Origin of the sequence: Microbulbifer sp. GL-2 (assembly GCF_007183175.1) — a bacterium.
In the GTDB taxonomy this organism is placed as follows: Bacteria; Pseudomonadota; Gammaproteobacteria; order Pseudomonadales; family Cellvibrionaceae; genus Microbulbifer.
This window is the reverse complement of the sequence record NZ_AP019807.1, coordinates 830,001-945,343: the sequence shown is the minus strand read 5'-3', so window position 1 is coordinate 945,343 and position 115,343 is coordinate 830,001. Positions and strand designations below refer to the sequence as shown.

At 49.1% G+C, this 115,343-nt stretch carries 101 protein-coding genes and 1 pseudogene (1 of these 102 only partly in view); 71 read left to right on the top strand and 31 right to left on the bottom strand.

What is annotated here, in order from left to right; genetic code table 11:
• From GL2_RS04200 to GL2_RS04170, 7 genes are all read right to left on the bottom strand, one after another.
• On the bottom strand, positions 1-540 hold the 5' portion of the coding sequence (locus tag GL2_RS04200; RefSeq protein WP_143729442.1) for a non-ribosomal peptide synthetase. 6,006 nt of this gene lie to the left of the window's left edge; the window shows 540 of its 6,546 coding nt (coding positions 1-540); its start codon is at positions 538-540; the stop codon falls past the left edge of the window.
• Positions 541-545: 5 nt separating this feature from the next.
• Positions 546-7,184, bottom strand: a complete 6,639-nt coding sequence (locus GL2_RS04195; protein ID WP_143729441.1) for a non-ribosomal peptide synthetase — start codon at positions 7,182-7,184, stop codon at positions 546-548.
• Positions 7,181-10,483 (bottom strand): type I polyketide synthase, encoded by a 3,303-nt coding sequence (locus GL2_RS04190; RefSeq protein ID WP_143729440.1) that lies wholly within the window; start codon positions 10,481-10,483, stop codon positions 7,181-7,183. The genes GL2_RS04195 and GL2_RS04190 overlap by 4 nt, the downstream gene beginning before the upstream one ends.
• An 86-nt stretch (positions 10,484-10,569) precedes the next feature.
• Complete coding sequence (locus GL2_RS04185; protein ID WP_232053823.1) at positions 10,570-16,074, bottom strand: type I polyketide synthase; 5,505 nt, start codon at positions 16,072-16,074, stop codon at positions 10,570-10,572.
• Positions 16,058-19,285, bottom strand: a complete 3,228-nt coding sequence (locus GL2_RS04180) for a non-ribosomal peptide synthetase (protein WP_143729438.1) — start codon at positions 19,283-19,285, stop codon at positions 16,058-16,060. The genes GL2_RS04185 and GL2_RS04180 overlap by 17 nt, the downstream gene beginning before the upstream one ends.
• A gap of 14 nt (positions 19,286-19,299) precedes the next feature.
• Positions 19,300-20,988 carry a cyclic peptide export ABC transporter gene (locus GL2_RS04175; RefSeq protein WP_143729437.1) on the bottom strand — a complete coding sequence of 563 codons (1,689 nt, stop codon included), beginning with the start codon at positions 20,986-20,988 and terminating at the stop codon, positions 19,300-19,302.
• Positions 20,988-23,459, bottom strand: a complete 2,472-nt coding sequence (locus tag GL2_RS04170; RefSeq protein WP_143729436.1) for a penicillin acylase family protein — start codon at positions 23,457-23,459, stop codon at positions 20,988-20,990. Before GL2_RS04170 ends, GL2_RS04175 begins: the two co-directional genes overlap by 1 nt.
• 765 nt (positions 23,460-24,224) lie before the next feature.
• On the opposite strand from GL2_RS04170, the gene GL2_RS04165 reads away from it, so the two are divergent.
• Both GL2_RS04165 and GL2_RS04160 read left to right on the top strand, forming a co-directional pair.
• Positions 24,225-25,304: an efflux RND transporter periplasmic adaptor subunit gene (locus GL2_RS04165; protein WP_143729435.1), complete on the top strand. Its 1,080-nt coding sequence runs from the start codon at positions 24,225-24,227 to the stop codon at positions 25,302-25,304.
• Positions 25,301-28,402 carry an efflux RND transporter permease subunit gene (locus GL2_RS04160; RefSeq protein ID WP_143729434.1) on the top strand — a complete coding sequence of 1,034 codons (3,102 nt, stop codon included), beginning with the start codon at positions 25,301-25,303 and terminating at the stop codon, positions 28,400-28,402. The genes GL2_RS04165 and GL2_RS04160 overlap by 4 nt, the downstream gene beginning before the upstream one ends.
• Before the next feature lie 431 nt (positions 28,403-28,833).
• Here the strand turns inward: GL2_RS04160 and GL2_RS04155 are convergent.
• Positions 28,834-29,858 (bottom strand): annotated as a pseudogene (locus GL2_RS04155) (helix-turn-helix domain-containing protein).
• Positions 29,859-30,588: 730 nt separating this feature from the next.
• Here GL2_RS04155 and GL2_RS04150 point away from each other — a divergent pair.
• The 4 genes from GL2_RS04150 (at position 30,589) to GL2_RS22280 (ending at position 32,614) form a co-directional block, all read left to right on the top strand.
• Positions 30,589-31,200, top strand: coding sequence for an STY4526/YPO1902 family pathogenicity island replication protein (locus tag GL2_RS04150; protein ID WP_143729433.1), 612 nt, complete (start codon positions 30,589-30,591; stop codon positions 31,198-31,200).
• A 611-nt stretch (positions 31,201-31,811) separates the two neighbouring features.
• Positions 31,812-32,024: a hypothetical protein gene (locus GL2_RS04145; protein ID WP_143729432.1), complete on the top strand. Its 213-nt coding sequence runs from the start codon at positions 31,812-31,814 to the stop codon at positions 32,022-32,024.
• A gap of 170 nt (positions 32,025-32,194) precedes the next feature.
• Positions 32,195-32,383, top strand: a complete 189-nt coding sequence (locus GL2_RS22285; RefSeq protein WP_370452109.1) for a hypothetical protein — start codon at positions 32,195-32,197, stop codon at positions 32,381-32,383.
• A 54-nt stretch (positions 32,384-32,437) separates the two neighbouring features.
• On the top strand, positions 32,438-32,614 hold the full coding sequence (locus GL2_RS22280) for a DDE-type integrase/transposase/recombinase (RefSeq protein ID WP_370452147.1): 177 nt from the start codon (positions 32,438-32,440) through the stop codon (positions 32,612-32,614).
• Between the two features lie 398 nt (positions 32,615-33,012).
• Here the strand turns inward: GL2_RS22280 and GL2_RS04130 are convergent, their stop codons facing one another.
• Entirely contained in the window at positions 33,013-33,375 is a 363-nt protein-coding gene (locus GL2_RS04130) for an IS30 family transposase (RefSeq protein WP_143729430.1), read from the bottom strand.
• Positions 33,372-33,611, bottom strand: a complete 240-nt coding sequence (locus GL2_RS22275; protein WP_370452146.1) for a hypothetical protein — start codon at positions 33,609-33,611, stop codon at positions 33,372-33,374. The genes GL2_RS04130 and GL2_RS22275 overlap by 4 nt, the downstream gene beginning before the upstream one ends.
• Before the next feature lie 267 nt (positions 33,612-33,878).
• Between GL2_RS22275 and GL2_RS21420 the strand changes: the two genes are divergently transcribed.
• Positions 33,879-34,052 carry a hypothetical protein gene (locus tag GL2_RS21420; RefSeq protein ID WP_172621051.1) on the top strand — a complete coding sequence of 58 codons (174 nt, stop codon included), beginning with the start codon at positions 33,879-33,881 and terminating at the stop codon, positions 34,050-34,052.
• Between the two features lie 111 nt (positions 34,053-34,163).
• Here GL2_RS21420 and GL2_RS04120 read toward each other — a convergent pair whose 3' ends face one another.
• Positions 34,164-34,640 (bottom strand): aminoacyl-tRNA deacylase, encoded by a 477-nt coding sequence (locus GL2_RS04120; protein ID WP_232053758.1) that lies wholly within the window; start codon positions 34,638-34,640, stop codon positions 34,164-34,166.
• A 175-nt stretch (positions 34,641-34,815) separates the two neighbouring features.
• Between GL2_RS04120 and rpsJ the strand changes: the two genes are divergently transcribed.
• The 30 genes from rpsJ to GL2_RS03970 all read left to right on the top strand — a co-directional run bounded on the left by rpsJ (position 34,816) and on the right by GL2_RS03970 (position 50,051).
• On the top strand, positions 34,816-35,127 hold the full coding sequence (gene rpsJ / locus GL2_RS04115; RefSeq protein WP_010133849.1) for a 30S ribosomal protein S10: 312 nt from the start codon (positions 34,816-34,818) through the stop codon (positions 35,125-35,127).
• Positions 35,128-35,237: 110 nt separating this feature from the next.
• Positions 35,238-35,873: a 50S ribosomal protein L3 gene (gene rplC, locus GL2_RS04110; protein ID WP_143729428.1), complete on the top strand. Its 636-nt coding sequence runs from the start codon at positions 35,238-35,240 to the stop codon at positions 35,871-35,873.
• An 18-nt stretch (positions 35,874-35,891) separates the two neighbouring features.
• Positions 35,892-36,506 carry a 50S ribosomal protein L4 gene (gene rplD / locus GL2_RS04105; protein WP_143729427.1) on the top strand — a complete coding sequence of 205 codons (615 nt, stop codon included), beginning with the start codon at positions 35,892-35,894 and terminating at the stop codon, positions 36,504-36,506.
• Entirely contained in the window at positions 36,503-36,799 is a 297-nt protein-coding gene (gene rplW, locus GL2_RS04100) for a 50S ribosomal protein L23 (RefSeq protein WP_143729426.1), read from the top strand. Before rplD ends, rplW begins: the two co-directional genes overlap by 4 nt.
• 14 nt (positions 36,800-36,813) lie before the next feature.
• On the top strand, positions 36,814-37,638 hold the full coding sequence (rplB, locus tag GL2_RS04095; RefSeq protein ID WP_143729425.1) for a 50S ribosomal protein L2: 825 nt from the start codon (positions 36,814-36,816) through the stop codon (positions 37,636-37,638).
• Between the two features lie 37 nt (positions 37,639-37,675).
• Positions 37,676-37,954: a 30S ribosomal protein S19 gene (gene rpsS / locus GL2_RS04090; RefSeq protein WP_143729424.1), complete on the top strand. Its 279-nt coding sequence runs from the start codon at positions 37,676-37,678 to the stop codon at positions 37,952-37,954.
• A gap of 15 nt (positions 37,955-37,969) precedes the next feature.
• Positions 37,970-38,302: a 50S ribosomal protein L22 gene (gene rplV, locus GL2_RS04085; RefSeq protein WP_143729423.1), complete on the top strand. Its 333-nt coding sequence runs from the start codon at positions 37,970-37,972 to the stop codon at positions 38,300-38,302.
• Between the two features lie 19 nt (positions 38,303-38,321).
• Positions 38,322-39,002 (top strand): 30S ribosomal protein S3, encoded by a 681-nt coding sequence (gene rpsC / locus GL2_RS04080; RefSeq protein ID WP_143729422.1) that lies wholly within the window; start codon positions 38,322-38,324, stop codon positions 39,000-39,002.
• Positions 39,003-39,013: 11 nt separating this feature from the next.
• Positions 39,014-39,427, top strand: coding sequence for a 50S ribosomal protein L16 (gene rplP, locus GL2_RS04075; RefSeq protein WP_143729421.1), 414 nt, complete (start codon positions 39,014-39,016; stop codon positions 39,425-39,427).
• A complete protein-coding gene (gene rpmC, locus GL2_RS04070) occupies positions 39,427-39,618 on the top strand; it encodes a 50S ribosomal protein L29 (RefSeq protein WP_020411392.1) in 192 nt (63 codons plus the stop codon). The genes rplP and rpmC overlap by 1 nt, the downstream gene beginning before the upstream one ends.
• Before the next feature lie 2 nt (positions 39,619-39,620).
• Positions 39,621-39,884 carry a 30S ribosomal protein S17 gene (rpsQ, locus tag GL2_RS04065; protein WP_108731660.1) on the top strand — a complete coding sequence of 88 codons (264 nt, stop codon included), beginning with the start codon at positions 39,621-39,623 and terminating at the stop codon, positions 39,882-39,884.
• A gap of 46 nt (positions 39,885-39,930) precedes the next feature.
• Positions 39,931-40,299, top strand: coding sequence for a 50S ribosomal protein L14 (gene rplN / locus GL2_RS04060; protein WP_143729420.1), 369 nt, complete (start codon positions 39,931-39,933; stop codon positions 40,297-40,299).
• 20 nt (positions 40,300-40,319) lie between these two features.
• Positions 40,320-40,631, top strand: a complete 312-nt coding sequence (gene rplX, locus GL2_RS04055) for a 50S ribosomal protein L24 (RefSeq protein WP_143729419.1) — start codon at positions 40,320-40,322, stop codon at positions 40,629-40,631.
• Positions 40,632-40,661: 30 nt separating this feature from the next.
• Complete coding sequence (rplE, locus tag GL2_RS04050) at positions 40,662-41,201, top strand: 50S ribosomal protein L5 (protein ID WP_143729418.1); 540 nt, start codon at positions 40,662-40,664, stop codon at positions 41,199-41,201.
• Positions 41,202-41,210: 9 nt separating this feature from the next.
• Positions 41,211-41,516: a 30S ribosomal protein S14 gene (gene rpsN / locus GL2_RS04045; protein WP_143729417.1), complete on the top strand. Its 306-nt coding sequence runs from the start codon at positions 41,211-41,213 to the stop codon at positions 41,514-41,516.
• 39 nt (positions 41,517-41,555) lie between these two features.
• Positions 41,556-41,948 carry a 30S ribosomal protein S8 gene (gene rpsH / locus GL2_RS04040; RefSeq protein ID WP_143729416.1) on the top strand — a complete coding sequence of 131 codons (393 nt, stop codon included), beginning with the start codon at positions 41,556-41,558 and terminating at the stop codon, positions 41,946-41,948.
• Positions 41,949-41,960: 12 nt separating this feature from the next.
• Positions 41,961-42,494, top strand: a complete 534-nt coding sequence (gene rplF, locus GL2_RS04035) for a 50S ribosomal protein L6 (RefSeq protein WP_143729415.1) — start codon at positions 41,961-41,963, stop codon at positions 42,492-42,494.
• A 13-nt stretch (positions 42,495-42,507) separates the two neighbouring features.
• Complete coding sequence (rplR, locus tag GL2_RS04030; protein WP_143729414.1) at positions 42,508-42,858, top strand: 50S ribosomal protein L18; 351 nt, start codon at positions 42,508-42,510, stop codon at positions 42,856-42,858.
• 10 nt (positions 42,859-42,868) lie between these two features.
• Positions 42,869-43,375 carry a 30S ribosomal protein S5 gene (rpsE, locus tag GL2_RS04025; RefSeq protein ID WP_020411401.1) on the top strand — a complete coding sequence of 169 codons (507 nt, stop codon included), beginning with the start codon at positions 42,869-42,871 and terminating at the stop codon, positions 43,373-43,375.
• Positions 43,376-43,413: 38 nt separating this feature from the next.
• Complete coding sequence (gene rpmD, locus GL2_RS04020) at positions 43,414-43,599, top strand: 50S ribosomal protein L30 (RefSeq protein ID WP_143729413.1); 186 nt, start codon at positions 43,414-43,416, stop codon at positions 43,597-43,599.
• 1 nt (position 43,600) lies between these two features.
• Entirely contained in the window at positions 43,601-44,035 is a 435-nt protein-coding gene (gene rplO / locus GL2_RS04015; protein WP_020411403.1) for a 50S ribosomal protein L15, read from the top strand.
• A gap of 11 nt (positions 44,036-44,046) precedes the next feature.
• The gene (gene secY, locus GL2_RS04010; protein WP_143729412.1) at positions 44,047-45,393 is read left to right on the top strand and encodes a preprotein translocase subunit SecY; all 1,347 of its coding nucleotides are present in this window, start codon (positions 44,047-44,049) and stop codon (positions 45,391-45,393) included.
• 41 nt (positions 45,394-45,434) lie between these two features.
• Positions 45,435-45,551 (top strand): 50S ribosomal protein L36, encoded by a 117-nt coding sequence (gene rpmJ / locus GL2_RS04005; RefSeq protein WP_010133825.1) that lies wholly within the window; start codon positions 45,435-45,437, stop codon positions 45,549-45,551.
• 346 nt (positions 45,552-45,897) lie between these two features.
• Positions 45,898-46,254: a 30S ribosomal protein S13 gene (rpsM, locus tag GL2_RS04000; RefSeq protein ID WP_020411405.1), complete on the top strand. Its 357-nt coding sequence runs from the start codon at positions 45,898-45,900 to the stop codon at positions 46,252-46,254.
• An 87-nt stretch (positions 46,255-46,341) separates the two neighbouring features.
• Positions 46,342-46,731, top strand: a complete 390-nt coding sequence (gene rpsK / locus GL2_RS03995) for a 30S ribosomal protein S11 (protein WP_143729411.1) — start codon at positions 46,342-46,344, stop codon at positions 46,729-46,731.
• A gap of 15 nt (positions 46,732-46,746) precedes the next feature.
• Positions 46,747-47,367: a 30S ribosomal protein S4 gene (gene rpsD / locus GL2_RS03990; protein WP_143729410.1), complete on the top strand. Its 621-nt coding sequence runs from the start codon at positions 46,747-46,749 to the stop codon at positions 47,365-47,367.
• A gap of 44 nt (positions 47,368-47,411) precedes the next feature.
• Complete coding sequence (rpoA, locus tag GL2_RS03985; RefSeq protein ID WP_143729409.1) at positions 47,412-48,416, top strand: DNA-directed RNA polymerase subunit alpha; 1,005 nt, start codon at positions 47,412-47,414, stop codon at positions 48,414-48,416.
• A gap of 122 nt (positions 48,417-48,538) precedes the next feature.
• Positions 48,539-48,925, top strand: coding sequence for a 50S ribosomal protein L17 (rplQ, locus tag GL2_RS03980; RefSeq protein ID WP_143729408.1), 387 nt, complete (start codon positions 48,539-48,541; stop codon positions 48,923-48,925).
• Positions 48,926-48,997: 72 nt separating this feature from the next.
• Positions 48,998-49,252, top strand: a complete 255-nt coding sequence (locus GL2_RS03975; protein WP_143729407.1) for a YeaC family protein — start codon at positions 48,998-49,000, stop codon at positions 49,250-49,252.
• Between the two features lie 163 nt (positions 49,253-49,415).
• The gene (locus tag GL2_RS03970) at positions 49,416-50,051 is read left to right on the top strand and encodes a hypothetical protein (protein ID WP_143729406.1); all 636 of its coding nucleotides are present in this window, start codon (positions 49,416-49,418) and stop codon (positions 50,049-50,051) included.
• 57 nt (positions 50,052-50,108) lie between these two features.
• On the opposite strand, the gene GL2_RS03965 is transcribed toward GL2_RS03970, so the two are convergent.
• The 6 genes from GL2_RS03965 to uvrA form a co-directional block, all read right to left on the bottom strand.
• On the bottom strand, positions 50,109-51,563 hold the full coding sequence (locus GL2_RS03965; RefSeq protein WP_143729405.1) for a pectin acetylesterase-family hydrolase: 1,455 nt from the start codon (positions 51,561-51,563) through the stop codon (positions 50,109-50,111).
• A 371-nt stretch (positions 51,564-51,934) separates the two neighbouring features.
• A complete protein-coding gene (locus GL2_RS03960) occupies positions 51,935-52,912 on the bottom strand; it encodes a biotin-dependent carboxyltransferase family protein (protein WP_143729404.1) in 978 nt (325 codons plus the stop codon).
• Positions 52,909-53,667 (bottom strand): 5-oxoprolinase subunit PxpB, encoded by a 759-nt coding sequence (gene pxpB / locus GL2_RS03955; protein ID WP_172621050.1) that lies wholly within the window; start codon positions 53,665-53,667, stop codon positions 52,909-52,911. Before pxpB ends, GL2_RS03960 begins: the two co-directional genes overlap by 4 nt.
• Entirely contained in the window at positions 53,664-54,413 is a 750-nt protein-coding gene (gene pxpA / locus GL2_RS03950; protein WP_143729402.1) for a 5-oxoprolinase subunit PxpA, read from the bottom strand. Before pxpA ends, pxpB begins: the two co-directional genes overlap by 4 nt.
• Positions 54,414-54,581: 168 nt before the next feature.
• A complete protein-coding gene (locus tag GL2_RS03945; RefSeq protein WP_143729401.1) occupies positions 54,582-55,061 on the bottom strand; it encodes a hypothetical protein in 480 nt (159 codons plus the stop codon).
• An 80-nt stretch (positions 55,062-55,141) separates the two neighbouring features.
• Positions 55,142-57,967 (bottom strand): excinuclease ABC subunit UvrA, encoded by a 2,826-nt coding sequence (gene uvrA / locus GL2_RS03940; protein ID WP_143729400.1) that lies wholly within the window; start codon positions 57,965-57,967, stop codon positions 55,142-55,144.
• 162 nt (positions 57,968-58,129) lie between these two features.
• Between uvrA and GL2_RS03935 the strand changes: the two genes are divergently transcribed.
• From GL2_RS03935 to GL2_RS03920, 4 genes are all read left to right on the top strand, one after another.
• Positions 58,130-59,536 (top strand): mannose-1-phosphate guanylyltransferase/mannose-6-phosphate isomerase, encoded by a 1,407-nt coding sequence (locus tag GL2_RS03935; protein ID WP_143732782.1) that lies wholly within the window; start codon positions 58,130-58,132, stop codon positions 59,534-59,536.
• A 90-nt stretch (positions 59,537-59,626) separates the two neighbouring features.
• Positions 59,627-60,808, top strand: coding sequence for an MFS transporter (locus GL2_RS03930; protein WP_143729399.1), 1,182 nt, complete (start codon positions 59,627-59,629; stop codon positions 60,806-60,808).
• A gap of 148 nt (positions 60,809-60,956) precedes the next feature.
• On the top strand, positions 60,957-61,568 hold the full coding sequence (gene ssb, locus GL2_RS03925) for a single-stranded DNA-binding protein (protein WP_143729398.1): 612 nt from the start codon (positions 60,957-60,959) through the stop codon (positions 61,566-61,568).
• A 14-nt stretch (positions 61,569-61,582) separates the two neighbouring features.
• Positions 61,583-62,431, top strand: coding sequence for a sugar nucleotide-binding protein (locus tag GL2_RS03920; protein WP_143729397.1), 849 nt, complete (start codon positions 61,583-61,585; stop codon positions 62,429-62,431).
• 65 nt (positions 62,432-62,496) lie between these two features.
• Here the strand turns inward: GL2_RS03920 and fabB are convergent, their stop codons facing one another.
• Both fabB and fabA read right to left on the bottom strand, forming a co-directional pair.
• Positions 62,497-63,720 carry a beta-ketoacyl-ACP synthase I gene (fabB, locus tag GL2_RS03915; RefSeq protein ID WP_143729396.1) on the bottom strand — a complete coding sequence of 408 codons (1,224 nt, stop codon included), beginning with the start codon at positions 63,718-63,720 and terminating at the stop codon, positions 62,497-62,499.
• Between the two features lie 68 nt (positions 63,721-63,788).
• A complete protein-coding gene (gene fabA / locus GL2_RS03910; protein ID WP_143729395.1) occupies positions 63,789-64,313 on the bottom strand; it encodes a 3-hydroxyacyl-[acyl-carrier-protein] dehydratase FabA in 525 nt (174 codons plus the stop codon).
• A gap of 275 nt (positions 64,314-64,588) precedes the next feature.
• Here fabA and galU point away from each other — a divergent pair, with 275 nt between their 5' ends.
• Both galU and GL2_RS03900 read left to right on the top strand, forming a co-directional pair.
• Positions 64,589-65,437 carry a UTP--glucose-1-phosphate uridylyltransferase GalU gene (gene galU, locus GL2_RS03905; RefSeq protein WP_143729394.1) on the top strand — a complete coding sequence of 283 codons (849 nt, stop codon included), beginning with the start codon at positions 64,589-64,591 and terminating at the stop codon, positions 65,435-65,437.
• Positions 65,438-66,787: a phosphomannomutase gene (locus GL2_RS03900; RefSeq protein ID WP_143729393.1), complete on the top strand. Its 1,350-nt coding sequence runs from the start codon at positions 65,438-65,440 to the stop codon at positions 66,785-66,787.
• Positions 66,788-67,280: 493 nt separating this feature from the next.
• Here GL2_RS03900 and ispB read toward each other — a convergent pair whose 3' ends face one another.
• Positions 67,281-68,243: an octaprenyl diphosphate synthase gene (gene ispB / locus GL2_RS03895; protein ID WP_143729392.1), complete on the bottom strand. Its 963-nt coding sequence runs from the start codon at positions 68,241-68,243 to the stop codon at positions 67,281-67,283.
• Positions 68,244-68,493: 250 nt separating this feature from the next.
• Here ispB and rplU point away from each other — a divergent pair, with 250 nt between their 5' ends.
• The 4 genes from rplU to proB all read left to right on the top strand — a co-directional run bounded on the left by rplU (position 68,494) and on the right by proB (position 71,735).
• Positions 68,494-68,805 (top strand): 50S ribosomal protein L21, encoded by a 312-nt coding sequence (rplU, locus tag GL2_RS03890; RefSeq protein WP_143729391.1) that lies wholly within the window; start codon positions 68,494-68,496, stop codon positions 68,803-68,805.
• Positions 68,806-68,822: 17 nt separating this feature from the next.
• Positions 68,823-69,080, top strand: coding sequence for a 50S ribosomal protein L27 (gene rpmA / locus GL2_RS03885; protein WP_020411428.1), 258 nt, complete (start codon positions 68,823-68,825; stop codon positions 69,078-69,080).
• A gap of 192 nt (positions 69,081-69,272) precedes the next feature.
• On the top strand, positions 69,273-70,481 hold the full coding sequence (cgtA, locus tag GL2_RS03880) for an Obg family GTPase CgtA (protein WP_143729390.1): 1,209 nt from the start codon (positions 69,273-69,275) through the stop codon (positions 70,479-70,481).
• A 117-nt stretch (positions 70,482-70,598) separates the two neighbouring features.
• Complete coding sequence (gene proB, locus GL2_RS03875) at positions 70,599-71,735, top strand: glutamate 5-kinase (RefSeq protein ID WP_143729389.1); 1,137 nt, start codon at positions 70,599-70,601, stop codon at positions 71,733-71,735.
• 65 nt (positions 71,736-71,800) lie between these two features.
• On the opposite strand, the gene rpsT is transcribed toward proB, so the two are convergent.
• The 5 genes from rpsT to GL2_RS21415 all read right to left on the bottom strand — a co-directional run bounded on the left by rpsT (position 71,801) and on the right by GL2_RS21415 (position 76,197).
• Positions 71,801-72,067 carry a 30S ribosomal protein S20 gene (gene rpsT / locus GL2_RS03870; RefSeq protein ID WP_020411431.1) on the bottom strand — a complete coding sequence of 89 codons (267 nt, stop codon included), beginning with the start codon at positions 72,065-72,067 and terminating at the stop codon, positions 71,801-71,803.
• A gap of 143 nt (positions 72,068-72,210) precedes the next feature.
• Positions 72,211-74,244 carry an ATP-binding protein gene (locus tag GL2_RS03865; protein ID WP_143729388.1) on the bottom strand — a complete coding sequence of 678 codons (2,034 nt, stop codon included), beginning with the start codon at positions 74,242-74,244 and terminating at the stop codon, positions 72,211-72,213.
• Positions 74,245-74,301: 57 nt separating this feature from the next.
• On the bottom strand, positions 74,302-74,991 hold the full coding sequence (gene pdsR, locus GL2_RS03860; RefSeq protein WP_143729387.1) for a proteobacterial dedicated sortase system response regulator: 690 nt from the start codon (positions 74,989-74,991) through the stop codon (positions 74,302-74,304).
• Positions 74,992-75,212: 221 nt separating this feature from the next.
• Positions 75,213-75,899: an OmpA family protein gene (locus tag GL2_RS03855; protein ID WP_143729386.1), complete on the bottom strand. Its 687-nt coding sequence runs from the start codon at positions 75,897-75,899 to the stop codon at positions 75,213-75,215.
• Between the two features lie 160 nt (positions 75,900-76,059).
• On the bottom strand, positions 76,060-76,197 hold the full coding sequence (locus tag GL2_RS21415) for a hypothetical protein (protein WP_172621049.1): 138 nt from the start codon (positions 76,195-76,197) through the stop codon (positions 76,060-76,062).
• 268 nt (positions 76,198-76,465) lie between these two features.
• Here GL2_RS21415 and murJ point away from each other — a divergent pair, with 268 nt between their 5' ends.
• From murJ to ispH, 6 genes are all read left to right on the top strand, one after another.
• Positions 76,466-77,983, top strand: a complete 1,518-nt coding sequence (gene murJ / locus GL2_RS03850) for a murein biosynthesis integral membrane protein MurJ (RefSeq protein WP_232053822.1) — start codon at positions 76,466-76,468, stop codon at positions 77,981-77,983.
• Positions 77,984-78,094: 111 nt separating this feature from the next.
• Positions 78,095-79,078 (top strand): bifunctional riboflavin kinase/FAD synthetase, encoded by a 984-nt coding sequence (gene ribF / locus GL2_RS03845; protein WP_172621048.1) that lies wholly within the window; start codon positions 78,095-78,097, stop codon positions 79,076-79,078.
• A gap of 48 nt (positions 79,079-79,126) precedes the next feature.
• Positions 79,127-81,931 (top strand): isoleucine--tRNA ligase, encoded by a 2,805-nt coding sequence (gene ileS, locus GL2_RS03840; protein ID WP_143729383.1) that lies wholly within the window; start codon positions 79,127-79,129, stop codon positions 81,929-81,931.
• Positions 81,924-82,451 carry a signal peptidase II gene (gene lspA, locus GL2_RS03835; protein WP_143729382.1) on the top strand — a complete coding sequence of 176 codons (528 nt, stop codon included), beginning with the start codon at positions 81,924-81,926 and terminating at the stop codon, positions 82,449-82,451. Before ileS ends, lspA begins: the two co-directional genes overlap by 8 nt.
• A gap of 6 nt (positions 82,452-82,457) precedes the next feature.
• A complete protein-coding gene (fkpB, locus tag GL2_RS03830) occupies positions 82,458-82,898 on the top strand; it encodes an FKBP-type peptidyl-prolyl cis-trans isomerase (protein WP_143729381.1) in 441 nt (146 codons plus the stop codon).
• A gap of 54 nt (positions 82,899-82,952) precedes the next feature.
• Positions 82,953-83,885, top strand: coding sequence for a 4-hydroxy-3-methylbut-2-enyl diphosphate reductase (gene ispH, locus GL2_RS03825; protein WP_143729380.1), 933 nt, complete (start codon positions 82,953-82,955; stop codon positions 83,883-83,885).
• Between the two features lie 32 nt (positions 83,886-83,917).
• Here the strand turns inward: ispH and GL2_RS03820 are convergent, their stop codons facing one another.
• Positions 83,918-84,430, bottom strand: coding sequence for a GspH/FimT family pseudopilin (locus GL2_RS03820; protein ID WP_143732781.1), 513 nt, complete (start codon positions 84,428-84,430; stop codon positions 83,918-83,920).
• A gap of 198 nt (positions 84,431-84,628) precedes the next feature.
• Between GL2_RS03820 and GL2_RS03815 the strand changes: the two genes are divergently transcribed.
• Genes GL2_RS03815 through GL2_RS03790 form a run of 6 tightly spaced genes read left to right on the top strand, consistent with a single transcriptional unit; the run spans position 84,629 to position 91,142 of the window.
• Complete coding sequence (locus GL2_RS03815) at positions 84,629-85,189, top strand: GspH/FimT family pseudopilin (protein ID WP_143729379.1); 561 nt, start codon at positions 84,629-84,631, stop codon at positions 85,187-85,189.
• Between the two features lies 1 nt (position 85,190).
• Positions 85,191-85,628, top strand: coding sequence for a type IV pilus modification protein PilV (gene pilV, locus GL2_RS03810; RefSeq protein ID WP_143729378.1), 438 nt, complete (start codon positions 85,191-85,193; stop codon positions 85,626-85,628).
• Between the two features lie 10 nt (positions 85,629-85,638).
• Positions 85,639-86,709, top strand: coding sequence for a PilW family protein (locus tag GL2_RS03805; protein ID WP_143729377.1), 1,071 nt, complete (start codon positions 85,639-85,641; stop codon positions 86,707-86,709).
• Positions 86,710-86,726: 17 nt separating this feature from the next.
• The gene (locus GL2_RS03800) at positions 86,727-87,272 is read left to right on the top strand and encodes a PilX N-terminal domain-containing pilus assembly protein (protein ID WP_143729376.1); all 546 of its coding nucleotides are present in this window, start codon (positions 86,727-86,729) and stop codon (positions 87,270-87,272) included.
• Between the two features lie 6 nt (positions 87,273-87,278).
• Entirely contained in the window at positions 87,279-90,698 is a 3,420-nt protein-coding gene (locus GL2_RS03795; protein ID WP_143729375.1) for a pilus assembly protein, read from the top strand.
• 12 nt (positions 90,699-90,710) lie between these two features.
• Positions 90,711-91,142 carry a type IV pilin protein gene (locus GL2_RS03790; protein ID WP_143729374.1) on the top strand — a complete coding sequence of 144 codons (432 nt, stop codon included), beginning with the start codon at positions 90,711-90,713 and terminating at the stop codon, positions 91,140-91,142.
• Between the two features lie 104 nt (positions 91,143-91,246).
• Here the strand turns inward: GL2_RS03790 and GL2_RS03785 are convergent, their stop codons facing one another.
• A complete protein-coding gene (locus tag GL2_RS03785) occupies positions 91,247-92,656 on the bottom strand; it encodes a sigma-54 dependent transcriptional regulator (protein WP_143729373.1) in 1,410 nt (469 codons plus the stop codon).
• Positions 92,657-92,787: 131 nt separating this feature from the next.
• The gene (locus GL2_RS03780; RefSeq protein WP_143729372.1) at positions 92,788-94,368 is read right to left on the bottom strand and encodes an ATP-binding protein; all 1,581 of its coding nucleotides are present in this window, start codon (positions 94,366-94,368) and stop codon (positions 92,788-92,790) included.
• A 92-nt stretch (positions 94,369-94,460) separates the two neighbouring features.
• Here GL2_RS03780 and GL2_RS03775 point away from each other — a divergent pair, with 92 nt between their 5' ends.
• Entirely contained in the window at positions 94,461-96,089 is a 1,629-nt protein-coding gene (locus GL2_RS03775; RefSeq protein WP_172621047.1) for an NAD+ synthase, read from the top strand.
• A gap of 58 nt (positions 96,090-96,147) precedes the next feature.
• On the opposite strand, the gene GL2_RS03770 is transcribed toward GL2_RS03775, so the two are convergent.
• A complete protein-coding gene (locus GL2_RS03770; protein ID WP_232053757.1) occupies positions 96,148-97,098 on the bottom strand; it encodes an outer membrane protein assembly factor BamD in 951 nt (316 codons plus the stop codon).
• Positions 97,099-97,198: 100 nt separating this feature from the next.
• Here GL2_RS03770 and rluD point away from each other — a divergent pair, with 100 nt between their 5' ends.
• From rluD to GL2_RS03745, 5 genes are all read left to right on the top strand, one after another.
• A complete protein-coding gene (rluD, locus tag GL2_RS03765; RefSeq protein WP_143729370.1) occupies positions 97,199-98,149 on the top strand; it encodes a 23S rRNA pseudouridine(1911/1915/1917) synthase RluD in 951 nt (316 codons plus the stop codon).
• Between the two features lie 86 nt (positions 98,150-98,235).
• Entirely contained in the window at positions 98,236-99,003 is a 768-nt protein-coding gene (gene pgeF / locus GL2_RS03760; protein ID WP_143729369.1) for a peptidoglycan editing factor PgeF, read from the top strand.
• A gap of 270 nt (positions 99,004-99,273) precedes the next feature.
• Positions 99,274-101,877, top strand: a complete 2,604-nt coding sequence (clpB, locus tag GL2_RS03755; RefSeq protein WP_143729368.1) for an ATP-dependent chaperone ClpB — start codon at positions 99,274-99,276, stop codon at positions 101,875-101,877.
• Positions 101,878-102,138: 261 nt separating this feature from the next.
• On the top strand, positions 102,139-103,245 hold the full coding sequence (locus GL2_RS03750; RefSeq protein ID WP_143729367.1) for an efflux RND transporter periplasmic adaptor subunit: 1,107 nt from the start codon (positions 102,139-102,141) through the stop codon (positions 103,243-103,245).
• A gap of 18 nt (positions 103,246-103,263) precedes the next feature.
• Entirely contained in the window at positions 103,264-106,338 is a 3,075-nt protein-coding gene (locus GL2_RS03745) for an efflux RND transporter permease subunit (RefSeq protein ID WP_143729366.1), read from the top strand.
• Positions 106,339-106,365: 27 nt separating this feature from the next.
• Here the strand turns inward: GL2_RS03745 and GL2_RS03740 are convergent, their stop codons facing one another.
• Positions 106,366-107,430, bottom strand: a complete 1,065-nt coding sequence (locus GL2_RS03740) for an AraC family transcriptional regulator (protein WP_172621046.1) — start codon at positions 107,428-107,430, stop codon at positions 106,366-106,368.
• 251 nt (positions 107,431-107,681) lie between these two features.
• Between GL2_RS03740 and GL2_RS03735 the strand changes: the two genes are divergently transcribed.
• Together GL2_RS03735 and GL2_RS03730 are read left to right on the top strand one after the other, a co-directional pair.
• Positions 107,682-108,899, top strand: a complete 1,218-nt coding sequence (locus GL2_RS03735) for a hypothetical protein (protein WP_143729364.1) — start codon at positions 107,682-107,684, stop codon at positions 108,897-108,899.
• A gap of 21 nt (positions 108,900-108,920) precedes the next feature.
• Positions 108,921-109,997, top strand: coding sequence for a hypothetical protein (locus tag GL2_RS03730; RefSeq protein WP_143729363.1), 1,077 nt, complete (start codon positions 108,921-108,923; stop codon positions 109,995-109,997).
• A gap of 19 nt (positions 109,998-110,016) precedes the next feature.
• Here GL2_RS03730 and GL2_RS03725 read toward each other — a convergent pair whose 3' ends face one another.
• Positions 110,017-110,496, bottom strand: coding sequence for a DUF4124 domain-containing protein (locus GL2_RS03725; RefSeq protein WP_143729362.1), 480 nt, complete (start codon positions 110,494-110,496; stop codon positions 110,017-110,019).
• Positions 110,497-110,957: 461 nt separating this feature from the next.
• Here GL2_RS03725 and GL2_RS03720 point away from each other — a divergent pair, with 461 nt between their 5' ends.
• The 4 genes from GL2_RS03720 (at position 110,958) to pssA (ending at position 115,235) form a co-directional block, all read left to right on the top strand.
• Positions 110,958-112,694 carry an acetolactate synthase 3 large subunit gene (locus GL2_RS03720; RefSeq protein ID WP_143729361.1) on the top strand — a complete coding sequence of 579 codons (1,737 nt, stop codon included), beginning with the start codon at positions 110,958-110,960 and terminating at the stop codon, positions 112,692-112,694.
• 11 nt (positions 112,695-112,705) lie between these two features.
• Positions 112,706-113,197 carry an acetolactate synthase small subunit gene (gene ilvN, locus GL2_RS03715; RefSeq protein WP_143729360.1) on the top strand — a complete coding sequence of 164 codons (492 nt, stop codon included), beginning with the start codon at positions 112,706-112,708 and terminating at the stop codon, positions 113,195-113,197.
• Between the two features lie 24 nt (positions 113,198-113,221).
• On the top strand, positions 113,222-114,247 hold the full coding sequence (ilvC, locus tag GL2_RS03710; RefSeq protein WP_143729359.1) for a ketol-acid reductoisomerase: 1,026 nt from the start codon (positions 113,222-113,224) through the stop codon (positions 114,245-114,247).
• A 112-nt stretch (positions 114,248-114,359) separates the two neighbouring features.
• Positions 114,360-115,235, top strand: coding sequence for a CDP-diacylglycerol--serine O-phosphatidyltransferase (gene pssA, locus GL2_RS03705; RefSeq protein WP_143729358.1), 876 nt, complete (start codon positions 114,360-114,362; stop codon positions 115,233-115,235).
• Positions 115,236-115,343: the final 108 nt, after the last annotated feature.

The window sequence follows — 115,343 nt, the reverse complement described above, 5'->3', positions numbered from 1 at the left end:
AATGTGATGCATTGTGACAAGAAGTAGATGCTCTGAAACTGCTAGTCGAATAATTTGAGCACGAAGCATACGGTCCTGGGAGAGATTAAAGGTTAAGTTTGCCTCTTTAGTAATTAGTTGCGATAAGGTTGCCGACCGTTCGATTTCTGGTAGATCGGAGATATCAGTCAGAGGTAGTTGAACTGCCTCATGAGGTAGTAGAAACTGCGCAATGTCTCCATTATCAACAGGACGATATACACTGCGCAGAACTTCATGCCGCTCAATAATAGCAGACAGAGAATGCTCCATTGCTCGAAGATTGAGGTCTCCATCTAAGTGGAAGACTGCTGCAATATTATACTTACTTGAAGGGCCATCAATCTGGTCAATTAACCATAATCTTCTTTGAGCGAAAGACAGTTGTGACATCAATCGATTGGTACGGGGTTCAATAGGCGGTAGCTTTGTACGAGCGGAACTTGCTGTTCGCTTGATAAGAGCCCGCTTTAAACGCTCTCGCTTTTCTTCTAGAGATAACTCAGATGTTTGATTTTTCATAGTGCTCACACTTCCTCTTCACTGAGTTCAGCTAGGTATTTATCAAGATCAGCCTCAGACAAGTGATCTACATCATCAATAACATGTAAGTATTTTTGTTCTCGCTCGATGATTTTTGCCTGTTCTTTAATAGTTTGAGCTTGAAAGAGCACTCTGGTAGAGAGTTCGACTGTGAACTCGCGGTATATTTCTGCAGCAAGACGGGTCACCAAGAGGGATTGCCCACCTACATCAAAGAAGCTTGAAATCACGCTGATTCCTGTCAAGCCAAGAAGCTTTTCCCAGATCTCTAGAACTCGGGCCTCGGTTTGACTTTCCGGTAATATTGCATCCTGCAAACTAACATCATCAAAATTAGGCTTCGGAAGTGCTTTACGATCTATTTTTCCATTTCCACTAAGTGGAAGTGCGTCAATATGGATAAAACAGGAAGGGACCATATACTCTGGTAGTTCCGTATAAGTATGACGTTTCAATTCCTGGACCAATTGCTCTGCCTGAACATCTGAAGTGGACGTAAAATATGCAATCAAACCCGTTGCTGATTCAGATGCAATTACTACAACCTCTTTAATGAGTTCGTGCTGCCGTAAACATGATTCAATATCCCCTAGTTCCACCCTAAAACCGCGTATTTTTACTTGGTGATCTTGTCGTCCAAGAAACTCCATATTTCCTGGCAGTCCATCTGAAGTCGGCAAAATTCTACCTAGATCACCGGTGCGATACATGTGAACATTTAAATCTGGGTGGTAAGGATTTTTAACAAAAGATGCTGTGGTTTTTTTGGTGTCCTTGAGATAACCTTGTGCGACCCCTAGTCCACCGATATAGAGTTCACCCACAACACCTAATGGTACTGGTTGACGGTACTTATCGAGTACATAGAACGTATTGTTATCCAGTGGTCGTCCATAAGGGATGCTCTGTAAGTGACTTACATCACCCTCTATCGGATAAAAATTCGACCAAACTGTTCCCTCCGTGGCACCCCCCAAGCCAATAACTTTTAGGTTTGGAAAGAACTGAGTTGCTTTGGCGGGTAGGGCGGTAGGTATCCAATCCCCACTTAAGAATGCTAGGCGTAGAGTTGTCAGCTCGTTCTGCCTATCTGTAAGGCCCATGTAATCTATTAGCATATTGAGAGTGCTAGGCACAGAGTCCCAAAATGTAACATTATTTCTCTCAATCAATGAAATCAGCTTGCGAGGCTCCAACTCATCCCCAGCGGAAGATATTATCAGCTTTGCACCAGTGGCAAGAGTTCCAAAAATATCGTAAACAGATAAATCAAACCCAACGGATGTGATACATAGCACACAGTCATCTTGAGATATATTAAAACGTCTATTAATTAGCGTTATGAGATTTACTGCTGAGTTATGAGAAATCACTACCCCTTTGGGTTCACCAGTAGAACCTGAAGTAAAAATAACATAGGCTCGATCCGAGGTTATTGACCTTTTGGAAGGGTTATCAAAGCGTTCAGTATTCAATGCTTGATTGATAGATATAGTCGAGGAGTAATCCTGAAAGTTATCATCGTCAACTAATACAAACCTAGCGTCAGCCTTTTCTACTATTCGATGTTTGCGCTCTATAGGATAAGAGGGATCTAAAGGAACATAAGCGGCTCCTGCTTTAAGGATGGCTAATAGACCAATTACCATCTCCAGTGAACGCCCAACACAGATTGCTACAAGCTCACCCTGCTTAATTCCACATTTGAGCAAGTAGTGGGCCACTTTGTTCGCATTATAGTTCAATTCCCGGTATGTGAGCTGCTGTTCGCTGAACACAACTGCAATTGCGTTAGGTGTGGCCTGTGCTTGCATTTCGAATGGTTGGTGCAAGCAGAGAGTTTGTGGAAATTCGGCTCTTGTATCGTTCCAATCGTGGACTATTTGGTTAAGCTCCTCATTATTAAGAAGCGGTAGGTTGCCAATTTGCGTGTCTGGTGAGGATATGGCGCTTTGCAGAAGGGTATGAAAGTGCTTGGACATACGCCGCACAGTTTTTTCGTTGAATAAGTCAGATGAATACTCCCAGACATAACTCAAAGTTTCATTATCATCCGTAACATTAAGTAGCAGGTCGTATTTGGCTCCTGAAGATTTTGTTTCAGTGGATTTTGCAGAAAGTTTGGGGAGCTCAAAAGATGTATCTTCATTATTTTGAAGTGCTAGCATTAATTGGAACAGTGGGCTGAAACTTAAATCTCTTTGCGGTTGCAGCTCATCTACTAACTTATCGAAAGGCATTTGTTGATGTTCATACGCTTCTAGTAATGTTCTTTTACTTTGCTGAACTAACTGTGAAAAAGTAACTTGATCTGCGAGATTTAATCGAATCACCAAAGTGTTTGTAAAAAAACCGACCAAACCTGAAAGCTCGGCGTGTTCACGATTAGCTATAGGAGTGCCAAAGACTATATCGTGCTCGCTGGAATAGCGATTAATAAAAACTGCAAAGCAAGCACTGAGTACCATAAAAAGAGTGGCGTCATGATCTCTTGCAAACTGGTGTAGCTGTCTAGAATTTTTCTTTGACATTTCATGCACTACACATCCAACTTCGTGGCTTGGGTTTACCGGTCTAACTTTGTCTAAAGGCAAGTTGTGTAAGACTGGTATACCGTCCAGCTGCGTTCTCCAGTAATTAAGGTGTTCCTGTAATACTTCACCAGTCAGCCAAGCTTTTTGCCAAGCGGCATAGTCCATGTAGTTGACCGGTAGAGTTGGCAAAGTATCATCTAAATTATGAACATATGCGGTGTATAAATTCGAAATATCTTTGGTGAATACTGCAATTGACCAGCCATCTGAAGCAATATGATGTACTGTAGCCAAGAAGGTGTGTTTTTCAGCTCCGAGCCGAATGAGAGAGACGCGAATCATGAGATCCTGGGCTAAGTCAAAAGGTGCAGATGCTTCCTCCTTGGCCAATCGAGCGACCTCTCGACTTTGCACCTCCTCAGAAAGAGTTGACAAATCAATGAACGCTATGGGTAGCTCGGGAGCGTCAAGTATCAGCGGGTATGGTTCTCCATTTTCATTAGCTCGATACACGGTATGCAAGGTGTCATGCCTAACTAAAATGGCATTTAGTGTTTTTTGTAAAGCGTCATAGTCGAGTTCTCCATCGAAGGTGAGAACAACAGGCATATTGTATTGTGGAGATAAAGGGTTGATTTGGCTAATAAGCCATAGACGTTGTTGTGAAAAAGACAAAACCTTAGGTTCGTTATCTTTGAGCTTCTGAATAGGTGATACTCTAGTTGAGTCAGCATCTTCGATAAGTAATACTTGTCCCCGAATTGTCTGTTTTTCAAAGATATTACGTACTGGAAAATCGACCTGCCAATAATCTCGAATCAGAACTGCTAATCGAGTAGCTAAAAGTGAGTGACCACCAATATCGAAGAAACTATCATCTAAACCTATTTTATCTGTCGATATCAGTTCCTTCCAGATTTTACAAAGTTGCTTCTCATTATTAGTCGATGGAGCTACATACTTAACCGTTGAAGTCTGACTGAATTCTTGTTTTGGCAAAGCAATTCTATCAACCTTTCCGTTAGTGTTTAATGGAAGTCGATCTAGGATAGAAATAGCTGAAGGCATCATATATTCAGGTAGCTGCTCCCTCAGATATTCCTTAAGGGTGGAGCTATTGATAGCTTCTTTTCCAGCTACATAAGCTACTAATTGCTTATGTTCTTCATCAAAAACGACGACTGCATCAGATACTGTTGAATATTTTAATAGTGCAGTTTCGATCTCACTAAGTTCAATTCGAAATCCGCGTAACTTCACCTGCGTATCTTTTCTTTCTAGAAACTGAAGTTCGCCATTGTCCAGCCAACGAACGGTGTCTCCTGTTTGATACATTCTGGCCCCTACTTTTGCTACAAGGGGGTCATCAAGGAAGCGCTTGCTAGTCAATTCTGGCAAGTTAAGGTAACCACGAGCAATGCCAATGCCGCCAACATACAGTTCACCATAAACACCTAGAGGTGCAATATTCAAGCTTTCATCTAGTACATAACAACGTACGTTTGCAATGGGTTTTCCGATAGAAGGGATGTCGCTCCAGCTCTGCGGATCTCCTGTCATTACTAGTGAAGTGCAGACATGTGTTTCTGAAGGTCCAAAGTGATTGAGTAATTTTGTGTCCGGATGACGTGCAAAAAAATTACGAATTTCTTCAGTCACTAGTAACCGTTCAGCTGTAGATATGACTACTTTAAGATTTTCTAAGTGCAGTTTACTGGAGTTGCAGTAATGAGTAAGAGCTTGTAGAAGTGAGTATGGAAAATTAACAACAGACACGTTTTCGGTTTGTAAAATTCCAACTAGTGCATCTAAATCTGTTTTTTCAGACTCTGATATCAAGCAGAGCTTACCACCTCCAGACCATGCCAGGAATATGTCGGTGAAGCTCATATCAAAACTAATAGACGCAAATTGCAATACGGTATGCGCCTTTGTAAGTTGAGGGCAATCACTCCTCATGGCTTCAATCAGATTGACAAGCGGGAGGTGAGGCATTCCTATGAGTTTTGGCTCACCAGTAGATCCAGATGTTGATAGCACATATGCCAACTGATCAGAGCAGAATGGAACTTCAGGATTGGTAGTAGATGCAGCACTTAGCCTAACGACTAAGCCTGTGTCATTAATGCAAATTCGAGATGCTTCAGATGTAGTTAGGCGTTTATCCGTTTCACGAGTTGTAATAACCAAAGCAGGTTGTGCAGAGGATAAACGTTTTAGCAGAATGGCATCAGAATATGATGTATCCAGAGGTAAATAACATCCTCCGGCTTTCAAAATCGCCAATATAGCTATGAGCATGGAGACATTGCGAGGAATACAAAAGGCGACAATGTCGTCTGGTTTGACACCGGATTCTATGAGGATATGAGCTAAGCGATTCGCCTCACTGTTTAGTGCCTCGTAGCTCCATTCATCTCCATTTTGAGTTACCGCCGGAGCTTCCGGTATGGATCGAGCTTTCTGTTCAAATAGCTGATGTAATCCTTCGTAAGGAATTGGAATTTCTTTTGGTGAGCTCCACTCACTTAGTAGATTATGTCGCTCTAATGTTGTGTGCAGAGGAATATAGCTTATTACAGTACTGGGATTAGTAGTTACAGCTTTAAGAAGTAACCCAAAATGAACTGACATTCTTGCGATGGTCTCTTCATTAAAGAGGTCAGTAGCATATTCCCAGTCAATACAATATCCGTTGTCGGTAATGTTGATGAGCAAAGTCAGATCAAATTTTGAGGTGCCATTGTCTTGATGCTCAATACTAAGGGTTAGCCCCGACAAATCGAGCACAGCTTGTCGATTGTTCTGTAAAACCAACATTACCTGAAAAAGGGAGTTACTACTGAGAGAACGGTCTGGTTGAATAGCGTCAACTAGAGTTTCAAAAGGTAGTTGTTGGTTTTGGTAAGCTTGAAGTAGATACTCTTTATTTTCTGATAGCAGCTCTTCGAAAGTAGTAGTAGGTAGAATTTTTGAACGCAGTACTAGCGTATTCGCGAAGAAACCTACTAGGCGGCTTTGTTCCGGGTGATTTCGGTTTGCAATCGGTGTACCAATTATGATGTCTTGATCATGAGAATAGCGATATAGTAAGGCTGCCAATGCGGTATGCAGCACCATAAAGGTGGTTGCCCCCTTATCTTTGGCGAAAGTATTTAAAAGCTTAACTTGTTCGTTGGAAATAAATTGGCGGTATTGCTTACCGCAAAAACTCTGGCGTGCTGGTCGAGGCCGGTCAAGTGGTAAACTATGGACATCGGGGATTCCACCCAAAGTATTCTTCCAGAACCCAAGGGCTTCATTTGCTTTTTTGCCTGCCAACCACTGGCGCTGCCAGCAAGCAAAATCAGCATATTGAACACCTAATGAAGGTAAAGGCAAGCTTCTCCCGGATACTTGATTTGTATAGAGTGTACTTAGTTCATGGGTTAGAATCCAAAGAGAGCCGCCGTCGGAAGCTATATGATGTGTGCAGAAAATAAATAAGTGTAGATTATCTTCTAAACGAATTAGTTGAGTACGTAACATTAGATCATGTTCGAGGTTAAATCCTTTTGCCCCTAATTCATGAATAGTTTTTTGTGCTGTTTCTTGACGTTCCTCACGTTTTAACTTTCTGAGATCCAATATAGGGATTTCGAGTTTAATATTTTCAGAGATAACTTGATATGCTCCGATCGCGTCTTGCTTATATCGGGTGCGTAATATCTCATGTCGTTCAACAATGGTATTTACAGCGTAATGTAAAGCCTCTACATTAAGGTTTCCTTCCAAACGAAGAACCGCCGGAATATTGTATTCATGTCCTCCGGGGGATAGTTGGTCAATAACCCATAGTGATTCTTGACTGGCACTTAGGGGTAGCCTTTCAGATCGATCACACTGAGGGATTGGCTCAAACTGTAAATCTGTTGATTCTGATTCCTGTTGCTTTAGTAATTCGATTAGGGCTGCTTTTTCATCCTGTATTTGTCTCCTAAATTCTGATGTCATGGCACCGACCGGTGCCTTGAACTTTAATTGTCCATCTTCTTGCCAAATGCGAATATTAGATTTCCGGAGTTGGGCAAGTAACGTAAACAAATTCACAGACTACCCTCCTCACAAGCACTATCTTCTATGTCAGTTTGATCGGAGTGCATTAACCAGAGTTTTGTGTCGAGAAGATCGGCTAGTTGTGCAATTGTAGGCCGCTCAAGTAATTCAGCGAGAGGAATTTCTACTTGGAATTTGGCTCGAAGTTTGACTGCTAACGCAGCTGCAAGAAGCGAGTTTCCTCCTATATCAAAGAAGTTATCGTTAATGCCAATTTCTCGAATTCCTAAAATCTCTCGCCAGTGCAACTCCAGAAGCTTTTGGGTTTCAGTTTCGGCTCCAACAAATGCTGTAGAGACCTCTCCTCGGTCCGCATACTGAAGAACATCCTCGGCCATTTGATCATCGGTTACTAATTCCAAGTTCAACGGCGCGACGCGGATAGAGAGTGAGGAATTTGCAGAGCTCTTCTCTATAAGTTGATTGATTTCTTTTGAGAGTTTAAGAACCTCATCAAATTGTTGCCTTTTTTCGAAAGGATCACTTGATAGTTCGCTGCAATCAATTTCAACTGGTATGAGTCCGCTTTCAATTAGTTTCCCTGAATCAATGACTTCTTTTAATTCAGCAGAATTTTTTACAACTTGGTTAGCTTGGGTATTGTATGCTGACTGTCGTTTCTCTTCTATCCAATAACTCTGATGATCGAATTGATAAGTCGGCAACTCCACACGCATGCGGTGTATATTTTCATAATACTTGTCCCAATCTGGCTCAACCCCAACTAACCACAACTGTGCCATGGCTTCCATGAGATATCGATATCCGGCATCGCGCTGCTTGGCTGATGGCATACTTGGTATTGCTCTCAGCGAACGGGAGGCAGACTGTCGTGATAGCTGACACAAAACATTGCTGGGCCCTACCTCTAGTAAAATCCGCTCGGAAACTTCAGCAATGGTATCCATGCCTTTTACAAACATTACTGGAGCTCTCAATTGACGGGCCCAATAATCTGAGTCGCATGCCTCTTCGGGTGTAATCCATGTACCGGTTACATTTGAGATAAATGGAGTAGTCGGAGCTGTTAGAGTTACGCTATCAACAATCTTGGAAAAATTAGTTGATGCTTCTTCCATAAGACCAGAATGAAAAGCATGGGAAGTGTGAAGACGTACAGACTGAATCGTTTCTTTGTGTAGTCGAGCCTCAAGGATATCGATGGCTTCTAATGTTCCAGAAATAACACTCGTAGATACTCCGTTCTCTGCCGCAATCCACAAGTCAGGGGTTAAATATCCATCAAGTTGTTGTGCCGATAGAGCCACTGAGAGCATGGCCCCACTGGGTGCCTCCGACATTAATTTCGCACGGTGAGAAACCAGTTTTACAGCATCTTCAAGAGAAAATACCCCTGACAGGCAAGCTGCAACATACTCTCCAATACTATGACCAATCATGGCCTCAGCTTCTACGCCCCAATGTTGCCATAACTTGGCTAGTGCATATTCAACAGAGAATAGTGCAGGTTGAGTTAGAATCGTATGCTTGAGCTTTTCATCCGCCTCTACCTGATAACTTGAAAATAGAATTTCAGTTATATTGGTATCAAGATGACTTAGAAATAGGGCCGCACATTGATCAAAGTAATGCCGAAATATTGGTTCGTTTTGGTAGAGATCTTGCCCCATAGAAGCATACTGTGCTCCCTGACCAGGAAACATAAATACCACATTTCTCTTAATGGGCTTTTGCACCCCATGGAATGATCCCTCGGTGGAGTCTTGCTTTAGAAGAGTAGATAATGTACCTGAGCTGTCGGACACATAAGCACTACGAAACTCAAAATCATTACGGCCAACTTGCAACGTATATGCTACATCAGCGAGATCAAAACCTTGTTTCTTGTCAATAAAATTTGCCAGTTTCTCACGTGCTTTCTGGAGAGATGTATCAGTTTTAGCCGACAATGGGAAAAACATCCAAGGTTTTCCTTCATCTCCAGTTGGTTGGTCAGGGGCTTCTTCTAAAATCATATGAACGTTGGTACCCCCAATACCAAAAGAGCTAACTCCCGCTCGTAATGGTGCTCCATTGCGGGAACTCCACTCCGATAGATGTGTGTTGACGTAGAAGGGACTATTTACGAAATCGATTTTTGGGTTGGCTCTCTCAAAATTTAGACTTGCTGGGATTTTGCGATTTTGTAGAGCAAGAACAGTCTTAATAACACTGGCAACCCCTCCAGCTGTTACCAAGTGACCAATATTGGTCTTAACTGAACCGAGAGCACAGAATTGATGATCTTGTGTCTGCCGAGAAAATGCCTTTGTTAAACCCGCAACTTCTATGGGATCACCAAGATGGGTGCCGGTACCATGTGCCTCTATATAGGTAATTGTATCCGGGTCAATACCGGCTAGCTCTTGTGCTTCAATAATAACCTCGGCTTGACCATCTACACTAGGCGCAGTGTAGCTGGCTTTACCACTTCCATCATTGTTAACTGCTGTCCCCTTTAATACGGCTAGAATGTTGTCTCCATCAGTAATCGCGTCCTCAAGTCTACGTAAAGCGATAATACCAAGCCCACTGCCACTTACAGTTCCCGCAGCCCGCTCATCAAATGCACGACAGTGGCCGTCTGGAGAGCCGATTTTTCCTTCTTGGTAGAAGAATGCTTCATTACGTGTAATTTGTAACGAGACTCCACCAGCCATTGCTAAATCACACTGATGATTAAGCAGAGACTCAGCAGCGAGATGAATAGCAACAGCAGAGGATGAGCAAAGGGTATTTACATTGACACTGGGGCCTGTGAAACCCATTTGATAGGAAACTTTTGTCGATAAAAAATCCTTATCGTTGGCAAGCATAATCTTGAAGGTCCCCAAGCGCTCAATTAATCCGGGGTTAGACTTGAGATTACGCATCATGTAGCCACTTAATGCAGCTCCAGCATAGACACCTACACGACCTTTGTATTTCTGTGGCGAGTATCCAGAACGTTCCATTAACTCCCAAGCTGCCTCCAAAAACAGACGGTGCTGCGGGTCGGTAATTTCGGCCTCGCGCGGAGACATATTGAAGAAACGTGCATCGAAGAGGTCAATGTGATCTAGAACCGCATCTGCAGCCACGAACTTTGGATTATCTAGTAGATGTTCATCAATCCCCATTGCTTTGAGCTGATCATGGTCAAAGAATCTTACCGATTCGACCCCATTGCTAAGATTCTCCCAATATTTCTCCACATCGGCAGCGTCTGGAAAGCGGCCAGACATACCAATAATTGCTATATCGTTCTCGTATTCAGTGATATCTTCACCACCCATGATATTTTTTTCAGTCATGGTTTAAGCCTTATAATTGTTAAATTCGGATATAGGAACTGCATGACTCAAATAGAGCCGACGCAAGTTTTGCCAGAATAATTAAGCTAGTTTTTTCTCGGCTTGCGTCTTGCCCGCGCGGCCTTCTGCTGCTTGGCCCGGACCCGAGTAGCTTCTGCTTTTTGCTTGTTTTTTTCTTCCCTTGGAGTTTCCATTGCTTGAGCTAGGGTGGTGATTGTTGGGAAGTCGTAAAGCTCTGTGATAGATAGCTGAGTCGATAGTTGGGCTTTAATTAACTTATGAAGTTGAACAAGAAGGAGGGAATCGCCTCCTAGCTCAAAAAAATTGTCGTATATGCCTATTCCATCAATGGCGAGTAGTTCCTCCCAAATTTCAGCTAGGGCTATTTCAATTTTAGATTTAGGCTTCACGTAAGCACTTGCTAGATCCGGCCTTGCGCTCCTTTGGATCTTATGCTGGCTTTTATCCTTGAGAAAATTATCATATCTTGTAATTCGGGGATCAATGTCCTCGTATGCAACTGCGACTGAAGGTGCTCCAAATGTTAGAACCTGATCAAACCCGTTTAAGCCCTCTTCAAGTGAGAGCCCTGATGTAACTAGTGGGTTGTTTTGTTCTTCAGAAAGGTTGCGGTTACCGTTAGCCGCTGCTGCGCGAATACTTTCCTGATTAATTTCACGTAAAGTGAAATGTTCAATGACTGCAATAACATTCCCGTCCTCAGAATAAAACTCTATGTCAAAATCAAGAATCCCTTTATCATTTGATCCTCCGCTAGTAGATAGTTTTGCATAGCTGTAGAAAGACTGAGGAAGATCCTTGTACAGAGTAAGTTTTCCATAGGAGAGGGGTAGAAAAATACCTTCCTGATGGAACGGGCGTAGAAAAGCTGTCGCAACGTCTAAGAGAGCAGGGTGAAGACGATGTTCTGTTAAATCATGGATATACTCATCCGACAGACGCATCCGGGCAAGTCCTCTCCCTCCCTCTAACCGGATTTCTTGAATATTTTTCCAGCGTGGTCCAAATTCAACCAGCTCAGACTGTCGGGTGCCGTCGACTTTAGATGTTATTTTACCCAAGTGTGCGATTTCCATCGCATCATCAATCACGCGCTCGCTACATAATGAACGAAGTTTAGGTATATCTATGCCTTGGGCAATAGGCAATGACTGTGGATTGATTGCTACTTGTCCCCGCACATGATGAGCCTGAGAACTCTCTGCGGTGAATTCAAATCCTTGGGTATTACGTTGAAATTTCAGCTTGATCTCAGTAGCTTCATTTTCATTAAGCAGGAGAGGGGAAAGGAACAAAATATCTGAGAATTTGAGCTCACCTGTATAACCCGCAAGTTTTAGAGCAGATGTCGCCGCATCAATATAGAAGGCCCCAGGTAAAGTTGCTTTTCCTAGAATCCAATGTTCCCGTAGTGCCCACGTATCATTGGCTGAAAGAATTTGACTAAAGACAAATTTGTGCTGGTCATGACTAAGAAGCTTACCGGACGAACTCATCTCAGAAAGCTCTTTGGGCTTTCTCTTGAAATCTTGCGCCGCCATGCCCATACCCGACCAAGTATCCCAGTTCACAGAGATGACACGGGTACGATTATTAAACCCGCTATTTAAGGCAAAAGCATCTAGGTAAGCATTTGCTGCACAATAGTCAACCTGACCAAAGCCTCCTAGAATTGCAGTGATAGATGAGCAAAAAAGTACAAAATCAAGATCCATATCGCAGAATGTTTTGGAAAGAATCGTTGCACCGATAGTCTTGGGCGCCAAAACAGCGTCCATAGCTTCCCGTTCTTTACGCAATAAGCTGCCGTCTCCAGGTAAGCCAGCACAATGCACAATACCATTCAGTACGCCAAATACCGATTCAATATGCCTGCGAATTCGCACCATATCATTGTGAGAGGTAACGTCGGCAGTTAAAATATCTACTGTTGTTCCAGATTTCTCTAACTCGAGTAGCTCAGTAACAATACTGCTAGAAATTGTATGTGAAGGATTTTTGCCGCCACGCCTCCAGTCAGAAATAGGACGGCGAGTGGTAAGAATTAGATTAACAGGGCCATTTTTAGCAATATGTTTAGCTTTGGCGATCCCGATATCACCTAACCCTCCTGTAATTAAGTAGGTACCGCCAATTCGTAAACTTACCCCTTCCGATGACTTTGCTTGTTCTTTATTAGCTGGTATTGGACGATACTCTCTTACCCAGCGATTTCTCCCACGGTATGCGACCTGCTGAGGAAACTTATCAGTTTCCAGTTCACGAACCAAACTACGAAGCAATTCTGAGTTGTTCGACCTCTCTAAGGCATTTTGGTTAAACTCAATAACCCGAGTATTCAGGTGCGGAACCTCATGAGGAATAACTCGTAATGGTCCTGTGAGTAGGGCCTTGCTTGCGACAATATCCTCATCACCAGAGATGGAAAACAATTCGGTTGCCAAAATAGAAATTAATACATTCTCGCTAGTAGAAAGTTCAGCTAAGGCTTTTGCTAGGTTCAATAAGCTGTAAAAACTGTCTTCAGACAATTCGTTAGTGGATTTGTTCCCTGCTCTATCTACTGACCAGGCATGAATGATTTCATGTACTTCGATTTGTAAGCGACCAATTTCTTCAATTAATAGAGTATAATCGTGAGCGTTTCCGGTTCCTACTGTGTAGGCGCCATCTGCCGTTCTATTAAACGCCTCTCCTTTTTCTACTGGAATTACTCGGCAGCCCTTGTTAATCAGTTGCTGTTCTATTAATTCTGTAAGGCCATAGGTGTCTCGGAAAATAATATACGTGCGTGATCTATCCCTTGATAGATCTCCCAAAGAAATAGGGCGGCGTTGCCAGTGTGGTTCATACAGCCTAACTACACGTCGGTCGCCCGCTAAATCTGAAAGTTCTGTTACCTCTGCAATGGGCTCAGGTATAAATTCTGTTTTTTTGAATACATACCCGGGTAAAGGAATACGCTTGTTCTGATCGCGATGATAGAAATTTTTCCAGTCGATAGAAACACCAGCTAAATATAGCTTGCTAATCGCCATTAATAGATGCTGAGTGTTATCTCCATTTGTATTGCCTGGAGGGATGGTATTAATAAGTCGATTGGATGAATTGAACTTACTATGTTTACGTACAAATGTGGTAAGTGTGCGACCTGGTCCTACTTCAAGAAAAATTCTCTCTTCATCATCAAGCGCTTCACTAATTGGGTTGGCCACGTTTACTGTGGAGCGTAAATGTTGTATCCAATAATTTGTCTGTTTTATTTCCTTGGTTGAAATTAACTGGCCTGAAATATTGGAGTAATAAGGAATATTAATATCATTAAAAGAGCGGTCTTGAATTACTGCTGAAAAACGGTCAAGGACTGGTTCCATAAGGTGGCTATGGTAACCGTGTGATACTTTTAGCCTTGTAACTGAAACCCCTTCAGTTTCGAGCCTTACCTGCGCATGTTCGATAGCGGAAATAGTACCAGATACAACTGATAGATCACTACTATTTATGGCAGCAAGTTCCAGTTCATGAGATAAATAACTTTTTAGTGCGTAATGATCAAGGTTAACCGCGAGCATTGCTCCGGGTTCAGCTTCCGCCATAAGCGATCCCCGCTGGACAACGATCTCTAATGCCTCGCTGAGGGGAATAGCTCCGGAAACGCAGGCTGCAACATATTCCCCAATACTGTGGCCAATCATATTATCCGGCTCGATTCCCCAGGAAATGAAAGTCTGTGCTAAAGCGTATTCAACGATAAACAATAGTGGTTGAGCAAGACGTGTGTTGCTGATGTCAATAGCTTGTTCCGTGGCTTCGCTATTCGTAAGGAAAGGCTTTAATTCCGCACAGACCGATGGGGCCAATAATGAAAGGCAACTATCTACATGTTCACGATATTCTGGTAGTTGATGATAAATGTCTGCTCCCATACCTGCATATTGAGAGCCTTGACCTGGGAATAGAAAAGTAATTTTGCGACGACGACTTCCAGCTCGGCCTGAGAGTATATGTGGAGAGGATTCTTCGCGAAGTATTGATATTGCTTTCTCTCGACTATCTGTAATAAGTATACGTCTATGTTCAAAATGGCTTCGGCCTGTAGATAGTGTATAAGCACAATCATTCAACCTTAACGCAGGTTCACTTTCGAGGTGATCTGCTAGTAGATTTGACCAAACATTTAGTGACTCCTCAGATTTTGCTGACCATGGTAATATTTTCCAGCCAGAAGAACATTCAGTTGTCTCATTGACAAGATACTCCTCAAGAATTGTATGTGCATTAGTGCCTCCGATGCCAAAGGAACTTACACAAGCTCGTAGAGGGTATTTTTCATTATTCCACGAAGTTAACTCACTATTGACGTTAAACCCAGCTCCTAATAAATTGGCTTTTGGATTGGCCTTATTATAATGAAGGTTCGGTGGGAGTAACTTATGGCGCATTGCCAATACCGTTTTGATCAAACCTGCCATTCCGGCAGCCGCGTCTAAATGACCTATGTTCGATTTAACTGAACCAATTCGACGATTTTCCTTTGTCTTCCCAAATACGCGCCCGAGAGCTTCTATCTCAATTGGATCACCAAGCGGTGTTCCCGTTCCATGAGCTTCAATATAACTGATCGTTTCAGGCTCAACTTCTGCTGCACGCATAGCACTATGGATAACTCGGCTTTGTCCATCTACACTTGGTGCAGTGAATCCTGCTTTGAGATTGCCATCATTATTGATTGCTGTACCCTTAATTACAGCAAGGATTGTATCGTTATCACGGCGTGCATCATCCAGACGCTTGAGTACCACCATGCCCAACCCATCACCGGGAATTGTTCCCTGTGCTTCTATGTCAAAGGGTCGGCAGTGACCATCCGGAGAGAGTATCATTCCTTCCTGAAAGCTGTAGCCGCCTTTATCTGCTCGCCCATTTACATCATTCGGATGAATAGCTACCGCACCGGCCAGAGACATATCACATTCACCAGCAAGTAGCGCCGTTACGGCACTGTGTAGTGCTACGAGAGAAGTAGAGCAGGCAGTCTGGACAGTTACTGCAGGTCCTTTTAGGTTGAGCTTATAGGCAATTCGAGTACAAAGAAATTCTCGCGCGGTTAAGGTAGAAATCTCATATTTTCTTGCAAAGCTGTTTGACATCTCTCTTAGGAATCGGCTTATCCAAATAGAGTTATCACCGGCACCAGCCCAAATTCCAACTGAGCAACCTGGCGCGTCTGGCGCATAACCCGCATTTTCTAGTGCATGCCAAGCCAGCTGATGAAAGCGACGCATTTGTGGATCCATAACAGACGCCTCACGCGCGCTATAACCAAAAAACTCGGCATCAAACTCAAATAGCCCAGGAACAACCCCTTTAGCTGGCACAAAGCTCTCATCGCGTACTACGTGCTCTGGTATTCCTGCGGCCACTAGATCATCTGGGTCAAAAAACCGTATACACTCCGTTTCAGTACACAGATTAGACCAAAAGGATTCCAAGCTATCAGCTTCAGGAAATTCCCCCGCCATACCGACAATAGCAACTTCCAATCCTGTTTCACTATATTGATGCTTCATCACTCACCCTTGCTCTTCTAGCCAGCAATTTGTTTTCCTTCTTAGTTTCTGGAGCTGTGCTCTCTTGGTCTTGAGAAGAATTATTAAAATGCTGAGCTAAAGCTCTAATGTTTGGATATTCAAAAAGATTGACAGTTGTAAGAGATTTATCAAAACGCTCTTCTAAAATCTTACCTGCCCGTACCATGTCCAAGGAAGTAACACCTTGTTCAAATAGATTTTGCTCAACACAAATCTCTTCAACCCCAAGAATTTCTAACCAAACCTTAACAATCTTTGCTTCCAGCTCATCGTTAGGTTTACGCCGTTGACGGCGTATTAAATTATTTGCACTTGGTTGTGGTAAGGCAGTTCGATCCTTCTTGCCGTTCAAAGTTAATTTAAAACTATTAAGAGGGACAAATGCCGTTGGAATCATGTAAGCAGGCAACCGCTCAGAAAGATGACTGCGCAGCTCCTGATCATCTATGATTCTGTTTGCTGTGTAATATGCGGCAAGAAACTCAGTGCTAGGATCTGTAACACGCTGTCTTAGGTCGACTAGACAGTCTGTCACTGCCGGGAAAGAAATAATGCTTGCCTCTACATCTGTGACCTCGATTCGATAACCCCGAAGTTTGATTTGGAAATCGTTTCGTCCGAGATACTCGAGTTCTCCTTTTTCATTGACTCGGGCTAGATCTCCTGTGTTATAGAGATAATGCTGACGTCCGTCACGGTCATTCCAGTTTGAGAAGCGCTCAGCAGTCAAATCAGGTCGGTCGAAATAACCTTTAGCTAAACCTTTACCACCAATATAGAGCTTTCCACGCTCACCAATCGGCACTTGACGTCTTTTGTCATCTAAGACAAAAACCGTAGTGTTTTGGATTGGATGTCCAATGTTGATATTGTTTTCGTGTTCAATTCTTTTAACGCTAGACCAAATAGTAGTTTCGGTAGGTCCATACATATTCCACAATGATTGTGATCGCTGTAAGAGGTTGCTAGCCAGAGACCCAGGAAGTGCTTCCCCTCCGCAAAGAATCTTAAGTTTCCCAGATCCCTCCCAACCTGCTTCTAACATCATTTTCCAAGTTGCAGGAGTTGCTTGCATAACGGAAATTTTCTTTGCCCTAATAAGCTCACTTAATAATGGGCCACTTTTAACTGAGCTTGAACTAGCGATTACGACGGTGCCACCACAAATTAGCGGGAGATAAAGCTCTAAACCGGCAATATCAAAAGATGTAGTAGTAACTGCAAGCAAACGATCAGAGCCGCTGAACCCTGGATTTTGCTTCATGCTGAGGAGGAAGTTAATAAGGGCTTCGTGGGTGACTTCTACGCCCTTTGGAACACCGGTCGAACCGGACGTAAATAAGATATAGGCTGCATCGTCTGCTTTGCGGGTTGGAAAAATATTTCTACCTTGACTCCGGCCTTCTTTTAATGACCCGATACTTATGACTCTTCGATCATCCCCAAAGTTAATAGAGCCCACATTCTCTTTATTGCTATTATCAGAGATAACTAAGTTAAGTCGTGCAATTTCATCCATCAAAAACAATCGTTTTTCCGGGAATTCAGGATCCAAAGGGACATAAGATGCACCAGCCTTAAGTACTGCAAGAAAAGCAATTAGTAAATCGCTTGAGCGGGGAAGGCAAACGCCTACTCGACTTCCGGAGCTCACTCCAAAGTCAAGAAGGTTTGCTGCCATATTGTCCACTTTATCAATGAGTGCACGATAAGTTAGCTCTCCTCCCTCAAACTCTACTGCTGACTGGTGTGGATACCTCAAAGCCTGGGCTTCCAGCAAAGATAGTAGGTCGCTAGTTATGGGAGTAGGTGGAGGATTAACTGATTTAAGAATTTTCCAATCATCCGCACTAACCAATTGGTAATCACAGATTGCACACTCATCGTTCTCGATTAGCTGCTCAACAATAGAAAGCCATCTGGACATCATTAAATTGGCTTCCACCTGGTTCATGTATACATGGTTAAAATCCAGTTGTAGCTCAATGTCTTGTTGCTGCCCATAATCACAAATTGTAAAGGTGAGAGGAGTCTGTTCAAAGTTATTCGTTAAGTAAGTTGTTTTAACGGAGAGGCCTGGAATCTGAACAGAATAGTCGAGTAATTGATAGTTAAAGCTTACATCAAAGAGTCTAGCTAGGCCTTTACTGCGCAATTCCAAATCTGATGACAGATGGCTTATAGGGTAACGTTGGTGCCGTAGATCTTGCCTTTGGAGCTTAAGTATTCCTGCAATTAAATTTCTTCCAGATTGCGAGGGAGAAAATTTTAAGCGAGTAGGGCATACACTTAGTAATGTACCAATAACTTTTTTTGAGATCTGACTACGTCGATTATGAATAGGAATGCCAAAGACAATATCATCATTTCCTGTAGTGCAGGAGTAATATATATATAAAGCAGCCAAATAGAGTTGTACTACGCTTACACCCTGAGACTGGGCATACTCACGGTGTATGGAAAACCTTTCTTGATCTATCTGGCGTAAAACTCTTCCACTTTTAGCTGTTAATCCTGTACGTGCGTGAGGATACTTTTCATTCATTAACTTCTGGGGAAAGTTTGAAAATCTATCGAGCCAGTATTTTCGGTCATTCTTATAACGATGGGACTCTAAATACTCCATTTCATCGGGTAGGATTGAGAGAAAGGGGATGTTTGAATAGTCACATTCCCTATTTTCGGAAATCTGGTTATATATATTGGTGAGTGCCTGTACCCAGTTTGAAAATCCCCAGCCGTCCAGTAGTACATGGTGGGCAATTCCATAATACCAATAACGATTCTTTTCAAGATGTAGAATTCCTATTCGGAATAGGGAGGGGCCGTCTAAAGAAAACGGTTTCTGGTAGCTGATGGTGATGTGTGACAGTGCAGCTGATTGGGGGTCATCATTTCGAGAAAAATCCTTAAAATCCAATTTATCAGGTGGCGTAGAGCTGAATTGCTCAACCCCCTGTGTAGATGCCCGGACTCGTAATGAAAATATATCAGCTGAACTCATTAGTATATGGTGAGCTGAGATAAGAGAATCGATATCAAGGTTGCCTCTAAATTCTACATAGCCACCGATATTATATAGAGGTACATCTTTGAACACTTGCTGATCAAGAAATATATCTTTTTGAGCAGGTAACAGCTCAAATGTGTGAGAGTTTCCACTAGGCTTATCTGATGAATCGATTGACATGGCGTATTATATATTTAGTTTACAAGATCAAGGTTTTTAGCAGAGCTACAATTTTCTTCAATACGTTCAATGCCCCCATTTGCCATGTGAATTATTCTATCAGCATGACTGAAGTAGCGTTCATCATGAGATATGACGATAACCAGTTTGTTCCGGGCTTTTAAATCGGGGAGTATTTTTGAGTAGAAAATATTTTTAAAACGAGGGTCTTGGTCTGCAGCCCACTCATCAAATATACATATAGGTCTATCCTCTAAAAGTAGGGCTAATAATGCCATTCGCCTTTTCTGCCCATCGGAGAGAAGTAAAGAATCAACTTCATTACCGTTAAACTTCACCTTTCCATCTAGTTCTAAGTATTCAAGATAGGATTGAACCCAATCTGGATCTAGTTTTTTTGCATGAAGTCTCTTAAATAGGTGGTAATCTGAGTAGATAACAGAGATATTCTCTCGGGCAGATTGTAAAGAGTCACTATTGACTAGTTCATCGTCAAATTCAATTTGTCCAGAAGTTGGAAGGTAATGAAGTGATAGGCACTTACTCAGGGTTGATTTGCCGGAGCCATTCCCTCCAACAATAAAATTAATCTCACCTCTACGAAAAGTAACATTTATTGGTTTAAGTCCAAACCCATCAAAATCAACTCCATAAATATATGTCAGATCTCTAACATTTAATACGGTCCAGTTGGGAGTGATATTCTTGTTGGTTCCTATTGATTCTTCTGACAGCTCAAGATAGAACGCTTTCACCTTTTTTAGTGAGACTTGCCCCTGTTGAATGGAGTCCATTGAAATTAAGATGGATCCAACTGGTCCGGTTAGGTAGAGCAGTGCCATAACAATTCCAAATAGTTCAAATTGATCAATTTGGTATATGTATGGGAGGTGAAATACTGCTACTCCAATTACAATAAATGAGATAATTCCACCATAATTCACGGCAAATGCATGAAGTACGTATCCTCTGATGACCTCACGAAACGCGAGGCGTTCAGGCCTGTCTAAATCATGCTGAAAAAAATCTTTCGCCTTTAACTTGTTTAATTTTAATTCTTTGGCTCCAGCTATTAGGCCTTTTACACCTGTTTGAACGGCGTCATGATATTCACGAGACCTAGCGAATAATCGAGCGGCAAGTGCAATAGGTATTTGGTATGTAATTATTCCTATCAAGAGGCTAAGAACACAGAATGTAAATACGCGAGAATCAAGGTAGACGATATAAGCCAAAATACCAAGAATAGTGACGATATGCCCCCAAATCATCGGCAAATTAGTTGCTGCTACGTTAATCGCAGGAATATCAATATTTATGATATTGATTAAACGAGGCTGTCCAATCCTCTCTAAGTCAGCATAAGGTAGAGCATTGATTCTTTGATACAAATGTAATCGGTGTTGCATTGAAGCTTTTTTTGCAACATATGTTGATAGCACTAGTGAACTAGTTCTAAAGACAATCAACAATCCACAAGCTGCAGCAAAGAATATTGCTAGCTGGGAGGTTGGGGATTGGAAGAAAGAATAGTTTTCAATCTCAAGCTGTCCCCAATAACTCATGTCACTTGAAACCGCATACATAATAAATGGAACAAGTAGTGAGTAGCATGCCCCAGTAACAATGCCGAGTAATATTGATATAAAAAATAGATTTGGCGATAGGTTCCAATACAGGTCAGTCAAACGACGTAATTCCATTATTGAGCCTCCTTGCCAGCTGGTTGAAAGCTTAGAGCCCCTGAAGAGTTCTCGGTATTCATTGGTAGATAGCGACCTTCGGCGTGAGGAATAAGCAAATCATCATAGTGACGACTTATTGGGTTTCCGCTTTGGCCGGTTGCGTTGCTGAACAAGCTTTGATTCGGCTTTCCTAAATCGATAAGTTGTCTGTATCCGGGACCGTAGAATTGCAGATACCGATTTCGATCACCGAGTCCGTATGGGGCAATATTTACCGTTTCGATTCCTCCCCCAGCTTTAACTTCACGATGAAATAGGCCGTGAAGAATGCTGTCTTCTGTATATGGATTTGATGGAGCTAAATAACTATCACTGAAAGGAAAGTGTGGGAACTGATTTCTATGAATGTCCATCCATGTCCACTGATCGGGCGATTCTCCAAAGCGGTTAGTTAACTCATTGATTGCATGATTCAATGCGATATATAGAATGTCATCACAAGACTCTACCGAAGCTGTACTTTTATGGTCGCAAATTTCAGATTGAATATTATCTTCGAAGATTTCCTCCAATAGCTCAAGATGGATGTTGTTTTCCAGGCGCGAGAGACTCCGCCGGGCTATTGGCGCAAATCCTACAGAATCAATATCGTCCTTTATTAACAGCCTATAATAATGTCCTGTCCATGCGGCAAATATTGCAGCCGCAGAGCTACTTCCACTCATTTTTCCATCCCAGGTCTTTAGGATGTCAATTACTTTTGTTTGATTTTCTGTTCTTGGTCTTAATGACTTTAGATGGTGAAGAATAGTGTTTTTTCCCGGCGACTTTAGGTCAAGTTGTAATTGCTTCATGTCAGCAATATCGATCTCTGATGATTTTTCTTTAATTAGCCGCGATAACTCTTCAGAGATTCTATCTGCTCGATAATCTGGTGCCCAATCAAAGGTTAAGTGATACGGGTAAGTGTCATCTACCACTTTATTGTTAGCTGTTACTATATAACCCCTTTCTGGGTTATAGCTTGCAGGTACGTCTGAAAATGGGATCCATCCGTGCCAGGAATTCTTTGATAGCCAGCCAGCAGTTGGAATACTGCCATCTCCAAATTTTCGAATAGGAAAATTCCCTGGGGCTAGATAACCAATATTCCCTTGTTTGTCTGCATATAAAAAATTATGAATCGGCGTTACAAAAGTTTTTAGTGCAGAGCGAAATTCATCCCAGTTGGATGCATAATTTAAGTTTAGAAATGCACTGAAAGTTCCTCCGTCTTCATCATCACCAGTCCATCTAAGACTGTAAGCAAAATCCGTCAGCTCTCCCGTGACATCACTGATGACAGGTCCATGTACTGTTCTCCGGATCACAACTTCATGCGGGCGGGGTTTTCTCCTCAAATAATCCTTGCGAATGAAGATTTTTTCCCGCTGGATGTCCATGTCTAAAAATTCACCATCAATTTCATATTGGTGACGGTTTAAAGGGTTTAGTTTCTCAAGAAAAATATCCTGAGTGTCCGCGAGCATACTTGTAACGCCCCAGGCAATTGAGTCATTTCGGCCAATGACTATGAAAGGAAGACCTGGAAATGTAGCCCCAATGGTGGAAAGATTATCTCCCTTAAGCTCAGCCATGTACCAAATGGCAGGCATTGTGTTAGCAAGATGAGGGTCGTTAGCGAGTAATGGCTTCCCGCTCTTACTATGTTCGCCTGCAACAACCCAGCTATTACTACCAGTGTATTTGTCCGGAGCGGAGTAGGTGACCCCAGAGGATCCTATGAGTTGGTCGAAATGGAATTTGGAATTTTCAAAAACCTCTGAAATTTCGCTGGAAACAGAGTCAACCTTCGGTAGCAGCAAATTCGCTTTTTCTAAACCAAATGCTTGAATTAAAAGAGTTCGATGAACTTCAAATCCATAGTTCCCAGAAAGCCTCCAAGACATGAGTTGCATCCAGACTAGAGAATCTTCAGGCTTCCATAATTCCGGTTTATATTGCAAAGCGCCAAATTCAGCAGGCAAAGCGTTGAGTTTTTCGATGCCTTCATTTACACCTCCTACATATGACAGGAGGATTTTCTTTTCCCGTTCTGGAAGTTTCCTCCAAACGTTTTTGGCATTTTTATATAGGCCAAGTGTTCTCATGAAAATATCTGAGGGTAATGCTTCCTCACCTAAGATCTCAGCAAGCCTACCTGCAGCGACACGCCGATGCATCTCCATTTGCCATAAACGATCTTGAGCGTGTACAAATCCTAGACCGAAGTAGGTATCAATGTCTTTTCCGCTTGATATACGCGGTACTGAAAACCCGGTTCGTGTAATGACCACTTTGCTTGATATGCCGTTTATGGAAAATTCAGCATTTGTTGAAGGAAGGCTCATCCGTAAGTACACAGTAAGCATACCGATGATGGCAACTGAGGGGGTTATGACAAAAATAAAAAATCTTGTCAGAAATGGGTGTGTTTTCCAAAAGCTCAAGGATCTGCAACTCTGTAAATATTAATGAAGTTCGCAGGCTAGTTAGGTGGGGTATTTACGTCAAGGCAAAAAATAGATGTTGGTTCAGATCTTTTATTTTTGTTCTAATTGGTGGTTTTGTGCCAGTTGTTCTAAGGGGAGTTAAGTCTTGTAAGGATGTTTTCGAGGGTCAGCTGTTATTTATAGAAGCTCGTCTTAATTAGTTGATTTTTCGCAGATTTTTCTGAGGATCCTACTTAGAATGCACGTCGCAGGCAATGGGCGTAATAAATAGCTTTTATTTTTTAATGCGTTCTGATTGCTCATCAAATAAGTCTGGGATAGAATTTTTTAGTTGATGGGTTGTGGGTTTTCATAAGGTTGCTTTGAAGCCTGGCAGAAGTTACTTGTGGGATACTTATCGCAGGTTTTCCCCTTTCAGTATTATAAGCAAAGCACTTTCTATTGCAGGCGCATCAAAATGACCTTGCTGACTTACCTGTCACCATCTATTCATAATAATTGGAATATCAGAGATGCGTTATCTAAGCACTTGTTTCTCCCATAGTATCCACGCAGTTAAGATTTTAATGTTGGACCACCTGGCAGGGTGAGTGTAGTTGCTGTTTAGTCATCGATTTTTCGATTAAGTATTTTTAGTATTTCTTGGCATGCTCCTTTACATGCTGTGTAACAAATGCGATTTCAACTTAATGTGACTTTTTTGGAGGTGATTTTATTTTAGATTGTTTACTCAAGAGTCTAATAGCTACGTAGGGATTACGAATGAAAAAAACTGTACTGGTCAGGTCTACGATGACTGGCTGTTGGTTGCTGGTTTTATTTATGAGTTCAGTCGTGCAATCTGCAAATCCTGAACGAGTAATTGTTGAAGAAGCACTAGGGTGGGAGCAAGCCGTAGAAAAGGTCCTTTATTGTACTGTCAGTACACCGTTTACTTACCAGATCTCTAGCCATGCCCAGGCTCAGCTAACAACAGTAAAACCAGTTGGTTCAACGGTTAATGCTGGAGAGCTGGTGGCAGAGCAGGATAGTTATTACTTAAGTCGAGAGATAGATATAATTCGTACTGATCTTGAACTAGTCGAGATTCAGCTTAAGCATGCTAAAGATGAGTTGTCGAGACTTGAAACGCTTCGGGTTAGTGAGATGGTCTCTCAATCTCAACTTGGTGATTTGGTGTTGCAGGTGGATACCTATCGATTAAATAGACAGCGATTAAAACAGCAACTGCAAACCAATATGTACCGATTTGAACACTTAAAGCACTTTGCCCCATTTAGCGGTCAAATTTTGCAAGTTGATGCTAGTCCAGGGGAGAGGCTGGACATGGGCCAGAGAATAGTTCGGTTATTGCCGATTAAAAAGAAACAGTTTGAGTGCAAGGTTCCGCAAGAGCATGCTCCAAAAGGAAAATCTCTAACAGATTTTCACTTTCGTCTTCATGGAAAGCTGATATCTTTACGAGATATTGGTGTTACGGTTGACATTAATACACAAAATTTGACTTTATATTTTGATGGAAATAGTGATGAGTTTGAGTCTTTGCTTGTGGGGCAGCGATTTCAGGTCTCTATGGTTGAGCAGGCTGCAAAAATGTCATTAACCGAAAGTATTACTCGGGTACCATCAGATGCAGTTAAATTAGTTGGGAATTCACATCAAGTCTGGACTGTAGATCAAGAGAACAAGGTAGATAAAGTTTCAGTTCGCATACTCGATACTCTTGCGTCTTACTTCATTATTCAATCCGAAATCAAACCTGGTGACTTGTTGGTTGTGGTAGGGCATGAAGGTTTGGAGGTGAACCAAAATGTCGTAGCAGTGAGTAAGGCGGGGTCATGAATTTTTTTGAGAAGTATAGTTCGGCCATAATCAGCTTTGGTTTCTTGCTGGTTGTTCTAGGAGTTATCGCTGGTCTGAAGCTGCCTAATGCATTATTGCCTACTATCAACAGACCCCAGATCGCTCTGGCAACATCCTGGCCGGGCAAGGCAGCTAATGAAATTGAGCAGGCATTGGTCGCGCCACTGGAGCAGGAGCTATCCTCACTTGGTTATCTTAAGGAGATTCAGACAAACACCAGCAATGGTTTCGCATGGACCACCATGAATTTTCATGCAGGTGCTGATATGGAGCAAATGTATATCGATGTACTCTCCCGTATCAATCGAGTACCAAATTGGCCATCCCAGGTTTCTCTTCCACGTGTGTTTAATTTTAGTAATGGTGCTGGAGCAACACTTGCTAGCTTCTTTCTATATTCGAAAAATTCAGCAAGTGAAACTGAGATTATTCAAGCGTTTCAGGATTATGTTCAGCCGGCATTTAGCAAGATACCTGGAGTGGCCTCGGTTGTAGTCGCAGGTACACCCATGGAGCAGCGGGTTGACATAGAATTTGATCCAACAAAGCTCGCCAATTATTCATTGACGATAGATGAAGTTCAATCTCGCTTAAATGACTTGGTGGATAGATCCGGGGGTAGCCTTAAAATCGGTTCTAAAGAATATGGATTACATTTCAATGGCCATATTCCATTGAATGAGATTCGGAATATGCCTATTGCTATTAGTGGGCCACACATAATCCATCTAAGGGATATTGCATCTATTCATACTCGGTTGGCATCTGATTGGAGCTTTTTTGCGCTCCAAGGAAATCGTGCATTTTATTTCTATCTGCAGCCAATGGAAACTATCAACGTTCTTGACTCAATCGATAGAATTAAGCGAGTAATTACTGACCTGAATGGCTCAGAATTATCGAGACTGGGAATGGAGGTGGCTATTAGCCGTGATGACTCAAAGAGCATTCGAAACTCTCTGATGCTTGTATATGGAAGTTTAATTATGGGAGTTTTTCTGGCTTGTTCTGTTCTTTATTGGTTTTTACGTGATTTAAGAATATTGTCCCTGATTTTCTTAAGTATACCGGTTAGTATTGCTCTTGTTGCGCTTGGAATGTATATATCTGGAAAGAGTATAAATGTTATTTCGTTAGCTGGCGTTGCGTTATCTATTGGGCTATTAGTTGATGCTGCAATCATTGTAATCGAGAGTATTCAGCGGCTTCGGCAGGAAGGATTGGGACTCTTAACAAGTATTCATCAGGGGACACGTGCGGTTAGAGGTGCGTTGGTGTCATCAACAGTTTCCAGTGTTATCGTATTTCTACCAATCCTTGCCATGCAATCGCCAACTGGGCAATTGTTTATGGATCTAGCTTTCACCATCACCAGTGCTCTCCTGGCTTCATTGTTGTTTGCTCTAGTTTTGCTGCCGGCAATAGCGCGATATGTATTAAAAGACTTACCGCCTAAAATTTTGCTGGAAAGGTATACTTCAGGCGGAGTTCTTTCCCGGATGGCAAGGTGGTCCATGTTGCCTGCGGTTCGAAAGCGGTGGTCATATGTGACTTTGGTTGTCTGTTTGCCCATGTCGCTCCTAACAACTTATGTTCTTGCGCCACCCATAGACGTATTGCCAGAACCAAAGCAAGCTATGGTCTCTACTTATATTAATTTTGAAGAGCCGAAGGCTGTGGATGTTATTGAAAAGGAGGTTGCATCGGTCATTCAGAATAGAATTAAGAGGACATTGGAATCGCGCAAACCTCAGATTTCTACCTATGGGATTATGTGTTACCCATCAATGTGCAACTTATATTTTTATACTCAGGGGGATTGGGAGTATAATGAGTTCAAGAGCTGGATTGAATCTGAAATTACGCATGATTTAGTTGGCGCACGGGTGTTTACCCGTCAGGGACAGCTGCTACAATTTGCCATGCCAAACAGTCGAGTTAGCCAGTTAGATATAAAGGGAGCTGAACTTCCAATTTTGCAGTCTGCTGGGCGAGAGCTACTTACCCACCTTCGCTCTGAGTTTCCAGATGCACAAATTCAAGAAGGTACAGCCCTGGATGATCGAGGGGTACGTATTGAATTTCAGCCAAATCAGGAGCAGCTTTTATACTTTGGTATCGGCCTTTCCGACTTCAATCGTTATCTTGTTACTCTGACAGATGGAGTATATTTAGGAAGTTTTTATACAGGCACTAATACACTTCCTTTCTATCTAAAGTCAGAAGATCCCAAAGATCTTAAGCAGCTACTTAATACTGAAATCATGATTGGCGGGCACGGCTTGGTTCCTTTGAATCAATTAACAGAGGCGAGAATTACTCTGGCTCCAGATAACATACTTCGTATCGACCAAGATGTGAGTGTTTCGCTAAATCTTACACCTCCACCAGAGGTGGCGATGAAGGACTTTGTAGATAACGTTACCCTTAGTGTGGAGGAGTTTATGAGTTCGAGGGAATACCAGGGTATGCATGTGAAATTTCGTGGTAGTGCAAATGAGCTCAAAATTTTTCTGCAAGAATTTCTCTATTTATTTGTTGCTGCTTTAATAGTACTTGCAATGATCCTATCGGTTACCCTTGGTTCTATCAAGCTGGCCATAGCGGTATTGCTAGCCATACCACTATCTTTTGCCGGGGGCATGCTGAGCCTTAGCTTGCTTAATTTATTTGTAACGCAGAACCTTGATGTCATTACAATGATTGGCTTCGTAATGCTAATGGGTCTGGTGGTAAATAACTCTATTCTTTTAGTAAATCAGTATCAAGCAGCTATAAATATAGGTATTAGACAATTTGATGCGATAAAGAATGCTGTAGATATGCGTATTCGCCCCATAATGTTAACCACTATCACCTGTATATTAGGCAACTTACCACTAGTTCTGAACCCTGGTGATAGCGCAGCAATATATAGAGGACTTGCAGCAGTCATTACTGGTGGCATGTTTTTTTCTGCCCTGCTTGTGCTAGGTTTTATGTCAGCACTGCTAACGCTTCCCTTGTTTAAGGTGCCCCAAGGGCATTCCAGTGTCCATGCCCAGAAAAAAATAGTTAAGACCCAAGTTATGGCATGAAGAAATAGCTATTTAATTGAATTTTCGCCTCTAGATGTATTCGTTCAGAATGTGTTAATTACTGTGGTCAAGTAAATTTGGACTGCAGTGGGCTAGTTCTTTCGGGCGCCCTGCTAAAACTGGCTGTCCAGGCGAAGTATGACAACAAAAGATTAATGCTGAAATTTTTAGCCGAAATTAAACAGAAGATGCGGTGGCCCTAGTCAGCGAGCATGGCTATTCGATCTCTAAGGCAATAGATACTACCGGAACTACTGTAAATAAATTGAGACGCTGGGTTAGATAGTTGAAGCATGAGGAGGGTGGCGCAAGACTGGATGCAGAAGAATGTACTGAATCAGGGCGGCTGCAATGCCATCGTTTAAAATTTAGTAGTCCAAACTTGATCTGACAGTTTCCGGTTTATCAGAAGGTGTTCTGACAAGTGATATTCAGTTTAGGAGTTTTTCCTTCCTGATGCTATTCCCATCTTCAAGTGTTGCGCATCGGTGTGCGACCCCAACATTTTTTGCCATGATGAGTATGATCATTATTGTGATATACGAGCCATTCGTCTAGATTTTTTTTGAAGCACTTATACAGATCCGTAGATCTTGCGGCGTAATGATGTTTGATAGAACCCCTGTAAAATAGTTTTATGGAATCGCTCAAAGATACCATTCTTTTACGGATGTTAGGCTTTTGCTTGGGGGTGTTTTATTTCATTCACACTCAGGTATAACTGATAATCATGCTTCTCCAACTTGCCACAAGATTCTGTGCCACGGTCAGTTAGGATACGCAGTACTGGTAATCATGTATGACATAAAACGGTAATACACGGTCATTCAGAAGATCGGCTGCAGTGATTGGTGTTTTGGTGGTATACAGCTTGCAATGGACCACCTTTACATAGGTATCGATAAATGTTTGTTGTTAAACACGCCCAACACCCCTAAATGTCTCTACGTGGAAGGTATCTGCGAGTCCAGATAGCCTGGGTGTTGAGTATCATTTCCAACACAGGCTTCATCATCATACCTCTTTAGCTCCAAAGCCTGAACCTGTGACTCGGTGTGGATTAGCCCCTCCTCAGCCACCTTGGTCTTAAGCGCTTTTCATCGCAGTTTGAAGTGGCCAAGTAATGCCTTAACCAGATGCTTCGAACGCGACTGGGGGACACAAATACACCGCGCTTACGCAATTCATTAGAGTCTTGGACCTGTCCATGGGCAGATTCTTGAAGGGCATAAGTCACTACGGCCGCCTTAATGGCAGTGTCAACACGGTTCTTATGATTTGGTACCCGTTCAGGAAGGGCATCCACGCCGCCACTAGAGACGGCTTCCTTGTACCGATAGAAAGTGTCTCTCGATACACTAAGCATCTTGCAAGTTTTAGAGGCGTCGCCGAGTTCTTCTGCCAGATTGAGCAATCCGGTCTTGTGTTTGATGATGCGATCATTAGTATGGATCATGGTGTTTATCCTTGGTTTTGCTTTAGGCACCTTCATCAAAACGGGTAAGTCCCTCTTTATCAAGTAGGAGTGTCAGGTTTGGTCTGAATTAGTCCATTAATCTAGTACCAGTTTCCTTGTATCCATCTCACTATGCTGCGGAGTTTTATGCCAACCTATTGAATTTTTTCCGTTTTGTCCTGGTCCTTACATTTCCGTTTCAGGTAATATCTGCAGCCCAAGTTCGATAACGCTCACAATTACTGATGACTAATGGTTAAGGCAGGTCATTGGCACTACGCCGCAATCATTGTCCTCGACTTCCCCCGAAAATTGATAAGAGTCAGTACTAAATAGAGTCATCTATAGTGAGGAGGAATAATTCCGTTGTGAGCAGGCAAGAAGCTACTAATTGATCCTATATCTATGTGAAATACTTAACCAATCCCACTCAATGAATGCCCTTTCTTCCAGTATTGCCAAAGTTCTCATTTCTAAGGTACGGATAGGTCGCATGATTTAGTAATCTTATTAAGATCCGCTTTATAATTTGTGCCGGGTTACTATTTTTCATCCACTTTTGGAATGCATCAACGCCCTCTTAATGTGCGGCGATATGAATCAAATTCACAATTCGCTATGTTCATTAATTTTTTATTGAATAGATAGGTATAGCATGGCATGATCCCAAAAAAAATTAGTATAAAAATTTGACTAGCCTTCAATATTAAAGGATTAATAGGAGTGCGCTGTGAGTAATTCTAATTGTAATTCCAATATAATTAAATCTATTTGTAGTGCTGCATTTCAAGCTCTCCGAGAAGGAGACGAGGAGTCCATAACCTCTATTGGTATTAACACTCCGCTAGCTTTAGAACTCGCAAGCCTAACACTTGGTGAAATAGAACAATTGTCTGAGATGGCTTCTCACTTTCTAGATTTATCGATTAACTTCCAGGTTCTTGAGCGAATGCTTAGGCGAGCAAAAGAAAAGGAAGAGGAGGCCCGTTTGGCTGATAAGCTGTTAAAGCTAGGGGCGGCGACACCATTAATGCAAGAACTTCTGGGCTGGAGCGCGCTTGCTACAAATAGTAGAAAACGTCTTCTTGGACTTCCACTTGACCGGGGTCGCCCCCCTAGTCTTAGAAAAGAGCAAAAAAGTACGGTTATATCATTGTGGTGGGAATTAAGCGAACGCTATCCAAATTCTGGAAGCGCTATACACAAAGCATTACTTTATAAAGAGATTGCTGAAAAAACGGGCTTAAGCCTTGCGGTGATTTGGCCGGTAACCCTTTCACTCCACTGTAATAGAGCAATAGCTCTTAATAGTACAGTTAGTTATAAGATTTCAGCTGCATAGAGGGGGTGCTAAGGAAGTCCAGAAAAATAAGCTTCTAGCGCTATATCACATTCCATAAATTCTAAAAGTGACTATTTTTTAGTCGGAACTCAGGGCTCCATGCTCATTTATCTCCATTTTCGGCGTCTAAAATCTGCGTTTTGTGGACTTTAGGCGCACTGGCTCTAAGTCAGTCAGCAGGTATTTTCCCGAATAGTAAGTTGGTACAGCAGGCCAGTAGGCACAAACACTGGGCGCTTTGTTTCAACCTCGATAGCGTACTTTTCTATACCCAGGGTGTTTTTCCTAGATTGCCAACATAAGTGACACACGCCTGCCGGCCAGAAATCCCAGAGGACTCAAGTAATTTTACGTCTTCTTTGGGCGAATGTTGATTCTGAGTGCTGCATCTTCAATACGGCTTTTGGGTATCTTGCCAATTTCTATGCCTTTCGGGAAGAAATGTAGTGGCCTAACCCTTCTGGACATTTTGCTAAGATGGTAAAGCTACTATGCGAGGTGAAGTATGACAACAAAAGGTACACGTCGGCATTTCGGGCCGGAATTCAAGAAAGACGCCGTAACCCTAGTATTTGACGCAAGGGTATTGGATTTCTAAGCCTGTAGAGGCTGTGGGAAACATTGCCAACAACCTGCGACTCTGGGTAAAAGAGCTAAAGATGGAAGAAAGCGGAGTATGGCTGGATACCAGTGAGCGCACTGAATTGGATAAGTTGCGACGTCAAGTCAAGCAGTTGCGTATGGAGAAGGAAATCCTAAAAAGGCCAGTGCTTTCTTTGCGAAAGAAATGCAATAAAGTACAACTTTATCGAGAAGCAGCATGACAGCTTTCCAGTTAGGGCCGCTCTGCCGGGTAATGTAGGTAAATAAGATTAGCTATTACGATTAGTGTCGCCGTAATGATGGTGCATCAGATAGCCAAACATAGCAACTGTGCCATCGTTTGAAGGTTATATTTGTAGAATCTCGACTGGGTCTAGGAAGTTGTCGGTTAATGAAACTGTTATGTAAAGAAGGCTTTGAAGTTGGGCGCTATCGACTCTGCAAGCTAATGAAAAGACTAGGTTTGATAGTAAAGTGCAAGAAGCGATTTACTTTGATGGCAGACAGTAAACACCAACTGCCAGTCCCAGAGAATCTTCTGAATAAGGGTTTCTCGCCGAGCGCAAAAAATCAAGTTTAGACTGCTGAAATTCCGTACATCTAGACTTTGCAGGGCTGGTTGTACTTGGCGGTAGTGATTGATCTCTATTCTCGCCGGATTGTTGGCTGGCATCTAGATCGTCAGATGGAACCGGCTTTGGTAAGTCACGCGCTGATGATGGCTATTAATTTACGTACGCCCGCAAAAGGTCTTCTGCATAACTCTGATCGGGGTAGTCAGTATGTCTGCCATACCACCAAGCGCTATTGAAGTAGCATGGAATGGTGTTCTCAATGAGCCGTAAGGAAAATTGTTGGGATAGTGCCCCTACTGAACGTTTTTTTAGCAGCCTGACGCGGGAATGTTTGACTGGAAATATTTATCCAACAAGGGAGTACGCTATAACATGTGAGAACCTATATTGCTTATTACAACTCACGCAGGATACATATAATACTGGGGGACGTACCCCCCCATCGAATTTGAGAAATGAGTTTAAGCAAGTGTCCGGTTAGACTTGATCACAACAAACCGCCTCAGTAAACCATTCGCGTTTTCGTTCAACCCGCGCTCCCAAGAGTGATAGGGCTTTGCAAAATATATCTTGTACCTTTTTTTCTGCGCAATCGACCGGCGACCCGAAAATCCACCTCCGTTATCGAAGGTTATTATTTTGCATGATACGGCTTCAGTATCTGATTGACTGCACGACTTACCGTCTTCTTACTCCTATTTGGCACCCTTCGAGTGAGTAACAACTTAGAGGCTCGCTCAACAAATGTCACAAGATAGCTATCGTGACCACAAACCGTATCGCCCTCCTGGTGGCCAAGTTCGGTGTTTTCATCAACAATCGTTGGTCGTTCTTCAATATCAATACGATCTGGAATGAGCTTCCCCCCAGCCTCAGAGCCTGTACGCTTCCGGTAGGGTTTGCCTTTTCGTGGTAGTCGCAGCCTCCAATTAAGCTGACCTAACCAGCGATAAATCGTTGAACAACCGACGGCTTTTTCAGATTTCTCAAACTTCATTCGTCCAGTAATTTGTTCGGGATTACGTTTTTTAATTCATGGTCGATCTTTATCTTCATGGCGAAATCAAACTTGTGTACTACGGGCCTCATACTGCCTCTGCAACGCCTTGCGGTGAGCGCCCTCAGCACACTAAGCGTGAGGCGATTGAAATCTCGATAGATGGTTTTGTTGGAGCGGTCGAGCCGTAGCGCAATGGCTCGAGCTGAATAGCACTGTCCATTGAGGAGTTCAATCTGGTATCGTTCTTTCAGGGGCAGCTAGTTGGTATGGGTTCCCATGGGATTCCAGGCTTGTTTGTGTGGAAGCTAACCAGCTTACAGCCAGCTGGCCACCTTCGTTATCGTCAAGTGTGTCGGTTATTCGGGTTGTCATAATGCTTCAACCCTGTGTGGAACTGCGTACCAGAAGATGGGGTTGGTAAACCAATACCCACACCAAGAAGATTTAGGTCGCTATTAGGTTACAGGCAATTACGCTGATCGAATGGTTTTAAAGTTCCCATGTTGCGCGACGTTAGCAGAGGCGCCCCTTACTTTAACGATGGCAGTGTACAGACCATTGAGCGCGCTATTTACGATATGGCCTGGTACCAGTTGGGGCAGAAGCTCAATCAGCGGCAGGTAAGCGATATCGCGGCCTTCCTGGGAGCGCTGGAGCATCAAGCGGCTGAATAGGTTTGCTGTCCTTTAAAGTGGTGGGGTTTTACTCGCGATTATCGTGAGCCTTGGCAAAAGCTTTCTCCGGGGGGGGGCATCCGTTGCCTTGCCCCCATACCCTTGATGAGATTATGGCCAGTCCTTGCTCAGGTCGGCGGTGTGGCTGCTCATAAAAAGTTTGGTGAACTGTGGTCCATCCATCTCCACCAGCTCCTCATGGTCTCCGGCCTCAAAGTAAATGGTTTCCTGGTGACTGAGGCTGCTGTCGAGCAGGGTTGTAATGCCGTAGGCTTGGCCTATGGGGGGGAGGGCGCCCAGTTCGCAATCCGGGAATATTGATCCGAGTTGGTTTTCTGCGACCATCCCCAGTTCGTTACGGCCAGTTTCTGTATGCACTGCGCGCATATCCAGGCTGCTGCTTGCGGGTATTACCACCATTACATAGCCTTCCTTATCCTGCAGAATTATCGCCTTGGCTACCTGGTCCTCCCTGACGTGGGCGGCATGGGCGCTTTCTCGACTGGTTCGTGTGTGTGGGTGTTGAACCAGGTGGTAGTCGACTGATTGGTCATTCAGGTATTGGCTCAATTTTGCGGCAATAGTCATTTCTGTTCCCTCGTTCCACTTCAGGTACTTCATTGTAGTTTGTGCAGATTGAAATTTGAGCAGGCTGTACAGTTGACAGCCTGACGTGCTCCCCGTAGAATTCGCGCTCCTTTTCGCCCGCCCTCGGGGTTGCGGAAAAGGACGTTCTTTAGTTAATAAGTTGGAGTTTGATTCCATGCAGGGTCAACGTATCCGTATTCGCCTGAAGGCCTTCGATCACAAGCTGATCGACGCGTCCACTCAGGAGATCGTAGAGACGGCTAAGCGCACTGGCGCACAAGTTCGCGGTCCAATCCCGCTGCCGACTCGCAAAGAGAAGTACACCGTACTGATTTCTCCGCACGTTAATAAAGACGCTCGCGACCAGTACGAAATCCGTACTCACAAGCGTTTGCTGGACATCGTTGAGCCTACCGAGAAAACCGTCGACGCGCTGATGAAGCTCGATCTGGCGGCCGGTGTTGAGGTCCAAATTAGTCTCGGCTAACACTTTTACTAACTACCGAATCCCGGGCGAAAAAGGTCCGGGTAGTGTAACGCTCTGAAATTGGGCGGCCGCAGTGGGTTAAAGCCCCGTGCACTGAGAGGTTAATAAAGATGACTATAGGTATTGTCGGCCGCAAGAGCGGCATGACTCGCATCTTCACTGAAGATGGCGTATCCATTCCGGTAACCGTTGTTGAGGTTGCTCCGAATCGCGTCACCCAAGTGAAAACTCAGGAAACTGATGGCTATGCCGCTGTTCAAGTAGCAGTGGGTAACCGTAAGGCTTCCCGTGTCTCCAAGCCCGAAGCGGGCCACTTCGCCAAAGCCAATGTAGAGGCTGGCACCAATCTTTTCGAACTGCGTACAGATAGTTCCGAAGAGACTTTCGAAATCGGTTCTGAAATCACTGTTTCCAGTTTTGAAGCTGGCCAGAAGATCGATGTAACCGGCACTTCCAAAGGTAAAGGCTTCCAGGGCGGCGTTAAGCGCTGGAATTTCAGTATGCAAGACGCAACCCACGGCAACTCCTTGTCTCACCGCGCACCCGGTTCTATCGGTCAGTGTCAGACTCCTGGCCGCGTATGGAAAGGCAAGAAGATGGCTGGACATATGGGTGCTGAGCGCGTAACCGTGCAAAACCTGGAAGTTGTTCGTGTCGATGCTGAACGTAACCTGTTGCTGGTTAAAGGTGCTGTACCCGGCGCTCCCGGTGGCAACGTTATCGTTCGTCCGGCAGTTAAAGCCTAAGTCTGAGGGGAAATAGATATGGAACTGAATATCGCTACTCCCGAAGGCGCTAAAGGCACAGTAGCTGTCTCTGAAGTGACCTTCGGACGTGAGTTCAACCAAGATCTGGTACACCAGGCAGTCGTGGCCTACATGGCCGGCGCTCGCCAGGGTACCAAGGCGCAGAAGAACCGTTCTGATGTTTCCGGTGGCGGTAAAAAGCCCTGGCGCCAAAAGGGTACTGGCCGTGCACGTGCCGGTACTATTCGCAGCCCGTTGTGGCGTTCCGGTGGCGTAACCTTCGCTGCTGACCCGCGTGATCACAGCGTTAAGCTGAACAAGAAAATGTACCGCGCCGCGCTGCGTTGCATTTTGTCTGAGCTGGCTCGTCAAGAACGCCTGGTAGTGGTTGAGTCCTTCAATGTGGACGCTCCCAAGACCAAGCAGTTGGTAAGCAAGCTGGCCCAGTTTGACCTGTCCGAAGCGCTGATCGTGACTGAAGAGGTTAGTGAAAACCTCTACCTTGCCTCACGCAACTTGCACAAGATCGATGTCCGCGATGTACAGGCAATCGATCCCGTAAGCCTGATTCGTTTTGATAAGGTCGTGGTTACCGTTTCTGCGCTCAAGAAAATTGAAGAGGTGCTGGGATGAACCAAGAGCGACTCTACAAAGTACTGCTGGGCCCGGTAATTTCCGAAAAAGCTGCAGGGCTGGCCGACAGTGCCAACCAAGTGGTTTTTAAGGTATCCACCGATGCCGAAAAAGCTGAGATCAAGGCTGCGGTTGAAAAACTGTTTAACGTTTCTGTTGAACTAGTTCGCACCGTAAACGTTAAAGGCAAAACCAAGCGTACGCGTCACGGCATGGGCCGTCGTAACGATTGGAAAAAAGCCTACGTTCGCCTGGCTGAAGGCAGTGACATCAACTTTGAAGCTGCTGAGTAAAGGGGACTGTTACAATGGCAATTGTAAAAACAAAACCGACCTCCGCCGGCCGTCGTCACCTCGTTAAGGTTGTTAACCCCGACCTGCATAAAGGTGCTCCTTACGCTCCTCTTTTGGAGAGTAAAAGCAAAAGCGGTGGCCGTAACAACAATGGTCGTATCACTACCCGTCACATCGGTGGCGGTCACAAGCAGCACTATCGCGTAGTCGACTTCAAACGCAACAAAGACGGTATTCCGGCTAAAGTTGAGCGTCTGGAGTACGATCCGAACCGCAGCGCACACATCGCCCTGGTGTGTTACGCCGACGGTGAGCGTCGTTACATCATCGCACCGAAAGGCCTCAAGGCTGGTGCCACCATTCAGTCCGGCGATGCCGCACCGATTGCTGTGGGTAACACCTTGCCTCTGCGCAACATTCCGGTGGGTTCTGTAATCCACGCGATTGAGCTGAAGCCAGGCAAAGGCGCTCAGCTGGCCCGTTCTGCTGGTGCCTCCGTGCAGCTGGTAGCTCGTGAAGGTCAGTATGCGACCATTCGTCTGCGCTCCGGCGAAATGCGCAAGGTGCTCGCTGAGTGCCGCGCAACCCTGGGTGAAGTGAGCAACTCCGAGCACAGCCTGCGTAAGCTGGGTAAAGCTGGTGCTGCACGCTGGCGCGGTGTTCGTCCTACCGTTCGCGGTGTGGCGATGAACCCGGTAGATCACCCGCACGGTGGTGGTGAAGGCCGTACCTCTGGTGGTCGTCATCCGGTTACTCCGTGGGGCGTTCCGACCAAGGGTAAGAAAACGCGCAAGAACAAGCGCACCGATAAGATGATAGTTCGTCGTCGCGGCAAGTAAGCCGCGCGATGTCTGAGCAGCTAGAGAGGAATCGACAGTGCCACGCTCATTAAAGAAAGGTCCCTTTATTGATCAGCACCTGATCAAGAAGGTGGAGGCGGCGATTGAAGCCAATGATCGTCGACCGATTAAAACCTGGTCCCGCCGTTCCATGATTATGCCGGAAATGGTTGGACTAACGATTGCCGTGCACAACGGTCGTCAACACGTGCCCGTTTTGGTTAACGAAGAAATGGTTGGCCATAAACTGGGCGAGTTCGCTGCTACCCGCACTTACCGCGGTCATGCTGCGGACAAGAAAGCGAAGAAGCGCTAAGCCGAGGTTATAAAGATGGAAGTAGCAGCAAAATTACGCGGCGCACGTCTATCGGCGCAAAAGGCGCGACTGGTAGCTGATCAGGTTCGCGGCAAAGGCGTTGAAGAAGCCCTGGATATACTGGCATTCAGTACTAAAAAGGGTGCGGCGATCGTCAAGAAAGTACTGGAGTCGGCTATTGCCAACGCCGAGCACAACGAAGGTGCTGACGTTGACGAGCTGAAAGTTTCCACAGTTTTTGTGGACGAAGGTATGACCATGAAGCGCATTAAACCGCGTGCAAAAGGTCGTGCTGACCGCATTCTTAAGCGTACTTGTCACATCACTGTGAAAGTGGCCGAGAAATAAGAGAGCAGGCGAGAAAACCATGGGACAAAAAGTACATCCTACCGGCATTCGTCTGGGTATCGTTAAAAAGCATACCTCTGTTTGGTATGCCGGCAGCGACGAGTACGCAGACAAGCTGTACACGGATCTGAAAGTTCGCGAATTTATTCGCAAAAAACTGGCCCACGCTTCTGTGAGCCGTATCGAGATCGAGCGTCCGGCGAACACTGCACGTGTGACTATTCACACTGCACGCCCCGGTATCGTGATTGGTAAAAAAGGTGAAGACGTAGAACGTCTGCGTAAAGAAGTTAGCGCGCAGATGGGCGTGCCTGTGCACATCGATATCGAAGAAGTGCGCAAGCCAGATATGGACGCCGCTCTGGTAGGCCAGAACGTTGCCCAGCAGCTGGAACGCCGTGTTATGTTTCGTCGCGCTATGAAGCGTGCCGTTCAGAACGCTATGCGTCAGGGCGCCCAAGGTATCAAGATTCAAGTAAGTGGTCGTCTCGGTGGTGCGGAAATCGCACGTACCGAATGGTATCGCGAAGGCCGTGTGCCCCTGCACACCCTACGTGCCAATATCGACTATGCCACTGTTGAAGCGAAGACTACTTACGGCATTATCGGTATCAAAGTTTGGATCTTTAAAGGCGAAGTCATCGGTGACGAAGTACCCGAAGAGAAGCCGACGAAGAGCCGCAAGAAACCTGCTAAATAGGGGGTACGCAGATGCTGCAACCAAAGCGTACAAAATTCCGCAAGGTACAGAAGGGTCGCAACCGCGGTCTTTCCCAGCGCGGCTCTAAAGTGAGCTTTGGCGAGTTTGGCCTTAAGGCTATCGGTCGCGGTCGCATTACTGCGCGCCAGATCGAAGCGGCTCGTCGCGCAATGACTCGTCACGTTAAGCGTGGCGGTAAAATCTGGATTCGTGTGTTTCCAGACAAGCCAATTACTCAAAAACCCCTCGAAGTACGGATGGGTAAAGGTAAAGGTGGCGTTGAATACTGGGTAGCTCAGATCCAGCCGGGCAAGGTCCTCTATGAAATGGAGGGTGTGTCCGAAGAGCTGGCTCGTGAGGCTTTCGCACTTGCTGCGGCCAAGCTGCCTGTAAAGACAACTTTCGTTAAGCGTTCGGTGATGTAATGAAGACTGCAGATCTACGCGAAAAGTCAGTTGAAGAGCTGAACCAGGAACTGCTGAACCAGCTCGAAGCTCAATTTAAGCTTCGTATGCAAAAGTCCACCGGTCAGCTGGCTCAGACTCATCTGCTGAAGCAGACTCGTCGCGACATTGCTCGCATAAAGACTGTGTTGACCGAGAAGGCAGGTAATTAATCATGGCTGAAGCAAAACTGAAGCGTACTCTGACCGGCAAGGTTGTGAGTGACAAGATGGATAAAACCATCACCGTTTTGATCGAGCGCCGTGTTAAGCACCCGATCTACGGCAAAATTGTAAACAAGTCCACAAAGCTCAAGGCACATGACGAGAACAATGATTGCAGCATCGGTGATGTTGTAACCATCGAGGAATCTCGTCCGCTGTCCAAGAGCAAATCTTGGGCTTTGCAGAAAATTGTAGAGCGTGCGGCGAAGGTATAACCCCTAGCGCATTGACTGCCGAATTGAAAGGTTTCGGAGAGAGACAATGATTCAAGCGGAATCCTACTTAGAAGTAGCTGACAACAGTGGGGCTCGCCGCGTCATGTGCATCAAGGTGCTGGGCGGCTCCCATCGTCGTTATGCCGGCGTGGGCGACATTATCAAGGTAACCGTTAAGGAAGCCATTCCCCGCGGTAAAGTGAAGAAGGGTCAGGTAATGAATGCCGTCGTGGTTCGCACCAGAAAAGGTGTGCGTCGCGCGGATGGTTCCCTGATTAAATTTGACGATAACGCAGCGGTATTGCTGAACCAGCAATTGGCGCCGGTTGGCACCCGTATTTTTGGTCCGGTAACTCGCGAACTGCGTGGTGAGAAGTTCATGAAGATCATCTCGCTCGCCCCCGAAGTTATCTAAGCCTCGAGCGGAGAAGAGTTATGCGCAAGATCAAGCGTGACGACGAAGTGATCGTTATCGCCGGTCGCGACAAGGGCAAGCGTGGTTCAGTACGTAAAGTACTGAACGACGGCCGCCTGATTGTTGCCGGCATACAGATGATCAAGAAACACCAAAAGCCAAATCCCCAGCTGGGCGTTGCTGGCGGCATCGTTGAAAAAGAAGCGGCAATCCAAGCTTCCAACGTAGCCATCTTCAACCCCAACACCCAGAAGGCTGACCGGGTAGGCTTTAAAGTACTGGAAGACGGCACTAAGATTCGCGTCTTCAAATCCAGCGGCGAAGCCATCTAAGGCTTTAGCGCAAGAGCAGGTTGGTAGATCATGGCAAAGCTTAAAGAGCTCTACACTAAGGAACTCGCGCCCAAGCTTAAAGACGAGCTTGGTCTCGAGAATGTGATGGCAGTGCCGCGCATCACCAAGGTCACCATCAACATGGGTGTTGGTGAAGCGATTGGTGATAAAAAGGTGCTGGAGCACGCTGTCAGTGACATGACAGCAATTTCTGGTCAAAAACCCATCGTTACTAAAGCACGCAAGTCAATTGCGGGCTTTAAGATTCGCGACGGTTGGCCGATCGGTTGCAAGGTAACTCTGCGCGGTGAGCGCATGTATGATTTCCTTGAGCGTTTGATCGACATCGCGATTCCGCGTATCCGTGACTTCCGTGGCATTAGCCCGAAGCAGTTTGACGGCCGCGGTAACTTCTCTATGGGTGTGACTGAGCAAATCATCTTCCCGGAAGTTGACTACGACAAAGTAGACAAGCTCCGCGGTCTGGATATTTGTATTACAACCACAGCCGCAAACGACGACGAAGGTCGTGCGCTGCTGAAAGCGTTCAACTTCCCCTTTAAGGGTTAAGAGGATTCCATGGCGAAGAAATCCATGATTGCGCGTGAGAACAAGCGCGCTCGAACCGCAGCTAAGTACGCCGAGAAGCGTCAAGAGCTGAAGGCGATCATCGCCAGTACCACTGCTTCTGAAGAAGAACAGTGGGAGGCTCAACTCAAGCTGCAGAAAATGCCGCGCGATGCAAGCCCGGTACGTCAGCAACGTCGCTGTCGTATCACTGGTCGCCCCCACGCTGTATACCGCAAGTTCGGCCTGTGCCGTAACAAGCTGCGCGAAGCCGCGATGCGTGGTGATGTCCCTGGCCTCGTGAAGTCCAGCTGGTAATTACCGGCTGGTTTAGGCAGATTTGAGGAGTCTCAAAAGATGAGTATGCAAGATCCGTTGGCAGATATGCTGACTCGCATCCGCAACGCCCTGGCTCGCGGAAAGGCGGAAGTCACACTGCCATCATCAAAAGTGAAGGTAGCAGTAGCTAAAGTCCTGAAAGACGAAGGCTATGTTACTGATTTAAGTGTAAGTGAAGGCGCTAAGCCTGAACTGACTATTGCTCTGAAATACTTTCAGGGTAAGCCGGTTATTGCCGAGCTGGACCGTGTTTCCCGTCCAGGTCTGCGCTCTTACACTGGTAAAAAAGCTCTGCCGACCGTACGCGGTGGCCTGGGTATCGCGATCGTTTCCACCTCTAAAGGTGTAATGACTGATCGCGCTGCTCGCCAAGCCGGTGTCGGTGGCGAAGTGCTTTGCACCGTATTCTAAGCGGGGGTCATAATGTCTCGAGTAGCAAATAGTCCGATAGTTGTCCCCGCAGGTGTTACTGTTGACCTGAAAGGTCAAAACATCGCTGTTAAAGGCGGTAGCGGTAACCTGGATATGGTTATTCACGGTGATGTAGAAGTGAGCCAGGCAGATAGCCAGCTAACTTTTGCCGCGCGCAATAGCTCCAAGCAGGCCAGGGCATTGGCGGGTACTACCCGTGCACTGGTTAATAACATGGTGATAGGCGTAAGTGCTGGCTTCGAAAAGAAGCTGCAGTTGCTGGGTGTTGGTTATCGTGCGAAAGCCACCGGTAAAACGGTTAACCTGACCCTGGGCTTCTCCCATCCGATCGATTATCAGTTGCCAGAAGGTGTGACTGCGGAAACGCCATCCCAGACTGAAATCGTACTCAAGAGCAGCAATAAACAGCTGCTGGGCCAAGTGGCCGCTGAGATCCGTGCGTTCCGTCCGCCGGAGCCCTACAAAGGTAAGGGTGTCCGTTATGCCGATGAGCGCGTGTATCGCAAAGAGGCCAAGAAGAAGTAAATAGGGCATAGATATGAACGTTAAGAAAGCATCTCGCTTGCGTCGTGCACGTCGTGCCCGCGCCAAGATCAGTGAGCTGGGCGCCGTTCGCCTCACCGTGAACCGCACACCACGTCACATTTACGCACAGATCCTGTCTGCCGAAGGCAATGCGGTACTGGCTTCCGCCTCTACCCTGGACAAGGACCTGCGCTCAGGTAAAACCGGCAACGCTGATGCCGCTACTGCGGTTGGCAAACTGATCGCCGAGCGTGCCAAGGCCGCTGGTGTTGAACAAGTTGCCTTTGATCGTAGCGGCTTCAGGTACCATGGCCGCGTTAAGGCCCTGGCTGACGCTGCCCGCGAAGCCGGTCTGAAATTCTAAGGGTTGAGTTATGGCTAGAGAGAAAGACAAAAGCAACGACGAAGGCCTGCAGGAGAAGCTGGTCCAGGTCAATCGCGTTGCCAAGACTGTTAAAGGTGGTCGTATCTTCGCCTTTACTGCACTGACTGTTGTTGGCGATGGCAACGGCCGTGTCGGTTTCGGACGTGGCAAGGCGCGTGAAGTGCCAGTTGCGATCCAGAAGGCGATGGAAGCTGCACGCCGCAATATGGTCCAGGTAGAACTGAATGGCGATACCATCCAGTACGCTACCAATGGTCGTCACGGCGGTTCCAAGGTTTACATGCAGCCCGCTTCCCAGGGTACTGGCGTCATTGCCGGCGGTGCTATGCGCTCCGTACTGGAAATGGCTGGCGTACACAACGTATTGGCCAAGTGCTACGGCTCCACCAATCCGGTGAACGTAGTACGTGCAACTTTCAAAGCTCTGGAGCAAATGCAGAGTCCGGAAGATGTAGCTGCCAAGCGTGGTAAATCAGTCGAAGAGATTCTGGGCTAATCACAGTCCAGATTTAAGGTTATTGGTGGGTTAAGACCATGGCTAAGAAGACCATTAAAGTCACCCAGACCAAAAGCATCAACGGACGCCTGAAAAGTCATCAGGCGTGCGTTGCCGGTCTGGGCCTGCGCCGTATCGGCCACACAGTGGAAGTGGAAGATACTCCCTCTGTGCGCGGTATGATCAACAAAGTTAACTACCTGATTAAGGTGGAGGGGGAATAACATGCGTTTGAACGACTTATCTCCCGCACAAGGCCACAAGCACAGCGCTAAGCGCGTTGGCCGTGGTATTGGTAGTGGATTGGGTAAGACCGGTGGCCGCGGCCACAAAGGTCAAAAAGCGCGTTCCGGCGGCAGTGTTCGTCCGGGCTTCGAAGGCGGTCAGATGCCTTTGCAGAAGCGTTTGCCGAAGTACGGTTTCACCGCTCGCGTTTCTCGCTTTACCGCAGAAGTGCGCTTGGCAGAGCTGGCGAAGGTAGAAAGTGACGTAATCGATTTGGCAGCGCTGAAGAATGCCGATATTATCGGCAGCCATATTAAACGCGCCAAAGTATTTCTCTCAGGTGAGCTGACTAAAGCTGTTACCGTAAAGGGTCTGGGAGTGACCAAAGGTGCAAAGGCGGCTATCGAAGCTGCTGGCGGTAAAATAGAAGACTAATCGAGGCGCCAATGGCACGACCAGGATCCGGTGGAAATCCCCTGGGCAACAGCAAGGGATTGGGCGAGCTTTGGGCTCGTCTTCGTTTTCTGTTTCTAGCGATTCTTGTTTATCGACTGGGGACACATATTCCGGTGCCCGGCATTGATCCGGAAAAGCTGTCGAACCTGTTTAATCAGAACCAGGGAACCATCCTTGGCCTGTTTAACATGTTCTCAGGCGGCGCCCTGGAGAGGATGAGTATTTTGGCTCTGGGCATCATGCCCTACATCTCCGCGTCCATCATCATGCAGTTGATGAGCGCGGTGACTCCTTCGCTGGAAGCATTGAAGAAAGAGGGGGAGGCTGGAAGACGTAAGATCAACCAGTACACCCGCTACCTGACCGTACTGCTGGCCCTTATTCAGGGTATCGGCATGACCTTCGGGCTAGCAGGGCAGAATCTGGCTTACTCATCTGAGCCGGCGTTTGGTTTTTACTTTGTGGCGGTGACGTCACTGGTGACCGGTGCTGTATTTATGATGTGGCTCGGTGAGCAGATCACTGAGCGCGGTGTTGGCAACGGCATTTCCATGCTGATTTTTGCCGGTATCGTGGCCGGTTTACCCGGCGCTATCGGTCAGGCGTTTGAACAGGCACGACAAGGTGAGCTGCATATCCTTATGCTGCTGATCATCGGCGTAATTGCCCTCGCTGTTGTGTTCTTTGTGGTGGTGATGGAACGCGGTCAGCGTCGAATTACTATTAACCACGCCCGACGTCAGGCTGGTCGCTATTCCGCTGCACCCGCTGCGCAGGCGAGCCACCTGCCGCTGAAGGTGAATATGGCCGGTGTTATCCCGGTAATCTTCGCCAGTAGTATTCTGCTGTTCCCAGCGACGCTGGCACAGTGGTTCGGACAGGGTGGAGAGGGTATAGGTGCTCAGATTCTGCAGTGGATGGCGCTGCAGCTGGGACCAGGGCAGCCGTTGAACATTATTTTGTTCGCACTGCTGATTGGTTTCTTCTGCTTCTTTTACACGGCGTTGATGTTTAACCCGAATGAAGTTGCAGACAACCTGAAAAAGTCCGGTGCTTATGTACCAGGTATTCGCCCCGGTGAGCAGACGGCCCGCTATATCGACAGCGTGTTGACCCGACTCACTCTGGTAGGTGCTGTGTATATCGCGCTGGTATCCTTGCTGCCGCAGTTCCTGGTGGTCGGGTTTAACGTTCCCTTCTATCTGGGGGGTACCTCACTGCTGATCGTAGTTGTAGTAGTGATGGACTTTATGGCACAGGTACAATCGCATCTGCTGTCGCACCAGTACGAGGGCTTGATGAAAAAAGCGAATCTGCAAAGCTACGGTCGTCGCTAGTGCGTCACCTGCTCGCAGTTTGATTGAATTGAGGTAAGGTCATGAAAGTACGCGCTTCTGTTAAAAAGATCTGCCGTAACTGCAAAATCGTACGTCGCAAAGGCGTTCTGCGGGTAATCTGCAGCGCTGAGCCACGTCACAAGCAGCGTCAAGGCTAATAAGGGGCCAGCCCCTTGCAGGGTGCGTCCACTGGGCGCCCCTGTAAAAGCTGGAAGAATTCGCCAAGTGGTACAGCCCCGTACCGTTTGGCAACACCTTAGAGAATATCTCTGGGGTGGGAAGCAGGCCGATAGGCCCGCTTCCAATTGGGGGCGTTGACTGTCGTCCGCAGCCGTTTCGGGAGGCCGAAACGGTTGTGGGCTATTGCAAATTAGTGTCTGAAAAGCTATTCTTGCGCGCCTTTTTGGTGGCGCCGTCGGTTTTTTAGTCGCTGTCAGCGCCGAAATCAAAGTAGAGTCACATACTTATATATAGCAGTGGCTCCAATACGTGGAGTACGCCTCTATGGCACGTATTGCTGGTGTCAATGTACCAGACCACAAGCACGCCGTGATCTCCCTGACCCACATTTATGGGGTAGGTCTCACTAAGTCAAAATCTATTTTGGCAGCGGTTGGTATCGCTGAATCCACCAAAATCCGCGACTTGTCTGAAGAGCAGATCGAAACCATCCGTGGTGAAGTTGCAAAACTCACTGTTGAAGGCGATCTGCGCCGTGAAGTATCCATGAACATCAAGCGTTTGATGGACCTGGGTTGCTATCGCGGTCTGCGTCACCGTCGCAGCTTGCCGCTGCGTGGTCAGCGCACCAAGACCAATGCCCGTACCCGTAAGGGTCCGCGCAAGCCGATTCGCAAGTAAGCCTGATTAAGGCGCGATATCGCGGTTTAAGAAACCCCTTCCCGGTGAGAAACCGAGGGGATTTGATACAGGATTTAGGATACTGGTATGGCTAAGCCAAAAACTACTGTTCGCAAAAAGGTCAAAAAGACCGTTGTCGACGGTATTGCCCACATCCACGCATCGTTCAACAATACGATCGTGACGATCACTGATCGCCAGGGTAATACCCTCAGCTGGGCCACCGCAGGTGGATCTGGTTTCCGTGGCTCACGTAAGAGCACCCCGTTTGCAGCCCAGGTTGCCGCTGAGCGCGCAGGTACTGCCGCTCAGGATTACGGCCTGAAAAACCTCGACGTAGAAGTAAAGGGCCCTGGCCCCGGTCGCGAATCTGCTGTTCGCGCACTGAACAACTGCGGCTACAAGATCACCAACATCACCGACGTGACGCCGATCCCACATAATGGTTGTCGTCCGCCCAAGAAACGTCGCGTGTAAGAGGGGGCTGATAATATGGCACGTTATATTGGACCAAAATGTAAACTGTCCCGTCGTGAAGGGACTGACCTGCAGCTGAAGAGTGGTGTTCGTCCACACGACTCTAAGTGTCGCGCAGAATCCAAACCCGGTCAGCATGGCGCTGGTCGCGGTCGTCTGTCCGACTACGGTATCCAGCTGCGCGAAAAGCAAAAAGTTCGTCGTATCTACGGCGTACTGGAAAAGCAGTTCCGTAACTACTATAAGGAAGCGGCGCGTCTGAAGGGCGCAACTGGTGAAAACCTGCTGCAACTTCTGGAAAAACGCCTGGATAATGTGGTTTACCGCATGGGCTTCGGCTCAACTCGTTCTGAGGCGCGCCAGCTGGTCGCCCACAAAGCGATTCTGGTGAACGGCACAACCGTTAACATTCCTTCTTTCCAGGTTAAAGAAGGCGATGTGGTTGCTGTGCGTGAAAAAGCCAAGAAGCAGCTGCGTATCCAGAATTCCGTTACCCTCGCTGCCCAGCGTGGCGATGTCGAGTGGGTAGACATAAACGCGAGCAAACTGGAAGGCACTTTCAAGCGCATTCCGGATCGTGTCGATCTGCCGGCAGAGATCAACGAAAACCTTATCGTGGAACTGTACTCCAAGTAACAATTAATCCACTTTAAGGAATGCAACTGTAAACAGGTATGGCTATGCAGACTGCTGTCAACGAGTTTTTGACACCGCGTCGTATTGACGTCACCGAGTACAATCCGAATCACGCCAAAGTGGTTCTGGAGCCCCTGGAGCGTGGCTTTGGCCACACTCTTGGCAATGCGCTGCGTCGCATCCTGCTGTCCTCCATGCCGGGCTGCGCCGTCACCGAAGTCGAAATCGACGGTGTCGAGCACGAGTACAGCGCGATCGAAGGTGTGCAGGAAGATGTTATTGAAATCCTGCTCAACCTGAAGGATATCGCGGTTGTCATGCACGGCAAGGATCAGGCGGTATTGAGCCTGAGCAAGAAGGGCTCGGGTGCGGTGACTGCCGGAGATATTCAGGTAGATCACGATATCGAGATTATTAATCCTGAGCACGTGATCGCCAATATCACTGGTGATGTTGAACTCAACCTGCGTCTCACCGTAGCTCGCGGCCGTGGCTATCAGCCGGCTGACGCTCGTCGTGACGAGGAAGAGGAAAGCCGCGCTATAGGCCGTCTGCAGCTGGACGCTTCCTACAGCCCAGTTCGCCGTGTGTCCTACAGTGTTGAGAGCGCGCGCGTTGAGCAGCGCACTGACCTGGATAAGCTGGTTCTGGACCTGGAAACCAATGGTACCCTGGATCCGGAAGAGGCTATTCGCCGTGCAGCCACTATTCTGCAGCAGCAGCTTGCAGTGTTTGTGGACCTGGAAGGCGAGAAGGATGCACAGCCTAAGGCAGAGGAGCCGGAAGTTGATCCGGTACTGCTGCGCCCGGTTGATGACCTTGAGTTGACCGTTCGTTCGGCTAACTGTCTGAAAGCAGAGAATATCTACTATATCGGTGACCTGATTCAGCGCACTGAAGTAGAGCTGCTGAAGACACCGAACCTAGGCAAGAAGTCCCTGACTGAGATCAAGGATGTATTGGCTTCTCGCGGTTTGTCCCTGGGTATGCGCCTGGAAAACTGGCCGCCAGCTAGTCTCAAAGGCGACAGCAAACTGAGCCCCCTGTAAGCATTTGGTAGTCGCGGTTTGCCGCGACTAGTAGAAAGAACCCGAGCGGTGCCACAGCTTAGCGCGACACCGCTCCAGAACGACCTGCTGTGACAGCAACCGAGGTCGTAAGGAATTGAGTCATGCGTCATCGCTATAGTGGCCGAAAATTCAGCCGTACGAGCGCTCACCGCAAGGCCATGTTCAAGAACATGAGCGCCTCTCTGGTAGAGCACGAACTGATTAAAACCACACTTCCTAAAGCCAAGGAGCTGCGCCGCGTTGCGGAGCCGCTGATTACCCTGGCCAAGAAGGATAGTGTTGCCAACCGTCGTCTGGCATTCGCCCGTATCCGTGATAAGGATGCTGTGCGCAAGTTATTCGACGAGCTGGGTCCCCGTTACGAAGCCCGCCCTGGTGGTTACATCCGTATCCTGAAGTGTGGTTTCCGTGCTGGTGACAAAGCTCCGATGGCTTATGTGGAGCTTGTTGATCGTCCTCAAGTTGAAGACGATGCTGCAGAAGCATAAGCTCTGCTAGCCGCAGTGCTACGGAAGGCCGGTCATTGACCGGCCTTTTTTGTGCTTTTTAGAGGATTTTGTATGTCTTTTGAACAGTTATTGAAAAATCTGAACCCTCAGATTATCGGCAGCCTAAGGCGAGCAATCGAGCTGGGTAAGTGGCCTAATGGTGTCGCTGTTACCGGCGAGCAGCGCAGGCTTTGCGCAGAAGCTGTAGCCAACTGGGAAGCCAGTAATCTACCGAAGGAGCAGCAGGTAGGTTACGTTGCACCAAAGACCACTAAAGAGCCGTGTGTGGGTAAAAAAGAAGATGAACAGCCGTTGAGCTGGGTTTAGCACGGCTTACTATAATTTCAGTGACCTCATTTCCAGCTGGTTTACAGATATTGGCGTAAAAATCTACACCTGGGACGTTCTTTCCATTCATCCCCTTCACTTTCTCTGCTTATATAGTTACCGATACATAAATATAAAATTCCTATTTGCTCGGTAACTGATTATGAAAAAACTGATATTGCTTGCCGGCGCAGTAACTTTAGCCGTTGTTGGCATTGATCACTACGATATTGATGTACAGGCCAGCGCGGCGAAGGTGCGTCAGTTCATAACGCCTATCACGGAAAATAGTGAGTTGGCACAGGATATTGCGGAGCGTATACCCTGGTCACATTTGGAAAATGCCGAAATGGAGGAATTGCTAAGCCATCCTCGTGTAAAGGCGTACCTGGACCAGGAACAAGCTAAGCAGGCGCTGAAAGATTACTTTGCAGATCTTGGTAACCTTTCCAGTGAGCAGGCCTGGGATGCTATTGAGCAGGTGGAGAATGAAAATCGGGTGACCGGTTATGAAGCGCTATCGTTAAAGCTGGCATGGCTGGAAAAAAACAGCATCAATGAGGCGGATTTCAAGCAGCGTGCTGAAGCGCTTTTTAATATTTATCGCGACCAGGCCCAATCAGTTATCAGTCGCTATGATCCACATACTGAAGTGCCTGGTTTCTCTACCTATAAGGATCTTGAAAGGTCCATTGTGGAAGAGGTGCAGCAGATGAGCTCTTTCCCTGATGGTATGAGCAAACACGAGTACCTGCGCAAGCGCCTGCAAGAGGCGCGTGAAACAGTTTACGGTACCTGAATAAATAGCAGTGCTGTTACAGGTCAAGTAACAGCACTGACTCCCACTTAGCCGTGCTTACATGAACAGGCCTATCAAGTCGTAAAACCAGTTACTGTTGTTTTCAAAGTCGGAGACTTTGTCCGTCTCATAGGCGCGAACCATACCGCCGCCATTGTGGTTTACGATATTGTTAAGGAAATCCTTTAATTCCAATCCATGCTCAGCGATCTCTCCATAGTTGAGGTCAATGATAGTTGTACAGTGGCTCTCATTCAGGTTGCGAAACATGGGGAAGTAATAGCCCCAGTTACTGGTCTGATCCAGTAATGGAATCAGGTTTTCATGAGTGTCTTTCTGCCAGCGTTGACGCAATTTATTTAAGCGGGAATTGGCATCGGGGTCGTTGTATATATCCTCGTAGAAGCGCTCATAGGAATAGGAGGAGAAATTGCCATCCGCGAGAAAATGGGTGATGCCCAGGCGATCGGATGGGAATTTATTGGATAGAGCACTGTAAATTGAAGCCAGCGAATTACTGTCAAATCCTGGTGTGAAGGCCTTTATCGCATTTATAGGGTTCTCTTCATTGGGGTCGCCATCGGTTGTATACGTAGTCCAAGAGTGCAGGACTTCATTGTGTAATGGCAGAGATGGATAGTCGCTGGTATTTTCGCTGTCCAGGGGGGCTTGGTAAAGTGGACCGGAGTCGTCTATCAAATATCCATAATCGACATCCATATCTTCACGGAGTTTTGTGTAATTTAACAGAGCACCAACGCTTCCAGCACTACATCCAGCTGTGAGCATTTGTTTGGGTTTCTGTAAATTATTTTTTACCCACGAAGTAACAGCTTGTACGTTGCGTAAGCCATTGTGATGCCAGATCAAGTCTGGATTCTGACCGCTGCTGTCCTCATAAATTTCCGTTTTATCTCCGACATAAATATCACCGGTGCAGTAGGGCACATAAACCAGATTCCATTCTCCGGTTTTGAACTGATTATATGGGTGGTGAGTATAAATCAGTGGCGATACACCGGCTGTAGTGAGGTTGTCCAGATTGCCGAAATCCAGCAGGTTTATGTTACTGAGATAATCGTCGGGAATACCGTTGGGATTGCGGGCACCACGAATACCTGCCTGTCCGGAACAGCTCTCATAGTCCCAGCAGGCACCACCGCCCTCGAAATAAAAAACGGTATTACTGGTATCGGCTACCCGATAGACAAAAAATTTATAAGGAGACCCGTTACCACACATGGCGCCACTACTGGCTGGAACATCAACTTTTTGCCAGGTATTGAAATCACCCGGATCGAAATCATCATTGAAATTGGGGTCATCCATTGTCAGTGGATACATCCCTCGAGTCTGTTCGGTAGTTACGGGAGCATTCGCATTGGGTGGGTCAAATAAGTGTTTTAAGGTTGTCCAAAAGTTATAATCTCCCGGCTCGGCTTGGGCGTAGGAGGTGATAAGAAGTGAGCTGGCAATAATAACCGTTATAAAACCACGGAGAATTTTTATCATTATTAATCCCCTTCAGGTAGTTAATGTTTTCTCTCTGGACCAGGCCGGCTTGTAGGTTTTGGGAGACGGTGCGTTGCAGTCCCATTAACTACAAGCCAAGTAGGACACTCGTCCAAATCGCTATTTTGGTAAAACCCACAGAGGTTAGTTAATAATGATCTTTCGGTCTAGCTAGAGTTGACTGAAAACCGATTGGTCATTATGGACCATGCAGTCCCCGTTAGTTTGTTGAATATATTTTATTAACTTTTACATTTTTTTATAAAATTTGTGATAACCGGGGAGTGAAGAGTATGTTTGGTGGGTTGTTATTTTAAGGTTTTTCTTGGGGGTTTATGGCTGGCAGCTTTAGTAACAGAAATATACTGGTCTTAAATGGTTAGGGGTGACTCGCCCTCCATCCGCAGTTTCTCTTGTATTTTTGTCAGGAAATGCTGCTTTTGTCTTAGGATTTGTTTCGCATCTTTCTGGCTGACCAACTGAAAGTTAATTTTGTCCTGTGCTTTAAGCTGGCCTAGCCTGTGGATGTCTGCGCGAATTATATGTGCTATACGAGGGTAGCCACCAATAGTTTGCCCCTCTATAAATGAAATTATAGGTTCGCCACTGTTGGGAACCTGAATGCTGCCAGGCTGGAGACCTGAGGAAATCATTTCTTCTAAGGTCTCACCGAGAGTGCCTGACTTCAGGGTTACCGATGGGAGAAGACGGATGCCCATACGATTGCTTTGAGCGGAAACTTGGAAAGTGGATTTGTAGAAGTTTTCCACAGTGCTTTGACTAAACCTCTTCTTTTCTGCTCCATCAACGACTCTGAACAGTGGGCGTGCTTGGTAATTCAGCTGAAATTCTCGGTTGAGATAAGCAGGTTCTGCTATCCGAATATCCTTAAAATAAATTCTATCATTGTTAGCGATAGCGCCCCTCCGGTGCCCACCAAACCCACTGATAAGATGAGTTGCAGCGCTATCAAAAATTATTGGGATAGATAACTTTGCCGAGAAGCCGATATAGGCTCGAGCACCATTAATTAGTTTGGAGAATTCCAATGTGTCACCACGTTTCACCTGGATAACTTTAAAATTATCGACAGCATTACTGTTTAAAAAAACCTTGAATCGTGCCCCGGTGATAGCTATTGAAATATCATCATCGAATTCAATCCTGGGGCCAATCAGGGTAATTTCCAGCACGGGATTATTGAATGGATTACCCAGTAGAAGGTTAGCCATCTTCATAGATAGAGGGTCAGCTGCACCTCCTTGGGGAATACCGTAATGCATCAAACCCGGGCGCCCCATATCTTGAATGCTGGTTTGAAGGCCTGCTCGGATAAAGTGGATACTCATATGGGCCTTTCCTTGGCACTCTCATATTGTGCTTGCTGTGCAATGGTCTCGAATTCAGACTTACCGATAGAATAGAATTTTACGATGTCCAAGGGCTCCGCAATAAAGGGGGAGTCGCTGCTGGGCTGGAATAATCTTAAAGGGGTCTGTCCGATAATCTGCCAGCCCCCCGCTGTAGCTTGTGGGTAAATTCCTGTTTGGTTGCCACCGATACCAACAGCTCCTGCGGGAACTCGCAGTCTAGGTTTTTCCTTGCGAGGGCAGTGCAGCCTGGGATCCAGTCCGCCGAGATACAAGAAGCCCGGCGAAAAGCCCAGCATATGCACTAAATAGGCAGTGTCTGTATGTAGCCGGGCAACTTGCTTGGGAGTCAGGCCGGTATGCTCACTTAACATATGCATATCCGGGGCAAAGGCCTCTTCATAGCATACGGGAATTCGAATAATGCGTGAGTCTCTGTCTAACTTTGCGGGGATTTTGAGGTACTTCTGGGTTAATGCTCGCAGCTCTTGTGAAAGCGACTCGCTTTCGTGAGTCAGTGGATCAAAACTAATAGTCAGGCATTGGTAGGCGGGGATAAGATCGATAAGATCGTCGGGGCCCTGTTCCTGGATATATTGTCGTAGCCCAATAATATAGCGACTAAGTTCTTCACTAGGCTCAGCGGAGAAGCGTATATCTAACGCACAATCCCCATTTGCAGTAATGTTAAAGTCGGGCTTCTGCAGGTGGGGTTTGTGCAGGGATGCCGTCACGAGTGTATGCTCAATCCGTTTAGTTGCAGGTAACTAGCTAGTCTCTGGGCAATATTTACTGCTTCTGGGTTGTCACCATGTAAGCAAATGGTGTCAACGGAAAATTGTAGGGGAGTGCCGTGATAGCTTGTAAAGCTGCTCCCTTTTGCCAGAGCCACAGCTCGTTCCAGGCAGTTATCTATGTCACTGAGAGCAGAGCCTGGTAGCGAACGTGGAGCAAGTCTTCCTGTATTTAAATATTGCCGGTCTATAAAGCCTTCCCGATAGAATATACGACTTTGCTTGGTGGCTACAGCTTCCATTGCAGCATTGGCGAGTCCGATAATTTTTAAGGATGGATATTCTCTGGAGAGTAAGGCAATTATCTCCTCTGCTAAATCCATATTTGCTTCGACATCGTTATATAAAGCGCCATGCAGTTTTATATGGTCGAGTTTTGTTCCAGCTTCACGGGTGAGGTTTTGTAATCGTTCAATTTGCTCGTGTATGGAGTTAAGTAATTCACTGAGTGGAACTTTAATAGACTTTCGTCCAAAATTTTCTCGATCAGGATACCCGGGGTGAGCGCCGATTATTAAGTTATTTTGCAGTGCATTTTCAAGAGACCTGCGCATAATCGCGGGCGTGCCTGCATGGGCGCCGCAGGCAATATTGCAGCGTGAGATGAAGGGCATAATTAGCGCATCCCTCTCACAGCTGGTCAAATCAGATCCTTCGCCCAAGTCACAGTTGATATCGATTTCCATTCGTCACAGCTCTTGATTAGAGAAAATTCTGTTTAACAATCAATATTTAGTTGTGGTTGGTAGGGCATGCTTCAATTTCCATGGAGGCTCCTTCATTGTTAGAGTGATAGCATCCACCCAAAGGTGAGCAGAAACAGAAATCGACTGAAATTTTTCCTCTTTCTTTGTTTAGCTTTTCCAGAGATCGTAAGAACGCTCACCATAAAGTAATGCAAAGATTCGGCGCTTGGAGTTCGCTGGCATTAAGCTGTTGGATAAAGTTGAGGTAAGTATATTTCCTTTGTCTAGGTTGGAGGCGCCGTCATCATCTGTCAGTTTTTTTGTGAACTCCTGATATTCTTGTTGGCAGCAGGCATTCAGAAATTCCCTGGCGGTATGATAGGTAGATTGCTCATAGTTGATGTTGAAATCCTTCAGCAGAGCTGGGCTTGATCCCACATTGTAAAGTTCAAAATAAATTGATGGTTTGTCAGCTTCAAGGTCGTAATTACTCTGTGAAAATTGAATTACAGGCATGGTCATTATTTTGACTTGTTTATTTGCTGCTTTGGCCTGCAGATAAGTAGCATAGAAGGAGGCAATGGAAATCATCATTGCGCATAGAGCAATAATTAAGTTTAGCTTTTGTTGATCTATTTTTTTTATCATTTTCCACTTTCCGTTGTGGCAGATATTCGATCGTTTTATTGATATAGGAGCCAGATCGTGATCCAGCTCCGTAGAGTTGATCACCCAAGCATCGGTTTTAGGAATCGACCGGTATGGGACGCGCCGATTCCCGTAACATCCTCTGGCGTTCCTGCTGCAATAATTTGCCCGCCGCCAGAACCGCCTTCTGGGCCCAGATCCACGATCCAGTCTGCGGTTTTGATAACGTCTAAGTTGTGCTCGATAACAACAATCGTATTCCCGTGATCACGTAGGCGATGTAAAACGTCCAGCAATAATTGGATGTCCGCAAAATGTAAGCCGGTAGTGGGCTCGTCGAGGATATACAAGGTTTGCCCGGTATCGCGCTTGGATAGCTCACGAGAGAGCTTCACCCGCTGTGCTTCACCACCCGAGAGTGTAGTGGCCGCTTGGCCCAGTTTGATATAGGCGAGCCCGACATCCATTAGGGTTTGCAGTTTTTTGGCGATCGCCGGTACTGGGTCGAAAAACTCCCGCGCATCTTCCACGGTCATTTCCAAAACTTCGTGGATATTTTTGCCCTTGTAATGCACTTCTAAGGTTTCACGGTTATAACGTTTACCGTGGCAGGTATCGCAGGGCACATAGACATCGGGCAGGAAGTGCATTTCCACCTTAATCACCCCATCGCCCTGGCAGGCCTCACAGCGTCCGCCTTTAACATTAAAGCTAAAGCGGCCGGGTTTATAACCTCGGGAGCGAGCCTCCTGTGTGCCGGCGAAGAGGTCGCGAATAGGGGTGAAGATACCGGTGTAGGTAGCCGGGTTGGATCTGGGTGTGCGTCCGATGGGGCTCTGGTCTATGTCTACACACTTATCGAAGTACTCAAGCCCGTGAACAGCCTTGTATGGAGCTGCCTTCAGGGTGGTGGCCTTATTCAGCGCTGTAGCTGCAAGTGGGTATAGGGTGGTATTGATCAAAGTGGACTTGCCTGAGCCGGAAACACCGGTCACACAGGTAAATAGCCCCACTGGAATTTCCAGGTCTACATTTTGTAAATTGTTGCCACTGGCGCCTTCAAGGTGGAGCATATAGTCCGGATCAGGGATATAGCGCTCCTCTGGTATGGCAATTTTCTTTTTACCGGAGAGATATTGTCCGGTTAGGGATTGCTTGCACTTGGCAATTTTATCGGCGGTCCCGGAGGCGACCACTTCTCCGCCATGCACGCCAGCACCGGGGCCGATATCGACAATAAAGTCGGCACTACGGATCGCGTCTTCATCGTGCTCAACGACGATCACTGTATTACCGATATCTCGTAGATGAGTGAGGGTATTCAATAGACGCTCGTTATCCCGCTGGTGCAAGCCAATGGAAGGCTCGTCGAGGATATACATCACACCGACAAGGCCGGCGCCGATCTGACTTGCGAGGCGGATGCGCTGGGCTTCACCGCCGGATAATGTTTCTGCACTGCGGTTCAGGGTCAGGTAATTGAGGCCCACGTCTACCAGGAAGCGGAAGCGATCGCGCAATTCCTTGAGGATTTTATCGGCAATTTCTTTTTGAGCGCCTTTGAAGGTGAGTTGGTGATCGAAGTATTCAAAGGCATCACCCACTGGCAATTCGGTGACTTGAGCGAGGGTACGGTTGTCCACAAAGACATGGCGCGCCTCACGGCGCAGGCGGGTGCCAAGGCACTCGGGACATTTCTGTGTGCTCAGATATTTCGCCAGCTCTTCGCGCACCGATTGGGATTCGGTATCCCGGTAGCGACGCTGGAAGTTGGGGATAATGCCCTCAAAGGTGTGCTGCCGCACGGTGACGTCACCGCGATCGTTGACATAGCTGAAGTCAATCTCTTCGTCGCCGCTGCCTTGCAAAATAACCTTGCGGTGGGTTTTGCGCAGTTTTTTCCATGGTTTGTCGAGATCGAAGCCATAATGCTCGGCGAGGGAGTCGAGCATATGGTAGTAGTAAATATTACGACGGTCCCAGCCTCGGATTGCGCCTTCGGAGATACTGCTCTCCTGATCGAGGATTACCTTGTCTTCATCGAAGAACTGCTTAACTCCCAAGCCATCACAGCTGGGGCAGGCACCGGCAGGGTTGTTGAAGGAAAACAGGCGCGGTTCAAGCTCGTCCAGTGAATAGTCACACACTGGGCAGGCGTGGCGGGCGGAGAATAGGCGTTCTTCCTGATCACCATCCATAAAGCTGATAGAGGCAATACCATCAGTGAGATTCAGGGCGGTCTCGAAGGATTCAGCCAGGCGCAACTGCAGGTCTTTACGTACTTTAAAGCGGTCAACTACCACTTCCACAGTATGCTTACGACGTTTATCCAACTTTGGGGTATCGTCCAGGTCGCAGGTCACGCCGTCGATACGCGCGCGCACAAAGCCGTCGCGACGCAGTTGTTCGAACACATGCTGGTGTTCACCCTTGCGGTCCCGAACCACTGGAGCAAGCAGCATAATTTTGCTGCCCTCCGGTAGAGCTAATACCTGATCCACCATCTGGCTTATGGTTTGGGCCTGAAGAGGCTCATCATGCTCCGGGCAACGAGGCTCGCCTACACGCGCAAACAGCAGCCTGAGGTAGTCATATATCTCAGTGATAGTGCCTACAGTCGAGCGCGGATTGTGGGAGGTGGATTTCTGCTCAATGGATATTGCTGGTGACAGCCCCTCCACGGTATCGACATCCGGCTTCTCCATCATCGATAGGAACTGGCGCGCATAGGTGGAAAGGGACTCCACATAGCGGCGCTGGCCCTCGGCATAGAGTGTGTCGAATGCCAGGGAGGATTTACCGGAGCCAGACAGCCCGGTAATCACGATCAGTTTGTCGCGGGGAATGTCGAGATCGATATTCTTCAGGTTGTGGGTGCGCGCACCCCTTACATAAATCGTGTCCACGCTCTACCTATCTGCTGATGATACTGGGCCGGGTCTCGGACTTGCTCCGCTCAGGGCGATCACAACTGCGGTGCCGGAAAAACGGTCAAGTATAAACTCGCCACCCGATGTGCCAAAATCGTCTGTCGCAAATTTCCAACAGCCAGAAGAAAAGTTGAAGTGATGATCCCTGTAATTCTCTGCGGTGGTACAGGCTCCCGCTTGTGGCCACTCTCCCGTGAGGCCTACCCCAAGCAATTTCTGCCATTAATCGGCAGCGAAACCATGCTGCAGGCTACGGTGCGACGGCTGGAGGGTATACAGCAGTTGCAGGCCCCCATTTTAGTGTGCAATGAGGAGCATCGTTTTGCCGCAGCAGAACAGCTGCAGGAGATTGGCCATGGAGCCCAGACGATCCTACTGGAGCCCTGTGCACGCAATACGGCGCCGGCTATCGCTCTCGCGGCGCTAGCGGCATTGGAGGCTGGTGAGGACCCATTGCTGCTCGTGTTGCCGGCAGATCATGTCGTGGCTGATGTGACAGCTTTTCAGAAAGCAGCGCAGACGGCACAGACCCTGGCGGGGCTCGGGCACCTGGTAACCTTTGGTATTGTGCCGACCCGGGCCGAAACCGGCTATGGCTACATTCGCCGTGGAGAGGTTTTGGCTGCTGAAGCGTGGAGAGTGGCGGAATTTGTCGAAAAGCCGGATACGAATACTGCTGAGTCCTATCTGGCTGGTGGAGAATACTCCTGGAATAGTGGCATGTTTCTGTTCCGGGCTTCTCGTTATCTGGAGGAGCTAAAAGAACACCGGAGCGATATTCTCGATGCTTGCCGCAGGGCTTTTGAAGGCGCTGTCCGGGATTTGGATTTTACCCGGGTGGACGGGGAAGCCTTTGCAGCCTGCGCTAAAGAGTCGGTGGATTATGCGGTGATGGAGCCCACCGAGTCCGCTGCGGTGGTGCCTATGGACGCGGGTTGGAGCGATGTGGGTTCCTGGCTCGGACTCTGGGAACTGGCGGAGCGGGATGCCGATGACAATCTGCTGCAGGGAGATGTCTTGCTGCAGGATAGTGAAAGCTGTCTTGTGCGGGCGGAGAGTCGTCTGGTTAGCCTATTAGGTGTGAAAGACCTGGTGGTTGTCGATACTGATGATGCCCTGTTGATCGCCGAAAAGCAGCGGGTACAGGATGTTAAGAAGCTTGTGAGCAGCCTCAAGCGCTCCGGGCGCAGTGAGGCTCGGCGCCATCGCAAAGTCGATCGGCCCTGGGGCTATTACGATTCTATTGATGCTGGGCCACGCTTCCAGGTAAAGCGTATTGTGGTCAAGCCGGGGCAGCAGCTGTCCCTGCAAATGCATCATCACCGGGCCGAACACTGGATCGTGGTGCGCGGTACTGCCAAGGTTACCCGCGGTGATGAAGAGTTGTTGATTACTGAGAATCAGTCCACCTACATCCCTCTGGGGGTGGTACATAGACTGGAAAACCCGGGAACCATTCCCCTCGAGCTTATAGAGGTCCAATCCGGTAGCTATCTCGGGGAGGATGATATCGTTCGCTTTGATGATGACTATGGCCGTGGTTAGAAATGCCCAAAACTTGTACGGCTTCCCCTACAGCCTGGCGGCTGTGCGCTGTACAATGCGCGCCCAATTTGACGCTGTTCCGGGAACTGCATGAATTCCATTGAGCGCCGGGCCCTGGGCGGGCTGGCTTCCCTTTATGTCTTTCGTATGCTCGGCCTGTTTATGGTGCTGCCGGTTCTCACAGTTTACGGTGAAGGCTACCGCGATAGCACACCGATGCTGCTGGGCCTGGCCATGGGCGCCTATGGACTGAGCCAGGCACTATTGCAGATTCCCTTGGGGCTTCTTTCTGACCGCTGGGGCCGCAAACCTGTTATCTATACCGGTCTGGCCCTGTTTGCCATTGGCAGTGTGGTTGCCGCGCAGACAGATTCGGTCTACGGCCTGATTGTGGGCAGAATTCTGCAGGGTTGTGGTGCTATTGCCGCGGCGGTCATGGCCTTGGTTGCCGATCTCACGCGGGATGAGAAGCGGGGCATAGCAATGGCTGTGATCGGGGCATCCATCGGTGTGGCGTTTATGTTGGCAGTGATACTTGGCCCGGCACTTGCGGGAGCTGGTGGCCTGCCGGCTATTTTCTGGCTTACCTCGGGGTTGGCTGTACTGGGGATGCTGTTAGTCTGGCGAATAGTGCCGACTCCCCAAGTCGCAAAGCGCCCGGCGGTTTTTAGTGGTGGTTTTCGCAAGGTTCTAAGCAACGGCCTTACCTGGAGATTGGTTTCTGGGGCTTTCTTTTCCCACCTTTTGTTGACTGCCATGTTCGTTGCGTTGCCGCTGGTGCTGGTCGACAGGCTTGGATGGCCGGCAGAGGAGCACTGGAAGCTATACGGCCCGCTAATGCTGGGTACTTTCATTCTGATGTTGCCCCTGATGCGGGTGGCTGAGCGCAGCGGTAAGGCTGGCACGGCTTTGAACTTCGCCTGTGTTGCCCTGGCCGGGGGCAGCGCGGCATTGTTGCCGATGAATGGTCCTGTAGCTGTAGTATTGCTGTTGGGGATTTTCTTTACCGGTTTCAACCTGCTTGAAGCTCTGTTACCTGCACAGTTGACCCGCAAAGCACCTGAGGATGCCCGTGGTGCCGCTTCGGGGCTCTACGCTACTTTGCAGTTTTTCGGCACTTTTGTTGGTGGAAGTCTGGGCGGCTACCTGTTTGGTCTTGGGGGTGCCGGTGCAGTGGCATGGCTTGGCTTTATCGTACTGCTGGCCTGGATTTTACTCTGGTGGTTGCTGCGTGAACGAGCGTCAGATGCCCGAGAGGGTAGTGCTTACTAACTGGTGGTGTCTGTTGTATGCTGCTGGATAAAAATACACTGGTTGCCATTCTGGGTGACCACGCATTGTCGATGTGAGTGAACTCACATTTTTAATTTTTGAATGATTATTACCTGGGTCGGACCTGGGGCGAAGAGAGGAGAGGGCTATGGCCAGGGGGATCAATAAAGTAATTCTGATCGGTAATCTGGGAAACGATCCGGAAACCAAATATATGCCGAGTGGCGGTGCTGTCACCAATGTGAGCCTGGCCACGAGTGAGAGCTGGAAGGACAAGCAGACCGGACAGCAGCAGGAGCGAACCGAGTGGCACCGAGTGGTGTTCTTCAACCGCCTGGCTGAGATTGCCGGTGAGTACTTGCGTAAGGGCTCTAAAGTGTACATTGAGGGCTCATTGCGCACCCGTAAATGGCAGGACAAGAATAGCGGCCAGGACCGCTACACTACCGAGATTGTTGCCAGTGAAATGCAGATGCTCGACGGACGTGGAGAGCAGGGCGGTTTTGGCCAGGGTATGGGTGGTGCTGGAATGGGTGCTGCAGGTATGGGCGGTCAGTCTGTGGGCGGAGGCCAGGGGGGCTACGAACAGCAGGGTGGTTTCCAGGGAGGCTACCAGCAAGGCAGCCAGGACTCTTTTGCACAAGGGCGCACAGCCCCATCACCGATGGCGCCATCCAACAAGCAGCAGCCTCAGCAGCAGCCCAACCAGGGGGCCACTGGAGGCTTCGATAACAGCTTTGACGACGATATTCCCTTCTAAGACTGGTCTATCCAGTGTCTGATCTACATACCGGCTACAAGCCGGATACGGTCGCGGTCATTACTGCCGGTAACGATATCGACGGCGCGCTGCAGAAACGTCTGCAGCGCGCCGGATTTCGTGTGCAGCAACTATCACCCACAGAACTCGACCAGCTGCGTCCTGGAGCAATTGCAATTAATGCTTCAGCCTGTGCTGATGACCAGGGCATGCCTGAAGCCTTGCAGGTGGCTAAGCAGTTAGCTGGAAGCCCCTGCCAGCATGTTATTCACCTTTCTTCCTATCAGGTTTTCGCCGGTGGTGAGCAACGCAGATATGATGAGGACGAAGTGGCGGATCCGCAGGCCCGTAGTGGGCGTCAGTGGTTGGCGTGTGAGCGCGCCCTGGGTGATTTGGAGAACCTGGCTATCCTGCGGTTTGGCTGGATGGTGGACAGCAACCAGGACGCCCTTCTTGGGCGGGTGTTGCGCGGCTTTGTAGCGGGAGAACCCCTCGAGTTGGATGGTCTCAATAATGGTAACCCTGTCACTGTTCTCGATATGGCTCGTGTGACGGTAGCAGCTGCACAACAATTGGCTAGTGGTGCCAGTGTCTCAGGGATTTATCACTACGGAAGTTCGGATAGTTGCACTGCTATTGAATTTGCATTGGAAGTTGTGGAGCGGGCGCAATCATTCCACGATGAAGAGCGGTTTGCGCAGCTGAGTACGCTGGAGGATTCAGACCAGAGAGATCGAAGTGTTGTACTTGCTTGTGGCAAGTTGCGTGACGTTTTTGGTATCCAGCAACATAGTTGGCGCCAGGGACTTACCCGGCAGGTAGAGCTTTGGCTGGAGCGTTTGGGGGCGGAGAAGTCTGTGTAGGTTCAGATACCCTCAATAATAAAAAGGCGCCATTAGGCGCCTTTTTATTAACTCGTCTTAATCCATCAGACTTTGTCGAAGATCAGGCAGGCGTTGGTGCCACCAAAACCAAAACTGTTGGACATGGCTCGTTTGATATCACAGTCGCGAATGTTGGTGACCAGGTCCATACCCTCGGCTGCTGGGTCCAGTTTGTCTACATTGGCGGATGCGGCGATAAAGTTGTTTTGCATCATCAGCAGGCTGTAAATAGCCTCTTGAACACCGGCGGCACCGAGGGAGTGGCCTGTTAGCGACTTGGTTGAGGCAAATGCCGGAACCTTGTCGCCGAAGACTTCGCGCATTGCTTTCAGCTCAGCTATATCTCCAACGGGGGTTGAGGTACCGTGGGTATTGATGTAATCCACGTTACCCTGCAGGCCTTTGCCATCCATACCTGCGAGCGCCTGCTGCATACAACGGGTTGCACCTTCCCCGCTGGGGGCGACCATATCGTAGCCGTCAGAGGTTGCCCCATAACCGGTCAGCTCTGCATAGATAGTGGCGCCGCGCGCAACGGCGTGTTCCATCTCTTCCAATACCAAGCAGCCGCCACCGCCAGCAATTACAAAACCGTCGCGTTCGGCATCGTAGGGGCGGGAGGCCTTGGTGGGCTCATCGTTATATTTGCTTGAGAGTGCGCCCATGGCATCGAATAAGTGGGTAAGGCTCCAGGCGAGTTCCTCACCGCCTCCGGCAAAGACAACGTCTTGCTTACCCATCTGGATCAGCTCGGCCCCGTGTCCAATGCAGTGCGCACTGGTGGCACATGCAGAGGAAATGCTGTAGTTGACCCCTTTAATTTTAAAAGGAGTAGCGAGGCAGGCGGATACAGTGCTGTTCATGACCTGAGGTACCCGGTAGGCACCAACACGTCTCACCCCTTTCGTCTTAAGAGTGTGAGCGGCATCGATAATCTGTTGTGTGGATGTGCCACCTGAGCCCATTACAATGCCCGAGCGCGGGTTGGATATTTCGCGCTCCTGCAGGCCTGACATGTCGATAGCCTCGCGCATGGCGATATACGCGTAGGCAGCGGCATCTCCCATAAAGCGGAGTTGCTTTCTATCGATGTGCTCCTTGAAGTCGATATCCACAGGGCCTGCAACCTGGCTGCGCAGGCCGAGTTCCTGGTATTCCTCTTGGAAGCGGATTCCGCTGCGTCCAGCCTTCAGCGAGGCGGTGACTTCTTCTGTATTGGTGCCGATACAGGATGTAATACCCATTCCGGTAATGACTACCCGACGCATAGTGGTCTCCAGCATAGCTTGTCGGTAGAGTACTTCATAAATTCTACCGATAGTGGTTTTCAGTGTGTTTAAAAATTATCGGTACGGGTAAATAAGCCTACGCGAAGATCCTTGGCTGTGTAAATTTCACGACCGTCAACTGAAACTGTGCCATCACCAATTCCCATAACAAGCCTGCGTTCAACGATGCGGCTCATTTGGATGTGGTAGGTGACTTTCTTGCTGGTAGGCAAGATCTGACCGGTAAATTTGACCTCACCACAACCGAGGGCACGGCCGTGCCCGGGGTTGCCCTTCCAAGCTAAAAAGTAGCCGAGTAGCTGCCACATCGCATCCAGGCCGAGACAGCCGGGCATTACCGGGTCGCCGGGAAAGTGGCAGTCGAAAAACCATAGGTCGGGGTGTATGTCCAGTTCCGCGATCAGCTCTCCCTTGCCGAAGGCTCCGCCTTCCTTTGAGATGTGCGTGATGCGATCCAGCATCAGCATGTTGGGAGCGGGGAGCTGTGCATTGCCAGGGCCAAACATCTTACCCTGGGAGCAAGCTAGTAGCTCCTCTCTGCTATAGGTGCTTTTTTGAACAAAATTACTCATCTTTTCCCCGTTAGTGGGTGGTTACGCAATCCATACTGGGCGTTTTTGTAAGAGCGGGCATTCTAAGGGCTCTGTGTCGCTTGTCTAGTCGGTCAGGGCTGTTTTTGTGACTGGCGCTGGAATTGCTTTCATAATCTTAAGGTATTTGGTGCCTAATTATACGGTCTTGACGGTGAATTCGGCGTCATCTTCTGTAAGTGATTACCCCTTCCGTCTATGATACGTTTCCGCCCAAGCGCTGGGGGGCGCTCGTTTTTAGAATATGGGAGAGCATAATGCTCAAGAAATGTTTATTCCCGGTTGCCGGTTATGGCACACGTTTCCTACCTGCCACCAAAGCTATGCCTAAAGAGATGCTGCCTCTGGTGAACAAGCCGTTGGTGCAGTACGGTGTGGAGGAAGCGATTGAAGCCGGTCTGACGGAGATCGGCTTTGTCACTGGTCGGGGCAAACGCGCTATTGAAGATCACTTCGATACCAATTTCGAACTTGAGCACCAGATTGCCGGAACCGGCAAAGAGCGCTATCTGGACTCTGTTCGTCAAGTAATTGACAGTGCCAGCTTCTCCTACACTCGCCAAGGGGAAATGCGCGGTTTAGGGGATGCAATCCTGCAAGGCCGACGCCTGGTAGGGGATGAGCCATTCGCTGTGGTATTGGCGGATGACCTGTGCCTGAATGAGGACATGGGCGTACTGGCACAAATGGTGCAACTATATAAGCAGTTTCGTTGCAGCATTGTTGCTGTTGAGGAAGTGCCTAAGGATCAGATACATAAGTTTGGTGTAATCGCAGGTAATGAAATCAAACCGGGCCTGTATCAGGTTACTGACATGGTAGAAAAACCTGCAACGGAAGAGGCGCCAAGTAACAAAGCGATTATTGGCCGCTATATTCTAACTCCAGATATCTTTGATCTGATTCGCGACACGCCTCCCGGAAAAAATGGGGAGGTGCAAATTACTGATGCATTGCTTGCCCAGGCGCGCCAGGGGTGTGTATTGGCGTATGCGTTTAAGGGGCGACGATTTGATTGTGGCTCGGTTGAGGGCTTTATTGAAGCCACTAATCATGTCTATGAGAATGTGTATCTGCCGGAGCAGGCAACTCAGGAGAAGAAATAATTGGCTGAGCTTACCTGTTTTAAGGCTTACGATTTGCGCGGTCGCGTGCCAGAAGAATTAAATACAGAGGTTGCCTACCGGGTTGGACGTGCCTTTGCCCAGTTCCTGGGTGCGCGCCGGGTAGTGGTCGGGCATGATATTCGCTTGACCAGTGCTGAGTTGACGGATGCCCTAAACAATGGGCTGCGCGACGCCGGGGCCGATGTATTCCATATTGGTGAGTGTGGTACTGAAGAGGTTTACTTTGCCACCTTCAACGGAGACTTTGATGGCGGTATTTGTGTGACCGCCAGTCATAACCCGATGGATTACAACGGTATGAAATTTGTTCGTGCCGGAAGTAGCCCCATCAGTGGAGATACAGGCCTTTTGGATATCAAGCGCCTGGCGGAGAAAAATAACTTTGCTCCGGTGACCAGTCGCGGTGACCTGCAGCGCTTGGCGCATCGTGCGGATTTTGTACAGCATCTGCTGGGCTATATAGATAATGCGGCCCTAAGTCCCCTAAAACTGGTCGTGAATGCCGGTAATGGTGGTGCCGGTGCAGTAGTGGATGCTTTGGCTCCACACCTGCCATTCGAATTTGTGCGGGTGCACCACCAGCCGAACGGAAATTTCCCTAATGGAATTCCCAACCCAATCCTGCCGGAGAACCGCGCATCTACCGCGGAAGCTGTGCGTGAGAGTGGGGCTGATTTTGGGATAGCTTGGGATGGTGATTTTGACCGCTGCTTTTTCTTCGATGAGAGGGGCGAGTTCATCGAGGGGTACTATGTGGTGGGGCTGCTTGCTGAAGCATTCCTGCTTAAGCACAAAGGCGCCAAGGTGGTTCATGATCCGCGCCTGCTGTGGAATACAGAGGATATTGTCCGTGCCGCTGGTGGTGAGCCGGTGCAGAGTAAGACTGGCCATGCTTTTATCAAAGAGCGTATGCGTAAGGAAGATGCCATCTATGGTGGAGAGATGAGCGCTCACCACTATTTTCGTGACTTCGCTTACTGTGACAGCGGTATGATTCCTTGGTTGCTAGTGGCAGAACTGGTTAGCCGCAGCGGTAAGCCCCTTTCACGGCTGGTTAGTGAGCGTATGGCTGCTTTTCCTTGTTCTGGAGAGATTAATTCCAAGGTGAAGGATGCAGCGGCACTGCTGAAGGCTGCGGAAGAAAAGTTTGCACCGGAAGCTAAAAGTGTCGAGCATGTAGATGGCTTGAGCATAGTTTATCCTGAATGGCGCTTTAACTTGCGCATGTCCAATACAGAGCCTGTGGTTCGTTTAAATGTGGAATCCCGTGGGGATGAAGCTTTAATGCAGGAAAAAACCAAAGAGCTTCTCAGCCTGATTCGTAGTTAAAAAAGAGTTATTTGAATAGCTGATATTGACGCAGGTTATTAAATAATTCGTGAGGCTAGCCAGTCGGTGGACTTGGCTGGTCTCAATTCCCACCCCTATCTCCTACTATTCAAAAAGCTGACGTTGGTTTTTCTGTAAATATTTAGTGGGTATTCATTTTGAAAAAATACATAGCTTTATAAATAGTGGGCCAGAAAATTTGGTTGAGCTATTGCTGAATCTATTTTTTTATTAATAGGGCGCATTTTAAATAACCAGCTTCAAGATAAGGGTAATGCCCTTCTCTGTGTAATAACTTCAGCATTGCTCTTTAGAGCAATGCAAACTTAATCCCCCTCCCACATAAATTTTTTACGCAGTTTTATTATTCGAACTTTCCTCTTGGTGCTGGTGCGTTTGAATGCATATGAGGTATGTTTTTTCGGGAGCTATTTGAGTTGGGTGGGGGAAGGTGGAGTCACGGTCCGTCGCCCCACCGCTGTGGGTATCGATGTTATACATTCCTCTCTACGGCAAAACTGGCTAGTTGTTGCAGGGCCTTCTTTTGCTCGCAATCAGGAAGGAAGGTGAGTTGCTCTTTGGCGTCATTTACCGCCGCGCGCGCGCGCTCCATAGTGTAATCCAGCGCGCCGCAGGTCTCGATTGCTTCGATTATCTCCGGCAGTTTCTCCGCGCTGCGCTGTTCAATCGCCTCTTTTACCAGTAGGGCCTGTTCTTTGTTGCCATTTGCCATGGTGTAGATCAGGGGCAGGGTTGGTTTGCCCTCTGCCAAGTCATCCCCCACATTTTTACCCAGCTCCTCCGAGTTGCCGCGGTAGTCGAGAGCATCGTCAACCAGCTGGAAGGCGAGGCCCAGGTGGCGACCGTAAAGTTTCAGCGCCGTCTGCTCCTCACTGGAGCAGTCGGCCATTACAGCGGCAGTTTCGCAGGCTGCCTCAAACAGGGCACCGGTCTTTTTATGGATAACAGTAAAATAATTATCCTCACTTACCTCGGGATCGCCGGCATTGACCAGCTGCTGTACCTCGCCTTCAGCAATCGTATTGGTAGTGTCAGAGAGAATCGCCATGATACTCATATCCTTGAGGGCGACCATCATCTGGAAGGCGCGGGAGTAGAGAAAGTCCCCCACCAGGACACTGGGGGCATTGCCCCACTTGGCGTTGGCGGTGAGGCGACCACGACGCATATCGGATGTGTCCACCACGTCGTCGTGCAGCAATGTCGCGGTATGGATAAACTCGATAATAGTGGCCAGGTCGATATGGCTCTCACCCCGGTAGCCGCAGGCTCTCGCGCATAGCAGTACCAGCAGTGGGCGCAGGCGCTTGCCGCCGGCCTCCACCAAGTAGTGCCCTATGTTTTCCACCAGGGGAACATCTGAGTGCAGTTGGTCGAGAATGCGCTGGTTGACCGCGGCAAAGTCTTCGGCGGCGACCCGGTGAAAAGGCAGCATGTGAGAATTCCTTATACGACTAGACTGGCGCCTCCCGGGGGCCGGGGTGGCGAAGGGGCGCTATTGTATCAACCCGGCGAATTGATTAGAATCTGCGCCCCGCCAATTGCGGGCGCTGTGCGGCTATAGGGTCGTGCTAGGGCCTCTGGGCGAATAGATGTTAAACAACACGGCGCAAGCTCCCAAAATGCGGAATGGTGACTATATAGTTCCCCGCTGCTTCGTGTCGTCCATATCGGAGCATAGAAATATGTACGCTGTTTTTGAGAGCGGTGGCAAGCAACACCGTGTAGAAGAGGGCGAAGTTATTCGCCTGGAAAAGCTGGAAGTAGCTACTGGCGAAACCATCGATTTCGACAAAGTGCTGATGGTTGTTGACGGTGACAAGATCAACATCGGCGCTCCTGTGGTAGGTGGCGCTAAAGTGTCAGCTGAAGTGGTAAGCCACGGCCGCGGTGAGAAGGTGAAAATCATCAAGTTCCGTCGCCGTAAGCATTCCATGAAGCGCCAGGGCCACCGTCAGTGGTACACCGAAGTTAAAATCACTGGCATCAAGGCATAACAGAGGAGTAACGACTCATGGCACATAAGAAAGCTGGCGGTAGTACGCGAAATGGTCGCGATTCCGAGAGTAAACGCCTGGGCGTTAAGCGCTTTGGCGGTCAGTCTGTAGCTGCAGGCAATATCATCGTTCGCCAGCGTGGCACCAAGTTCCACGCCGGTATTAACGTTGGTATGGGCAAGGACCACACCCTGTTCGCTACTGCGGACGGTGTTGTGAAGTTCGAAGTTAAGGGCCCCAATAACCGCAAGTTCGTTTCTATCGAAACTGCTTAAGCGGTCACTAGCCCGAGCTTCATAAAAAGCCCCGCTATAGCGGGGCTTTTTTGTTGGGAAACCACAGGTTTCACGGTGGCAAGAAGTGAGGGTGGCAGGTGCCCAGGATGGGGTGGCTTGTCGGCTGGTATGATGATAAGGGTACGCAGTTTTGCGTATCGCTGAGACAACCGCTGTGGCGGTGGAGAGATTATGAAGTTTGTCGATGAGGCGCCCATCTTTGTACAGGCGGGTAAAGGTGGCAATGGCTGCTTGAGCTTCCGCCGGGAGAAGTTTGTCGAAAGGGGCGGCCCGGACGGCGGTGACGGCGGTGACGGCGGTTCGGTCTACCTGGAGGCTGACGATTCCCTCAACACTCTGGTAGATTATCGCTACCAGCCCCGCTACTCGGCAGAGAGTGGCCAGTCCGGCCGCGGGCGCAACTGTACCGGCGCCAAAGGTGAAGATCTGGTGCTGAAAGTGCCAGTGGGGACAACTGTCATTGATGTAGATAGCGGCGAGGCCGTTGGTGATATGACAGAAGCCGGAGAGCGTCTCCTGGTTGCTCAGGGGGGCTTCCACGGCCTAGGTAACACCCGCTTCAAGTCCAGCACCAACCGCGCACCCCGCCAGACCACTAACGGTACTGAGGGCGAGGGGCGCGCTCTTAAGCTGGAGTTAAAAGTTCTCGCCGATGTGGGTATGCTGGGATTACCTAATGCCGGTAAGTCGACGTTTATCCGTGCTGTTTCCGCCGCCAAGCCCAAAGTGGCAAACTACCCTTTCACTACCCTGGTACCCAACCTGGGCGTGGTACAGGTACAGAAGCATCGCAGTTTTGTGATTGCCGATATTCCCGGTCTAATTGAGGGCGCAGCTGAAGGGGCAGGCTTGGGTATTCGCTTCCTTAAGCATCTAACTCGCTGCCGGGTGCTGCTTCATTTGGTGGATCTGGCGCCTTTTGATGGCTCTGACCCGGTAGAAAATGCGCGAGCAATCGAACGTGAACTGTCCAGCTTCAGTGCAACCCTGGCCGGACGCGAGCGTTGGCTGGTGTTGAATAAAACAGACCTGGTTCCCGCTGCAGAGCTGGAAGAGCGTTGTCAGGCGGTTGTGCAAGCTTTGGGTTGGACTGGCCCGGTTTTCCGCGTAGCGGCTATCCGTAAAGAAGGTACCGATGCGCTAAGTGGTCGCCTGATGGATTATCTGGAGGAGCGCCAGGAAGAGGAAGGGCGTGATCCGGAACTGGCATTGGCTGAGTTGGAATCTCAGCGTCAGATGCAGCGTGAGGCGCGTAAGCGAATTGAGGAATTGCGCGAAAGCCATAGGGCCAAGCGCAAGGCCGCAAAGGGGCCTGTGGGTGACGATGAGGGCTGGGATGATGATGATGAACATGATGTTGATATCGAGTACCGCCCCTGATTAGTCCCTGATCGGCGGCGCATTTCTGTGTCGCCGTTAGGCCCCGCTGGCTCCAGGGCTTTTTGATAATAAAAATTGCAAACAGGGCCCGGCAGGGGCAATGTCCAGGGGGAGAGCGTGGACTCCATATCAGATTCCCGTCGGGAATTGCTAAAAGGCAGGCGCTGGGTTGTAAAAATTGGCAGCGCCCTATTGACCGACAATGGTCATGGTGTGAACAGCGCGGCCATATTCGCATGGGCCGCACAGATGGCCGAGCTGCACCGGCGAGGTATTGAGGTGGTACTGGTTTCCTCCGGTGCTGTTGCTGCGGGCATGGACCGGTTGGGATGGGGTCGCAGGCCGGAGTCTATCCATCAATTACAGGCTGCTGCTGCGGTGGGACAGAGCCATCTGGTGCAGGTCTATGAGCAGGCCTTTGGTCGCTTTGATTTGCGCAGCGCGCAGATTTTGCTGGATCATGATGATCTTTCCAATCGCACTCGTTACCTTAACGCACGCAGCACTCTCAGGACCCTGCTTTCCCTGGGAGCTGTGCCTATCGTCAATGAAAACGATACCGTGGTTACCGATGAGATACGTTTTGGTGATAACGATACCCTGGCCGCTCTGGTTGCCAACCTGGTGGAGGCCGATACCCTGCTGATTTTGACCGATGCGGATGGGTTGTTTACCGAGGACCCTCGTGACAATCCCCAGGCGAAACTAATCGGAGAAGCTTCCGCATTAGACCCCAAGCTCCTGGGTATGGCGGGCGATTCACGCAGTGGTCTCGGGCGCGGCGGTATGACTACCAAGGTGCGTGCAGCGCAATTGGCGGCGCGTTCCGGTGCCTGCACGGTGATCGCTGGAGGTGCGAGGGAAAAGGTGATTACGCGGGTCTGGGCGGGGGAGCCGCTGGGCACATTATTGCTACCTGAAGCGGACCCTCTCGCGGCGCGTAAGCGCTGGCTCGCTGGACAGTTACAGGTACGAGGTACCTTGGTGCTCGACAGTGGTGCTGAGAGGGCCCTGTATGAGAGTGGGAGCAGCCTGCTGGCGGTAGGGGTGACGGCGGTAGATGGGCGTTTCCATCGTGGTGACCTGGTGTCTTGTCGTAATGGTGAAGGTAAGGAAGTAGCTCGCGGGTTGGTCAATTACGACAGTAGTGAGAGTGTCAGAATTCTTGGCTCGGCATCGGATAGGTTTGTTGAGTTGCTCGGTTATCGCGATGATGATGAGTTGATCCATAGAGATAACCTGATCCTGCTCTAAGGCGGAATTGCAGACACAAAAAAGCCCCGTATTACGGGGCTTTTTTGTGTCTTCTGCTTAAAGGATTAAGCAGCCAGAGCTTTAACCTGGGCGTTCAGGCGGCTCTTGTGACGGGCGGCTTTATTCTTGTGAATAATGCCTTTGTCTGCCATGCGGTCAATAACGGGTACCGCTTCTGCGTATGCAGTTTTTGCTTTTTCAGCATCGCCTGCATCGATGGCCGCAACTACCTTCTTGATGTAGGTGCGCACCATGGAGCGCAGACTGGCGTTATGCATGCGGCGCTTGTCGTTCTGGCGCGCGCGTTTCTTCGCTTGAGGTGAGTTGGCCACCGGTTGCTCCTGTCTGGAATCTATAAATCTGTAACTAACAGGCCCTGGGGCCCGATCGGGACGCGACATTATCCCCACAGTTGGTTGTTTGTCAACCATAGTTAGGCGCGTATTGCGGATATGGCTACAAAGTCCTGCAGCCGTCAGCGACTTGGCAAGGCCAGGCTGAACTCAACGCCGCTGTTATCTTCGCGGTTGCGGGCTTCCAGGCGGCCGTGGTGGAAATCGGCAATCAGCCTGGCGATATGCAATCCGAGCCCGAGATGCCCCTTATTGCCACCGTCCTTGCGCACAGAAACGAGTGAGTCGAACAGCTTGTGCGTATAGCCGTTCGGTAGCGGCGGTCCATCATTACTAACGGTGATCAGATAATTTTCGCCACAGGCGCGGGCTGAAAGGTGAATTTCACTGCCCTCCGGAGCGAAGCTGCAGGCATTGTCAACCAGTTTGTCCAGCAGTTGCGCCAGCAACTCCGGGGCACCGTGACACTGCAGTTTTCCCTCGGGTTTATCCAGTTGGAAGTGGTGTTCTGGGTGGGCATCGCTATAGCACTGGACCATGACTTCGAGGAGATCAGCAAGGTCAAAAGTTTCACGCTCAGCTTGGTGGATACTGGCTTCCAGGTTACTGGCCGCGGAGAGGCTGTTGAGAATACCGGACAGGCGCATGCTGCCATCCATGGCGCGCTCTGCATAACGTCGACTGAGCGGGTCCAGCTCGCCAGCGGTCAGGTTGTCCAGGGAGGAGCGCACCACAGCAAGAGGAGTACGCAGCTCGTGAGACAGCTTACTTGCCAGGGTGCGCAGGTATTGGTGGTATTGGTCCAGCTCACCGAGCAGGCTGGCAAAAGCACGATTTAGCGCTCCCAGCTCATCATTGGCTCTTGAATGTGGAAAGTTGCCACGCAGCTTGCCGCTGGCATCCACGGCATTGCGCGCCGCGCGGTGCAGTTTGCGGATGCGCCAGGATAGCCAAGTGGCATAGCCAAGCAAAAATAGCAGCGCGGTACCCGCAGCGGCACAGCTGATTAACCACAACCGGTGGGCTGCCCCCTCCATCATAGACTGCATGGCCTCGCCAGACTGGAGTACCAGTACCCGTCCGAGTAATGGCCGTTCGATCACTTCATCGGCGCGGGTGATAACGGGAACGCTGACGGCTCCAATACGTGATTGAAGGGGGCCGCCAAACCACTGTTCCTCAGTGTTGCGACCCTTCACAGTAGCAAGAGGACGGGTGTCTGAGGGCAGTGCTGGCAGTGTCTCCCGAGCCAGTAGCTTGCGGTAAATCCAGCGGCGCAGCCAGGGAGTCGCCGCTATCTCATCTGACTTATCCGGTTGCAGCTGTCCACTACTGGCGAGCAGGAATCCCTCATTATCCACAACGGCCAAAAGCAAGCTTGGGCGGGCAAAGTGGTCCAGTTCTACCTGTAGATCGGGTAGGGGGCCTGTCAGGCGGCCGGGCTTCCCATCGGCAGGAAAAGTGCTCGCGCTGCGAACAGGCGGCGCACCGTCGCTGCTGGTGCGATCCAGAATACGAATCGAGAGGCCTCCTTTGGTCAGGCTATAAGGGAGCGTCAGTTCCAGCTGGTAACCTGCAGGAGAGGCGGTCCAGCGCCCGCGGAGCCGCAGCTCGCGTTCAAAACGGCCCTCCCTCGGGTTGTGCCACATAGCCCTAACCGGGCCCCTGCTCGATACCGGCAGTATGTAATGTCGGTCCCCGGTGAACAGTTCGATGGTATCGCCACCGGCGAGCAGCCCGGTGCGAGGGTCGCCATAGGCGGGTGTAGAGTCACTGACCGTGAGCAAAATGAAGACCTGTTCATTGTATTGACCGAGGGACACCTGCCCAAGCGGGGTGAGCTGGTCGTCGGGCAGTACTCTTGGCTTCTGCGTCAGGGGGTGCCAATCATCCCCATAGCCATCCAGTATCGGGGCCTGTGACAGCGGGTTGAGGTATAGCTGGGCGCCGGGTGGCCTGGCGTGGCGTAGTGGGTCTGGCGCGATCAATTGTGGCGCGCTGGCCAGGCGGGCGGCAATAGCTGCAGCGGTGGCCTCAAGCGCTTGCATCTGCCCCTGTGCTAGGGCCGCATCTACTTGGCGCAGGTATTGGCAGCCAGCCCATGGAAGGGTCAGGGCGACAAGGCTGACAAGCAAGAGTTGGCGGCGAAGCTTCATGGGCGGTGCTCTTAAAGTACTGTGCGCCGGATCGACTCACGCCGCGGTCAAAAATGGTTAAGGCTGCCAGCGGTAGCCCATACCGTAGGCGGTTCCTATGGCGTTAAATTCTGTGTCCAGGCTTTGGAATTTACGGCGAATACGCTTTACGTGAGAGGTGATAGTGTTGTCATCCAGAACCACCCGTGCGGCCTCCATCAGCTGGCTGCGCGACTTGACGTGCCCAGGCCTCTTGGCCAGGGCGTGGACTATCCAGAACTCAGTGACAGTCAGGTCTATCGGTTGTCCACCCCAGTGACAGTGCAGCCTGGAAATATCCAGTTCAAGTTTTCCCTGGGTCAGGCTTTCTCCCTCATCACTCTGATCCCGCAAGATGCTTACTCTGCGCAACAAGGCATTGATGCGCGCCTGCATGTGGGGCAGAGAAATGTCCTTGGTCAGGTAATCATCGGCACCGAGACGCAGGCCGGAGATAATATCCAGTTCGGAGTCCCTGGCAGTGAGGAAGAGTATGGGTAGGCTCGGCGCCATGGCACGCAATTCCCTGCACAGCTCGAAGCCGCCCTCTACCTCTCTGCCAAGGCCGACATCAATCACAGCGAGATCTGGCAGGCGCTGGCGAAAGGCATCCATGGCCTCAATCCTGGAGCTATATAGGTCAACACGATAATTGCTGCGGCGTAGTGCATCGCGGTAGTTTTCGGCGATTGCACGTTCATCTTCAACAATGGCGATAGTTGCACTCATGACTGATTCCGGCTGCTTCCCTCTTAGGCGGAGAATCATGCACGAAATTACAGGCTATTGGCAAAAAGGCGGGCGAAGATCGCCCGCAAGCACAACAGGGTTTCTTTCAGGAGGAGTTCACGGGCGCATGCGTGGTCCACAAGTTGATATTGCGGTCAATACGGGGAGCTGCTGGCCGGTGAGAGCGAATTTTCAGTCCGCTGAAGCCGGCCAGTATTGGCTCAGAAACTGCCGGCCACAGATTCCTGCAGGGAGAACCGGATATCCACCCGGCGCTCCATCGCGTAAGCATCCACATCGCCGCGAGTCGCCTGCGAATAGGTGGAGCCCAGGGCGCGGCGGCTAATACGCGAGGCGTCGACTCCCAGGGATAGCAGGGCTTGCTCGACACTCAGGGCGCGCTGGTCTGACAGCACATTGTTATAGCCGTCGCTGCCGCGTGGGTCGGCGTGGCCTTCCAGTTGAATCTGCAGGTGTGGATGGCGCTTGAGGAAGTCGGCCATGGCGCCCAGCTGTTGTAGCTGGCCTTCCTGAAGCTCATCTTCTCCGGTGGTGAACAGCATTTGGAATTGCAGGGAGTCCAGTGCCAGTTGGCCGGCATCGTTTGCGGACAGTCGAGCCGCATCCAGTTGCTGTGCCAGGTTACTGAGCTCTGCACGGCTCTCTGTCAATTGTGTTGCCAGCATATCTGCCTCGTCTGCTTGCTTAATCTGCTCGCCGAGCCAAGCCCCGCCGAGTGCTCCAGCGATAAATCCGACCGGCCCGCCCACTGCTGCCCCGGCTACGGCGGCAGAAGTGAAGACCGTGGCCTGTTTGGCCGGGGTCAATTTTGATTCGTTGTGTTCCTTTGCCTGGGCACCGGAGGCGATCAGGGAGGTCAGGGCTGCAACCATTAGTGCTTTTTTCATTACTCTCTCCTTGGAGGCTTTCTTTGTACTCGTTGGGGCCAAATTGTTTCCGGCCCGTTTGAGTGCTATTAAAAGGCTCCAAGGAGGCGCTGGCGTGGCGCAGCAGTGGCAAACTACAACGCAATAATGGCGAAATGTGGCAAAAGGCCCTTAGGCCTGTTTACAGCAGACGGCGGTAGCGCCGGTCGCGAGGTGTGTCTACTCGAACACGGACTCGCTGGGGACGGGGACCGCGCATCACTGCTATGTAGAGCACAATCGCCAGTGCCAGAGCAAAAATCAAAGCGTTAATGGTCATCCTTTTTCTCCCCGCGCCGCCTGCTCCGTGGGACGCGTGACTAGCTCATAGCTAGTATAGGCTCGCGGGCACCATGTCGTAGAGCCGCAGACTCTCCCTGAGCTTCCAAAGTTACCGCCGAATTGCGGTAGACTTGCCGGCCAACAGGTCCTACCTATCGCCAGGAGTCGTAGTTTTGTCGCAGCCATCCCCTGCCCAGGAACAACCGGTCGAGAAATCCGGCATCTCACGACTGCTGCGCGGCAGTTCGGTGGTTGGCGCAGCGACAATGCTATCGCGGGTGGCTGGTTTGGCTCGTGATATGGCCCTGGCCCGTTTTGCCGGGGCAGGGGATGCCGCTGATGCCTTCTTTGTTGCCTTCAAAATCCCCAATTTCTTTCGCCGCCTGTTTGCCGAGGGTGCCTTTGCCCAGGCATTCGTGCCTGTGTTGTCTGAATACCGTCAAAAAGGCGGGATTGCAGCGGCGCGCGAGTTGAACGACAGGGTTGCTGGCGCTCTTGGTGGCGTGCTGCTACTAGTTACCCTGTTTGGCGTGCTATTCGCACCAATTGTGACGGGAATATTTGCTTTTGGTTGGTGGTGGGACGGCAGCGAACGTGAGAAGTTCGATCTTGCTTCGGATATGCTGCAAATCACCTTCCCCTACCTGATGTTGATCTCCCTGGCCGGCTTTACCGGAGCGATTCTGAACAGTTTCGATCGCTTTGCCATTCCTGCGCTAACCCCCGTGATGTTGAATCTGGTCCTGATTGGGGCAGCGACGGTGGCTACCTCCTGGTTTGACCCGCAAATTCTGGCGCTGGCCTGGGGGGTGTTTGTGGCTGGAGTAGTTCAGCTGTTGTTCCAGTTGCCTTTCCTGGCTCGTGAAGGCTTGTTGCCAAGGCCCAAGTGGGATTGGAGCCACCCGGGTGTACGTAAGATCCTGCGCCTGATGGCGCCGGCGATTTTTGGGGTTTCTGTCACTCAAATCAGTCTAGTGTTGGACACTATATTGGCATCTTTTTTGCCGAGTGGCAGTGTCTCCTGGTTATATTTTTCCGACCGCCTGACTGAATTGCCGCTGGGTGTATTTGGTGTGGCGGTGGCTACGGTGATACTGCCGAACTTGTCGCGTCAGCATAGTGATGGCAATCCCCGTCATTTTCGCCACACTCTCGACTGGGCCCTGCGCAGTGTTACCTTGATCTCCTTGCCAGCCTCCGTGGCCCTGATTGTACTGGCAGAGCCCCTGTTGACTACGCTGTTCCAGTATGGCGAGATGCGGCCGTATGATATGCAGATGGCGGCTTGGTCCCTGCGGGCTTACGCCATGGGACTGCTGTCCTTTATGTTAATCAAAGTACTGGCGCCCGGTTATTTCGCGCGCCAGGATACCTACACACCCGTACGCTTTGGGCTGATTGCCATTTCAGCCAAGATGATTTTGAGTCTCTTATTCGTGATCCCGCTGAATTACTACTTTAAGCTCGGTCATATGGGATTGGCATTAGCGACTGCCTGCCAGGCGGCGATCAATGCCTGGCTGCTCTACAAGGGACTCCGCAGGGATGATGTTTACACCCCTGAGGCAGGGTGGGCCAACTATCTGCTGCGCCTTGTTGTGGCGAACCTGTTTATGGTGGGGGTGTTGCTTGGCGCACTGCACTTCTGGGGTGATTGGGGCAGCTGGAGCTGGTTTACCAGGGCCTGGCGTATGGGAGTCGTGGTTGCAGCTGGGAGCCTGGCTTATGTTCTGGTCTTGCTGGTATCGGGCTTGCGTCCCCGCCACTTCCGCCCGACCAGTTGAAATTGATCGGGTTGTTGATCCTGTTTGGTGGCTGATGCAAGTGGCCACTGGTCGCCAAGTGGGAATCCGCTATACTGTGCGGCTCGATTTTATGAGGATGGGAAGATCGTTTTGGCCCAGGAGCGCGAACTAATTCGCGGGTTGCACAACCTGCGCCCCAGTCACCGGGGATGCGTGGCAACGATCGGCTCGTTTGACGGAGTACACCTCGGTCACCAGGCGATAATTTCACAGTTGCAGCAGCGTGCGCTTGAGCATGGTTTGCCCTCGGTGGCAATTATCTTCGAACCCCAGCCCCATGAATTTTTCTCCTCCGATAGGGCCCCTGCGCGCCTGATGCGATTTAAGGAAAAGGTGCTGGCGCTATTCGAAGCCGGTGTCGACCGGGTCTTGTGCCTGCAGTTCAATGAAACCCTGCGCAGCCTGAGTGCCGAGGCATTTGTCCAGCGCGTACTACTTGAAGGGCTGGGTATTCGCCATTTGGTGGTGGGTGACGATTTTCGCTTTGGTTGCGATCGCAGTGGTGATTACAACCTGCTGCAGGAAGTGGGGGAGCAGCACGGATTTACCGTTGAGGATACAGCAACTCTGGAAATTCGCGGTGCCCGGGTGAGTAGCACCCGTATCCGCGAGGCTTTGCAGTGCGGGGATTTTGATCTGGCGCAGGCCCTTTTGGGTAGACCCTACCGGATTACCGGCAGGGTGGCACCCGGTCGGGCCCTGGGGCGTCAGCTCGGTGCGCCCACGGCCAATGTGCGCCTGCACCGCTATCGCTCTCCGCTGGTAGGCGTCTACACGGTGCGCACTACTGCCACCGATGGCAGAGACATCGCCCGCGGATGTGCGGAGCTGGATGGTGTTGCCAACGTTGGCTTCCGCCCAACAGTCGAAGGCGAGGGTGCCAGGCCGCTACTGGAGGTAAACCTGTTCGATTTTAGTGGCGATCTGTATGGGCGTGAGTTGGCTGTGGAGTTTTGCCACAAGTTGCGCAACGAAGAAAAGTTTGCCTCACTGGATATCCTCAAGGCCCGTATTGCCGAGGATATTGAAGATGCCAAGGATTGGTTCGTTCAGAACCCCCGGCAGTCCCGATAAACTGACAAGACATAATTTATTTTCTACTAGAGCTGAAGTAGACATCCAATGACTGATTATAAAGCGACCCTGAATCTGCCTGAGACCGATTTTCCCATGCGTGGCAACCTGCCACAGCGTGAGCCGGCAATTCTGAAAAAATGGCAGGACAACAAGCTCTACGAAAAAATTCGTGAGGCGCGCGCGGGGCGCGAGCAATTTATTCTGCATGACGGCCCTCCTTATGCGAATGGCGATATTCACATTGGTCACTCAGTCAACAAGATTCTCAAAGATATAATTATCAAGTCGAAAACCATGAGTGGTTTTGACGCTCCCTACGTGCCGGGCTGGGACTGCCACGGCTTGCCTATTGAGCATCGGGTAGAGAAAAAAATCGGTAAGGCCGGAAGCAAGGTGGACTTCAAGACTTTCCGTCAGAAGTGCCGTGAGTATGCCGCCAAGCAAGTGGAAGGGCAGAAGAAGGATTTTATTCGCCTGGGTGTGCTCGGCGAATGGGATAATCCCTACCGCACCATGGACTTCCAGTTTGAAGGCGATATTATCCGCGCGCTTGGGCGCGTGGTGAAGAACGGCCATTTAGCGCGCGGTTTCAAGCCTGTTTACTGGAGTGTGGTAGGCGGCTCAGCTCTGGCAGAGGCGGAAGTGGAGTATCAGGATAAGGTTTCCTACTCCATCGATGTTTGCTACCCGGTGAGCGAGGAGGCGTGTCTGGCTATCGCAGATGCCGCCGGTGGTCACGCGGGTGATGGCCCCCTGTCTGTGGTCATCTGGACTACAACCCCCTGGACCCTGCCATCAAGTCAGGCAGTTTCCGTCAATGGTGAGCTGGAATATGTGGTTGTGCAGACCGGCAAACGCCGTCTGCTGATTGCTGAAGCGCTGCAGGATACTGTATTGGCCCGCGCTGGCTTGGAAGGTGAGGTGGTCGGTCGGATCCGTGGCACAGCTTTGGAACACCTGAAAGTACATCATCCCTTCTACGACAAACTGCTGCCGATTGTTCTTGGAGATCATGTCACTACTGATGCCGGTACAGGCTGTGTACACACGGCCCCGGATCACGGCCCCGATGATTTCCAGGTGGGTAAGCGATACGGTATCGAGACCCTGAATTACATCGACAATAATGGCGTATATCGCGACAATGTACCGCTGTTTGCGGGTGAGCATGTATACAAGGTCGACGATAAAATTGTCGATCTGCTGAAAGAGCGCGGCGTACTGTTACATCAGGATAAACTGAAACACAGCTACCCCCATTGCTGGCGTACCAAAACCCCTTTGATCTACCGTGCAACACCTCAGTGGTTTATCAGCATGCAGCAGAACGATCTGCTTGAGCAGGCGCAGAAAGCTGCAGACGATGTGCAGTGGATTCCCGGTTGGGGCAAGGCTCGTATCGATGCCATGCTGGATGGTAGCCCGGATTGGTGTATCTCGCGACAGCGTACTTGGGGTGTGCCGATTGCGCTGTTTGTGAATAAAGAAACCCATGAACTCCACCCCGATACTCCGGTGCTGATGGATAAAGTGGCAGAGAAGGTTGATGCAGCGGGCATGGACGTCTGGTTTGATCTTGACCCCTGCGAGTTGCTGGGCGATGAGGCCGACCAGTACGAGAAAGTGACCGATACCCTCGATGTATGGTTTGATTCCGGCGTTACCCACTATGCTGTATTGGAGCGTCGCAAAGCGCTACGTTTCCCTGCCGACTTGTATCTTGAAGGTTCCGACCAGCATCGCGGCTGGTTCCAGTCCTCCCTGAAGACCTCCATAGCGATTAATGACTGCGCCCCTTATAAGCAGGTGCTGACCCACGGTTTTACCGTGGATGCCCAGGGCCGCAAGATGTCGAAGTCTATCGGCAATACTGTCGCTCCCCTGGATGTAATTAACAAGCTGGGTGCGGATGTGCTGCGCCTCTGGGTATCGGCTACCGACTTTAGTGGTGAAATGGCGGTCTCCGATGAGATTCTAAAGCGCACAGCAGATTCCTATCGCCGCCTGCGCAATACCGCACGCTTCTTCTTATCCAATCTGGCAGGCTTCGACCCGGAAAAGGATTTGTTACCCGAGGGTGAACTACTGGCGCTGGACCGTTGGGCTTTAGACAAGGCTGCACGCCTTCAGGATGAGATCCTGGCTGCCTACGATAACTACCAGTTCCATCAGATTTACCAGAAACTGCACAATTTCTGTGTGGTGGAAATGGGTGGCTTCTACCTTGATATCATCAAGGACCGCCAGTACACCACCAAGGAAGACAGTGCCGCACGCCGCTCAGCACAGACTGCTCTCTACCATATTGTGCAGGCCTTTGTACGCTGGATAGCCCCGATCATGAGCTTTACTGCAGAAGAGCTGTGGCAATTTATTCCGGGCGCAAATACCGACAGTATTTTTCTCGAAGAGTGGTATCCACTGCCCAAATTACCGGCCGAGTCAGGCAAGGGCGCTGATTACTGGGCTGCCATTGCCGAAGTAAAAACAGCAGTAAATAAAGTGCTGGAAGAGCAGCGTGGGGCTGGAGCTATTGGTGGTTCCCTACAAGCTGCGGTGACTCTTTATGCCAGTGATGACCTGCGCGAGAAACTGCTGGAGCTGGAAAATGAGCTGCGCTTTGTGCTGATCTGCTCCTCCACCTCTGTGCAGCCCCTCAGTGATGCCGCTGGTGCAGAGGCCACTGAGATGGAAGGCCTCAAGGTCAGTGTGAGTAAAGTAGATCACCCCAAGTGTGCACGCTGCTGGCATTACCGTGCCGATGTGGGTGAGAACAGCGATTACCCGGATATCTGTGGTCGCTGTGTGGACAATGTGGCTGGTAAAGGTGAGGTGAGGCACTATGCCTAAATCCAATCTGCTACTCGGACATCCCTGGCGTTGGTACTGGCTGGCGCTGGCACTGGTGGCCTTGGATGTGATTACCAAAGTATGGGCTGTGGATATGTTTATGCATGGCCCGGCTCTACAGATTATTCCTGGCTTCCTGCAGTTTACCTATGCAGAAAACTACGGTGCAGCTTTCAGTTTTCTGGCCGATGCTGGGGGCTGGCAGCGCTGGTTCTTTGGTATCGTCGCCCTGGGTTTCAGCGTTGTCGTTATCATCTGGTTATGGCGCCTGCCCACTAGAAAACGCTGGGAATCCTGTGCCTTGGCCCTGATTCTGGGGGGCGCCCTCGGCAACCTGTGGGACCGTATTCTGTTGGGCTATGTTCGGGATTTTATTTCCGTGTACTACGGTACTTGGCACTTCCCGGTGTTCAATGTAGCGGATATGGGCATCAGTATCGGCGCGGCCATGCTGGTTATCGAGCTGCTCTTTTTTGCTGAAAAAGACGGCGATAAAGCAAAAAATAACGCGGAAGTTTAACGAATTATGAGTAATAGCGTTATCGGCGAACACAGCCGGGTAACCCTGCATTTCAGCCTGAAGCTGGATGACGGCACCGAAGTGGACTCCACTTTTAAAGGCGACCCTGCCTCCTTTAGTGTTGGCGATGGCAGTCTTCTGCCGGGCTTTGAAAAAGCCCTGTTTGGTCTCAAGGAAGGCGATGAGGCGGAAATTGAAATTCCACCGGAGTTGGGTTTTGGCCAGCGCAATCCTGCGAATATGCAGAAAGTGCGCCGCGATAGCTTTTCCCCGGATATTGAGCTGGAATCAGGCCTGGTGGTGTCTTTTGACAATGGCAGTGGTGAGCTGCCAGGTGTCATCCGCGAGATTGAGGAAGATGAAGTCACCGTTGACTTTAACCACCCTCTGGCGGGACAGACGCTCAACTTCCACGTAAAAATTATTGCGGTAGATTCTATTCAATAAAATTGGGCCCGGTTTTTACGCTGAGTTGATTATCGAGAGAGTGTTTAAGTAAAGATGCAAATCCGACTGGCTAACCCCCGAGGCTTCTGTGCCGGTGTTGATCGCGCGATCGATATCGTCAATCGCGCCCTGGATGTCTTTGGTGCACCCATTTATGTACGCCATGAAGTGGTGCACAACAAGTTTGTGGTGGAAAGTCTGCGTGAGCGCGGTGCCATTTTTGTAGATGAACTATCGGAAGTGCCCGATGATGTAATTGTTATCTTCAGTGCCCACGGTGTTTCCAAGGCTGTACAGAAAGAGGCGGATAACCGCGGCCTGCGTGTATTCGATGCAACCTGCCCACTGGTTACCAAGGTTCACATTGAAGTCAGCAAGTTCAGTAGCGATGGTGCCGAGTGCATATTGATTGGTCATGCCGGACACCCGGAAGTAGAGGGCACCATGGGGCAGTACGACAGTACGGTCGGGGGGGCCATCTACCTAGTAGAAGATGAGGAAGATGTAGCAAGGTTACAGGTGAAGGATGAGAATAACCTCACTTATGTTACCCAGACTACGCTCTCGATGGACGACACAGCACGCGTGATTGACGCCTTGCGCCTGCGCTTTCCCAAGATTCGCGGCCCGCGCAAAGACGACATCTGTTACGCGACCCAAAATCGCCAGGACGCCGTCAAGCAACTGGCACTGGAAAGCGATCTGGTGCTGGTGGTCGGCAGTCCCAACAGTTCCAACTCTAACCGTCTGCGTGAACTGGCCGAACGTTGTGGTGCCACTGCCAAGTTGATTGATGGAGCAGCGGATATCGATGCTAATTGGCTTGCCGGCAAGCAATCCATCGGCATCACCGCCGGCGCCTCCGCTCCGGAAGTGTTGGTACAAGAAGTGATCACCAGACTGCAACAGCTTGGTGCCAATCTGCCCGAAGAAATGGATGGGCGCGAGGAGAATATTCGCTTTTCCTTGCCGAAGGAGTTACGGTAATTTGTCGTTTTGTCCAAGGGGCGGAAATTAGTTCAGAGACAGTCATCAGGCTCCGCTTCTTTTATCCGTAAACGCCCGCTGCGGGATAAGATAAGGGCTTGGCCACTTTCAATGTCAGTGGCGCAAATATATAAAGTTCCTGCCTGAAAGGCTCCTAGAGGGGAGCCTGTTCGTCGACTCTCACCGCTGCTTATAAACGATATGTAGTTCTTTACTGGTGAATTAGGTATTACAACAATATTATCCAGGGCACCTCTCTTCGATAGCAAAAGCTCATCATCACTACGGGTTCCATTATTATCCAGGTCTATAAAGACTTCCCAGCCTAACTCCCACTGCCCTAGGTTTCGCATGGTTATCCTCTGGTTTCTGGTAATCGCATTGGTGCGTGTTAGTTGCACCGCGTTAAGTAGATCCTCGGTAGCGGTTTCTACACGGGTATTTTGAATGAATTGAGTGAAGCTTGGCATGGCAGTCAATAGCAGTATCGAAACTACTGTGAGCCCAACCAGTAGCTCAAGCAATGTAAAGCCTTGTTTAGTCATTCTCCTCTCCACATTTTTGACAAGGGTCTCATTTTCTAAGCCACTAGATCTTTTGATTTGGCCGTTTGTCGGCTGCGAATAGAGGTGGGCTGGGAAAGCGTGCTAGGTTGCCACTATAACGCTGGGTTACTTTCTGCGGCTATATGTCTGGCGGATGAGTAAACGTAAATTAACCAGTTAGGATAACTCGGAAAGAAAATGTCTTTTAAGCAGTCCCGAAAGAGTCAGAGACCAATACAAGGCGGCTTTACATTAATTGAGCTGATGGTCGCAATTACGGTTCTAGCGATTGTGGTGGCAGTAGCGGTGCCAAGCTTTACAGATATGATTAATAATTACCGCTCGGTTTCATTGGCGGAAGATTTCGTTAGTGGGTTGAACTTCGCCCGAAGTGAAGCTGTTAAAAGGGGTACTAATGTATCAGTTTGTGCCAGCAGTAATGGAACTGATTGTGCAGGTGCGAATAATTGGTCCGATGGTTGGATAGCATTTACTGATGGTGCTGCAACGGAGAAAGCTGGTGCCCCAGTTGTGAATACTGTATTACGCAGTTGGAGCTTTGAGGAAGGGAATGCAGTTATCAACGTGAACCAAAATGCCGCAACTAACTTTTTACGTTTTACTGGAATGGGGATTTTAGGTCGATTTACCCCTACGACTATAAATTCAAAAGTGTCTGGTTGTACTGGTGACAGTGCTAGAAGCATTGGAGTTGCAAGGTCTGGAGTAATTTCGATAGCGAAGGCGAGTTGTGAATAACATGAAACAATTCAAAAAACAGGAAGGCGTTGGCTTAATTGAAGTGATGGTGACTCTATTGATCTTATCAACATCGTTATTGGGTTTGGCCTCATTACAGAGTAGGGCGCTTCAATATAACCATAGCGCCTATATGCGGTCCCAGGCAAATATCCTTGCTTACGATGTGTTAGATCGCATGAGAGCAAGCCGTGGCAGGTTGGATGATTATAAGTTGGGCGTTAACGATGCCCCACCAGTGGCTAGTGGTAATCAGGCACAATCTGACTTGATTGAGTGGCGACAGAATCTGGCTGACAGGCTGCCAGAAGGTACGGGCGGTATTTCATGCGATACAAGTAGTGTTTGTACTGTAATCATTCAGTGGGCAGAAAATGATGCGACTGGAACAGGTGGTAATGCGGATATTAGCAACTTTCAGTATATGACGAGAATTTAGAGGGAAGCAGATGCGTAAACAATCGGGGATATCCCTGGTAGAACTCATGGTATCAATTACCGTAGGTCTGGTGCTTCTAGCAGGCGTCACCCAATTATTTTTGTCCAGCAACTTAACCTTTAGCACGCAAAATGCGATGTCCCGGGTTCAGGAAACTGGGCGCTTGGCGATTGAGTTTTTAAGTGAAGACATTCGAATGGCTGGTTATGTTGGATGTGCAAACCCTTCACGCCATTCAGGTAGCGGGGATATAGAAAACTTCCTAAATGACGGCCACTTGATAGGGTATAGATATGATGTTGCTGTAGAAGGGGAGGATTCTTCAAAAGATGTTGATGGGTTCCCTGATCAGGTATTGGCGGACACCGATGCAATTTTAATTCGCAGTGCTTTTGGTAGTGGCGTTGGGGTTGCGCAGATGAATGACCCAACTCAGGTATTTGTCGAAAATACAGGGGTGGAAAGCGGTGGATGTGATAAAGGTAAAGATAAATATAGTGGATTTTGTGAAGGTGACATCGTTGTAATATCAAGTTGTAGCTATGTGAGAATTTTCCAGGCAACCGGTTTTGTTGGTGGAAGCTCCAGTGAAACTATTGCAATCCAGCACTCGGATACCGCCTCTTTTGAGCCCGGTAATAAAACAGCAGTTTGGGGTGATCAAACTACTGATGGGCAAAATTCTTTTGGTGAAGATGCTCAAGTCATCGGTTTTGAGTCGACCTTTTATTATATTGCCGATGGTACTTCTAGGCGACCAAGTTTATTTAGAAAAATAGATGATGAGGATCCGCAGGAATTACTTGAAGGTGTTGAGGATATGCAGATCACTTACGGTTTAGACAACGACGGTGATGATGTTATTGATGCCTATCAAACAGCAAATCAAATTGTCTCTCTTTCTGATTGGAGTAATGTTACCAGTGTTCGCCTAGATTTATTGGTGGCTAGTATTGAAGATAATGTTTTGCAAGAAGCTCAGCCTTACACTTTTAACGGTGAGGTGGTAAACAACCCTGGGGATCGTCGTCTTCGGCAGGTGTTTACCAGTGTTGTAACTATAAGAAGCCGTGTGCCCTGATTATAATAAGGTCTCTTATGTATAAAGAAATCAATACTTTCAAGCAGGAGCGAGGAGCCACTTTGTTGGTTGGCTTGGTCATGCTGTTGCTAATGACTTTTATTGGCCTTGCGGCTATCCGGGGGAGTGGTATGCAGGAGCTTATGGCAGGCAATATGCGGGATCGCCAATTGGCGTTTCAGGCCGCAGAGTCTGCTCTTCGAGTTGCTGAAGATGCTCTGGAGGCTGACCTTAATAAAAGTATTAGCACTATTTTTGATGGCAATACTGTTGGGTATGGTGAAGAGTTGGATGGCTCGAAAAATAGCGGATTCTGGTTGGATTTTAGTTGGTCTGCTGTGTCGGTAGAAACTGACCTTGACCTGGAGAATGTGGCTAGTCAGCCGATTTATATTGTCGAAAAGGTGACGACTCAAGCAAGCAATACTGGTGAAACCGGTGGTGCGATTGATCTTGAGTCTGTGGATAAAGGTGTCCCTGCCAACTATTACCGAATAACCAGTAGAGGTGTCGGCGGTACTGAAAATACGGTTGTGATTTTGCAATCTACTATGAAAGATTGAGTGGTGATGAGAAAAATAGCTATGTCATTTATATCTGGAAGAATTAAAAGTTTCTCTGCTGTAATTGCCGCATCACTGACACTTGGAGTTGCCCACAGTGCTGTATCCCTAACGCTATCCCAGCAGCCTTTATTTTTAAAGCAGGGCACTGATCCGAACATTATGTTTGTTCTTGATGACTCGGGTTCAATGCAGTTCGAAGTTACGCCCTCTGAAGTGGCTAATTACTTTAACAAGCTGGATAGGGTTGCCTATGTTTTTCCAAATTCTGCAACAGATAATTCATCGGTAAATTTTATACCTTGCCCATATGCAGATGGGAATACAAAGAATTGTGATTACTGGGCGGGTGATGATCAGGCGGTTCCTAGGTTTGAAGCTGATAATAAGTGGGCAGCTTATTATCGCTCCGCCTATAACAATAAAACTTATTATAATCCGGAAATTCAATATGCCCCATGGTCGAAGAAAGATGGTTCGCTTTGGCCTGCGGCAAATCCAGAGGCAGCCTACCATAACCCGGCAAATACTTCTAAAGGCTGGAGAAATTTAACGGCTTATAATTACCAGTATGCAAGTTGCTGGATAAGGGATTCTGCAGCCAAAAACTCCAAGAAAAAAGATGCTTGCGGAAGTGGTGACGTATACTTTTATCCGGCTACTTACTTCCAATATAATGGCACTGGCAGTGTTTTTGAAGCATCAAGCTATATCCGTAAAGAGATTAGACCCGGTTTAACTTACGAGCGTGGTGTTGACCGTACAGATTGCACTCAGTCCTCTGCTACTTCAACTACCTGTACTTACGAAGAAGAAATTCAGAATTTTGCTAATTGGTATTCTTATTATCGGTCTAGGGTACTATTGTCTCGTGCGGGTATTGGGCAGGCTTTTAGTTCTCAAACTGAAAGTATAAGAGTGGGCTTTGGAACCTTGAACTCCGGAGCTAGAGAGGTGGATCAAGTTAGTACTAGAACAATTATTAATGGTGTCCGCGCCTTCTCTGGAGATGACCGTGAAGCTTTTTTTGATAATCTTTATGGTGTAGATGTTCCTCAGGCTGGCACTCCACTTCTAAGTGCATTGAAACGTGTCGGTGACTATTATAGTCGAACGGATAAGAATGGCCCTTGGGCAGGAGAACCTGGAAGTGATGACTCCAGTGCTCAAGTTGCCTGTAGGGCGAGTTATACCATTCTAATGACTGATGGCTACGGCAACGATTATGGAAGTGTATCAGTTGGTAATGTAGATGGTAATGACGGAAACCCATTTGAGGATTCTCGTTCAAATACTCTTGCAGATATTGCCCGGTATTATTGGGAAACTGATTTACATACCAGTCTCGATAATCAAGTAGACAATGAGCCTATTGATCCAGCAAATTGGCAACATATGGTGACCTTTGGAGTCGGTCTGGGAGTGACCGGTAGTGTTGATTCTGACTCCGCCTTTAAGGCCATTGAAACTGGTGCTGCAATTACATGGCCAAATCCTAATAATAGTGATGCGGCGAAGCTAGATGATTTACTCCATGCTGGGGTTAACAGCAGAGGGGGGTTTTACAACGCAGCGAATGCGACAGTATTTGCATCCCAGCTTTCCGATCTGCTTTCTAGAATTCAGGAAAGGGAGGCTTCTGCCTCATCTGTTGCTGCCAACTCTACAAGATTGAGTACAGATAGCGCAATTTTCCAGGCAATTTTCAACTCTGATGGTTGGACCGGTGAGATAAAGGCGATTAAGCTTGAAAGTGATGGAACACTGTCTGACACAGCTCTCTGGAGTACTTCAACAGCTGGAAAAATTCCAACGAGTAACCGTGATATCATAACTTTTGATGGCTCTGATACTGTTGATTTTATCTGGTCAAAATTAACCCCTGCCCAGAAAGCCGCCTTGATCAATACTGACGATGAGGATTTAGCAAAACAGAGGCTGGACTGGGTGCGAGGTGAGAATGTCACTGGTCTACGTGATAGGGCTGTTTTGTTAGGGGATGTTGTAAATGCAAGCCCCGTATTGGCAAATAATAAGGATCAAAACTTTAACTTATTGCCGGAAAGTTTGGGGGGCGATAGCTATCAAGATTACCTTGAAGATCATAAAGATGACCGATCTGAAATTCTTTACGTCAGCTCGAACGATGGCATGGTGCACGCCTTTGACTCATCTGATGGATCAGAAGAGTTTGCATATGTCCCCAGTGCTATATATTCAAAGTTAAAGAATATTGCAGCATTGGATTATGGAACTGAGGATAATCCACATCAGTATCTTGTTGATGGCCCTTTATTTGTTAGTGATGCTTATTTTGCTAAGAATAAAGGAAGTAGCCCAAAGTGGATGAATGTCCTTGTCGGAACCTACGGCGCAGGTGCTAAAGGGTTATTTGCTTTAGATATTACTGATCCTGAGAACCCTGACATATTATTTGAAATTGATGGTTCTCACCCCGATATTGGCAATATTCTTGGGCGACCAATAATTGCTCCTACAGCAGATGGTTGGAAAGTTATATTTGGCAATGGATATAATTCAACTAATGATGTGGCTAAGCTGGTAGTGCTTGACTTGGCCGATCCAACTGATATTCAGGTTATTACTACAAATACAGATAAGAAAAATGGATTGGCAGGCCCCTCATTGTTGATAGACTCAAGTAGGGTAGTACACGCTGCTTATGCTGGGGACTTGCTGGGTAATATGTGGAAGTTTGATGTTTCCAATAAAGAGTGGCAGCTGGCTTTTTCAGCTAATGTCCCCTTGTTTACCGCCAAAGATCCAAATGGAAAGATTCAACCAATTACCTCTACACCAGTTCTTGGCTCTAATGCAGAAGTAGATGGCGCTATTATGGTGTACTTTGGTACTGGGCAGTATGTAAGCCAGACAGACCAAACTGCTGGAAGTATTATTCATAGTTTTTATGGAATAGTGGATAAGGGAGTTAGTATATCAAGTACCGATCGTTCAGATTTGATGCAAAAAAGTATCGTTGAAACCGGTGATTCTAGGGATATTACAAACGATGGAGAAACCAGTTGGTGGTCGACAAAGAACGGTTGGTATTTGGACTTTAATACTAATGCTTCTGTAATAAGCGGAGAAAGAGTAATTAGTAAACCCTTGTTAATTAATGACCGCCTAATTTTTCCAACTTTAGTTCCTTCGGATGATCCTTGTGTAGCGGGTGCTTCTGGTTGGATTATGGAATTAGTGGCACTGGGCGACCCTAGATTTGCCGGAGAATCAATTATTGGTGGGTCTAAAAAAATTGACGAAGCAATTATCGGTTTATCCGATGTGATTATTGCTGGAAGAGATATCATTGCTCCATATGTAGATGTTGGAGGGAAACCTGGAACTATCGGTGGCCCTAAAATAGGGAGCATTGAAAGGATCTCCTGGAGACGGATACGCTAGTTGAGGTGACTTATGAAAGTGAATTTTCAAAAATCAAATTCAGGATTTACCCTTGTGGAGCTAATGATTGTTGTTCTGATTGTAGGAATTATCAGTGTGATCGCAGTTCCTTCCTATATGGATATGATCCGCAGCAGTAATCGAGCTGATGCAAAAGCAGTACTTAATGATGTGGCTCACCGGTTACAGCGATGCTTCACTACCTACAGTGCCTACAATAGCGGTGATTGCGCTGTTGCTGGCTCTATTACTGGTGGGAATAGTGTTGATTCCGAGAAGAGTTACTACACAGTTACTGGTGTTTTAGCTGCAGCGAGCTTTGACCTTACGGCGTTGCCGGTTGCGGGAAAAACTCAAAGTAAAGATAGTGAATGTTTATCTTTGACTTTAGATGAAGCTGGCACTAGAGGCGCGACTGGGTCAAATACGGCAGAATGCTGGTGATCATATTCAACATTAAATAGTTAATTACAAAATCTGTATAACCAAAAATAAATAGACTTACTGTTACCACACTTATTATTGGTGTGGTAACAGTTTATGTTCTTTCATGTTTCCAAACCTAATTTCTTTAACCTGTATCGCAGGGATCTGAAGCTGATGCCCAGTTTCTGAGCGGCAGCAGTTCGATTCCAGCGAGTTTTTGTTAGCGCGCTTTCAATCGCTTCTTTTTCAATATCTTGAAGAAACTCATCCAGGGAAGTGTACTGACTGGGATCGAATCTATTGTTTTCTTGAGATTGTTCTTGGGGGAGGGCTGCTACTGAAATATTTTTAGCTGCATCTATTTTATGCGGTTGCTCGTTACGTTCTAGGAAAAGGTCATCACAGAGAATTTCTTGTCGTTCACATAGGGTGAAGGCTCGCTCAAGAATGTTTTCCAACTGGCGCACATTGCCAGGAAAAGAATAGCTCTGCAGAGCCTCTAGAGCCTTATCCGTAATTCTGGGTGGGTTAATCCCGGAGTTTTTTGCAATACGCTGCATAATTGCATCAATCAGTAATGGAATATCACTTATGCGCTCGCGAAGTGGTGGTGTGGAAATCTCAATTACATTAATACGATAGTATAAATCGTTGCGAAACCTTCCCTCACTTACTTCTTTGCCAAGATCTTTATGAGTTGCGCTGAGAATACGCACATCAATAGGAGTTTCCTGGCTTGCTCCAATAGGTCGAATGCGCTTCTCCTGTATCGCGCGGAGTAGTTTGACCTGCATTTCAAGTGGCAGGTCTGCAACCTCATCTAAAAACAAAGTACCACCTTGAGCACTTTGCAAAAGGCCTAATTTATCTTTATGGGCTCCAGTGAAACTGCCTTTTTTGTGACCAAAAAACTCGCTTTCCATTAGTTCATTTGGTATGGCGCCACAGTTAACAGGTACAAACGGCTTATCTGCCCGAGCCCCTTGTGCATGAATTGCACGAGCAGCCAGCTCTTTACCGGAACCAGATTCCCCACTGATATAGACTGGTGCATCACTGCGTGCCACTTTAGCGATTTGCTCTCGTAGCCTACGCATATTATCGGCCTCACCCAAAAGCAAGTGCTTGCTGACGCTACTTTGATTACTATCTCCTTCCTGATCTTGATTTAGGCGCAGGGCGAGTTGGGCAAGGTTACGCAGTCGCTCAAGGTCAACGGGTTTACTGACGAAGTCAAAGGCACCAAGTTTCAGTGCTTTGATTGCAGTATCCATATTACCGTGCGCGGTGATAACGGCTATGGGTAATTCCCGGTGTATACCGGACTGAATATGCTCAACCAGCTGGAGACCATCCCCATCAGGGAGACGCAGGTCTGTAAGGCAAAAATCATAGCGATTTTGTGTGAGTAGCCTCTTTGCTTCTGCGAGATTGGCTGCGGTATGGCAGTCCACATCCATGCGCTGCAGCGTGAGGGTGAGTAGCTTGCAAATATCCGGTTCGTCGTCGACAACCAGGGCCAGAGGTAGCATCAATTCCCTGTCTATTCTTGTTTTGTTGATATTAGAGGCAACGGTGCCACTTCTGATTATGTCAGAAATTCTTTACGAATAATTGCCTGTATTTTGGGAAAAATTCCTGAGCAAGATCAAGTCACACTAGTTTAGTGAACAAATTCAACCCTGAAGCAACTTTTGTCGTCAACGCTGCGGCAGTGGTAAAGGCTTGCCTTATTTGTTTCACACAGTTCCCTGGCGATATAGAGTCCTAGTCCACTGCCGCTGCTACTAGTGGTGAAAAATGGTTCGAAAACCTTTGATTTGTGGGCTTCGGGTACACCTGGACCACTATCCTTAACATCCACTTGGGTACAGGCGCGTTCGCGATTGTAATAGGCACTAATGACGGCTAGTCGTTTGCCGGTGGCAATCTGGGAGTGGTGCAGGGCGTTGTCTGTGAGGTTGGTCATCACTTGGGTCAGTTGTGCGGTATCAAACTGGGCTGAGATGGGTTGCTTGGGGAGCTCCAGTTGTACCTGGTCGCCACTGTTGGTACCGGTATTGAAATCCTGAATGAATTGTTGCAGCCAGTCTGTCAAGTTATGTTCTTGTGGATCTCCTACTTTGCGGCGTGAAAGCTGCATAACATTTTCGATGATCTGATTTACCCGCTGGCTCTGCCGGCAGATGATGTCGGTCAGGTGGTGATCTTCTTCGCGTAGTTGCGGAGATTCCGACAACAGTTGGGCTGCATGACTGATGGCAGAGAGAGGATTGCGCACTTCGTGGGCGATAGAAGCGGTGAGATGTCCGAGAGAAGCGAGCTTTAATTTTTGTGCAGCCTCGGCCAGTTTGCGATTGTCTTCGACAAATACCAGGGTACTACAGCCATTCTCATGCTGGAGGTTGGTAAAATTGAGTTGCAGCTCACTGCCGGTTTCAGATTGGAGGGGTCTGCTGCTGGAATTACTATTATTGCGCCATGCCCGGATGGCGTGACGTAAAGAGTCACTTTGCTCGCCCTCGGAGTGCAAATCGTACCCTAGAAGTTGTCGGGCAGCTCGATTGATAAGCTCAGGCTGACTGCTTGGCCCCATTACAATTACCCCTGTGCCCATGCGTTCAATAATCTGCTGTGCCAGCCTTTGTAGGTGAGCGGCTTGTCGGCTTTGCTGGTCGGCGCGCATATTTGCACTGCGAATACGGGCGGATAGGTACTGGAGTGCACTGACAGTGGCGAAAAGCAGTAAGCCGAGGCCTCCTGCAGCGACAATATCCTGAGAGGTGCCCTGCCCAGATATCAGGTTGTAAAGTTGCAGGCCAATTACCCCGAGACTAGCGATGGCGGCGAAGAAAGCGCTCATGCGCCTGTCGAGGAGAATAGAACCAATAGAACAGTTGACTAGGAGCAGATAGCCAAGGCCAGAGTTCAGGCCGCCGCTGGCCTCGATAAGTAATAAAAATACAAGGATATCGCAGCCAAGGATGAGCCCAATCTGCCCGGTACCTACCTGATAGGCTTTTTGCCGTAAGAAAACTAACCAGCTGAAGTTGAGAATGGTGTAGACCAACACCGTATAGAGAAATAGTGCTGGCAGATGACCGCCCAGGGCACCGGCACCAATATCGGAATAGAAAACCCCCAGTAGAACCAGTGCAATGGCCAAGCGATAAATTGCACAAATACGCAATAATTCATGGTGTTGGAGAGATGCTGTATTACGAATTGAGGAGGGATTGCTCAAAGTGGTTTCCCGGTATTGTTGTTGTGGTGAGCCGCTGCTGTTGCTCCACTACAGAGGTTACAATGGCGGCCTGTCTTGTCCGAGGTTTAATAATGTCTACTTTGCAGCTAGTGCTGGCACAAATCAATTCTCTCGTAGGGGATATTCCCGGCAACACCGCAAGTGTTATCGAGGTGGCGCGAAAGGCTTATCGAGAGCTGGGGGCTGACCTGGTCTTATTCCCGGAGCTGACTTTGTGCGGCTATTCACCGGAGGATCTGCTCCTGCGGCCCAGTATGCAGATACGTATTGAGGCGGCGCTGGAGGCGTTGAAAGCGGCACAATTGCCCTGTGCCATCCTGGTGGGCTACCCACGATACCGGGATGGGAAGATATTCAATATGGCTGGTCTGGTTAATGGTGGCGAATTAGTTGCTGAATATGCTAAGCAAAAGCTGCCAAACTATCAGGTGTTTGATGAGAAACGTTATTTTACCAAGGGCAGTAAGCCCTGCGTGGTTGAAATAAAGGGTATCTCCGTCGGAATCAGCATTTGTGAAGATATTTGGCACCCCCAGCCGATTCAGGATGCTGTAGAAGCTGGCGCAAAAATAATGCTGAATATCAACGCATCCCCCTTTCACCGAGGCAAGGCGCAACAACGCTTAGAACTGCTTTCGAAGCAGGCACGTGAGGCTGGGATCCCAATAGCTTATGTGAACTGGTGCGGCGGCCAGGATGAATTGGTATTTGATGGCGGCTCATTGGTTGTGGACAGTCGGGGGCGGGTTTGCGCGAGAGCTGAAGAGTTTGCAGAGCAGTTGCTGGCGGTATCGGTCTCCCTGCAAAGCGGCAGGGTCACACTGTTATCCGGAAATAATGCTCCGCCACTGGAAGATCTGGCGGCAGTTTACCAGGCCTTGGTTCTTGGAGTGCGCGACTATGTTAATAAAAATGGATTCAATGGTGTGGTGCTGGGGCTCTCGGGGGGGATTGATTCAGCTCTGACTTTGGCGGTTGCGGTGGATGCGCTGGGTAAAGAGCGTGTGGAAGCGGTTATGATGCCATTCCACTATACCTCTGACCTCAGTAAAAATGATGCAGCTGATCAGGCCCAACGTCTCGGCGTTCACTACCGGGAAATCGGCATTGAACCTATCTTTGACGCCTTTATGGGTGCTTTATCAGAAGAGTTTGCCGGCAGTGAAAGGGATACTACGGAGGAAAACCTGCAGGCCCGTTCCCGCGGTGTGCTGTTGATGGCCATTTCCAATAAGAAAGGTGCGATGGTGTTGACCACTGGCAACAAAAGTGAAATGGCGGTGGGGTACGCGACGCTTTACGGCGATATGGTTGGGGGCTTTAATGCCCTTAAGGACGTACCCAAGGTGCTGGTGTTTGAGTTATCCCGCTATCGAAATACAGTCTCAGAGGTGATTCCTGAGACGGTGATCACCCGTCCACCCAGTGCTGAATTGGCACCAGACCAAATAGACTCGGACAGTCTGCCACCTTACGAGGTTCTGGATGAGATCCTGAATTTGTATGTCGATCGTGACGTTAGTGCCGAGGAAATTATCCGGCGTGGTTTTGAGCGGGATCAGGTCGAGCGTGTTGTGCGCCTGGTAGCGCGCAATGAGTACAAACGCCGACAGGCAGCTGTGGGTGTGAGGATTTCTGAGAGAGGCTTCGGGCGTGATCGTCGCTACCCGATTACCAATGGTTGGAAGGCTGGAGAATAGGTTAGTTCACAACGAAAAACGGCGCCAATTGGCGCCGTTTTTCGTTGTGAAGACCAGCTTATAACAACTCTGGGGGCAGGGGAGCTTCACCGCGATTGTATTCGGGATTGTACAGTTCGCGACTGTCGAAACCATCAGGGTCGGATTTTTCAAACAGGCCCAAGGTCACACGATGTACCAGGCTGCGGCCGCTGGCACCCTTGTAGTAATCGTAGTTAAAAGTGCCGTCCTCATGGAAGGCAGGGTGATCTGGGTAGTTGTTGCGCATAACGCTCAGGGCATTAGCCTCCAGTTCCGGCATCTCCATCAGGTTGTAGCCCTGTACCATGACCGCAAGTGCATCGGGTACCGCAGGAGTTTGCTGGAAGTTCTCTACCACATAACGGCCGCGGTTGGCGGCAGCGAGGAAGGCTCCGCGCTTGAAGTAGTAGTTGGCCACGTGAATCTCATAGCGCGCCAACAGGTTGCGCAGGTGAATCATACGTTTCTGCGCATCTGCGGCATAGCGGCTCTCGGGGTAACGGGCCATCAGCTGGGAGAAGTAAGCGAAGGATTCACGTGCAGAGCCGGGATCGCGGTTGGTCAGGTCTGTCGGCATAAAGCGCTCGAACAGGCCGGTACCCTCGGTGAAGGAGGACAGCCCCTTCATGTAGTAGGCGTAATCGACATTGCGGTGCTGGGGGTGCAAGCGGATAAAGCGATCCGCAGCAGCGATGGCCGCATCGTTCTCGTAATTGCGATAATAGGCGTAGATCAGTTCCAGCTGGGCTTGTTCAGCGTAGTTGCCGAAGGGGAAGTTATCCTCCAGGGCGCGCAGGTTCTTGATCGCCATGTCCCATTGGCTGGTGCGCAACTGCCGCTGTGCTGCCTCATAGAACGCCTGTTCGGTGCGGTTGCCGGTGGGCAAGCCCTCTTCTGAATCGTCAGTGCTGGCGCAGGCAACCAATATTACGGAAGCCAAGGCCAGCCACAGCATTTTCCAAGTCTGCATAGCCCTTCGCTCTATCATTCTTACACTCTACCTTATTAAACTATCCGCCAAGATTAATCTGGCGCGTCCGACATTTAACCACAGTCGCGGTGCTGCCCAAAGTATTTGCAATTGTTTAATGAATGACCACCTAAACCTCGATATTGAAGTGCCAGCCAATATGGCTGGTCGAAGATTAGACCAGGCTGCGGCCGAATTAATTCCCGGTTACTCACGGGCGCGTTTGCAATCCTGGATTAAAGGCGGCCAACTTACCCTTAATGGTGCCCCTGCCAAGCCCAAGGATAAGCTATTTGGCGGTGAGCGGCTGAGTCTTCGTGCAGAGCTAGAGGCCCAGGGCGCCTGGGGTGCCGAGCCCATGGATCTGGAAATTGTCTACGAAGATGACAGTCTCCTGGTTATTAACAAACCCGCCGGACTGGTGGTTCATCCAGCCGCCGGCAATCCCGATGGCACTTTGCTAAATGGCCTGCTGCACCACTGCCCCTCCCAGGAGAAAATTCCCCGTGCGGGAATTGTGCACCGTTTGGATAAAGACACCAGTGGCCTGATGGTTGTGGCCAAGACCCTGACGGCTCAGGCCCATTTAGTAGACCAGTTAAAACAGAGAACGGTCAGTCGCCAATATGATGCCCTGGTCCAGGGTAGTGTCACCGGTGCCGGGAAAGTCGATGCCGCTATAGGGCGTCACCGGCAGAACCGGCTGAAAATGGCCGTACTGGACTTTGGCGGCAAGGAGGCCATTACGCATTATCAGGTGCAGCAACGCTTCCGGGCTCACACTTTGTTACGCTGCAAGCTGGAAACTGGTCGAACACACCAGATCCGGGTGCATATGGCCCATATTCGCCATCCATTGGTGGGCGACCCTGTCTATGGAGGCAGACCTAAGTTGCCACCAGATGCCTCTTCAGAGTTAATTGATGCCCTGCAGGGCTTCTCTCGGCAGGCCCTGCATGCAGCAGAGCTCGCCCTTATTCATCCGCAGAGTGGTGAAGAAATGCACTGGCGTGCATCTATGCCTGCAGATATGCTGGCCCTACTCAATCTACTCAAAAGTAGTAGCTAGTAGATGGATAGCAACTCAAAACCTCTTTTGTAAAAAGCCGGGGCCTATTGGTCCGGCTCGCATTGCCCTGGCAGAGCATATATACCATGTCCAGCGATCACTACTTGACCCCAGCATGGCCGGCATCTACCAAGGTGCGTGCATATACGACCTTGCGTACTGGTGGGCACAGTTCTGGGGCTTTCGCCTCCTTCAATCTCGCTGCTCATGTTGGTGATAGCGAACAAGCGGTCTCGGCTAATCGCAGTCAGCTACTTGAGCAATTGAACTTGCCAGGCGAGCCGCAGTGGCTTGAGCAGATTCACAGTGACAAAGTAGTCGAGGCTCACGGCGGTGGACTTGTACGCACCGCCGATGCCAGCTTTAGCCTCACTAGTGGGGCTGTTTGTGCGGTATTGACTGCGGACTGCCTGCCCGTGCTTATTTGTGACAAAGCTGGGACCAGGGTGGCAGCGGCCCATGCGGGCTGGCGTGGATTGGCTGGGGGCATTTTGCGCAACACAGTGACAGCTCTTGATTGCGATCCTGCCGAACTCATGGTGTGGTTGGGGCCAGCTATCGGCCCCGAGGCTTTTGAGACGGGAGTGGATGTCCTGGAGGCTTTTTTTGAGAATGCCCAGAGTGGCGGACACACCGAGGCAATTGCCCACTGTTTTCGGCCCCACTCGCGAAAACCGCTGCATTTCCTTGCGGATATTTACGGCCTGGCTCGGGCTGAGCTCACCGGGCTCGGTGTCGAGGATGTTTATGGTGGTGAGCATTGCACAGTGCAGGAGCCCGAATCCTTTTATTCCTACCGCAGGGAGAAAACCACTGGGCGCATGGCTTCTCTAATCTGGCTGGCGGAAGATTAATGCTTTGAGTTCAAAGCAATGTCCGACTGGATAATATTGAGGCGCTTCTGACTTCATTCAAGGAGCGTCAGCTTAAATTTGCATGAAAAAGCAGAATTTATTAATTGCGCATGTGAAATTAATCAGAATTTCTTGCTGTTTGATTTAAATCATTGAAAACCTTTCCTCTGCCCCTATTTTAATAGCCAACACTACACTGAATGCGTGGCGCCAGCCGGGTGCTATTGATGCAGTGACTTATAAGATTCCTGAGTAGGAGAGGTTGTATTCATGCGAATAGACCGGATGACAAACCCGCTGCAGGCAGCTTTTGCCGATGCACAATCCATGGCAGTAGGACGGGACCACAACCAGATTTACCCGGAGCATTTAATTCTTGCCCTACTCAATCAGAACAACGGTAGTGTACCGGCATTTCTGTCCCAGGCAGGTTTCAACTTAAGCGGCTTGCGCAATGACCTGGCTAAAAAGCTGGATAACCTGCCAACCATCAGTGCTCCCACCGGGGATGTAGGCATGTCCCAAGAGCTGATGCGCCTGATGAATCTCACTGATAAAAAGGCCCAGCAAAATGGCGATACCTTTATTTCCAGTGAGACAGTTTTACTTGCAGCTTTCGATTCCTCTGCGGGGGAAATTTCCAAAATCCTCAATGCCAATGGCGACCTGAAACAACTAGAGGCGGCAATTCAAAAAGTGCGTGGCGACGAAAAGGTGGATGATCCCAATGCGGAGGAGGCGCGCCAGGCGCTAGATAAATACACCCTCGATCTCACCGAGCGTGCCCTGGCGGGAAAACTTGATCCAGTGATTGGGCGAGATGATGAAATTCGTCGCACCATCCAGGTTTTACAACGCCGCACCAAGAATAACCCGGTGCTGATTGGTGAGCCGGGAGTGGGTAAAACCGCAATTGTGGAAGGACTTGCACAGCGTATTGTTAATGGCGAGGTGCCGGAGGGTTTAAAAGACAAGCGTCTACTCTCCCTGGATCTGGGCGCGCTACTTGCCGGAGCCAAGTTCCGGGGAGAGTTTGAAGAGCGTCTAAAGGCGGTTCTGAATGAGTTGTCCAAACAAGAAGGGCGCATAATTTTATTTGTTGACGAACTGCACACTATGGTGGGGGCCGGTAAAGCGGAGGGCGCAATGGATGCCGGCAATATGCTTAAACCGGCACTGGCGCGTGGGGAATTGCACTGTGTCGGCGCCACCACACTGGATGAATATCGCAAGTATATTGAAAAAGACGCAGCTTTGGAGCGCCGCTTTCAAAAAGTTTTAGTGGATGAGCCCACCGAGGAAGATACCATTGCTATCCTGCGCGGCTTGAAAGAGCGATACGAAGTACACCATGGTGTCGATATTACTGACTCTGCAATTATAGCCGCGACCAAATTATCACAGCGCTATATTACAGACCGCCAGTTACCAGATAAAGCGATTGATCTGATTGACGAGGCTGCCAGCCGTATTCGCATGGAAATTGATTCCAAGCCAGAGGCGATGGATAAATTGGAGCGTCGCCTAATACAGCTGAAAATCGAACGCGAAGCCGTTAAAAAAGATAAGGGTGATGAAGCTACTAAAAAGCGCTTAGCCAAACTGGAAGAGGAAATTTTACAGTTGGAAAAGGAATATTCCGACTTGGAGGAGGTGTGGAAAGCGGAAAAAGCCCAGCTTGCCGGCAGCCACGACCTAAAGGAAAAGTTGGAGCAGGCCAAATTAGATATGGAATCCGCAAGGCGTGCTGGTGATCTGACGCGTATGTCGGAATTACAATACGGGGTGATTCCGCAACTTGATCAGCAACTGAAGTCTGCTGCTACGCATGAGGCAACGGAAGAGCCGCGTCTTTTGCGTAACCGGGTTACCGATGAGGAAGTGGCTGAAGTGGTATCCCGCTGGACTGGCATTCCAGTTTCGAAAATGCTGGAGGGTGAGCGGGAAAAACTGTTGCGTATGGAAGAAGAGCTGCACAAGCGTGTTATTGGCCAGGGTGAGGCTGTAGATGCTGTTGCTAACGCCGTGCGCCGTTCCCGCGCGGGCCTGGCAGACCCCAATCGCCCGAATGGTTCCTTTCTGTTTCTGGGGCCAACCGGGGTGGGCAAGACCGAACTCTGCAAAGCTCTGGCACAATTCCTCTTTGATACCGAGGATGCCATGGTGCGTATCGACATGTCGGAGTTTATGGAGAAACACTCCGTCGCGCGTCTGATCGGCGCACCTCCCGGTTATGTGGGATATGAAGAGGGTGGTTACTTAACCGAAGCTGTGCGACGTAAACCCTACTCGGTGGTATTACTCGATGAAGTGGAGAAAGCGCATCCAGATGTGTTTAATATCCTGCTGCAGGTTCTCGATGATGGCCGGCTGACCGACGGCCAGGGCCGTACTGTGGACTTCCGTAATACCGTGGTGGTGATGACCTCCAATCTGGGGTCTGATTTAATCCAGAAATTTGCTACAAATGAAAATAGCGATGACCTGGATGCTGAGATTCGCTACCGTCAGATGAAAAATGCAGTAATGGAAGTGGTGGGCAACCATTTTCGCCCAGAATTCATTAACCGTATTGACGAGGTTGTGGTATTCCACCCGCTGGATAGGGCGGAAGTGCGCTCCATTGCGGAAATTCAGCTAAAGCAATTGTGTCGTCGCCTCACTGAACGTGACTTGAAATTGGAGGTATCCGAGGCACTACTGGATAAGTTGGCGGAAGTAGGTTTTGATCCCGTTTACGGCGCGCGCCCTCTCAAACGCGCTATCCAGATGTGGCTGGAAAATCCCCTGGCGCAAGATGTGTTGGCTGGTAAGTTTGCACCTGGTACCACGATTCATGCTGATGTTGAAGGCGATAAGGCAGTATTCCGTTAACCGTTAAGTATCTACGGCGCCAGCTGTGATTGGCGCCATTTTCCCTCCCACGTTACGTGACGTCTTTTCTTTTCTTAAAAATCTATATTTTTGGTATCTACGCGCAATGGCGCGAGGCTCCAGCGGCACTCACTGTATTTTCTTCATAAACTAAACTTTGTGGTCCGATAAAGATTGGGGTTGTTCTCGCCTGAATTTTCCTGACTCATCGATCTATGGCATCTCCTGTTGAGTGATCGGGGGTAAATTATCAGTAAACGTATGGTGTTGATGCTGCTGGGCTGCCTGTTACTGTTCGGCGGTATTTTTGCATACAAATTTTTTGGCCGGTACATGATGAATCAACTTCTCGACTCCATGTCCCTACCGGCGGCTACTGTTACCTCCGCAACTGCGCAAGTGCAAAGCTGGCGCGAGGACTTGAGTGGAGTTGGGACAGTTCGCGCGGTAAATGGCGTTGAAGTCACCACTGAGGCCGAAGGAGTTGTCAGTGCCATCCATTTCAAATCGGGGCAATATGTACAAGGGGGAGATCTGCTGGTAGAAATTTTCGCCGAACCCGAGAAGGCCCAGTTACAGGTACTGGATGCGGAGTTACGCCTTGCGCGGCGCAATTATGTTCGAATAAAAACCCTGACCAAGCGTGGAGTGACCACAGAGGCTGACCTGGATAGTGCCCAGAGCACCCTGGACCAGGTAATCGCCAATATTGAAGTGCAGCGGGCCAGGGTTGACCAGCGGCGGGTGCTGGCACCTTTCAGTGGTGTACTCGGCATTCGTCGTATTGATTTGGGTGAGAATGTCAGTCCTGGTGAGGCAGTTGTCTCTTTACAACAACTGGACCCTATTTTTGTAGATTTTTCCCTGCCCGAGCAAAAGTATTCCATGGTTAAGGCCGGGTTGCCAATCTCGTTGAGCACAGATGCCTTTCCTGGAAACACCTATCGTGGAAAAATTACCGCCGTTGACCCCCAAGTCGATAATGCCAGTCGCAATTTCCTCATTCAGGCAACACTGAATAACCCAAAGAAACATCTGCGCCCTGGCATGTTTGCCCAGGTATCAGTAGAAATTAATGCGAGCCGGCGGGTGTTGGCAGTGCCGAGAACGGCTCTGGTTTTTGCGCCTTATGGAGTATCTGTTTTTATTCTGGAAAAGGATGAAGCTAGCGGTGAGTTGATTGCCAACAAGCGCTTTGTCAAAACCGGCGAGGAACGTGGTGATATGGTGGAAATTGTGCAGGGATTACTGGAGGGGGACTTAATTGCCAGTAGTGGCCTGTTGAAGTTACGCAATGGCAAGCGGGCCATTATCAATAATGAAAACAGACCACCGGAAAATCTTAACCCTAAACCTGGCAACAGCTAATTCCCTCTGGGAGCTCTGGTGAATTTTACCGAGATTTTTATTCGCAAGCCGGTGTTGGCCTCAGTGGTCAGTCTTTTTATTTTCCTGTTGGGGTTGCGCTCTATAACTGAGTTGAATGTGCGTCAATATCCCAAGTTGGAAAATGCCGTGATTACGGTGACCACGGTATATGTAGGCGCTGATTCTGATCTGGTACAGGGGTTTATTACTACACCATTGGAACAGGAAATTGCTACTGCCGATGGCATAGATTATATGGTGTCCACCAGTGTACAGGGACTCTCCACAATTAATGCTTATGTCCGTTTTGATTATGACCCCAATGTAGTTCTGACTCAGGTTGTTGCCAAGGTTAATAAACTGCGTAGTGATCTCCCCGATGAATCGGAGGACTCCAGTGTGGAGATGCAGCAGGGAGAAACCACAGCAGCTATGTATCTGTCATTTTCCTCCGATATTCTTGCCAACAACCAGATTACCGATTATTTGACCCGTGTTGTGCAGCCCAAACTTGCCACCATTGCCGGGGTGCAACGCGCTCGCTTGCTCGGTGACAGTACCTTCGCGATGCGTGCCTGGTTGAAACCCAAGGAAATGGCGGCGCTTGAGGTCACCCCGGCGGATATCGCCAATGCTCTGCGGGATAATAATGTGCTCTCCGCAGTGGGGGCGACCAAGGGCACACGGGTTGCCATGGAAATTCGCGCGGACACGGATATCGCCAAACAAATTGATTTTCGTCAGCTGGTGGTGCGCGCAGCTGGTGATCAGCTGGTGCGCCTTGGAGATGTAGCAGAAATCGACTTGGGTGCGGAATCTTATGATAGCTCGGTAACTTTTAATGGACAGTCGGCCACCTTTATCGCTGTCGAAGTTGCCCCCAATGCAAATTCTCTCGACGTTATTAAAAGAGTCAGAAAGAAACTTGAAAGCGAGATCTTTCCTCAACTACCCGAAGGAATGTTGGGGGAAATACCCTATGACAGCACTGAATATATCCAGGATTCAATTACAGAAGTGGTAGAGACCATCGTCGAGGCAGTGATAATTGTTATTGTGGTGATTTACCTGTTTCTCGGCTCGTTGCGCAGCGTTTTGATTCCGGCTGTCGCCCTACCGCTTTCCCTTGTGGGCGCCATGTTCTTGATGTTGTTGATGGGGTTTTCCATCAACCTGCTGACGCTTCTGAGTATGGTTTTGGCCATTGGCATAGTGGTGGATGATGCAATTATTGTCCTGGAGAATGTCCACCGTCATATCGAGGAAGGGTTGGCTCCCAGGGAGGCGGCGATTGTTGGGGCGCGTGAGCTCGCTTGGCCAGTGGTTGCGATGACCACAACACTAATTGCTGTTTATATTCCTATTGGGTTCCTGGGCGGGCTGACCGGTACCCTGTTTATTGAATTTGCTTTTTCCCTCGCCGGTGCCGTGCTCCTGTCCGGCGTGGTGGCCTTGACGTTATCACCAATGATGGCGTCGAGGATATTGAAACCCAAGGATGGAGGCGGTACTCGTCTGGAAGTCTGGCTGGAGAGACAATTTGGGAATTTGCAAAAGGGCTTTGAAAAGCGCCTGCATAATTCTTTGGAAGAACGCAGAGTTATTCTGGTATTTGGCTTGATCGTATTGGCAAGCTGCTATTTCCTGTTCATTACCTCACCACGTGAATTGGAGCCCACAGAAGACCGTGGTCTTGTGCTCACTATTTCCACCGCCGATGCTTATGCCACCCTGGATTATGTCGAGCAGTTCAGCGGTGAATTAGTTGATATTGCCGAGCGATACAGTGAGGTGGAAAATATTTTCCTGCTCAATGGCGCTGGCACGTTCAGTAGCGGGGTCAATAATGCCACTGCAGGTTTTGTACTGGATTCATGGAAGAAACGCGATAAAGACACCGAGCAAATGCAAGAACTGATCAGCAAGGATGTAGCTGAAATTGCAGGTTTGAAAATTGCTGTCGTGGTACCACCAAGCCTGCCCACTGCGGGAGGCCAACTGCCGGTAGAGTTTGTGATTGGCGCTAGTGAGCCGATGGAAAACCTTGCTTCTGTTGCCAGTGAGATAATGGCCCGTGCCCTGGAGAGCCGAAAATTTATTTTCCTCGATTCAGACCTGAAAATAGACAAACCCAAAATTGTGATCGAGATTGACAGGGATAAGGCGGCTACCATGGGAGTGGAAATGGTGGATCTTAGTCGTGATCTGGGGGCTATGTTATCCGGCGCCTATATCAATCGTTTTTCCCTGGATAATCGCAGTTACAAGGTGATTCCCCAGGTGGAGAGAGTAGATCGACTTACCGCAGAACAGCTGGGGCAATACTATATCCGTGCGGTTAATGGCAGTCTTGTTCCGGTGAATACTTTGGTGAGCCTGCAGGAAACTGTAGAGCCCCAGCAGCTAAAACGCTTTCAGCAGCTTAATGCGGTGACAATTTCCGGGGTGCCTCGCCCAGGGATTACTCTGGGCGAGGCCTTGGCGGTATTGGACAGCGCCGCCAGGGACATACTTCCTGAAGAATATTCCGTGGACTATTCAGGTCAGTCCCGTCAGTTCAAGGCTGAGGGCTCGGATCTGGTAGTGACTTTTTTCTTCGCGTTGGTTGTTATTTATCTGGTGTTGGCGGCACAGTTCGAGTCCTGGCGTGACCCTCTGATTATGCTGGTCACTGTTCCCATGAGCGTTTGTGGAGCTATGATTTTTGTCAGTCTGGGGCTTACCACGTTGAATATTTATACTCAGGTGGGGCTGGTTACCTTGATTGGGGTGATCTCCAAACACGGCATATTAATTGTAGAATTTGCCAACAAATTACAAATGGGTGGGATGGACAAGCGCACGGCCATTGAAGAGGCTACCTCAATACGCCTACGCCCTGTATTGATGACAACGGCATCGCTGGTACTGGCTATGGTGCCCTTGTTAATCGCCTCCGGCCCAGGTGGCGGAGCCCGTTTTGCCATGGGTCTGGTGGTGGCCACCGGCATGACTATAGGAACCCTGTTTACCCTGTTTGTGGTGCCTGCCATGTACCTTTACTTGGGCCGTGATTATCGGGCACAGGCTGAGACAGAGGCAGTTAGGGGCTAGGCTGCTAGTGTGGTGGAAGTTGCTCTTTCAAGCGTCGAGCGTATCTCCGGATTTATTACTGCGCCTGAATTCGCTCGGGGTAACACCTTCATGTTTTTTAAAGAATCGGGTAAATACCGCACGTTCGGCAAAGTGCAGTTTTACCGCGATATTCTCCACTGATTCACTGCTGGATAACAATAATCGCTTGGTTAGGGCCAGAGTGACGCTGTCTTTCAGTTGCTGAAAGGTTACTCCCTGTTCCCGTAATCTTCGCTGTAAGGTGCGGCCGCTGGTGCGGAAGTGGGCGGCGGCCTGTTTAATGGTGATTTCCTCACTCAGCAGGTGTTTTTCCAGCCAGGAACGCAGGCTTGCAGCAAGGTTGTAGCTCGACAGGGTGCTGTGCAATACCGTTTTTAAGATATTGCGACTCTGGCTACGCAAAAGCTTGTGGTAACTGGGAATGGGAAAATCCAGGGTTTGGGGCCCCAGGATAATGGAGTTTTCACTGCTGTCGAATTCTACCGGGCACTGGAAAATCCGTGTGTAAATGGTGTCGTCTTCCGGCTTTGATCTCCGCAGTTTGGCACCGCGCACCTCAGCGAATTGGGGGTTCAGGGTTCGCAGTAACTCCGCCGCGCGGGTCATTAACATTTCTGCGATAAATGCATTGACGGAATCCGTGAATAATTCCCGGCGCCAGTTCAGAGTAAGGACCTCTGAATCCGGCTCCACTCGGGTTTCAAAGCGCAGTAGTGGCGCCAGGGTTTGCGACAGGACTATCTCGGCAGGTCGTAGAATCTCACGTGGGCGACGCAGGGAGGGCTGTGCCTCAATGATGGTTTCTTCTAGCCACAGAATAATCGGAAAGCGGCTAAAACTGAGCCCCGGTGACGATACCGGGGAGAGCGCCACCAGGTTTTCCACCAGGGCATTGAATTCGCTGTAGCTGAGTCGCTCGCTTTCACGAGGGTTCCAGCTGAATGCAAACGGCAGGCGCTTGATCAGGGTCTCGGTTGGAATTCCGAGCCTGGCGGCAGCGACTACAAAATAGGGAGCAAATATTTTGGGCACGCCGGCATGGCCGGACTTGTTTTTATTTTGGTCTCTCATGACTCTTTGCCGTCCGGGTGGCGTTGGCAGGATCATAGCAAAGGCGCCCCAAACAACGAAAATAAAAATGCAGAATATGACGAGCCGGTCGCTTCACGTGGCGTACTTGATCATCTTCTGGCGCCATTAATCCTATTACCAAACCAACCTCTGCGGCTAACGTGCAGGTGTCTGCAGCTAAAAGAAAAGAAATATTCACGAAACTCTGCAGTCAGAATTTTCCACTTATAAAACTATAAAGGACAACAACCATGACACTGTCTAGACGACTGGGCGCAGGCCTGTCTGTTTTTTTTGCTGCGATGGTGGGTACTTCTTCAGCGGCAGCGGAGAACTGCTACATCCTGGTCCATGGACATGGAGTCGAAGGTCACACAACGAACGTAATGGATGATGGGAGTCTAGTGCAGCCGGCGCTGGACTATTGGAGTGAGACCTATTTTGACGAGTATAAAAACAGTAGTTTTATCGACCAATTAGTAACTAATGGCGGAAAGTATGGCGTGGTCGGGTACAACTCGACAGATAAGGGGGAATTACCCTATTGGCACGACCAGACAGCTGGGGAAATTGCCCGACAGATTATTCAGATTCGCAGTGGGGAAGGGGACCGGTTTGAGCACGAGAGTCAGTGTGCTGCCGATGATACTTTCTGGATTATCTCCCACAGCCAGGGCGCCGCGCAGATGATGTATATTGCTGGCAACGCGGTAGAGGGTTCCCCCTATTACAACCGCGCCTACAACCAGTACAACACCAATACCGAAATGCAAGAGGTTAAAAAGTGCTCTACCACCTGGTATGGCAGCACCAGTTGCAAAAAGGTGACAGAAGAAGTGCGTGTGGCAGGCTTGAGTGATAGCAATGCGGTAGCGGTTGATTTCGATACTGCCATTAGCGGGGTAGCGGCGATCTTTACCACTGGCGGTGCGATTACCGGCACCGAGGGCGTGGACCGTATTTGTAACGGCACCTGGTATGACGATGCGATCAATGATTTATTCCTTGGTCGAGAGTGCTCTGCGGTGCGTTATATGCAGACCAATGATATCTACACAGTGCGCAATTATGTCGGTACCAACCTGGGTGCGCCGGTTTATACCATCGGTGGTTATTCTGCTTTCCCCGGCGTGGAGAGTGCGTCTTCTGCGCTGCTGAATGGTGAGGATGACGGATATATCAATTTGGCCTCGCAGATGAACTGTTCTGGTTCCGGTAAGCGCAGTCTTTGGTCCAATCTGAAGCAATACGATACCTTTTTGGGTATTGCCTACGGCAGTGCCACCTTTTCGTGTAATAACGACAACAAAGGTACTGCGCGCTCCTACAATCTGGCCAGCATCCATGTTGACCACGATGCCCAGCGCAATGGCGGTATCATGTCCCCGGATTACGACGGCATTCCCGATGGCCTGAATTGTGGCGCGGGTAAAAACAGTGCTGGTCGTATCGCAGCCTGTACCCAGTAATCATTTGTCGGGAGCCATCTAATGTCCGTCAGCAGCAAACGTCGTAGTAAGAGGCGTGCAGTCTCAGTGGTCAGTGTCCTGTTTATCGCCGCCGCCATTTTTTTCTGGCGCGTGGGTAGCAGTGGGGACCTGCCCACCGCCGTTGTTGCTGAAGCTGAGGCGGTTGTTCCGCCTCCCAGCAGGCAGGTGGACACCCAGAAGCCCCAGGCAATTGAGCAAGAGCCTGTAGACGATGCATCCATCAAGGTGTGGCAGGAAATCCAGGCACGGCCGGTAAAAACTGAACTGCACCAGTCTCTGCTTTCAGACCTGGCAAAATTTCACCGCTATCCACCCCAGAACCGTGCCTTCAACAGCCCTGCCCAGGACCCTATAACCCAGACACACGCCCCCGATCAGCGCACCACTCACAGTGATAACGGCGATGCATTGACGCTTTGGACCCAGCGGAAATTTTATACGTATGGGGAAAATTTGCAGGTTTATGCCTACCAGACCGATAGCGATGGGGTAAAAGTACCGGCCGATCTTACTGCTTTGATGGTGCTTGACGACCAGCAGGTGGTGGGATCCCTGACTTTTAGCGATAGTAATGGTGATCTGATCTACGAAGTAGAAATGGAAGCTGGCTCATATCAGGGGCAGTCCCTGCCCGCCGGAATCTACAAAATTATTGTGGATACTGACATAGATGGACTGCGTGATGCTGCCGCCTTTACCCTGTCGGAAGATACGGGGAGTTTTACCGGGAGTCTGCGCGACACAGTGACTTCTGAGGGAGACCTGCTTGTGGAGGCGGAAGTGGAAATTCTTGAGCAGGGCCGTTTCTATTTCCGCGCTTCCCTCTATAACGATGAGCAGTCACCTATCGGCGTGGACCAGCATGCCGCTGAACTCACTGTAGGACGCCACTGGATACCCTTCGACTTTTTCGGCCTTATGATTCGCGATAAGGAACAGGATGGCCCGTACCTAGTGAAGCAGCTAAGTATATCCAGAGTTACTGTGCCCAGAACCGAGAGGCGTTTCGAGCCGGGTTATTACACCGGTCGCTACAGCCTCGACCAGTTCAACGATAAACCGTACAAAGAGCAATAACTGCAGCGGTTCGCGGGAATCAGCAATTCTCGCGAATACTCTTTTGCTCCTGGCTAATACGCTGCTGTCGCTCATCCTCACCGAGCATACGCTGGTTGCCATTTTCATCGACTTCACGTACACGAGCATGGCTTGTCAGCGCTTTCAGATTCTGCTGTGAACCTTGACAGCGTTGCGCTCGTGCCGCTGCCTGGGCACGGGTAACCTGCTCGTCGACCTCTGACGGCTGCTGGGGTATTGGCTGGGTTTTGGCTTGAGGTTCGGTTGGGGGGCTGGCGGCCTGTTTTTTCGCCTCTTCAGCAGCTCTCACTGCGTGTTGCTCGGTTTCCCACTGCTTGTAGCGTTCTGACTTGGGCTTTTTGATGACCTCTACTTCGGTACTGCCTGGTGGTTGCTCGCCGAAATGAACCACCCCGTTTTCGTCCACCCATTTGTAGATGCCGTTGGCCTGTGCTGTTAGCACGAGGCTGGAAATTAGCATTGCGAGCGCGATGCGCATAGGATTACCCCTCTTGGTATTGTCTTTCCTTACTCCGTGCATTGTACCGGTGCTTGGGGTTTTTCCTGCAACTCTCTTAACACTTTCCTTCACTTCTATTGACAGCGAGGTTCCAATTGGCAAAATCGACTGCTTCCTCGACGAGTAGTAGTCACCGCATACCCGTGGTCAAGACACTAACCCCAAGGCGGATCACCCTTCCGCTGTAATTCCGTCGAGTGGCTCTCCGCACCCCTGGAGGCCTGCTAGCCTGCAATTCAGACACGGAGGTGTCAGTTTCGGGCTGGGTGTTTTACTGCGCACGATGATTTCATCCTAAAAATCGGCATGTAAACACGCAACAGGCTGATAATTGTCATCAATTTCTTTTATAATTGCGATTTAGCATTCTCTTTGCCCGCTTGAATAGCGGCTCTTTGGTGATGGTTATCCTAACAAGCAGGAAAATTGAGGAGACTCAAGTGGAATTACTTTCCGGCGGCGATATGTTGGTTCGCGCGCTGCAGGATGAAGGGGTGGATCTGGTTTTCGGCTACCCAGGTGGCTCGGCACTACATATCTACGATGCCATCTTCAGGCAGAAGTCGATCAAGCACATATTGGTACGTCACGAGCAGGGTGCGACCCATGCTGCGGATGGTTATGCCCGCTCTACCGGTAAGGTGGGCGTGGTACTGGTGACGTCTGGTCCGGGTGCGACTAACGCCATTACCGGCATTGCTACCGCCTATATGGATTCAATTCCTATGGTGGTAATTTCCGGGCAGGTTCCCTCCGATAAAATCGGCGAAGATGCTTTCCAGGAAACCGATATGGTTGGTTGCTCGCGCCCGATCGTGAAACACAGTTTCCTGGTCAAGAATGCTGAAGATATTCCCGAAATCATCAAGAAGGCCTTCTATATTGCCAGCACTGGCCGCCCAGGCCCTGTAGTGGTTGATGTTCCCAAGGATGTGACCAATCCGGCAGAGCGCTTTCCATACCGCTACCCGGAAAAGCTGCGCATGCGTTCTTACACCCCGGCAGGCAAGGGCCATGGCGGACAGATCCGCAAGGCGGTGGCGTTGCTGTTGTCGGCACGTCGCCCGGTGATTTATGCCGGTGGTGGTGTAGTCCAAGGAGAGGGCTCAGAGCTGCTCACCGAACTGGCGCGTCGGCTGAACTATCCGGTGACTAATACACTGATGGGGCTGGGCGCCTATCCAGGAAGTGATAAGCGCTTTCTGGGAATGCTCGGCATGCATGGCACTTTTGAGGCAAATACTGCCATGCACCATGCAGATGTGATTCTGGCAGTGGGTGCGCGTTTTGATGACCGTGTTACCAATACCCCGAGCAAATTCTGCCCAGGGGCCAAGATTATCCATGTCGATGTAGATCCGGCTTCTATCTCAAAAACCATTGTTGCCGATATTCCCATAGTTGGCACTGTGCAATCGGTATTGTCAGAAATGCTGGAGACTCTCAAGTCCGGCGATGAACAGCCGGACCAGTCGGCGATAGTGGATTGGTGGCGCCAGATCGATGATTGGCGTGAACGTCATGGTATCTACACGGCACCGCGCTACCAGACCGATGGTGCGCTGATAATGCCGCAGGAAGTGATTCGTGCGGTTTACGATATTACTGAGGGTGATGCGTATGTTACTTCAGACGTGGGCCAGCACCAGATGTTTGCCGCTCAGTATTACCACTTCGACAAGCCGCGCCGTTGGATTAACTCCGGTGGTCTCGGCACCATGGGTTTCGGCTTGCCCGCGGCCCTGGGAGTGAAAATTGCCCACCCGGACAAAGAGGTAGTGTGTGTGACGGGTGAAGGCAGTATCCAGATGTGTATTCAGGAGCTGTCCACTGCCACCCAGTACCACCTGCCGGTCAAAATTTTGTGCCTCAACAACCAGGCCCTTGGCATGGTAAAGCAGTGGCAGGAAATGCAGTACGAGGGGCGCCTGTCCAATAGTGTCTACGAAGAGTCATTGCCGGACTTCGTCAAGCTAGCCGAAGCTTACGGTCACCTCGGGGTCAAGATTGAGCACCGCGAGGAGCTGCACGGGAAGTTACAGGAAGCCTTTGCGGCGAAAGATCGCACGGTATTTATCGATGTCTATGTAGACCCATCCGAGCATGTATACCCAATGCAGGTATTGCCGAATGGTTCCATGCGCGATATGTGGCTGAGTAAAACCGAGCGGACCTAGGGGGCAGGGCGATGCGCAGAATTATTTCGGTATTGATGGAGAATGAACCGGGCGCTCTGTCCCGTGTAGTTGGGCTCTTTTCCCAGCGCGGTTACAACATTGAGAGCCTCACGGTGGCGCCTACAGAGGATGCCACTTTATCGCGCCTCACTTTGGTAACCATCGGAGACGATCACAAAATCGAACAGATTACGAAAAATCTGAATAAGTTGATTGATGTGGTGAAGCTGGTCGACCTGACCGAGGGCTCCCATATAGAGCGGGAATTATTATTGGTAAAAGTGCGTGCGAATGGCGCCCAGCGCGATGAGGTAAAGCGTAGTGTGGATATTTTTCGCGGCCAGATTGTGGATGTCACCAGTAGTATGTACACGGTGCAGGTTGCAGGTACTGGTGAAAAACTCGATGCATTTCTACAGGCACTTGGCGAACACACCATTATGGAGGTCGTACGTTCTGGAGTATCCGGGATTGCCCGCGGTGAGAAAGTTTTAAATGTATAGATGGCAGGAAACAGGAATTTAGCAATGCAAGTTTATTATGATAAAGATTGTGACCTATCTTTAATTCGCGAAAAAAATGTCGCGATCATCGGTTATGGCTCCCAGGGCCATGCTCATGCCAATAACCTGAAGGACTCCGGTGTGGCCAATGTGGTTGTGGGGCTGCGCGAAGGCTCCAATTCCTGGGCTAAGGCGGAGAACGCCGGACTGCGTGTGGCTGAAGTGGCAGATGCAGTAAAAGATGCGGACATTGTTATGATTCTTGCACCGGACGAGTATCAGGCCAATATCTATAAAGAACAGGTGGGCCCCCATTTAAAATCCGGTGCCGCTCTCGCCTTTGCCCATGGTTTTAACGTGCACTTTGAACTGATTGAGCCGCCGGCCGATATTGATGTAATTATGATTGCCCCCAAAGGCCCCGGCCACACAGTGCGATCCACTTATCTTGAGGGTGGCGGTGTTCCGACCCTGATTGCGGTTTATCAGGATGCCTCTGGAAAAGCCAAGAATCTCGCTCTCTCCTACGCGTCTGCCAATGGGGGTGGCCGCTCGGGCATTATTGAAACCAATTTCCGTGAAGAGACAGAAACGGATCTTTTCGGCGAGCAGGCGGTACTGTGTGGTGGTGTTTCTGCGCTGGTGACTGCGGGCTTCGAAACCCTGGTAGAAGCGGGCTATGCGCCTGAAATGGCGTATTTCGAATGTCTGCATGAACTCAAGTTGATTGTTGACCTGATGTACCAGGGTGGCATCGCAGACATGCGCTATTCTATTTCCAATACCGCTGAGTACGGTGACTATGTTACCGGGCCACGCGTTGTAACCGACGAAACCAAGGTGGAAATGAAGCGGGTCTTGAAGGATATCCAGACTGGAAAATTTGCTAAAGACTTTATGCTCGAGTCCCTGGCAGGGCAACCCAGGCTCAAGGCAGAGCGCCGCATCGGAGCAGAGCATGAGATTGAGCAGGTGGGTGCCAAACTGCGCGCAATGATGCCCTGGATCAAGGCCAATAAGATAATTGATAGGACCGAAGGCAATAACTGATCGATAGATCACAGAAAAAACGGCGGGGGCTCCCGCCGTTTTTTTTTGCCCTGTGCGCACACAGGCCAATGACGTACACTCGCTGGCTGCAAAATGCATTAACGGAGAATCTATGAGCCTTCAAGGGGATGAAAAGAAGCCCGCAGACTCAACAAATGCGGCTGGTGAGGAAATTCGTTTACCAGTTGACGAGCACATTGAGGAAGAGGTTGCTGCAAATGGTAAAAGGGTGCGCGCCCGTGGCGTTTACCTCCTGCCCAATCTGATTACCACCGGGGCTCTTTTCAGTGGCTTCTACGCTATCGTCGCCGGTATGGACGGTAATTTTGAGGCCGCAGCCATCGCTATTTTTGTCGCCATGGTACTCGATGGACTGGACGGGCGGGTGGCGCGCCTGACCGACACTCAAAGTGCTTTTGGTGTGCAGTACGACTCTTTATCGGACATGGTGTCCTTCGGCTTGGCACCGGCGCTGGTAGCTTTTAGCTGGGCACTTAAAACACTGGGTAAATTTGGTTGGGCAATTGCTTTTTTATATGCAGCCTGTGCCGCCCTGCGCCTGGCCCGCTTTAACACCCAAGTGGACACAGTCGACAAGGGTGTATTTATCGGTCTCGCCAGCCCGACTGCTGCCGCGATCGTAGCCAGTATGGTTTGGTCTGGTCACGATGCCAGTGTTGGCCCCGTACTGGCTATTATTGCTGCCCTGGTGACTGCCGCGGCCGGTCTGCTGATGGTCTCCAATTTCCGCTACACGAGCTTCAAGGGGTTGGATTTCAAGGGAAGAGTACCCTTTGTAATGATGTTGGCGGTCATTCTTATATTCAGTTTGGTAACTATCGACCCGGCTGGGGTACTGCTCACGCTGGCTATACTTTATACCTTGTCAGGGCCGGCAATGTGGCTTTGGGGGCTTCTTCATCCGAAACCTGCAAGTGGTGGGGTAGAAGGTGACAGTGTGGAAGCGAAAGAGAGGGATCAACGCTAATCTCAAATAATTCGATTTGGGAATCTCTTTGTCGACCCTAGTATTGATATGCGGGAGTGCGAATTATCACGGAATGTGATCGTCCGGAGGTCGGATGCGGCCTCAATA

Excerpts from the sequence above, each read along its gene's own strand:
- rpsM (WP_020411405.1), top strand. The coding sequence starts at position 45,898 with ATGGCACGTATTGCTGGTGTCAATGTACCAGACCACAAGCACGCCGTG.
- rplV (WP_143729423.1), top strand. The coding sequence starts at position 37,970 with ATGGAAGTAGCAGCAAAATTACGCGGCGCACGTCTATCGGCGCAAAAG.
- GL2_RS21420 (WP_172621051.1), top strand. The coding sequence starts at position 33,879 with ATGTTGCGCGACGTTAGCAGAGGCGCCCCTTACTTTAACGATGGCAGT.
- rpmD (WP_143729413.1), top strand. The coding sequence starts at position 43,414 with ATGGCTAAGAAGACCATTAAAGTCACCCAGACCAAAAGCATCAACGGA.
- GL2_RS03735 (WP_143729364.1), top strand. The coding sequence starts at position 107,682 with ATGACACTGTCTAGACGACTGGGCGCAGGCCTGTCTGTTTTTTTTGCT.
- GL2_RS04175 (WP_143729437.1), bottom strand. The coding sequence starts at position 20,988 with ATGGAATTACGTCGTTTGACTGACCTGTATTGGAACCTATCGCCAAAT.
- murJ (WP_232053822.1), top strand. The coding sequence starts at position 76,466 with ATGCTATCGCGGGTGGCTGGTTTGGCTCGTGATATGGCCCTGGCCCGT.
- rplU (WP_143729391.1), top strand. The coding sequence starts at position 68,494 with ATGTACGCTGTTTTTGAGAGCGGTGGCAAGCAACACCGTGTAGAAGAG.
- rplR (WP_143729414.1), top strand. The coding sequence starts at position 42,508 with ATGAACGTTAAGAAAGCATCTCGCTTGCGTCGTGCACGTCGTGCCCGC.
- GL2_RS03865 (WP_143729388.1), bottom strand. The coding sequence starts at position 74,244 with ATGAAGCTTCGCCGCCAACTCTTGCTTGTCAGCCTTGTCGCCCTGACC.
- rpsD (WP_143729410.1), top strand. The coding sequence starts at position 46,747 with ATGGCACGTTATATTGGACCAAAATGTAAACTGTCCCGTCGTGAAGGG.
- rpmJ (WP_010133825.1), top strand. The coding sequence starts at position 45,435 with ATGAAAGTACGCGCTTCTGTTAAAAAGATCTGCCGTAACTGCAAAATC.
- galU (WP_143729394.1), top strand. The coding sequence starts at position 64,589 with ATGCTCAAGAAATGTTTATTCCCGGTTGCCGGTTATGGCACACGTTTC.
- rplQ (WP_143729408.1), top strand. The coding sequence starts at position 48,539 with ATGCGTCATCGCTATAGTGGCCGAAAATTCAGCCGTACGAGCGCTCAC.
- GL2_RS04130 (WP_143729430.1), bottom strand. The coding sequence starts at position 33,375 with ATGAAGTTTGAGAAATCTGAAAAAGCCGTCGGTTGTTCAACGATTTAT.
- GL2_RS03975 (WP_143729407.1), top strand. The coding sequence starts at position 48,998 with ATGTCTTTTGAACAGTTATTGAAAAATCTGAACCCTCAGATTATCGGC.
- GL2_RS04180 (WP_143729438.1), bottom strand. The coding sequence starts at position 19,285 with ATGTCAATCGATTCATCAGATAAGCCTAGTGGAAACTCTCACACATTT.
- GL2_RS03960 (WP_143729404.1), bottom strand. The coding sequence starts at position 52,912 with ATGAGTATCCACTTTATCCGAGCAGGCCTTCAAACCAGCATTCAAGAT.
- rplB (WP_143729425.1), top strand. The coding sequence starts at position 36,814 with ATGGCAATTGTAAAAACAAAACCGACCTCCGCCGGCCGTCGTCACCTC.
- rpmC (WP_020411392.1), top strand. The coding sequence starts at position 39,427 with ATGAAGACTGCAGATCTACGCGAAAAGTCAGTTGAAGAGCTGAACCAG.
- rpsE (WP_020411401.1), top strand. The coding sequence starts at position 42,869 with ATGGCTAGAGAGAAAGACAAAAGCAACGACGAAGGCCTGCAGGAGAAG.
- rpsC (WP_143729422.1), top strand. The coding sequence starts at position 38,322 with ATGGGACAAAAAGTACATCCTACCGGCATTCGTCTGGGTATCGTTAAA.
- rplE (WP_143729418.1), top strand. The coding sequence starts at position 40,662 with ATGGCAAAGCTTAAAGAGCTCTACACTAAGGAACTCGCGCCCAAGCTT.
- rplF (WP_143729415.1), top strand. The coding sequence starts at position 41,961 with ATGTCTCGAGTAGCAAATAGTCCGATAGTTGTCCCCGCAGGTGTTACT.
- pdsR (WP_143729387.1), bottom strand. The coding sequence starts at position 74,991 with ATGAGTGCAACTATCGCCATTGTTGAAGATGAACGTGCAATCGCCGAA.
- ispB (WP_143729392.1), bottom strand. The coding sequence starts at position 68,243 with ATGCTGCCTTTTCACCGGGTCGCCGCCGAAGACTTTGCCGCGGTCAAC.
- rpoA (WP_143729409.1), top strand. The coding sequence starts at position 47,412 with ATGCAGACTGCTGTCAACGAGTTTTTGACACCGCGTCGTATTGACGTC.
- GL2_RS04190 (WP_143729440.1), bottom strand. The coding sequence starts at position 10,483 with ATGACTGAAAAAAATATCATGGGTGGTGAAGATATCACTGAATACGAG.
- GL2_RS03820 (WP_143732781.1), bottom strand. The coding sequence starts at position 84,430 with ATGACTAAACAAGGCTTTACATTGCTTGAGCTACTGGTTGGGCTCACA.
- GL2_RS03785 (WP_143729373.1), bottom strand. The coding sequence starts at position 92,656 with ATGCTACCTCTGGCCCTGGTTGTCGACGACGAACCGGATATTTGCAAG.
- fabA (WP_143729395.1), bottom strand. The coding sequence starts at position 64,313 with ATGAGTAATTTTGTTCAAAAAAGCACCTATAGCAGAGAGGAGCTACTA.
- rpsH (WP_143729416.1), top strand. The coding sequence starts at position 41,556 with ATGAGTATGCAAGATCCGTTGGCAGATATGCTGACTCGCATCCGCAAC.
- rpsN (WP_143729417.1), top strand. The coding sequence starts at position 41,211 with ATGGCGAAGAAATCCATGATTGCGCGTGAGAACAAGCGCGCTCGAACC.
- GL2_RS03725 (WP_143729362.1), bottom strand. The coding sequence starts at position 110,496 with ATGCGCATCGCGCTCGCAATGCTAATTTCCAGCCTCGTGCTAACAGCA.
- fkpB (WP_143729381.1), top strand. The coding sequence starts at position 82,458 with ATGAGTAATAGCGTTATCGGCGAACACAGCCGGGTAACCCTGCATTTC.
- GL2_RS03805 (WP_143729377.1), top strand. The coding sequence starts at position 85,639 with ATGCGTAAACAATCGGGGATATCCCTGGTAGAACTCATGGTATCAATT.
- rplW (WP_143729426.1), top strand. The coding sequence starts at position 36,503 with ATGAACCAAGAGCGACTCTACAAAGTACTGCTGGGCCCGGTAATTTCC.
- GL2_RS03930 (WP_143729399.1), top strand. The coding sequence starts at position 59,627 with ATGAATTCCATTGAGCGCCGGGCCCTGGGCGGGCTGGCTTCCCTTTAT.
- GL2_RS03945 (WP_143729401.1), bottom strand. The coding sequence starts at position 55,061 with ATGATAAAAAAAATAGATCAACAAAAGCTAAACTTAATTATTGCTCTA.
- GL2_RS03740 (WP_172621046.1), bottom strand. The coding sequence starts at position 107,430 with ATGAGAGACCAAAATAAAAACAAGTCCGGCCATGCCGGCGTGCCCAAA.
- GL2_RS03790 (WP_143729374.1), top strand. The coding sequence starts at position 90,711 with ATGAAAGTGAATTTTCAAAAATCAAATTCAGGATTTACCCTTGTGGAG.
- ilvN (WP_143729360.1), top strand. The coding sequence starts at position 112,706 with ATGCGCAGAATTATTTCGGTATTGATGGAGAATGAACCGGGCGCTCTG.
- cgtA (WP_143729390.1), top strand. The coding sequence starts at position 69,273 with ATGAAGTTTGTCGATGAGGCGCCCATCTTTGTACAGGCGGGTAAAGGT.
- GL2_RS03800 (WP_143729376.1), top strand. The coding sequence starts at position 86,727 with ATGTATAAAGAAATCAATACTTTCAAGCAGGAGCGAGGAGCCACTTTG.
- rplC (WP_143729428.1), top strand. The coding sequence starts at position 35,238 with ATGACTATAGGTATTGTCGGCCGCAAGAGCGGCATGACTCGCATCTTC.
- pxpA (WP_143729402.1), bottom strand. The coding sequence starts at position 54,413 with ATGGAAATCGATATCAACTGTGACTTGGGCGAAGGATCTGATTTGACC.
- GL2_RS21415 (WP_172621049.1), bottom strand. The coding sequence starts at position 76,197 with ATGACCATTAACGCTTTGATTTTTGCTCTGGCACTGGCGATTGTGCTC.
- GL2_RS03730 (WP_143729363.1), top strand. The coding sequence starts at position 108,921 with ATGTCCGTCAGCAGCAAACGTCGTAGTAAGAGGCGTGCAGTCTCAGTG.
- GL2_RS03970 (WP_143729406.1), top strand. The coding sequence starts at position 49,416 with ATGAAAAAACTGATATTGCTTGCCGGCGCAGTAACTTTAGCCGTTGTT.
- lspA (WP_143729382.1), top strand. The coding sequence starts at position 81,924 with ATGCCTAAATCCAATCTGCTACTCGGACATCCCTGGCGTTGGTACTGG.
- GL2_RS03965 (WP_143729405.1), bottom strand. The coding sequence starts at position 51,563 with ATGATAAAAATTCTCCGTGGTTTTATAACGGTTATTATTGCCAGCTCA.
- rplN (WP_143729420.1), top strand. The coding sequence starts at position 39,931 with ATGATTCAAGCGGAATCCTACTTAGAAGTAGCTGACAACAGTGGGGCT.
- pilV (WP_143729378.1), top strand. The coding sequence starts at position 85,191 with ATGAAACAATTCAAAAAACAGGAAGGCGTTGGCTTAATTGAAGTGATG.
- GL2_RS03770 (WP_232053757.1), bottom strand. The coding sequence starts at position 97,098 with ATGATAGAGCGAAGGGCTATGCAGACTTGGAAAATGCTGTGGCTGGCC.
- GL2_RS03815 (WP_143729379.1), top strand. The coding sequence starts at position 84,629 with ATGTCTTTTAAGCAGTCCCGAAAGAGTCAGAGACCAATACAAGGCGGC.
- clpB (WP_143729368.1), top strand. The coding sequence starts at position 99,274 with ATGCGAATAGACCGGATGACAAACCCGCTGCAGGCAGCTTTTGCCGAT.
- rpsJ (WP_010133849.1), top strand. The coding sequence starts at position 34,816 with ATGCAGGGTCAACGTATCCGTATTCGCCTGAAGGCCTTCGATCACAAG.
- GL2_RS03935 (WP_143732782.1), top strand. The coding sequence starts at position 58,130 with ATGATCCCTGTAATTCTCTGCGGTGGTACAGGCTCCCGCTTGTGGCCA.
- rluD (WP_143729370.1), top strand. The coding sequence starts at position 97,199 with ATGAATGACCACCTAAACCTCGATATTGAAGTGCCAGCCAATATGGCT.
- ilvC (WP_143729359.1), top strand. The coding sequence starts at position 113,222 with ATGCAAGTTTATTATGATAAAGATTGTGACCTATCTTTAATTCGCGAA.
- GL2_RS22285 (WP_370452109.1), top strand. The coding sequence starts at position 32,195 with ATGAAACTGTTATGTAAAGAAGGCTTTGAAGTTGGGCGCTATCGACTC.
- rpsQ (WP_108731660.1), top strand. The coding sequence starts at position 39,621 with ATGGCTGAAGCAAAACTGAAGCGTACTCTGACCGGCAAGGTTGTGAGT.
- GL2_RS03750 (WP_143729367.1), top strand. The coding sequence starts at position 102,139 with ATGGTGTTGATGCTGCTGGGCTGCCTGTTACTGTTCGGCGGTATTTTT.
- fabB (WP_143729396.1), bottom strand. The coding sequence starts at position 63,720 with ATGCGTCGGGTAGTCATTACCGGAATGGGTATTACATCCTGTATCGGC.
- GL2_RS03855 (WP_143729386.1), bottom strand. The coding sequence starts at position 75,899 with ATGAAAAAAGCACTAATGGTTGCAGCCCTGACCTCCCTGATCGCCTCC.
- GL2_RS03775 (WP_172621047.1), top strand. The coding sequence starts at position 94,461 with ATGTCTACTTTGCAGCTAGTGCTGGCACAAATCAATTCTCTCGTAGGG.
- rplD (WP_143729427.1), top strand. The coding sequence starts at position 35,892 with ATGGAACTGAATATCGCTACTCCCGAAGGCGCTAAAGGCACAGTAGCT.
- secY (WP_143729412.1), top strand. The coding sequence starts at position 44,047 with ATGGCACGACCAGGATCCGGTGGAAATCCCCTGGGCAACAGCAAGGGA.
- rplX (WP_143729419.1), top strand. The coding sequence starts at position 40,320 with ATGCGCAAGATCAAGCGTGACGACGAAGTGATCGTTATCGCCGGTCGC.
- pssA (WP_143729358.1), top strand. The coding sequence starts at position 114,360 with ATGAGCCTTCAAGGGGATGAAAAGAAGCCCGCAGACTCAACAAATGCG.
- GL2_RS03795 (WP_143729375.1), top strand. The coding sequence starts at position 87,279 with ATGAGAAAAATAGCTATGTCATTTATATCTGGAAGAATTAAAAGTTTC.
- rplP (WP_143729421.1), top strand. The coding sequence starts at position 39,014 with ATGCTGCAACCAAAGCGTACAAAATTCCGCAAGGTACAGAAGGGTCGC.
- ssb (WP_143729398.1), top strand. The coding sequence starts at position 60,957 with ATGGCCAGGGGGATCAATAAAGTAATTCTGATCGGTAATCTGGGAAAC.
- ileS (WP_143729383.1), top strand. The coding sequence starts at position 79,127 with ATGACTGATTATAAAGCGACCCTGAATCTGCCTGAGACCGATTTTCCC.
- GL2_RS04165 (WP_143729435.1), top strand. The coding sequence starts at position 24,225 with ATGAAAAAAACTGTACTGGTCAGGTCTACGATGACTGGCTGTTGGTTG.
- GL2_RS04160 (WP_143729434.1), top strand. The coding sequence starts at position 25,301 with ATGAATTTTTTTGAGAAGTATAGTTCGGCCATAATCAGCTTTGGTTTC.
- pgeF (WP_143729369.1), top strand. The coding sequence starts at position 98,236 with ATGTCCAGCGATCACTACTTGACCCCAGCATGGCCGGCATCTACCAAG.
- rpmA (WP_020411428.1), top strand. The coding sequence starts at position 68,823 with ATGGCACATAAGAAAGCTGGCGGTAGTACGCGAAATGGTCGCGATTCC.
- rplO (WP_020411403.1), top strand. The coding sequence starts at position 43,601 with ATGCGTTTGAACGACTTATCTCCCGCACAAGGCCACAAGCACAGCGCT.
- rpsK (WP_143729411.1), top strand. The coding sequence starts at position 46,342 with ATGGCTAAGCCAAAAACTACTGTTCGCAAAAAGGTCAAAAAGACCGTT.
- ispH (WP_143729380.1), top strand. The coding sequence starts at position 82,953 with ATGCAAATCCGACTGGCTAACCCCCGAGGCTTCTGTGCCGGTGTTGAT.
- GL2_RS04185 (WP_232053823.1), bottom strand. The coding sequence starts at position 16,074 with ATGAAGCATCAATATAGTGAAACAGGATTGGAAGTTGCTATTGTCGGT.
- GL2_RS04120 (WP_232053758.1), bottom strand. The coding sequence starts at position 34,640 with ATGACTATTGCCGCAAAATTGAGCCAATACCTGAATGACCAATCAGTC.